We start from the raw sequence: 86,323 nt of genomic DNA on the forward strand, positions 1-86,323 counted from the left end.
CGTCCTGAGCCAGGATCAAACTCTCCAACAATGTCTTCGAATTCAATCGAGGCAAAATACTTGCTCTCAAAGGAAACCCCGACGAGGGGGTTTCACTACATAAGCTCTACTGGCTTAGTTCACTAGCACACTGTTGAGTTCTCAAGCAACACACTGCAACCCAGCCCACCCAGCAGGCAAACCAGATCACCGCGTTGTTTCAAGCTTCTTTGTTCCGGACACCTACCGTACACCCCGGTGAAGCTTGCGCTTCGAGGGGGCTAGTAGCTCCGGAGGTTTTGGGACCACCCACTCTACCACCAGTGTGGGAGCTTGGTTCGTGGCCCCGGCGGCCGCCCGGTTTCCCTGGCGACTTGGAGAACTTTACACACCCCGAAACGGGCCGGAACAGGGGGGTCCCCTTTTCTCGCACCAAGCCCCTGACCTGCGTCGATGCGCACAAGCCAGCCGACCTCAGACCGAGCGCGGCCGGCCGTGGCTCGCGACCACCGTCAGCGCCACCAAGCCCGCCACCAGAACCGCGGCGACGTGGATGGGCACGGGCCCGAACGAAGCGGCGACCACGAGCACCGCCGTCACCGGGAAGCCGATCGCGATCTCCCGGCACTCGTTGCTCGGCCCGATGTGCAGCAGCCACACGCTCAGCAGGAACACCGCGACCGGCACGGTCACGGTCAGCGCCGTGACGAGCCCGCTCAACGCGGTGTGGTGCGTGTCGTAGTCGACCGCGAGCTCGAGCCCGGTGCCGACCGCCGCGGCCGACGCGAAGATCAGGTAGTGCCCGCACCCCCAGCTCATGGTGCTCATCAGCGACGGGTTGCGCACCAGCCGCACGTGCCCGGGCTGGTCGAAGTACAGCCACCACATCGAGAACACGAGCACGAGCCCCGCCACGGCGAGCCCGATCAGCGTGCCGACGTGCTCCCCCTCGGACACGCCTTCCTTGACCGCGTTGGTGGCGCTCAGCACCACCTCGCCGAGCACGATCAGCGTGAACAGCCCGTACCGCTCGGCGATGTGGTGCGGGTGCCACGACGTCCCGCCGCGCGTCTCCGCGAGGGACGGCACCGCGATCTCGCACACCACCAGCGCCGCGAACACGACCACCGCCGTCGTCCCGGACAGCCCCAGCAGGACGTCGAGAACCCACAGCACCTGCACGACCGTGATCCCGCACGCGTACCAGAGCGCGGTCTTGCGGCACTCCGGTTCCGACTTCGCCGCGCGCAGCCACTGCGTGACCATCGCCAGGCGCATCAGCACGTAGCCGACGACCACCACCCGGAAGTCGCCTTCGAACGCCCGGTCCACGCCGGCCGCGACGGTCAGCCCGCCGGCGATCTGCACGAGCGTGGCCAGCCGGTACGGCACGTCATCGGTGTCGAACGCCGACGCGAACCAGCTGAAGTTCAGCCAGCCCCACCAGATCGCGAAGAACACCATCGCGTAGCTGACCACCCCGTGGCCGACGTGCCCTTCGGCGAGCGCGTGGTGCAGGTCCGCGCTGGCGGCTCCGACGGCGACCACGAAACACAGGTCGAACAGCAGCTCCAGCGGGGTCGACGCGCGGTGGTTCTCCCCGCTGTCGCGCGACCGCATCGGCCGGTACCACACCCGGATCCGCCTGACCGGAAATATTCCCTGCTGGGCCATCGAAGCTCCCGCACTCACCCGACGATCGCCGTCATCCCAACACGACCAGGGCGCACGGGGCGAGCACAGCCCCCGCAAAAGGGGAAAAAGGGCGGGCCCGGTTCCCCCTCTCCCGGGCCCGCCCGAACGCCTTCACCGCACTGTTCGGCCACCCAGGGCATTGCTCCCGGCGGTCGCCGTACGGTCCCCCGCGGACGCCGACGATCCCTTGCCTGGGAGGTGACCAAGAGTGTCCATTCCGTGGAACTCCGGAACTCTCAGCCCCTCGGCCGATCGACCCATCCCCGGTCGATCGATCGAAATGCCACTGTAGGTAGCCAAAGTGTCGTGCTGAAGGCTCCATAAGGTCTACCCGGTTGCTCTGAGTAGCACCAGGGTCAAACGTTGCGTGTCACTCGGATGGAGCATCACGTAATGGCTGAAAGTAGTTCACCACTACTGCTTAGCGAGCGTGATCGTCTCACTGTCGGTGAACATCGGCGGCACGAACGGCTGCCTCGTGCGCCTCAGTGCGGGCCGCACGCACGCGTCGCGCGCGCAGCTCCAGGATCGCCAGCAGCAGCGCGACGCACGTCAGACCCGCCGAGCAGCACATCGCGATCGTGAGCGCGTGGGAGTAGTTCCGGCCCGACGCCACGACCGCCGACTGGAACACCGTCGCCAGCACCGCCGTGCCGATCGCCGTGCCGATGCGCTGCCCCGTCTGCAACGCACCGCCGGCCGCGCCCGCCATGGTCGTCGGCACGCACTCCAGCGTCAGCGTGGTGTTGGGTGAAATCACCATGCCGCCACCGATCCCGCCGAGCAGCAACGGCAGCGCGACCGCCCAGCCCGCGGCCGACGGCGGCACGAACTCCACCACCACCGCGATCACCAGCAACGCGAAGACCACGAGGCTCAGGCCCGTGACCGACAGCCGGCGGCCGAACCGCGGCACCAGCCGTCCCGCGACGGCGGCGGACGCGGCCGAACCGATCGCGAACGGGGTCACCGACAGCCCGGACTGCAGCGGCGTGTACCCGAGGCCCTGCTGGAAGAACAGCGCGAACACCAGCCAGATGCCGGCGAACCCGCAGAAGTACAGCGCCCCCACCGCGGCACCGGGCGCGTACCCCGGGGTGCCCGTGAACAGCCGGATGTCGAGCAGCGGCGCCCGCCCGCGCGCCACCACACGGCGCTCCCACCGCACGAACCCCGCGAAGCACACCGCCGCGAAGGGGAAGAGCCACCACAGGTTCTGCAGGCCGCCCTGCGCCGCCTCCACGAGCGGCAGCAGCACGCCCAGCACCGCGATCGCCAGCAGCAGGATGCCCGCGACGTCGATCTCGGACCGCAGCCGGGTCTCGCGCCGCTCGGTCTCAGGCAGGAGCCGCAGCGCGAGCAGGAACGCCAGCGCGCCGACGGGCACGTTCACGTAGAACACCCACCGCCAGCCACCGGGATCGCCGAACACGGCCAGGATCACGCCGCCGAGCACCGGCCCGACGGCCGTGGAAATCCCGACCACCGCGCCGAACATGCCGAACGCGCGGCCGCGTTCGTCGCCGCGGAACAGGTCCTGGATCAGCCCGCTGTTCTGCGGCGTCAGGAAACCCGCGGCGCAGCCCTGCGCGAGCCGCGCGACCACCAGCGTCGCCGGGTCCTGCGCCGCGCCCGCGAAGGCGCTCGTGGCGACGAACGCGGCCAGCGCGAAGAGGAACACCCGCCGCCGGCCCAGTGCGTCGCCGAGCCGCCCGCCTGTGACGAGCACCAGGCCGAACGTGAGCGCGTAACCGGACACGACCCACTGGATCGTGCCGCTGCCGGTGTGCAGGCCCCGCTGCATCGCCGGCAAGGCCGTGTTGACGATGCTGACGTCGAGCAGGGTCATGAACCCAGCTGTCAACGTGACTGCGAGGGCACGCCACCGGCGCGGGTCCGGCACGTACTCCGGCATCAGGTGTTGGCGGTGATCCCGGGGATGCCCTTCAGTTCACCGATGAGCATCGAGCTGACTTTCACCGGGTAATCGTAAAGCGCGAAGACCGTCTGGTTCTTGCCGACGAGTTTCAGGTGCACCGGGGTCTCGCCCTTGTGCGCCAGCAACGTCGACTTCAGCTCGCTCACCACGGACTGGTCGATCTTCTCGGCCGCGGCCAGCAGCATCAGCGGCGGTTCCTCGTCGCCGCTGCCGACCTCGGACAGGTCCAGCGGCACGAGCCCCCCGCCGAACACCGACATCTTGTCCTCACGCCAGTTGACCCGGCCCTTGACCAGCACGGCGTTGTCCTCGACGAGGTCCGCGGCGAACATCGAGTACGCCTTGGCGAAGAACAGCACCTCGAGCGCGGCGTCCATGTCCTCGACCGTGCAGATCGCCCAGGGCTCGCCCTTCTTGTTCACGCGCCGCTCCAGCGAGGTGAGCAGGCCCGAGATCACGACCTCACCTTCCTTCGGCGGGTCGGCGAGCAGCGCGGCGATCGGCTTGGGCGCGTGCTTGCGCAGGATGCGCTCCGCGCCGTCGAGCGGGTGCGCGGACACGTAGAGGCCCAGCATCTCCCGTTCGTAGGCGAGCATCTGCTTGCGCGGGTACTCCTCCTCGCCGAACTTCAGGTGCGCCAGCGGCGACGACGACGGCGCCGCCCCGGCCGCGTCGTCCTCCCCGCCGAACGAGCCGAACAGGTCGAACTGGCCCATCGCCTCCTGGCGCTTGAGCGGCACCACGGCTTCGACCGCGTCCTCGTGCACCTGGATCATCGACAGCCGCGTGTGCCCCATCGAGTCGAACCCGCCGGCCTTGATCAGCGACTCGATGACCCGCTTGTTGCAGGCCACGAGCTCCGATTTGTCGAGGAATTCGGTGAACGAGGCGTACTTGCCCTTGTCGTCGCGGGTCTTGATGATCGACTCGACGACGTTGGCGCCGACGTTGCGGACGGCACCCAGGCCGAAGCGGATGTCGTCCCCGACGGCCGCGAACCGCAGGGCCGATTCGTTGACGTCCGGCGGCAGCACCTTGATGCCGAGCCGGCGGCACTCCGACAGGTAGATGGCCGACTTGTCCTTGTTGTCACCCACGGACGTGAGCAGCGCGGCCATGTACTCCGGCGTGTAGTTCGCCTTGAGGTACGCGGTCCAGTACGCGATCAGGCCGTACGCGGCGGCGTGGGACTTGTTGAACGCGTAGCCGGCGAACGGGAGGATCGTGTCCCACAGCGCCTTGACCGCTTCGGCCGAGAAGCCGCCGGGCAGCAGCGGGCTGGCCTTCATGCCCTCTTCGAAGCCCTCGTACTCCTTTTCGAGGACTTCCTTCTTCTTCTTGCCCATCGCCCGGCGCAGCGTGTCCGCTCGGCCCATCGTGTAGCCCGCGACCTTCTGCGCGATCTGCATGATCTGCTCTTGGTACACGATCAGGCCGTAGGTCTCGGCCAGGATCTCCCGCAGCGGCTCTTCGAGCTCCGGGTGGATCGGCTTGACCTTCTGCCGGTTGTTCTTGCGGTCGGCGTAGTCGTTGTGCGCGTTCATGCCCATCGGGCCGGGGCGGTACAGCGCGAGCACCGCGACGATGTCCTCGAACCCGGTCGGGAGCATGCGGCGCAGCAGGTCGCGCATCGCGCCACCGTCGAGCTGGAACACCCCGAGCGTGTCACCGCGGCCCAGGAGCTTGTACGCCTCCGGGTCGTCGAAGCCGAGGCGGTCGAGGTCGATCTCCTCGCCGCGGTTGGCCTTGATGTTGGCCAGCGCGTCGCCGATCACCGTGAGGTTGCGCAGGCCCAGGAAGTCCATCTTGAGCAAGCCGATGTTCTCGCACGACGGGTAGTCCCAGCCGGTGATGATCGAGCCGTCGTCGCGCTGCCACACCGGGATCGCGTCGGTGAGCGGCTCGCTGGACATGATGACCGCGCAGGCGTGCACGCCGGCGTTGCGGATCAGGCCTTCGAGCCCGCGGGCGGTGTCGAAGATCGTCTTGCACTCCTCGTCGGTCTCGACGAGGGTGCGGACCTCCGCGGCTTCGGCGTAGCGCTCGTGCTTGGTGTCGACGATGCCGGACAGCGGGATGTCCTTGGCCATGATCGGCGGCGGCAGCGCCTTGGAGATCTTGTCCGCGATCGAGTAGCCCGGCTGCCCGAAGTGCACGCGGGCCGAGTCCTTGATCGCCGCCTTGGTCTTAATGGTGCCGAACGTGATCACCTGGGCGACGCGGTCGGCACCGTACTTCTCCGTGGCGTAGCGGATCATCTCGCCGCGGCGGCGGTCGTCGAAGTCGATGTCGATGTCGGGCATCGACATGCGCTCGGGGTTGAGGAACCGCTCGAACAGCAGCTTCTGCGGGATCGGGTCGAGGTTCGTGATGCCCAGCGCGTACGCGACGAGCGCGCCGGCGGCCGAACCACGGCCGGGGCCGACCAGGATGCCGACCTCGCGCGCGTGCTGGATGAGGTCGGCGACGATGAGGAAGTAGGCCGGGAAGCCCTTCTGCTCGATGACGCCGAGCTCGTAGTCGCAGCGCTCTTCGTAGCCGTCCGGGACGCCCTCCGGGAAGCGCCACTTCAGGCCCTCGGCCACCTGGTGGCGCAGCCACGTCGCCTCGCTGTGGCCCTCGGGCACGTCGAAGACCGGCATCCGGTCCTTGTGCGAGTAGACGTCTTCGTACGACTCGACGCGCTCGGCGATCAGCAGCGTGCTGTCGGCCGCGCCCGGGACCTCCTTGTCCCAGTACTCACGCATCTCCGCGGCGGACTTGAGGAAGTAGCCGTCGCCGTCGAACTTGAAGCGGGTGGGGTCGTTGAGCGTCTTGCCCGCCTGCACGCACAGCAGCGCCGAGTGGGTGTCGGCCTGGTCCTTGGTGACGTAGTGCGAGTCGTTGGTCGCCAGCGGCTTGAGGTTGAGGAGGTTGCCGATCTCGAGCAGGCCCTCGCGCACCGACCGCTCGATCGGCAGGCCGTGGTCCATGAGCTCGAGGAAGAAGTTGTCGGCGCCGAAGATGTCCTTGTAGTCCGACGCCGCCTGGATCGCGGCCTCGCGCTGGCCCAGCCGCAGGCGCGTCTGCACCTCGCCCGACGGGCAACCCGTGGTGGCGATGATGCCGTCGTGGTTCTCGGCGATCAGCTCGCGGTCCATGCGCGGCTTGCGGTAGTAGCCCTGGATCGACGCGAGCGACGAGAGCTTGAACAGGTTCCGCAGGCCGGTGGCGTTGGCCGCCAGCATCGTCATGTGGGTGTAGGCACCGCCACCGGAGACGTCGCCGCCCTCACCGAACTCGTCCGAGCCGCGCTGGCTGGCCTGTCCCCAGAACACCGGCTTCTTGTGGAAGCGGCTCTCCGGCGCGATGTAGGCCTCGATGCCGATGATCGGCTTCAGGCCGTGCTTCTTGGAGGTCTGGTAGAACTCGTCGCCGCCGTACATGTTGCCGTGGTCGGTCATGCCCACCGCGGGCATGCCCAGCCGCGCCGCCTCGGCGAACAAGGGACCGATCTTCGCCGCACCGTCGAGCATCGAGTACTCGGTGTGGACGTGCAGGTGGACGAAGGAATCGTTCGACACCAGCGAAAACCTCCCCTAGGCAGACGGCTTCCCGGTTGATGCTGCGGCGCGGCCCGGGGTCATCCACCCTAGTCCGCGCTCGCGGTGTGCGGGTCGGTAGGGATCCTCTCTCTTCACCCGCCCGCCGCGCCCGCCGACATGCCGCGCGCGGGGGCGGAAACCTTCGCGGGGGTGATCACCACGGCCGGGCCGGCACGCACGGTGAAGGACGAGGCGCCGTGGTCGGCGTGGCCGTGGCTGCCGCTCGAGCTCCAGGCGTAGCCGAGCAGCAGGAGAAGCGCGATCGCCACGACGCCGGCGACGAGGGCGCAGCCGAGCACCGCGGCGGGGCTCGCCTGCCGGGGCGGATCGGGACGACGGTCGTCGGGCACATCGGGGATCGTCGCACGCGGGACCGACAAAACCGGACGTTCCGGCGCGCGGCCGCGGAGCGTGAAGACGGCCACAACGGCCGGTGGTTTCCCCAGCGCAGACGGGCTCCGGCGCCGGGTGCGACACCCGGCACTTGACACCACCCGGGCAGAACTTCACGATCGCGTTCATGAACCTGTCTGACAGCCAGACAGCCGGACAAGGCCCTCGCCGCGTGAGTGCCATGGAGGCGGTGCTGGCGTACCTGCGCCGCGCGATCGAAGCGGGCGAGTACGCGGTCGGCGACAAGCTGCCGTCCGAGGCCGCGTTGAGCAAGGAGTTCGAGGTCAGCCGGTCGGTGATCCGCGAGGCGCTGCGCGGGCTGCAGGCGCTCGGGCTCACGGTCTCGCGCACCGGCAAGGGCACGTTCGTCACCGAGCCCGGGCCCGCCGAGCACCCCACGTTCGGCGGCTACTCGGCGCGCGACCTCGTCGAGGTGCGCCGCCACGTCGAGATCCCCGTGGCGGGCTACGCGGCCCTGCGCCGCGACAACGCGCAGCTCGAGGAACTCGGCCGCCTGGCCGAGCGGATGGAGCTCGAGACGGACGACACCGCGTGGGTCGCGCTCGACTCGCTCTTCCACGTGACCATCGCGCAGGCCTCGGGCAACCCCGCCTTCGCCAAGGTCATCGAGGAGCTGCGCGACGCGCTGGCCCGCCAGTCGGCGTTCCTCAACCAGCTGGGCGGTCGCCGCGCGGAGTCGAACGGGGAGCACCGGCGGATCGTCACGGCGATCGCCGAGGGCTCCGAAGCGGCGGCCGTGGCCGCGATGACGACGCACCTGGCGCACGTCGAGCAGGCGCTGACCACCATCGTGCGGCCGGGCCGCACCGCGAAGCAGAACAGGAACCACTGACCGTGGAAGAGGAAGTCCGCAGCGCGTTCGCGAAGGGAAGCGTGGGCCCCGAACTGCGTGTGCCGCGGCACGTCCCGCTGGTCCACCTCCTGCGCGACGGGCTGGCCGAAGGCGTGCACCACGGGTCCGTGATCGCGCTGGCGCCCGACGGCTCGACGCTCTTCGCCGCCGGCGACCCGGACGTCGCGATGTACCCGCGGTCCACGGCGAAACCCCTGCAGGCCACCGCGATGGCCCGGCTCGGCCTGCGGCTGCCGCCCGCCGGTTTCGCCATCGCCGCCGCCAGCCACTCCGGCGAGCCGCGCCACCTCGAAGCCGCGGCCGCCGTGCTGGCGGGCCACGGCTTCACCGCCGAAGACCTCGGCAACCCGGCCGGCTACCCGTACGACCCCGTCGAACGCGACGCCTGGCTCGCCGCGGGCCGGCAGCCCACGCACTTGGCGCACAACTGCTCGGGCAAGCACGCCGCGATGCTCGCCACCTGCCGCGAGCACGGCTGGGACCCGCGCACGTACCTCGAGCCCGCGCACCCGCTGCAGCGCGCGATCCGCGGCACCGTCGAAGACCTCACCGGACAGCCCGTCGCGCGCGTCGCCGTCGACGGGTGCGGCGCGCCGCTGTTCGCGCTATCGCTGCGCGGGCTCGCCCGGGCCGCGTCGAAGCTGGCCACCGCGGCGCCCGGCACGCCGGAAAGCCTGGTGGCACAAGGGATCCGGCAGCACCCCGACCTCGTCGCCGGCACGCGGCGCGACGTCACCGCGCTGATGCGGGCGGTGCCGGGCCTGCTGGCGAAGGACGGCTTCGAGGCGGTGCAGCTGGCCGCGCTGCCCGACGGCACGGCCGTGGCGGTGAAAATCGCGGACGGCGGTGACCGCGCGCGGCCCGCGGTGCTCGCGGCGGCGCTGGCCCTCTGCGGTGTGCCCGCCGACGTGCTCGAACCGTTCACCGACCCGGCGTTGCGGGTCACCGGCGAACTGGCGAGCCGGCCGCACGCCGCGTGACCCCGATCACGGACCGCGGGTAGCTTCGGAGGGGTCCAGCTCGGTGAAAGGGGTAAACCAGTGCTGAACCGCCTCGCGGATCTCCTGCTCGGGCTGCCGAAGGCTGAAGGCCCGGCGCCCGTCGCCACGAAGGGTCTGCGGATCCCGATGCCCGACGGCGTCCACCTGGTCGCGGACCGGTACGCGCCCGCCGGGCTGCGGTCGGGGCCGGTCGTGCTGGTCCGCACGCCGTACGGCCGCTCGGGTCCGCTCGCCGCGCTCTTCGGCAGCACCTTCGCGCGCCAGGGTTTGCAGACGGTGGTGCAGAGCACTCGCGGCACGTTCGGCTCGGAGGGCGAGTTCCGGCCGTTCCACCTCGAACGCGAGGACGGCGTCGCCACGGCCGAGTGGCTGCGCGCGCAGCCGTGGTGCGACGGGCGGCTGGCGACGGCCGGGGCGAGCTACCTCGGCCACGCGCAGTGGGCGCTGGGTCCCTACCTCGACCCGCCGCTCGAGGCGATGGCGCTGGCCGTGACGGCTTCGGAGTTCGTCACCACGTTCTACCCGGGCGGCGTGCTCGCGGCCGACAACATGGTGTCGTGGTCGGCGATGATCGGCCGCCAGGAGGAACGGTTCGCGGCGCTGCCGAACCCCCTGCAGACGCGCAAGACCCGCGGCGCGATGGGGCACCTGCCGATCAACGCCGCCGACGTCGCCGCGATCGGCAAGCAAGTGCTGTTCCTGAGCGACGTGACCACCCACGCCGAACCGGGCGACGCGTACTGGGCGATGTCCGACCACAGCGCCGAGGTCGCGGGCCTCACGACCCCGGTGAGCATGGTGACCGGGTGGTACGACCTGTTCATCTCCGGTCAGCTGCGCGATTTCCGCACATTGCAGGACGCGGGGCGCCACCCGCGGATCACGATCGGGCCGTGGGCCCACGGCGATCCGGCGAGCCTGCGGGTCACCGTGCAGGACCAGATCGGGTTCCTGCGCGCGCACCTGCTGGACGACGGCACGCAGCTGCAGCGCTCCCCCGTGCGCCTGTACCTGCAGCAGGCCGCGACCTGGCTCGACTTCGACGCGTGGCCGCCCGCCTCGACGCCCACGGACTCGCACCTGCGGCCCGCCGGCGGGCTCGGTGAAGCGCCCGGCGCGCAGGCCGGCGAAGCGCGGCCGTCGACGTTCACCTACGACCCCGCGGACCCGACGCCCGCCGTCGGCGGGCCGCTGCTGATGGGCAAGAACCGCCAGCAGGACAACAACGTGGTCGAGGCGCGTGACGACGTGCTCGTGTTCACCGGCGAGCCCCTGATCGCGGACCTCGACGTGATCGGTGAAGTCGGCGCGACGGTGTACGTGCGCACCGAACTCGGCCACGCGGACGTGTACGTGCGCATCTGCGACGTCGACCCGGGCGGGCGCTCCCGCAACGTCACCGACGGCATCCTGCGGCTGCGCCCCGGCGTGCCCGAAGCCGACGCCGACGGGATCGTGGCGGTCGCGGTCCCGCTCGACCCGACGGCCTACCGCTTCCGCCGCGGGCACCGGCTGCGCGTGCAGGTCGCGGGCGGCGCGTTCCCGCGGTTCGCCCGCAACCACGGCACGGGCGAACCGGTCGCCAGCGCCGTCGACGGCAAGCCGAACCGGTTCGAGGTCTTCCACGACGCGGCGCACCCTTCGCGGGTCACGCTGCCGATCTTCAGCCGCTGAAGGGAACCTCGCGCAGGTGGGTCGTGACGCGGCCGTCGTCGTGCAGCACGTGCAGCAGCACCGACGGCGGCCGGTCGAAGTCCAGCGGACCACCCTCGGCCCAGCCGCGGTCGGCGCCGGGCTCGATGGGCAGCAGGGAGCCGGAGACCACACCCGGCGCGATGCGCACCGGCACGCCGGCGAACGTCGTGGCGGCGCCCGTGTGGACGTGGCCGCACAGCACCGCGGCCACCCGCGGGTGCCGGTGCAGGACTTCGGCGAGGCGGTCTTCGCCGGTCTGGCGGATGGCGTCCACGAGCGGGACGCCCACCTCCAGCGGCGGGTGGTGGAACGCGACGAACGCGGGTCCCGCGTGCGCGGCGAGCGTTTCGTCGAGCCACGCCAGCGTCGAATCTTCGAGGTACCCCGCGCCCTCGCCGGGGATGGTCGAGTCGCACAGCGCGAGGAGGACGCCGTTCACGTCCTTGGCGACGTTCACCGGTGCGGCGCTCGCCGGCTCGCCGAGCAGGGTTTCGCGGAACGCCTCGCGCACGTCGTGGTTGCCCGGGCAGGTGAGCACGGGCGCCGGATACGCGAACAGCTCCGCCGCGCGCCGGTACTCCGCCGGCAGGCCGTGGTCGGCGATGTCGCCCGTGACGAGCACGGCCTCGACCGGCCGCGTGAGGTTCCGCAGCCAGTCCAGCACCGCCGCGGCGCGGGCGTCGGCGCGCTCACCACCGTCGAGGTGGAGGTCGGACAGGTGCGCGAAGACCTTCATGCGCTTCAGCTCCGTTCGAGGTAAGCCAGTGCCTTGACCCAGTTGCGCACGAGCAGCGCCGCGGCGCCCGGCACGTCGCCGGATCGCAGGGCGCCGGCGATCCCGCGGTGCTCGGTGATGCTCTCGGCCGTGCGCGCGGCGCCGCCGAAGTACGCGGATTCGTACCGCTTCAGCAGTGGTTTCGTCTGCTCGATCAAGCGCAGCAGGTGCGGGTTTCCGCAGCGTGACAGCAAAAGCGCGTGCCAGCGATCGTCCACAGCGGACAGATCGCCCGCCGCGGGCAGTGCCGCCATCTCGTCGGTCACCGCGTCGAGCGCGTCGGGCAGCGCGGCCAGGTCGAGCGGCGACGTCCAGCGCAACGCGAGCGACTCGAGCTCCGCAACGAGCGGGTACAGCCGCCGAGCCTCGTCCGGGTCGAGCGGGGCGACGAGGAATCCGCGGCCGGGCGCGGCGACGAGCAGTCCGCGGTCGGCGAGCCCGATCAGCGCTTCACGCAACGGAGTCCGGCTCACGCCGAGCTCACGCGCCAGGTGCACTTCGTTGATCCGGGCACCGGCGGCGAGGCGGCCGTCGAGCACGCGCGCGGTGATCTCGTCGATGAGATCGGCCCGCAGCAGGCGCTTGGTCATGATCGCAGTATTGCACACAGATGATCTCTACTGTATTCAGTTCGCATGGCCCGTATTCAGCCCGTCGACGTGACCCGCGCCCGCGCCGAGACGCCCGGCTGCACCGGCGTCGTCCACTTCAACAACGCCGGCTCGGCCCTCCCACCGGCCGTCGTGACCGACACGATGGTCGACTACCTGCGGACCGAGGCGCTGGTCGGCGGTTACGAGGCCGCCGCGGCCACCACCGAACGCAGCGCCGCCGTGTACACGTCCATCGCGCGGCTGATCAACGCCACGCCCGAAGACATCGCGATCACCGACAACGCGACGCGCTCGTGGCAAGCGGTGTTCTACGCGCTGCGGTTCGGCGCGGGCGACCGGATCCTGACCTCGCGCGCCGAGTACGCGAGCAACGCGATCGCCTACCTCCAGATCGCGCGCCGCACCGGGGCGCGCGTCGAGGTCGTCGCCGACGACGAAACCGGGCAGCTGGACGTGGCCGACCTGCGGCGGCTGATCGACGAGCGCGTGAAGCTCATCGCCGTGAGCCACGTGCCGACGCAGGGCGGCCTCGTGAACCCGGCCGAGGAGATCGGCGCGGTCGCGCGCGAAGCCGGCGTCCCGTTCCTGCTCGACGCGTGCCAGTCAGCCGGACAGCTCGACCTCGACGTCGCGCGGCTGCGGTGCGACGCGCTGTCGGCCACCGGCCGCAAGTACCTGCGCGGGCCGCGCGGCACCGGCTTCCTGTACGTGCACCCGCGGCTGCGCGAGCGGCTCGAACCGGCGACGCTCGACCTGCACTCGGCCAGCTGGGAGGCGCCGGACGAATACGTCGTGGACCCGACGGCGAAGCGGTTCGAGGTTTGGGAGCGCGACCACGCCGCTGTGCTCGGGCTCGGCGCGGCCGTGGACTACGCGCTCGACTGGGGCCTGCCGGCGATCGAAGACCGCGTCGGCGCGCTGGCGGCGACGCTGCGTGGACGGCTGGGTGAGGTCGAAGGCGTGCGCGTCCACGACGTCGGCGCGCGCAAGTGCGGACTGGTTTCGTTCAGCGTCGACGGGCTCGGCTCGGAGCAGGTGATGCGTACGCTCGCGGCCGCGAAGATCAACACCAGCGTGACGCACGCGACCTCGGCGCAGTACGACTTCACCGCGCGGAACCTGCCGTCCCTCGTGCGCGCGTCCGTGCACTACTACAACACCGACGACGAGATCGACCTGCTGACGAGCGAGGTCGCCAAGCTGGCTCAGGAGCCGCGCAGCAGCTGACGCGGCGCCTGTACGAGCTGGTAATCGCCGATCGGCCGGAGTCGTCCACCCTCGCTGTCGCCTGCCCGCCGGTCACGCTACCCGGCGAACCACCCCGCGACGTCCAGTCCGAAACCGGTTTCCCCGACCACGGTGCGGAGATCGGCTTCGAGGGCGCGCACGCGGTCGGCTCCCAGCTCGCGCACCCACCGCGCCCGCAGGTCGTCGAAGATCGCGGCGGCCCTGGTGAGCGAGTCGACGCCCCTCGGCGTGAGCCGTATGAGCTTGCGGCGGGCGTCGGCGGGGTCGTCCGCGCGCTCGGCGTACCCGAGCTGCTCGAGCCGGTCGACGGTCTTGCCCGCGGCCTGCTTCGAGACGCCGAGGCACTTGCCGAGCTCCGACGCGCTCACGCCGTGCGGCCCGATGGCCTGCATCGCGAAGCCGTACGCGGGCCGTACGTCGGGGTGACCCTGGCGCGCGAGCTCGGCGTGCAGGTCGTCGATCAGCGTGCGGAAGCCCGCGAACAGCAGCAACGGCAGCACGAAGCCGGGCGCGTCAGCCATGTCGCTTGCCAAACTCGACAACCAGGTTTACGTTTTCGACAACCACGTTGTCGACCCTACCGGAGGCCCCCGTGTCGCCCTTCCCCGAGCACACCGTCGAATCCGCCCCGCCCGCCGCCCGCCGCGCCCTGACGGCGACCGCCGAGCAGTTCGGCTCGCTGCCCGCCGCCGTCGCCCGCCTGGCCACGTCGCCGGAGCTGCTGAACGGCTTCCTGCGGCTCAACGCGCTGTTCGAATCGACGACGCTGGCACCGCTCGAGCGCGAAACCCTCGTCCTCACCGTGGCGACGCACAACCGCTGCCACTTCTGCGTCGCCCTGCACACCGCCCGGCTGCTCAGCCTCGGCGCCTCCGCCGAACTGGTGGCGGCGCTGCGTTTCGAGGCACCGCTGCCGATCCCGCGCCTCGAAACGCTGCGCCGCTTCACGCTCACGGTCGTCGCCACGACCGGCGAGGTGCCCGCGGCGGACCTGGACGCGTTCCTGGCTGCGGGGTACACGCCGCAGCAGGCGCTGGAAGTCGTGCTGGGGATCGGGACCTACACGCTGTCGACGTTCGCGAACCGCCTCGTCGACGCTCCCCTGCACCCGACCCTGACCGAGCACCGGTGGACCGCGGCCTGAACATCACCCGTTTGCCGCAGCTTCCGATGTATCCAGCACCCCTCGACGGCCCTCCTGAACCACGTTCACCCACTGGGGGCGTGCCGGTCGGGCTTGTCGAGGGGGCAGGCCCGACCGGCACACCGGGGTGTCCACCACCGGCCGATCGGCGTCCGGCACCGAAGCGCTGAGGGTGGGCGCAGCAGGGTTCGAACCTGCGACCGCTCGGGTGTAAGCCGAGTGCTCTTCCGCTGAGCTATGCGCCCGGAACGGGACCCGGACCCGGAGCCGGAGCCGGGTCCCGTCGGGGGAACGTCAGGCCAGTTCGGCGACGGCCTTCTTCCACGCCGACTGGTCGCGGGCTTCGCCAGGCTGGTTGACCTCGGCGAAGCGCACCACACCGTCGGTGTCGATGAGGAACGTGCCGCGCAGGGCCATGCCGGCCTTGTCGTTGAAGACGCCGTAGGCCTGGGCCACGGCGCCGTGCGGCCAGAAGTCCGACAGCAGCGGGAACTGGTAGCCCTGCTGCTCCGCCCACACCTTCAGCGAGAAGACCGCATCGACGGAAACGCCCAGGACCTGGACGCCCTTGGTGTCGTAGTCGGCGAACTCGTCGCGCAGCTGGCAGAGCTCGCCGGTGCAGGTCCCGCTGAAGGCGAACGGGAAGAAGACCAGCAGCACCGGCTTGTCGCCCTTGAACGACGACAGCGTGACGGGCTGCTTGTTGTAGTCGTTGAGGGTGAAGTCAGGGGCTGGTGAACCGACCTCGACGGCCATCCGGCGAATCCTCTCCAGAGCGAACACGAACGTGCGCCGACAACCCTATCGCGTCGGCGCCCTCGGCCCGGGTTCAGCGCTGTTTGGCCTTCGAGGACTTGGGCGACACCAGCCGCGTGCCGAGCCAGTCGGCGCCCACGCTGATGTTCGCGGTCTGCGCCAGGCCGACCTGCGGCACGGCTTCGGCGATCTCGCTGGGCTCGACGTGTCCCGGCTGCCCCGTCTTCGGGGTCAGCACCCAGATCACGCCGTTCTCGTCCAGGGGGCCCCGGGCGTCGACCAGGGTGTCGCCGAGGTCGCCGTCGTCCTCGCGCCACCAGAGCAGCACGACGTCGATGACCTCCTGCGCGTCCTCGTCGAGGAGCTCAGCACCGATCTCCTCTTCGATCGCCGCGCGGACGCCTTCGTCGACGTCCTCGTCCCAGCCGATCTCCTGGACCACCATGTCCGGCTTGATGCCAAGCCTCTCGGCGACGCTGGCGCTGCCTGCGTCTCCCGCGGCGACCACTGCTTCCACTCCTCCAACTACGACGGAGCGTGGCGGTCGGCCGGCCCCTCGGAGCCACCCCGGCCACCACACTCGGGTACACGGATGTCGCTAGCGAACACTGGCGCGGCTCTGCGCGCAACCGTCCACACCGGATCTATGACAAGTCGTGTCGCAGCGTAGAGGCCGCCCTGGACCCTCGTGAGGCCCCGGGACGGGTGTCTGTGGGCAGTGTCCCACCACCCCGCGGAACGCCTCATCTAGGGTTGTGGAGAAGAAACGCGCGCGCGATACACCGCACGCGGGGAGTGGTGCACTCGGGGCGACCCTTGTTACCGGGCAGTAAAGGTGACGGGAGCCGGGCCGGGGACGACGATGGGAATCGGCGAGCACTCCCGCCCAGCAGCTACAACGGCTACAACCAGCTACAAGGAGACCCCTTGGCCCCGCAGAACGACGGCGCCTCCGGCAAGGAGACCCCGGCACGAGTACGCGTCATCCGTGACGGGCTCGCGGCGCACCTGCCCGACATCGACCCGGAGGAGACCGCCGAGTGGCTGGACTCCTTCGACGAGGCGCTGGCCAGGGGTGGCCAGCAGCGCGCCCGGTACCTGATGCTGCGCATCCTCGAGCGCGCCCGCGAGCGCAACGTCGGCGTGCCCGCCCTCACGTCGACGGACTACGTCAACACCATCCCCACGGAGAACGAGCCGTGGTTCCCCGGCGACGAGGAGATCGAGCGCCGGTACCGCCGTTACATCCGCTGGAACGCCGCGATCATGGTGCACCGCGCCCAGCGCCCCGGCGTCGGCGTCGGCGGGCACATCTCGACGTACGCGTCGTCGGCCGCGCTGTACGAGGTGGGCTTCAACCACTTCTTCCGCGGCAAGGACCACTCCGGCGGCGGTGACCAGGTCTTCTTCCAGGGCCACGCCTCCCCCGGCATGTACGCGCGCGCGTTCCTCGAGGGCCGGCTGTCCGAGCGGCAGCTCGACGGCTTCCGCCAGGAGTACAGCCACGCCGGCGAGGGCGGCGGCCTGCCGTCGTACCCGCACCCGCGGCTGATGCCGGAGTTCTGGGAGAACCCGACGGTGTCGATGGGCCTCGGCCCGATGAACGCCATCTACCAGGCCCGGTTCAACCGCTACCTGCGCGACCGCGGCATCAAGGACACCACCGACCAGCACGTGTGGGCGTTCCTCGGCGACGGTGAGATGGACGAGCCGGAATCGCGCGGCCTCATCCACGTGGCCGCCGGCGAAGGCCTCGACAACCTGACCTTCGTGATCAACTGCAACCTGCAGCGGCTCGACGGCCCGGTGCGCGGCAACGGCAAGATCATCCAGGAGCTCGAGTCGTACTTCCGCGGCGCGGGCTGGAACGTGATCAAGGTCATCTGGGGCCGCGAGTGGGACGCGCTGCTCTCGGCGGACCGCGACGGCGCCCTGGTCAACCTGATGAACGTGACGCCCGACGGTGACTACCAGACGTACAAGGCGAACGACGGCGCCTACGTCCGCGAGCACTTCTTCGGCCGCGACCCGCGCACGAAGGACCTGGTCAAGGACCTGTCCGACGCCGACATCTGGAACCTCAAGCGCGGTGGCCACGACTACCGCAAGGTGTACGCGGCGTACAAGGCGGCCATGGAGCACCACGGCCAGCCGACGGTGATCCTCGCCCACACCATCAAGGGCTACGGCCTCGGCCCGGCGTTCGAGGGCCGCAACGCCACGCACCAGATGAAGAAGCTCACGCTCGACGACCTGAAGCTGTTCCGCGACGCCCAGCGCATCCCGATCAGCGACGCCGAGCTCGAGCGCGACCCGAAGCTGCCGCCGTACTTCCACCCGGGCCCCGAATCGCCCGAGATCGAGTACATGATCGGCCGCCGCAGGGCGCTGGGCGGTTTCCTGCCGGAGCGCCGGCCGCGCAACGCCAAGGCGCTCGTGCTGCCGGGCGACAAGGTCTACGAGGGCATCCGCAAGGGTTCGGGCAAGCAGGAGGTCGCCACGACGATGGCGTTCGTCCGGCTCGTGCGCGAGCTCGCGAAGGACTCGGAGATCGGCAAGCGCGTCGTCCCGATCATCCCGGACGAGGCCCGCACCTTCGGTCTCGACTCGATGTTCCCGACCGCCAAGATCTACAACCCGCACGGCCAGACGTACACGTCGGTCGACGCGAGCCTGATGCTGGCCTACAAGGAGTCCGAGAAGGGCCAGCTGCTGCACGAGGGCATCAACGAGGCGGGTTCCACCGCGTCGTTCACGGCCGTGGGCACCGCGTACGCCACGCACGGCGAGCCGATGATCCCGATCTACATCTTCTACTCGATGTTCGGGTTCCAGCGCACCGGCGACGGCCTGTACGCGGCGGCGGACCAGATGGCGCGCGGCTTCGTGCTCGGCGCCACCGCGGGCCGCACCACGCTGACCGGTGAGGGCCTGCAGCACGCCGACGGGCACTCGCTGCTGCTGTCGGCGACCAACCCGGCGGTCGTGGCCTACGACCCGGCGTACTCGTTCGAGATCGCGCACATCGTCCGCGACGGCCTGCGGCGCATGTACGGCGAGACCGGGCCGCACGGCAACGGCGAGAACGTCTTCTACTACCTGACGATCTACAACGAGCCGTACCAGCAGCCCGCCGAGCCGGAGAACCTCGACGTCGACGGCCTGCTCAAGGGCCTCTACAAGTACGCCGACGCCCCTGCGGGCACCGGCCCGGAGGCCCAGATCCTGGTCTCCGGCGTCACGATGCCCGACGCGCTCAAGGCCCAGCAGCTGCTGGCCGAGGAGTGGGGCGTGCGCGCGGCGGTCTGGTCGGCCACCTCGTGGACCGAGCTGCGCCGCGAGGCGGTCGAGATCGACCACGACAACCTGCTCCACCCGGACGACAGCCCGCGCGTGCCGTACGTGACGCAGGCGCTGTCGGGGGCCAACGGTCCCGTCGTGGCGGTGTCGGACTGGATGCGCGCCGTGCCGGACCTCATCCGGCCGTGGGTGCCCACGGACATGCTCACGCTCGGCACCGACGGGTTCGGGTTCTCCGACACCCGTCCGGCCGCGCGGCGCAAGTTCCTCGTGGACGCCCAGTCGATCGTCGTCGGCGCCCTCACCGCGCTCGCGAAGCGCGGCGAGGTCGACCAGGCGAAGGTGGGCGAAGCGGTGCGCCGCTACCGCCTCGACGACGTCGCGGCCGCCGGGCCGCAGACGTCGGACTCGGGCAACGCGTAAGTCGTAGTGAGCAGCGGAACCCTCCGGGCTGGAAAATTGGCCCGGAGGGTTCCGCTGTTTCCGGGCCTGCCCCAGCTAAGGTAGACGTCGGATGTATTGAGGCGTCTGTGGATTTTCTGGAAGGGTGATCGAGCGTGACCCAGCGTCGCCTGCCGCGGCCGAGTGAACTGAAGCAGATCCTGCGGCCGAAGCCGATCGTGCTCAACCCGACCGACCGGCGGTTGTCGAACGCCCACACGATCGCCGACCTGCGGATGATCGGCCGGAAGCGCACACCGCGCGCGGCGTTCGACTACACCGACGGGGCCGCGGAGCTGGAAGACAGCCTGCTGCGCGCGCGGCAGGCCTACCGGCGAGTGGAGTTCCACCCCAACGTGCTGCGCGGAGTGTCCGATGTGGACACCACGAAGACGGTGCTCGGCAAGACGTCGGCGCTGCCGTTCGGCTTCGCGCCCACCGGGTTCACGCGCATGATGCAGCACGAGGGCGAGAGCGCCGTGGGCCGCGTGGCCCAGCGCAACGGCATCCCGATGGGCCTGTCCACCATGGCGACCACGTCGATCGAAGACCTCGCCGCGGCGGCGCCCGAGGCGCGCAAGTGGTTCCAGCTCTACGTGTGGCGCGACCACGGCGCGGGCGAAGATCTGATGAATCGCGCGTGGGAGAACGGCTACGACACGCTCCTGCTCACCGTCGACACCCCGGTGGCCGGCGCCCGCATGCGCGACGTGCGCAACGGCCTCACCATCCCGCCGGCCCTCACGCTCAAGACGTTCGCCGACGGCGCCCTGCACCCCGCCTGGTGGTTCAACCTCCTCACCACCGAGCCGCTGAACTTCGCCTCGCTGAGCCACTTCGACGGCACCGTCGCCGAACTGCTGGCCCAGCTCTTCGACCCGACGCTCGACTTCGACGACCTCGACTGGGTGCGCCGCACCTGGCCGGGGAAACTCGTGGTCAAGGGCGTGCAGAACGTGGACGACGCCCGTGACGTCGTGAAGCACGGCGCCGACGGCGTGGTCCTGTCCAACCACGGCGGCCGCCAGCTCGACCGCGCGCCCACGCCGCTGGAGCTGCTGCCGGCCGTGCTCGACGAGCTGCAGGGCGGCGCCGAGGTGTGGGTCGACACCGGCGTCCTCTCCGGCGGCGACATCGTGGCCGCGATCGCCCGCGGCGCCGACTTCGTGCTCGTCGGCCGCGCGTTCCTCTACGGATTGATGGCGGGCGGCGAACGCGGTGTCCAGCGATGCGTCGACATCCTGCGCACCGAGCTGATCCGGACCATGCAGCTGCTGGGTGTCCGCCGCGTCGAGGACCTGCGGCCCTCCCACGTCACCCTGCGCTGAACGGCGCACCGGGTTCCCCCGGCGCGCGCAGCGCCGGGTAACAGCGTTGCGTCCTGATTGGTCCAGACGTGCGACACGGGGTTGACGTCCCGGTGGGCTTGTGACGAGGATCTCAGCCACCTCGTGAAAGGCTGTTTCCGCGATGCGGAACCAGCGGTCCCCCCGGGAGGTCCCCCGTGTTCGTGCAGGACCTGACTCCGCTCGGTGGTCTCGGCCTTTCCGCGCTCGTCGCGGTGGTGCCGCTGGCCGTGGTGCTGGTGTTGCTCGGCGTGGTCCGGACCAGAGCGCACTACGCCGCGCTGATCGGGCTCGCGGTGGCGCTCGTCGTGGGGATCGCCGTGTACGGGATGCCCGTGGGACAGGCGATTTCCGGTGCGCTGCAAGGCGCCGCGTTCGGGCTGTTCCCCATCCTGTGGATCGTGGTCAACGCGCTGTGGGTCTACCGGATCACCGTGCGCACCGGCCACTTCGACGTGCTGCGCCGCTCGTTCGGCCGGATCTCCGACGACCCGCGGTTGCAGGCACTGATCATCGCGTTCTGCTTCGGCGCGCTGATGGAGGCGCTGGCCGGGTTCGGCGCGCCCGTGGCGATCAGCGCGGTGATGCTCGTGGCCGTCGGGTTCGGGCCGGGCAAGGCGGCCGTGGTGGCGCTCGTCGCGAACACGGCGCCGGTGGCGTTCGGCGCGATGGGCACGCCGGTGGTCACGCTCGCGCAGGTCACCGGGCTGCCGCTGGAGCAGGTGTCGTCGATCGTCGGCCGGCAGACGCCGTTGCTCGCGCTGTTCGTGCCCCTGCTGCTGGTGATCATCGTCGACGGCAAGCGCGGGCTGCGGGAGACGTGGGTGCCGGCGCTGGTCTGCGGGGTCGCGTTCGGCGTGGTGCAGTTCCTCGCGTCGAACTTCGTGTCGCCGCAATTGGCCGACATCGGCGCGGCGCTGGCCGGCGCGGCCGCGCTCGTGGCGCTGCCCATGACGCGGCGCTCGGTGCCCGAGGAGGTCCGCACGCAGGTGCTCACCGGCACGCGCACCGCGACGCTCGACCGGCCCGACGAACGCGCCGAAGTCGTGCGCGCCTACCTGCCGTACGCGCTGATCATCGTGATCTTCTCGCTCGCGCAGGTGCCGCCGATCAAGAAGGTGCTCGACGCGGCGACGTGGAAGTTCCACTGGCCCGGCCTCGACGTGCACGGCCCGGACGGGAAGGCGGTGTCCGGCAACTCGTTCTCCCTGCCGTTCCTCAACACCGGCGGCACCCTCGTGCTGATCGCCGGGCTGCTCACGATCGTCGCGCTCAAGGTCACCGCGCGCCCGGCCGGCCAGGAGTGGCTGGCGACGGTGAAGGAGCTGCGGTTCGCGATCCTCACCGTGACCGGCGTGCTGGCGCTGGCGTACGTGATGAACCTGTCCGGTCAGACGAGCACGATCGGCACGTTCATCGCCGCGGCCGGCGCGGGGCTGGCGTTCCTCTCCCCCGTGCTCGGCTGGTTCGGCGTCGCGGTGTCGGGGTCGGACACCTCGGCCAACGCGTTGTTCGGCGCCCTGCAGGTCACGGCCGCCCACCAGACGAACCTGCCTGCGGACCTCCTCGCGGCGGCCAACAGTTCCGGCGGCGTGCTCGGCAAGATGATCTCACCGCAGAACCTGACGATCGCGTGCGTCGCGGCCAACCTGCCCGGCGAAGAGGGCAAGCTGCTGCGGAAGGTGCTGCCGTGGAGCCTCGGGCTGCTGCTGGTGATGTGCCTGATCGTGCTCGGGCAGAGCACGCCGGTGCTCAGCTGGATGCTGCCGTGACCGCCCGCGCGGCGACGCGTCGGGCGGAGCGGTTCCACGTCCACCAGCCGTGCACCACCAGACCGGCGAAGACCACGTAGATCGCGGCGGAGAAGTACAGGCCGGACGAGATCTGCAGCGGCACGCCGATCGCGTCGACCACCAGCCACACGCCCCAGAACTCCACGAGCCCCGCGCCCTGCGCCCCGAAGGCGACGAGCGTGCCCACGAAGATCGCCGCGTCCGGCCACGGCGCCCACGACGCGTGCAGCGCCTGCAGCACCAGCGCCATCCCGACCGTGCCGACGGCGAACGCGCCCAGCATCGCCCAGCGCTCGACCGGCCGGGCCGTGCGCACGACCACGCCGTCGACGGGATCCGTGCGGCGGCGCCACGCCCACCAGCCGTAGAGCGAAATCAGCAGGATCGCGATCTGCCGGCTCGCCAGGCCGCCGAGGTCGGCGGAGACGTAGACCGAGAACAGGAGCACGGTCGCGCCCACCTGCACGGGCCAGGTCCACAACGTTCTCCGGTCGGCCAGGAAGACCACCGCGAGCGCGAGCACCTGCCCGGCGAGCTCCGCGATCGAAATCCACTGGCCGAGCACCGTGATGCCGTGCCGCAGCAGGAAGTCCACGTCCGCACCCCTTCCGTCCAAGGTCGCCAACACCCGGCGGGCGGGCGGGATTCCCCACGGTGTGACTGCGGTTACGCACACGGAGGCCCGGTGCCCTCCCGATGCACCGGGCCTCCGCGACCGCGCCTCGCGTCAGCGGTCGACGCGGTTGAACCCCGACGGCGGGGTCGGGGTGTCCGGGGTGATCTGGCCGTTCGCGGGCGGCATGGTCTGGGTCGGCGCCTGCTGCGGCTGCTGCGTGGTCTGCGTGGTCTGCGCGGCCGGCTGACCACCGACCTGCCGCTGGCCAGCCGAACCGACCTGGCCCTGGAGGTTGCTCAGCCAGCCGCCCCAGCGTTCCTGGGCCGGCTTGATCAGGCCACCACCGAAGCCGACGACGACGACACCGCCGATCGTGGCGAGCACCGTGATGAGCACGGGCCCCGTGATGGCCGTCGCGATGTTGACCTGGCCCAGCGCCGCGATGATGCCGAACGCCATGATCAGCCAGTAGGAGATGGTGCCGAGCAGCCGTCCGGCCGGACGGGTCGCCAGCGCCGAGGTCACGACGTCGCGCACGACCTTCGCGATGGCCGCGGCCACGACGACCAGCACGAGCGCCACGACGATCCGCGGCAGGAACGCGATGATGTCGTTGAGCAGCTGGCTGACCGGATTCGACTGGCCGAACACGCCGAAGGCCAGCTGGAGCGCGATCAGCAGAATGAAGTAGTAGACCAGTTTCACCAGCACCGTCGTGGCGTCGACATTCGCCTGCTTCATCATTCCGGTCAGGCCGGTCTTCTCCACCAGCCGGGAGAAACCGAGTTTTCCGAGCACCAGTGACAGCGCTTTGGACACCGCTTTCGCGATCAGCCAGCCGATCAGCAGGATGATCAGAAAACCGACGAGTTTCGGGACGAACGTGGCCACCAGATTCCAGGCCTGTCCGAGTCCGTCCTTCAGTTGCTCACCCACGCTGGCTCCCTTCGCCGCGGATACCGGCTGCGTCGCTGCAGCGGCTGTCGATCAGGTACCCAGCGAGCGGGAGTGCTGTGCACCACGATCGAGTGAGACGACTGGCGCGGGAAGATCAATCGCGGCCATACTTGGAACTACCGGTGGGGACCGGGGAGACGAGGCCGTCCGGCGCAGCGAAAACCGCAAGCGCCGGGCGGCCTCGAGCATTTCCGGGGTATTACCGTGGGCCGTATTCAGCGGGTGTTCGCGTCGTCGCCCTGCGAATACGATTCGGGTTTCGCAGGGCGACGACGTTCGTTAACCGAACAGACACTCAGGCTGCGCGCAACGCATCGCTCAGTTTCACCTTCGCTCCAGTACGCATCACAGCGTTTCGGTAGATCCGCGCGGCGAGCCAGATCAATCCCGGAATCAGCAGCACCACGAGCCCCACCGACACCACGGCTTCCCAGACGGGCACTCCGCCCATCGCGAGCCGCATCGGCATGAGCGTCGGCGCGAACACCGGGATCACCGAAAGCACCTCGGCGAACCTGTTCGACGGGTCCGAGGGCAGCACCGAGATGCCCACCACGTACCCGACGATCACGAGCATCAGCGCCGGCGACACGGCCCCGCTCACGTCCTCCTGCCGCGACACGAGCGCGCCGAGCGCCGCGAACACGATCGAATACATGAAGAACCCGAGCAAGTACCAGACCACCAGCCAGACGACCGTGCCGACGGCCGCCGAGACCGAGATCGTGAGCACCCCCGTCCCCAGTCCCGCCGCGATGCCGACGACGCCGATCGCGAGCATCTGGATCAACCCGACCGTGCCGATGCCGAGCACCTTGCCCGCCATGAGCTGCCACGGCTTGATGGTGGACAGCAGCAGCTCGACCACGCGCGAGGTCTTCTCCTCGACCACGCCCTGCGCCACGGTCTGGCCGTTGAGCAGCAGCGACATGTAGATGAGGATGCCCGCGATGATGCCGAGCACCAGCTGCTGGCTGTCGTAGTCGTACGGTTTCTCCAGTGGCGGCAGCTCGTCGATCTTCGCGGTCGCGACCGCGGCGTCCACCTTCGCCGGATCGCCGCGCTGCGCGAGGATCTCCGAGTTCTGCGCGACGCGGCCGGCGAGCACGGTGAGCACGTTCTTGAGGTTGCCGTCGAGGTCCTTCTCGACCTGCACGTGCACGCGGTCGGCGCCCTGCACCAGCAGCGCGTCGATCGAGCCGTCCTTCAGCTTCGCGACACCCGCCTGCTCGTCGGGCACGGGCTGCGTGGCGATGTTCTGCCCGACCGACTTCCCGATGGCCGTCAGCGGTGCCGAGAGCGGCGCCGCGGCCGGCACGAAGCCGACGGTCGTGTCGGGCCCGCCGCTGCCGCCGACGAGCTTGAGCACCACGACCGCGGCGACGATGAGGATCAGCAGCACGAGCGTGCTGATCCGGTAGGCCTTCGACTTCAGCCGCGTGCTGATCTCCCGCGAGGCGACGAGGCTGACGCCGGCCAGCGGGCTCATGCGGACGTCGGGCGCGCTCACGCCGCCTCCTTCTGCTGGTGGTTCTCGGTCACGACGGAGCGGAACAGCTCGGTCAGCGACGGGAACTTCCGCGCGAACTCGTGCACCGGCCCGGTCGCCAGCGCCGCGCGCAGCACGGCCTGGTCGTCGGCGCCGTCGCTCAGCTCGAGCTCGGTGACCGAACCCTCGCGGCCGAGCACGGCGACGCCCGGCAGCCCCGCGGCCCAGTCGTCACCGGCCTTCGGCGCGTCGACGAGCAGCCGCACGGACCCGCCGGCGCGCAGGTCCTCGACGGTGCCCAGCGCCTCCATCCGTCCACTCCGGACGATGCCGACGCGGTCGCACAGGCGCTCCACCAGGTCCAGCTGGTGGCTGGAGAACACCACGGGCACGCCTTCGGCCGCCTTCTCCTTGAGCACCTTGCTCATCACGTCGACCGCCACCGGGTCGAGCCCGGAGAACGGTTCGTCCAGCACGAGGATGCGCGGCTCGTGCACCAGCGCGGCCGCCAGCTGCACGCGCTGCTGGTTGCCGAGGCTGAGCTTCTCCACCTCGTCGCCGCGGCGCCCGGCCACGCCGAGGCGTTCGGTCCAGCGCTCGGTCGACGCCTGCGCGTCGGCCGCCGACATGCCGTGCAACCGGGCGAGGTAGGTGAGCTGCTCGCCCACCTTCATCTTCGGGTACAAACCACGCTCTTCCGGCATGTACCCGATGTGCCGCCGCGTTTCGTGCGTGATGGGCGAACCCGCGAAGCGGACTTCGCCCGAGTCCGCGCTCAGCACCCCGAGCGCGATGCGCATCGTGGTGGTCTTGCCGGCGCCGTTGCTGCCGACGAAGCCGAAGAGCTCGCCCGGCCGCACGTCGAAAGTCATCTTTTCCAGCGCCACGACGGTGCCGTAGCGTTTGGAGATCGCGTCGATCTCCAGTCCGGGCTCTGGCATTCGCCCTTTCCCCCTTGATGTCGGATTCGGTGACGTACATCACCGGTTACGGATCGTAGAGAGCCCCGGTCACGGTTCCTAGCCTCCCCGGTTGCGTGTCCGCCGCCGAAAGTTGCCGATCGAATGTCCACGTAGGATCGCGTCCGAAATGGCTGAGACGACGGGGCGCCGGGTCCCCAAGCACCACGGGTTGTCCGCGAAGACGCTGCGCTCGCTCGAGCACGCCTCCGGGCGGCTCGCGAGCGCGAGCGTCGCGGTGATGGAGCGCAGGCTCGTGTGGTTCGGGCGGCTGCCCGCCGACCAGCGCGCGAGCGTGCTGCTGATCACCCAGGCGGGGGCCGCCGGGTTCGTCTCCTGGCTGCGGGATTCGAAGGAAGCCCTGAAGCTCACGACGGAAGCGTTCCGCGACGCGCCGGCCGAGCTGTCGCGGTGGATCAGCCTGCGCCAGGCCGTGGGCATGGTGCGGCTCGCGATCGAGGTGTTCGAGGAGCAGCTGCCGGAGTTCGCCGCCAACGAGGCCGAGCGCGCCGCACTGATCGAGGGAATCCTGCGCTACGGCAGGGAGATCGCGTTCGCCGCGGCCAACTCGTACGCGGCGGCGGCCGAGGCGCGCGGCGCGTGGGACGCGCGGCTCGAAGCGCTCGTCGTCGACGGCATCGTGCGCGGCGACGCGGAAGAGGCGGTGCTCTCGCGCGCGGCCGCACTGGGCTGGGACCCCGCGGCGGCCGCGACGGTGATCGTCGGCAACCCGCCTTCGGAAGACCCGCCGACGGTGGTGTTCGAGGTCCGCAGCCGCGCCGCCCGCGTCGGCCGCCCCGTGCTGCTGTCGGTGCAGGGCTCGCGGCTCGTGATCGTCATCGGCGGCCCGACCGACGGCGGGGTGAAGGAACGCGAATCGCTCTCGCGCATGTCCGCCGTGTTCGCCGACGGGCCCGTGGTCGCCGGCCCGACCGTGCCGTCGCTGGCCGAGGCGCACCACAGCGCCGCCGAAGCGCTGTCCGGCCTGCGCGCGGTGGTCGCCTGGCCCGGCGCGCCCCGCCCCGTCCGCTCCGACGACCTGCTGCCCGAACGCGCCCTCTCCGGCGACCCCGAAGCCGAGCGCCTGCTGGTCGACCTCGTCGCGCGCCCGCTGGAGGAAGCGGGTCCGGCGCTGCAGCGCACGGTCGAGACCTACCTCGAAACCGGCGGTGTGCTGGAGCGCTGCGCGCAGACGCTCTTCGTGCACCCCAACACGGTTCGCTACCGCCTCCGCAAAGCGGCCGAGCTGACCGGCCGCAACCCGACCGAACCGCGCGACGCCTTCGTGCTCCGCACCGCCCTCACGGTCGGCCGGCTGGCCCGGGCGCGCGGCTTGTGGTGAGCGGGCAGCGGACTGACGAGCGGGCTCGGCGCGCGGCGCACCACGTCGCCGTGCCAGGTCAGTCCGCACCCGCGACGCCCGTCGCCGGTACCGGATCCGCGCGTCGCGGCCAAGATCGCCCCGCCGGGCGCGCCGCTCGCGGTGACCGGGTGGCGCACCGGCCCGGCTCGTGACAGACTTCACGGCGAGCGATGGTTGAATCCCACAAGGCATCTGGGTTAAGGGCGAGAATCCACCGCACGTCTTTGGAGGTTTCCTCCAATAACCCCGCGCGGACTTGGTGACCGCCCGCATCTGCTGGAGCATCGCCGCCCGTGGTGTCATAGACACCGTGACAGCAGCAGTCCTCTCCCCCGGCCAGGGCTCACAGGCCCCCGGCATGCTCTCCCCGTGGCTCGAGTCCGACGGTGCGCGCGAGCGTGTCGAGGAGTGGTCCGCGCGCGCGGGCCTCGACCTCGTCCGCCTCGGCACGGAAGGCGACGCCGAGGAGATCCAGGACACCGCGGTCGCGCAGCCGCTGATCGTCGCGCTCTCGCTGCTCTCGTTCGAGCGCCTGCAGCAGGTCGCGCCGGTCGCGGACGACGCGCCGGTGGCCGGCCACTCCGTCGGCGAACTCGCCGCCGCCGCGATCGCCGGGGTGCTGCCGGCGGCCGACGCCGTGGCGCTGGCCGCGGTGCGCGGCGCCGAGATGGCGAAGGCCTGCGCGCTGGAACCGACGTCGATGGCCGCCGTGATGCTCGGCGACCCCGGCGAGGTCGTCGCGTGGCTCGAGGAGCGGGGCCTGGCCGCCGCCAACCGCAACGGAGCCGGCCAGATCGTCGCCTCGGGCGCGGCCGACGCCATCGCGAAGATCGTCGCCGAACCCCTGGAGGGCACGAAGATCCGTGCGCTCAAGGTCGCCGGAGCCTTCCACACGCCGTACATGGCGCCCGCGGAAGCCTCCCTTCGCGAGCACGCCGCCGGCCTCACCCCGGCCGACCCCACGCGCCCGCTGCTGTCGAACGCCGACGGCGCCGTCGTCACGAGCGGCGCCGAGTACCTCGAGCGAATGCTGGCCCAGGTCACCCGCCCGGTGCGCTGGGACCTGACCATGGACGGCCTCGTCTCGCTCGGCGTGACCAGCACGATCGAACTCGCGCCCGCGGGCACGCTGACCGGCCTGGTCAAGCGGCAGCTCAAGGGTGTCGTCACCACAACCACCGCGCTGAAGACGCCGGACGAGCTGGCGAAGCTGCGCGAGGAGGACGCCCAGTGACCGACCGCCCCAGCCTGCGTCTCACGCAGGGCCCGAGCAGCACCCGCATCCTCGGTGTCGGCAGCCACCAGCCGGAGCGGGTCGTGACCAACGACGACCTGTCCGAGCTCATGGACACCAACGACCAGTGGATCCGCGAGCGCGTGGGCATCATCGAGCGCCGCTTCGGCAACAAGGACGAGCTGCTGGTCGACTTCGCCGTCGCCGCCGGCGAAGCGGCGATGGCCGACGCCGGCGTCGAACCGTCCGAAGTGGACACCGTCATCCTGCCGAACTGCACGATGCCCTCGCCGATCCCCAACGCGGCCGGCCAGGTCGCCGCGCGGCTCGGCATCCCGAGCCCCGGCGCCTTCGACCTCAACGCCGCGTGCGCCGGCTTCTGCTACGGCCTCGGCGTGGCCTCGGACTTGATCCGCGCCGGTTCCGCGAAGAACGTGCTCGTGATCGGCGCCGAGAAGCTCACCGACGTCGTCGACCCGACCGACCGCGCCAACGCGATCATCTTCGCCGACGGCGCGGGCGCCGCGGTGGTCGGCGGGGCCGACGAACCGGGCATCGGCCCGGTGGTGTGGGGTAGCGCGGGCGACCTCGTGGACCTCATCTACATGCGCGACCACCAGTACATCCACCAGGAGGGCCAGTCGGTCTTCCGGTGGGCGACCACGCAGATCGCGCCGATCGCGATGCGCGCGCTGGAAGCCGCGGGCCTGCAGCCGTCCGATGTGGACGTGCTGATCCCGCACCAGGCCAACCTGCGCATCGTCGAGTCGATCGCCAAGAAGCTGCGGGCGGCCGGCGCGCGCGAAGACATGGCGGTGGCCGACGACATCAAGTATTCGGGCAACACTTCGTCGGCGTCGGTCCCCTTGGCGCTGGACCACATGCGCAAGGCGGGCACCGCGAAGCCGGGCGACGTGGTGCTGGCGATCGGCTTCGGCGCCGGGCTGTCGTATGCCGGGCAGGCGTTCGTCTGCCCCTGATGGATACTTCCCTCGCGAGCGCCGTGCTCGCGAGGTGGACCTGAAGAAGAACCGAGAAGGGAACAACTCCAATGGCTGACAACGCTGAGATCCTCGCCGGCCTCGCCGAAATCGTCGAAGAGGTGGCCGGTGTGGCTCAGGACGACGTCACCGCCGAGAAGTCGTTCGTGGACGACCTGGACATCGACTCGCTGTCGATGGTCGAGATCGCCGTGCAGGCCGAGGACAAGTTCGGCGTCAAGATCCCGGACGACGAGCTCGCCAACCTGAAGACCGTGGGCGACGCGGTGAACTACGTGTCCGCCAACTCGAAGTAAGTCCTCTTCGTATCCGGGCCGGGTGCGCCCGGTCCGGAGCAACCTTGGGGAGACTCCCATGAGCAACATCGACGTCGTGATCACCGGGATGGGGGCGACCACGCCCCTCGGCGGGGACGTCGCGTCCACCTGGGACGGTCTGCTGGCGGGCCGCAGCGGGGTGCGCAAGATCGACGCGGAGTGGGTCGCGGAACTCGGCCTGCCCGTGCAGATCGGTGCGACGCTCGCGGTCGAGCCGACCGAGGTCCTGCCGCGCGTGCAGGCGCGCCGGCTGGACCGGTGCGAGCAGGTGGCGATCATCGCCGCCCGGCAGGCCTGGGCCGACGCCGGGTTCACCGAGCAGACCGACGAGCACACCGACGTCGAGCCGGAACGGCTGGGCGTGTCGATCGGCACCGGCATCGGCGGGCCGGTCACGCTGCTCAGCCAGAACGACCTGTTGCACGAGCAGGGGCTCCGCAAGGTGTCGCCGCTCACCGTGCCGATGCTGATGCCCAACGGGCCCGCGGCGCACGTGAGCATCGACCTGAAGGCGCGGGCGGGGGTGCACTCCCCGGCTTCGGCGTGCGCCTCCGGCGCCGAGGGCATCGCCACCGGGTACGAGATGATCCGGTCCGGGCGGGCCGACGTCGTCGTCGCCGGCGGCACCGAGGCCTGCATCCACCCGATCACCCTCGCGGGCTTCGCCCAGGCGCGCACGGTGTCGACCCGCAACGACGACCCGGGGGCCGCGTCCCGGCCGTTCGACGTCAGCCGCGACGGCTTCGTGCTCGGCGAGGGCGCCGGGGTGGTCGTGCTGGAGCGGGCCGACCTCGCCAAGGCCCGCGGCGCGCGGATCTACGCGACGCTCGCCGGCTACGGCATCACGTCCGACGCTTACCACATCACGGGCAACCACCCGGAGGGCATCGGGCAGATCGCGGCCATGCGCGCGGCCATGACGATGGCGGGGCTGTCCCCTTCGGACATCGGTCACGTCAACGCGCACGCGACGTCCACTGTGGTCGGTGACATCGGCGAGGCCGCGGCGATCCGCAACGCGGTCGGCGACCACCCCGTGGTCACCGCGCCGAAGGGCGCGCTCGGCCACCTCGTCGGCGGCGCCGGCGCGGTGGAGGGCATCGCCACGATCCTCTCGCTCTACGAGGGTGTCGTGCCCGCGACGCTGAACCTGACCGACCTCGACCCGAAGGTGCAGCTCGACGTCGTGTCGGGCGAGAACCGCAAGGTCGAGCTCACCGCGGCGATCAGCAACTCGTTCGGCTTCGGCGGGCACAACACCGCCCTGCTGTTCACGCCGGCCGCCTGACCGGTTCCGTTCGACGACCAGGGCCCCTCCCGCGGCGGGAGGGGCCCTGGTCCGTGTCCGGGGACCGGTGCGTCAGCAGCGGTCGTGCTCGGGCGAGGCGCCCGACTGGATGGCGTCGATCTTGTAGCCGCCGCGTTCGTAGACCATCGGCAGCACCAGGCGCCAGCGGATGCACTTGTACTGGAAGTCGGGCGGCGCCTCGTCGAGCGACTGCGTGCTGTTGAAGCCGACGAGCACGCGCAACGAGGTGCCGGCGCCGGGTTCGATGCGGTACAGGAGGATGCTGCCGTCCTTCGTGGACACGAAGCCCTTGCGCCACTTGTCCTCGGGATAGGCCTTCAGGCGACCTTCGGAGACCGACTGGGCCCACTGGTCGTAGTCGTGGTTGTTCACGCCGTCGAAGTACATCTGCAGCACCTGGCGCACGACGTCGTCCTGCGGGTGCCGCGCGGCGTCCTCGGTGACCTCGACCTGACCGGGCCCCGGCTGGTCGCCCGAGCTGACCGACGTCGTCGGGGTCGACGCGACCGGATCGTCCGGCGGCGCCGCGGGACGGCGGTACAGCTCGCGCGCGAGCAGGCCACTGCCCACGGTCACGGACAAGACCACGACGAGCACAGGTACCAACCACCGCTGACGAGCGGGCGCGGGCGGACGGGCGGTCACCCCCGAGAGGGTACTCACCCGGCCGGGGAGCTCAGCCGACCTGGTGCAACCAGGTGACCGGAGCGCCGTCGCCGGCGTGGCGGTAGGGCTCGAGCGCCTCGTCCCAGCTCGCCGCGAGCAGCTCGTCGAGCTTGTGCGCCAGCGACTCCCCGCCGCGGGTCATGCTCACGAGCGCGCGCAGCTGGTCTTCGCCCACCACGAGGTCACCGTTGGCACTCGTGCGGCCGTGCCAGAGGCCGAGGCCGGGCGCGAAGCAGAAGCGCTCGCCGTCGACTCCGGCGCTGGGTTCTTCGGTGACTTCGAAGCGCAGCATCGGCCAGGCCTTGAGCGCGGCGGCCAGCTTGCCGCCGGTGCCGGCGGGCGCGCGCCAGCCGCACTCGGCACGCAGCTGTCCGGGACTGGCGGGCTGCGCCGTCCACTTCAGCTCGACTCGGGCCCCGAGGGTGCCCGAAATCGCCCACTCGACGTGCGGGCACACCGCAGACGGCGACGAGTGGACGTACACCACACCTCGGGTGTTGCCACGGGTGCTCACTGCTGACCTCCGCTTGCTCGACGAGGGACGTCTTCCCCTACGACCTCTCGAGCTGCTTCGGCTGTGGGCTTCCGTACCACTTCCCCGACGTGCCGCTTCCCGATCTGTGTAGCACATTCTGCACCCCAACTGTGCCGTTTGGCCACACGAACACCACAAGTCGCGCGGGAACCCCCTTTAGGAGGGAGGCTCGCCGACGCGTCCGCGCTTAGCACGGATCTCGGCCACCGGCGCGCTAGCGTGTGCCCCGGAACGGTCGAGGTGAGGAGGGTTCGGTGCGACTGGTCCGCCTCGGGCAGCAGCCGTCGCGCGTCGCCGAAGACGTGCGCGCGGCTCTGGCGTCCCTCGGCCGCGGCAGCACCGTCATCGGCGGCGTCGCGCTGGTCGGCGCGCGGCCGGCGGGTGACGACCGGGCCGTGGAGGCCGTGGTGGTGCTGCCCAAGGGCGTGCTCATCGTGATCGGCGTCGACCTGCCCGATCCGGCCCTGCGCCTCGAAGCGCCGCTCAGCGGCCCGTGGAAGGCCGACGGCTGGCCGCTCGTCCACGGCGACGACGCGATCAACCCCGCCACGGAGGCGCTGGACCTGTCGCAGGACTGCGAGCGCCGCATCGCCGAACTGGCGCCCGGTTCGGGCCCGGTGGGCACGATCGTCGCGGTCGGGCCGTACGTCGAAACCGTCGACCAGCCGCCCGCCGACCTCGCCGGGCCGGTCCGGGTGCTCCACCCCACGCCGACCGCGATGCTCGCCGCCACGGTGTCCCTCGCGACGGCCCGCAGCCCTCGCTCGCTCGACCAGGCGCGCGCCCTGATCTCGGCGCTGGCCCCCGACGCGCCGGCGCTACCCGATGACGTCCTGGTGGGCGAAGGTTTCGTGCGCTACACGGACGATCCGCCCGTGCCGGTCGCCGCACCGGTGCCGGCGCGGGTGCAGAAACCGGCCGTCCCGGCTCCTGGTGCTTCCACGGCTGGTCCGGCTGTGAAACGCCCCGCCATCACGTCGGTTCCGCCACCGCCGCCGGTCATCCCGACGGTGGTCCCGGTGCCGCACGTCGCCGACACACCCCCGGAGTCAGCCGACCCGCCGCAGGCCGCCCCAGCAGCTGAGTCCACTTCGGCCGCTTCCCCGGCCGCCTCGGACGCACTCGGCGACGCCCCCACCGAGTCCACGGCGCCTCCGCCCGGCCCCGGCGCGGCTCCGTCCACTTCGGCCGATCCGCAGCTCCCCGACGAACCGGACACCCCGCTCGACGCGGCCGCGACCGAGAAGATGGCGGCGCCGAAGCAGGAACCGGTCACCACACCGCGCCGGGTCCCCGGCCCCCGCCCGGCACCGGCCGCGACGGCGCCGAAAGCCATGCCGGTGGCGAGCCGCCCCGGCGCTTCTGCAGGACCCGCACCGGCGGCGAAACCGGCAACGCCGGTGTTCCCCGCCGCGGCGAGCGCGGGCAAGGCCCCGGCTCCCGCACAGAACCGGGCACCCGCGAGCACTGCCGCGCCGGTGGTCGGCACCACCGGCGCGGGCGCCGCGGCCGTGGACCGGACCAGCGCACCGGTCACGCCGGGGCGCGGCGCACCGCGTCCGGGCGCGGCTCCCGGCGGAGCGCCGAGGACCGGTGCCCCGGCGGGGCCGGTGGGCCCCGGCGCGACCCGCACTTCCGCCACCGCGACCGCCGCGCCGCGGCAGGCGGTGACCTCGGCGCCGTCGTCGGCGGGGTCGAGGGAGGTGGCCGCCGGGGCGGTGCCGCAGGCGGCGGAGAAGTCGTCGAAGACCGTGCGGTGGGTGCCGGTGGCGGCGATCGGGTTGCTGGCGGTGCTGCTGGTCACCGCCATCGTCGTGGCGGCGACGGGCGGGAGTGGCGGCGGCGAGGCCGCGCCTGCGCCGAGCCAGCGTGCCAGTGCGCCGGCGGCCCCACCGGTGGCGAGCAGCGGTGCGCCGGCGAGCAGCGCGGCGCCGAGCCTGTCGTTCGAGCCGCGGGCGAGCAGCGCGGACCAGCGGTGCGCGTCGCACGCGTTCGGGGACGTGCAGGCCAGTCTGCAGCAGACCAGCTGCTCCGCGGTGCGCCGCGCGAGCTACACGGCGCTGGTCGACGGGCGCCCGGCCGCGGTGACCATCGCCGTGGTCGAGTTCCCCGACGCGGCGCAGGCCACGCACTTCAAGCAGGTCGCCGACACACCGGGCGGCGGTGGGATCCTCGACGTCGCCACGGAGACCGGCAAGTGGTCCGGTCCGCCGCCGCAGTTCGACAGCGCCGCGTACGCCAGCAAGATCGACGGCACCGGGGTGCGGCTCGTGCAGGTGGTGTGGCAGACGGGTCCGTCCACACCGGACGACCCCGGCCTCACCCGCGCCGCGCAGGGCGCGCTCGCGCTCACGATGCCGTCCTGAAGGTCCTGAAGGGCGGGTCCCCGCGGGGACCCGCCCGGCGGAACTACAGCCCGTAGGCCTCGAGCAGCCGCAGCCAGACCTCGCTGATCGTCGGGAACGACGGCACGGCGTGCCACAGCCGGTCCAGCGGGACCTCGCCGACCACGGCGATCGTCGCGGAGTGCAGCAGTTCGGCCACGTCCGGTCCGACGAAGGTCACGCCCAGCACCACCCCGCGCTCGGTGTCGACGACCATGCGGGCCTTGCCGGTGTAGCCGTCGGCGTGCAGCGCCGAGCCGGCGACCGCGATGTCGATGTCCACGACGCGGTCAGCGGAACCCTCCCGAGCCTCGGTGAGGCCGACCGACGCGACCTCCGGGTCGGTGAAGATGACCTGCGGCACCGCGTGGTGGTCGGCGGTCGCGCTGTACTTGCTCCACGGCCCGGTCGGGACGTCCTCACCGCGGCCGCGCGCGGCGACAGCGTCCCCGGCCACGCGGGCGGCGTACTTGCCCTGGTGCGTCAGCAGGGCGCGTCCGGTCACGTCACCCGCGGCGTACAGCCACCCACCGTCCACGGCGGACACCCGCCCGCTCTCGTCGACCTCGAGCGGGCCGCTGGTGGGCAGGCCGAGCACGTCGAGCCCGACGTCGCCCGTGGCCGGCGCGCGGCCCGTCGCGACGAGCAGTTCGTCGACCGCCAGCTCCTCACCGCCGGTGAGCTGCAGCGTCGCCCCGCCGTCCACAGCGGACACCTTCTCGATGCCCGAGCCGGTGTGCACCGTCACCCCGGCGGCCCGCAGGCCCTCCAGTACGAGCTCACCCGCGAACTCCGGCAGCCGCGGCAGCGGGCGCTCACCGGTGATGATCAGGTGCACCTGAGAACCCAGCGTGGCCCACGCCTGCGCCATCTCCACCCCGACGACACCACCGCCGAGCACCGCGAGGCGCCCGGGCACGGCCGTCGCCGAAGTGGCTTCCCGCGAACCCCACGGCTTGATCGTGTCGAGCCCCGGGATCGCCGGGGTGCGCGGCACGCTGCCGGTGCACACGATCACGGCGTGGCGTGCGGTGAGCACGCGCCCGTCTTCGAGCGTCACTTCCCGCTCACCGGAGAGCCGGCCGTGGCCGCGGATCGGCTCGACGCCGACCCCCCGCGCCCAGCCCACCTGGCCGTGGTCCTGGCCTTCGGCGTCACCCCGGCCGACGAACCAGTCGCGGCGGGCGAGCACCTTCTCCGGGTCGAGCGCGTCGCCGATCGGCACGCCCGGAATCCGCTTGGCCGCGGCGAGGAGGTTCCCGGGGCGCAGCAACGCCTTGCTGGGGACGCACGCCCAGTACGAGCACTCACCGCCGAACAACTCGTGCTCGATGAGCGCCACCTTGAACCCACCCTTGGCGGCGCGTTCTGCGGCGACCTCACCGACGGGGCCGGCTCCGATCACCACGACGTCGAAAGTCTGTCCTGACATGACTTCAGCGCACACCACCGCGCGGCTTCACGCAAGCCAGCCGATATCGTGTTCCGCAAGCTGCAAGAACCGGCGACACCGGGTGATCGGGTCGTCGCCGTGCCGATTGCGCGCACAACCACGATCGAGCACGGGAGGCTGCCGCCTTGGCCAAGAACACCGCTGTCCACGTCCTGGACGATCTGACCGCCGAGGCGGCGGCCGAGACGGTGGGCTTCGGCCTCGACGGTGTCGACTACGACATCGACCTGTCGCGGCGAAACGCCGCCGCACTGCGGGAAATCTTCGACCGCTACGTGCGCCACGGCCGCCGCACGGGAGGCCGCAAACAGCGGCCACGCCTGGTCACGGGTGCGAAAAGCGCCGCCCAGGAAGAGGAAAAGCCCGCCAAGCGCACGGCCGCGGCGGCGAAAACCACGACCCGCGCGGCGAAGCGGGCCGAACCGGGCGCGAAGCCCGCGCGGGGCAAGAAGGTTCAGGCCACCCCGGACGCCGCGTCCGCCAAGGCTCCCGCGGTGAAGACCACCACGGCCAAGGCGGCCGCCGGTGGGAAACGCGCCGCGGTGAAAGCCAAGGCCGGCACCGCGAAAGCACCCGGAGCGAAGCCCGCTGCCACGGCGAAGACCAAAGCCACGGTGAAAGCGGCCGAGGCGAAGGCCCCGGCCGCCAAGAAGCCTGCGGCCAAGATCACGTCGGTGAAAGCGGCCGAACCCCAAGCCGGCGCCCGGAAACCGCCGGCCGCGAAGGCCGCGGAACCGAAAACCGCGGCGACGGAAGCCCCGGAGCCCAAGAGCACACCCCGCCGCGCGGCGCGGAAAGTGCCGGCCGTCACGTTCTCCTCGAGCGAGTAAGCCCCGGCCGCGCGAACTCGGCACCACCGCGCCGAAGCACGAACGCCCGCGCCGGCCTCAGTCGCGGCGTTGTCTTCCGTCCGCGTGCCATTCGGCGTAGTGGTAGCGCGTGTGCAGCAACGTCGCTCGGCGCGCGAGTTCGGCGTCCGTCGGCGGGCGCGGGACGAGCGTGCCGAGCAAACTGCCGGCCGCCGCGCGCACCACGGACTCCACCTCGCCTTCGGCCGGGTGCACGCCGTGGTCGGACAGCGACGCGACCTTGCTGCGGTGCGAATCGAGCGGTTTCGGGTCCGGCGGCGGGGCCGTGAGGTACGCGCCGACGCGCGCCGCGTCCGTGTCGATGAGCAGGGTCGAGTGCGCGAGCAGCCCGCTCTTGGTCCGGAACACCGCGAAACCGCACAGCTTCGCGTCGCCGACGAACAGGCCGCGTTCGCCCAGGCGCGGTGGCAGGCCGAGCTTTTCGACGGCCGCGGACATCACGAGACCGAGCATCTCGAGCGGTTTGTCCGCGGGGCCGGGCAGGACGAGCGTCACGTTCAGGTTGCCCGGGTCGTGGAACACCGTGCCGCCGCCGCTGGCCCGGCGCAGCACCGGCACGCCGTCGCGCGCGCACTCGGCGACGCGCACTTCGCGCGCGATCTTCTGGCCGCGGCCGACGACCACGCTCACGGGGTTGCGCCACAGCCAGAGCACCGGAGCGGCCGGTCCCTCGCGCAGCAGCGCCTCGTCGAACGCCAGGTTGCCGGCCGGATCGCTGAACTGTGCGCGCACGTCCGACCCGGTGTTCACAGCGTTTTGAGCTCCTCCACGATCTCGCCCACCGACGACTTCGCGTCCCCGAAGAGCATGCTGGTCTTGGGATCGTAGAACAGCTCGTTGTCGATGCCCGCGAAGCCCGAGTTCATCGAGCGCTTGAGCACGATCACCGAGCGGCTGTCGTTGACCTTCAGGATCGGCATGCCGTAGATCGGCGAGCCCGGATCCGTCTGCGCGGCGGGGTTGGTGACGTCGTTGGCGCCGATCACGAGCGCGACGTCGGTCTGGGCGAACTCGGAGTTGATCTCGTCCATCTCGCGCAGCTGCTCGTAGGGCACATCGGCCTCGGCGAGCAGCACGTTCATGTGCCCCGGCATGCGCCCGGCGACCGGGTGGATGGCGTAGGCGACGTCGATCCCCTTGGCCTCCAGCAGTTTCGCCATCTCGCGCACGGTGTGCTGCGCCTGCGCCACGGCCATGCCGTAGCCGGGCACGACCACGACCTTGTTCGCGTAGGCCATCTGGATCGCCGTGTCGGCCGCGCTCGTGCTGCGCACCGGCCGCGCCTCCTTCGCCCCGCTCCCCGCCGTCACGGCGGTGGCGCCGCCGAACCCGCCGGCCACGATCGCCGGGATCGAACGGTTCATCGCCTTCGCCATGAGGTTCGTGAGGATCGAACCGGACGCGCCGACGATCATCCCGGCCACGATCAGCGCCGTGTTGCTCAGCGCGAGGCCCATCGCGGCCGCGGAGAGCCCGGTGAACGCGTTCAGCAGCGAGATCACCACCGGCATGTCGGCGCCGCCGATCGGCAGCACCACGGTGATCCCGAGGAGCGCGGCGGCCAGCAGCAGGCCGATCATCAGCACTTCCGCGTCGCCGCCGAGGAGGATGAGCACGGCGCACGCGACGGCGATCAGCAGGAGCAGCAGGTTCGCCGGCTGCTGCAGCTTCCCGAGCGTCACGGGCCGTCCGGGGATGAGCTCCTGCAGCTTGCCGAACGCGATGCCCGAGCCCCAGAACGAGATCGACCCGATGAGCGCGGCGAACAGCGACGCGATGCCGACGTACAGCGGTTCGGCCCCGTAGCCGTCGGTGCTGCGGAACTCGACCCACGCGATGAGGGCGACGGCGCCGCCGCCGACGCCGTTGAACAGCGCCACCATCTGCGGCATCGCCGTCATCTTGACCTTGCGCGCGGCCGGCACGCCGACGAGCGCGCCGAGCACGACGCCCAGGATGATCAGCAGCCAGCTGCCCATGCCCGGCGTGAGCAGCGTCGCGACGATCGCGATGCCCATGCCCGTGGCGGCGATCCAGTTGCCCCGCACCGCCGTGCGCGGCCCGGTGAGCCCCATCAGGCCGTAGATGAACAGGGCGAACGCGACGATGTAGAGGACGGCGATGAGCTGCGTCACCGGTCCGCCTCCTCGCCCTCGCCCGGCTCGGGTTTCTTGCCCTTGAACATCCCGAGCATCCGGTCGGTCACGAGGAAACCGCCGACGACGTTGATCGTGCCGAAGGCGATGGCGATCACGAGCAGGACCTTGTTCAGCACACCGTCGACGCCGAGGCCCAGCACGATCAGCCCGCCCAGCAGCACGATGCCGTGGATCGCGTTCGTACCGGACATCAGCGGCGTGTGCAGGGTGTTGGGGACCTTCGAGATCACCGCGAAGCCCACGAACCCCGCGAGCACGAGCACGGCCAGGTTCTCCACCAGGGTCACGACGCGCTCCCTTCCCGCCCGGCCACGCAGGCACCGGCGACGACCTCGTCGGAGAAGTCGAGGGCCAGCTCGCCCTCGGCGGTCACGAGCAGTTCCAGCAGTTCGGTGACGTTGCGGGCGTACAGCTCGCTCGCGTGCCCCGGCATGCCGGCGGGCAGGTTGAGCGGGGCGCTGATCGTCACGTCGAACGCGACGACGTCCTCCCCCGGCTTGCTCAGCTCGCAGTTGCCGCCGGTCTCGCCGGCGAGGTCGACGACGACGCCGCCGGCGGGCATGCCCTTCACCGCGTCCACCGTGACCAGCGTCGGAGCCTTGCGCCCGGGCACGAGCGCGGTGGTGACGACGACGTCGAACCTCGTGATCGCCTCGGTGAGCCGGCGCTGCTGCTCGGTGCGCTCCTGCTCGGTCAGCTCCCGCGCGTACCCGCCCTCGCCGACGGCCTCGATACCCAGGTCGAGGAACTTCGCGCCGAGCGAGCGCACCTGCTCCCCCACCTCGGGCCGCACGTCGTAGCCGGTGGTCTGGGCGCCGAGCCGCTTGGCCGTGGCGAGCGCCTGCAGGCCCGCGACGCCGGCGCCGAGCACCAGCACCTTCGCGGGTGGCACGGTGCCGGCCGCCGTCGTCAACATGGGGAAGAACCGCGGCAGCTTCTCCGCCGCGAGCAGCACCGCGCGGTAGCCCGCGACACTGCTCTGCGACGACAGCGCGTCCATCGCCTGCGCGCGCGAGATCCGCGGAACCGCTTCCACGGCGAAGGCCTTGACGCCCGCCTTCTCCAGTGCCTCGACGCCCGCCGGATTTCCGCGGGGGTCGAGGAAGCCGATCAGGACCGTGCCGGGTTTCAGCTTCGCGACCTCGTCGGGCGTGGGCGGGGCGACCTTGAGCACCACGTCGGCCGACCACGCGTCGCCGACTTCCGCGCCCGCCTCGACGTAGGCCTCGTCGGCGAGCTGCGCGCCGGCGCCCGCACCCGGTTCCAGCAGCACTCGCAGGCCGCGTTGCGCCAGCCGCCCGACGAGCTTCGGCACCATCGCCACCCGCCGCTCGCCCGGCCGCGATTCCGCGACCACCCCGACCACCGGCCGGGTTCCGTTCTCCGCCACGCGACCTCCTCGTCATTGAGGGTCGGCTGAGGATCACCGTTGCTGCGGTTCTACCACGCGAGCCCGGCCGGGCCCGGCTGCGCGAGCCGCGTTTGCGCCGGTGCGTCGGGTTCCTCCGCTGGTGGGGACCGGAATTTCACCGGCGGGCCGCTACGCCGACGGCCGCCAGTGCGGCACGCCGGCGAGGATCATCCGCAACCGTTTGCGGGCCTGGCCGAGCACGCGTTCGTCGGCTTCGCGGTCGCCCTGGCGCACCTCCAGGAGGTCGACGACCGTGGCGAGCATGCTCGTGACGATGAGGTCGGCGAGCGTGTGGAGGTCTTCGGTCGGCCACCGCCGGAGCGGGTCGAAGCGCGCCAGGTCGATGGCGAGGTCGCTGGAGAACAGCCGCAGCTCCACGCCGATGGCGCGGGCGACCGGGCCGGCGCCGGCGTAGCGCTCGCGCGTGACGAACCGGAAGTGGTCCTCGTGGGCGCGCACGTGTTCGTACAGCGTGCGCACCGACGCGTCGATGACGTCGAGGTGTCCCCCGGGCTCGGTGCGCGCCGAGCGGACGAGGTCCCGCAGCGTGCGCGTGGTCTCTTCCACGAGCGCGATCCCGAGCTCGTCCATCGAGGTGAAGTGCCGGTAGAACGCCGTGGGCACGATGCCGGCGCGCTTGGTGACCTCGCGCAGCGACAGGCTGCCGAACCCGCCGTCGGCCAGCAGCTCCAGCGCGGCGTCGAGCAGCGCCTGCCGTGTGCGCTGCTTGCGCTCCTGCCGGCTCACCGGACCGGCCGGCACCTCCCCTGCGGACACAGCCGGCAGCGTACTGAGGCCTTCGGCATGGTCCACGTCACATCACCTCGCTCCCGAATTGACAGGCCGGGGGTCCGTCCCGCCACACTGTCGAGTGTACAAGCGTTCACTGAAACTTGCGGAGGAGCCATGACGACCCTGCTGCCGCGCGGCTTGCGCGAGCTCGGCGAGGCCCTGCTGACCCCGCACGGCGCGGACCGCTACCTGGAGCTGCTCGACCCGATGCTGGTCCGGCGCGAGATCCGCGGCCGGGTCACGAGCGTGCGGCACCAGTCTCCGGACACGGTGACGTTCACCGTGCGGCCGAGCCGCGCGTGGCGGGGGTTCGAGGCCGGCCAGTACGTGCGGCTGACGGTGGAGATCGACGGCGTCCGCCGGACCCGCTGCTACTCGCCGTGCGGCCCGGCGGGTGGCGATCTGGAGTTCACGGTGAAGGCCGATCCGCAGGGCCTGGTGTCGCGGCACCTGCACGCGAAGGCGAAGCCCGGCGCGGTTTTCGGGCTGTCGGCGGCCGACGGCGGGTTCACGCTGCCCTCGCCCCGACCGGAGCGGATCCTGCTGATCAGCGGCGGCAGCGGCATCACGCCGGTACTCGCGATGGCGCGCCGGCTCGTCGCCGAAGGCCACCGCGGCGAGGTCGCGTTCCTGCACTACTCGAACACCGCTGCCGACGCGCTCTACCGCGACGAACTGGCGGCGCTCGCCGCGCGGCACCCCGGCTTCCGGGTCGTGCACGCGCACACCCACGGCCGCGGCGGTGACCTGCACGGCTTCTTCTCGAAGCAGCACCTGGCGCAGGCCGCGCCGTGGTTCCGCGACGCCGAGACCTTCCTCTGCGGCCCGAAGCCGCTGATGGACTCGGCGCGGGAAGTGTTCGGCAGCGAAGGACTCGGTGAACGACTGCACACCGAAGAGTTCACCGCGCCGCCGCTCACCTTCGACACCGCGGCCGCCGAGGGCACGGTGCGGTTCGCGCGCAGCGGCCGCGAGTGCGCCAACTCGGGCAAGCCGCTGCTGGAGCAGGCCGAGGACGCGGGCCTGACGCCGGAGCACGGGTGCCGGATGGGCATCTGCTTCTCGTGCACCCAGGTCAAGACCGCCGGGCGCGTGCGCAACGCCCGCACCGGCGAGATCTCCGGCGAGGAAGGCGAAGAGATCCAGCTCTGCATCAACGTCCCGGTCGGGGACGTGGAGATCAACGCCTGAGCGGCGTTGTGAGCACACGATGCCCGCCCGCTCGCCACGCCGATCGGGTGCGGGTATCCCGCACGAACACAGGAGGGACGACCGTGACCGGTTTGCAGGACCGCCTGACGCCCGAGCAGGTCGAGGAGTTCGGCCGCGAGCTCGACGCGCTGCGCCAGCGCGTCGTGGACGACCTGGGTGAGGCCGACGTCGAATACATCCGCACGATCATCAAGACGCAGCGCGGGCTGGAGGTCGCCGGGCGCGGGCTGCTGTTCGCCGGGTTCCTGCCGCCGGCCTGGGTCGCGGGCGTCGCGGCGCTGTCGCTGGCCAAGATCCTGGACAACATGGAGATCGGCCACAACGTGATGCACGGCCAGTACGACTGGACCCGCATCCCGGAGCTGAGCTCGCAGCGCTTCGAGTGGGACACCGTGGCGCCGGCCGAGAACTGGCGGCACTCGCACAACTACATCCACCACACGTTCACGAACATCCTCGACAAGGACCGCGACATCGGTTATGGCATCCTGCGGATGGACGTGGGCCAGAAGTGGCACCCGTACTACCTCGGCAACCCGGTGTACGCGACGCTGCTGGCCCTGCTGTTCCAGTGGGGCGTGATGCTGCACGACCTGGAGGTCGACCGGGTCGTCAAGGGCGAGCGGACGTGGGCCGAGAACGTGCCGGTGCTGCGCAAGATCGTGCGCAAAGCCGGGCGGCAGATCGGCAAGGACTACGTGCTTTTCCCGCTGCTGACGGGGCCGCTCGCGCCGCTGACGCTGCTGGGCAACGCGAGCGCCAACCTCGTGCGCAACCTGTGGGCGTTCGCGATCATCTTCTGCGGCCACTTCCCCGCCGACGTGGAGAGCTTCACCGAGGAGGAGACGGCGGAGGAATCGCGCGGCCAGTGGTACCTGCGCCAGATCCTCGGCTCGGCGAACATCACGGGCAGCCCGCTGTTCCACGTCCTGAGCGGGAACCTCTCGCACCAGATCGAGCACCACCTGTTCCCGGACATCCCGGCCCGCCGCTACCCGCAGATCGCGGCCGAGGTGCGGGAGATCTGCGAGCGCTACGGCCTGCCCTACCACACCGGCCCCCTGCGCAAGCAGCTGTGGTCCGTGGCGAAGAAGATCGTGAAGCTCGCGCTTCCCGGCACGCCCGGGCGGCCCCCGGGCGCTACCGTGGATCCCGACCGGCAACTCCGAGCAGCCTAGGAACTCTCATGGTGGGTCAGTTCGAAAGCGGCAAGGACACGGTGCAGGAGCTCACGGAGTCCGCGGCCACCCACATCGGCGCCATCGCCACCATCATCACCGGCGCGGTCCGCGACATCGCCCGCGAAACGGGCGACTGGCTCACCGACGTCATCGAAATGCGCGAAGCCGCGCACCGCGCGCGCGAAGACCAGCGCCACCAGGACGACGACCCGGAGTAATCCGCGCTGTCCCGGCCTCGAGGCCGCGGCCGAACGCCGTGGCTTCGAGGCCGGACTGCGTTCGGCCCCGGGTTTTCCCCCATCGCGGCGACGGGCGAACCCGGTGGTCGCCCGGCCGCGCAGGGGGCAGACTTCGAAGCATGACGGGGCCGGTCGCGCAGCGCGGGGAGCCGAGGCGGCTGTGGTGGCCAGGTCCGCCGAGCGCGACGGCGTGCGAGGCCGCCTGGCTGGTGCTGGCCGGGGTGCTGTCGCCGCTCTCGCTGGCGATCGCGGTGGTCGCGTTCGGGCTGGGTGTGGTGTTGAGCCCGCTGGGGCTCGGGTTGCTGGTGCTCGCCGGGGCCGTGCAGGGGATGCGGGTCGCCGGCGGGCTGCACCGGCGGCTGACGGGAGTGCTGCTCGACGCGCCGCTGCGCGCGCCGGAGCCGGCGCAGTTGCGGCCCGGGCTCTGGCGGTGGCTGGTCGCGCGCGTAGGCGACCGCCACGCGTGGCGCGCCTTCGCGTACCTCGTGCTGCGGCTGCCGGTCGCGTTCGCCGGGTTCGCGGTCGCCGGGTCGCTCGCCGTGTTCGGGGTCGCGGCGACCGCCTACCCCGTGCTCTGGTTCTTCGTCCACGAAAGGCTCCCGGTCTACAACATCTACAGCCGCACCTGGCCGGGCACGGTGCTGTGGGCGTTGGGCGGGGTCATCGCGCTGGCCGCGCTGCCGTGGGTCGTGCACGCGCTGGCGGTCGTCGACCGGCAGCTGGCGCGGCTGCTGCTGTCGGGACCGGGACTGCTGCAACGCCTGCGGTTCCTCGAAGAAACCCGCGCGACCGCCCTCGAAGACGCCGACCAGCGGTTGCGGCGCATCGAACGCGACCTGCACGACGGCGCCCAGGCCCAGCTCGTCGCGATGGCCATGAAACTGGGGCTGGCCAAGGAAGAGCTCGCCGCCGGCACCGGCACCGACGTCGACCTCGACCAGGTGCGCGCGCTCGTCGACGCCGCCCACGGCAACGCGAAGCAGGCGCTCGTCGAGCTGCGCGACCTCGCGCGCGGCATCCACCCGGCCGCGCTGGACAAGGGGCTCGACGTGGCACTGTCCACTGTGGCCACTTCGGCCGGCATCGACGCCGCGGTGTCCGTCGACCTGCCGCGCCGCCCTCCGCCGTCGCTCGAGACCATCGTGTACTTCGCCGCCGCGGAGCTGATGACGAACGCCGCCAAGCACTCCGGAAAACCCTGCCTCGTCCGGGTCGACGAGCACGACGAGGTGCTGCGCCTCAGCGTCTCCGACCACGGGCCGGGCGGCGCGATCGTCGTCCCCGGTGGCGGGCTTTCCGGGATCGCGGAGCGCCTGCGGCCGGTCGACGGCGAACTGCGCGTGTCGAGCCCGCCCGGCGGCCCGACGCTGGTCACCGCCGAACTGCCGTTGCCCCGCTAAGGTCGGGGCCAGGGGGTGCGCATGCGGATCGTGATCGCGGAGGATTCGACCATCCTGCGCCAGGGCCTGGTCGAACTGCTGGGGCTGCGGGGCCACGAGGTCGTCGCGGCGGTCAAGGACGGCGAGGAGCTGCGTTCGGCCGTGCGCGCGCACAAGCCGGACGTGTCCGTGGTGGACATCCGGATGCCGCCGACGCACACCGACGAAGGCCTGCGAGCGGCGATCGAACTGCGCGAAGAGCTGCCGGGCCGCGCGATCCTGCTGTTCTCGCAGTACGTGGAGACGCGCTACGCCAAGCAGCTGCTCGCCGACCAGGCCGGCGCCGTCGGCTACCTGCTGAAGGACCGCGTCGCCGAGGTGTCCGACTTCCTCGACGCGCTGCGCCGCGTCGCGACCGGCGAGACGGTGCTCGACCCGGAAGTCGTGCGCCAGCTCTTCGCGGCCACGGGCCGGTCGGGTCCGCTCGCGGAGCTCACCGACCGCGAACGCGAAGTGCTGGACCTGATGGCGCAGGGCCGGTCCAACTCGGCGATCGCTTCAGGCCTGTTCCTGTCCGCGGGTTCGGTGGAGAAGTACGTGACGAGCATCTTCACCAAACTCGGCTTGCCGCCCTCGGAAGGTGACAACCGGCGGGTGCTCGCCGTGCTCCGCTACCTCGGGCTCTGAGCCCCCTACGCTGGCGGCATGTACTCCACCGAGATCGAGGTCCGCACCGGCGGCAGCGCCGTGGTGCACGACCTCACCCGCGAGGCCGAGACGTTCCTGCGCGACGCCGACGCCACCGACGGCCTGCTGCACGTGTGGGTGCCGCACGCCACCGCCGGTCTCGCGATCCTCGAAACCGGCGCGGGCAGCGACGACGATCTCCTCGCGGCCCTCGACGAGCTCCTCCCCCGCGACGGCCGCTGGCGGCACCGCCACGGGAGCGCGGGCCACGGCCGGGACCACGTGCTGCCCGCGCTGGTGCCGCCGTACGCGACGGTCCCGGTGCTCGGCGGCGTGCTGGCGCTGGGCACCTGGCAGTCGGTCTGCCTAGTGGACACCAACGTCGACAACCCGGTGCGGAAGGTCCGCTTCAGCTTCCTCGCGGGCTGACCGGCCCGGCCACAGCACCACCGCCAGTCCCGCGACGAGCAGCGCGGCCAGTACCCAGACCCCCGTGGTCACGTCCGGCGCCCCGGGCACGCCCTGCAGCAGGCTCCGCAGACCTTCGGTCGAGAACCGGAACGGCGTCCACGACCACAACAGCGCGCGGTAGACCGGGTCGAGCAGCTCCGGCACCTGCCCGGCCACCGCGGGCGCCACGAGGTAGAGCGGCGCGAGCACGGCCAGCGCCTTGATCCCGAGCAGCCGCAGCAGGCCCGCCTGCAGCGCGGCGAACGCCGTGACCGTCAGGAACAGGAAACCGAGCACGTCCCAGGTCAGTGGCAGCGTCGCATCCCACAGCGCCGTGAACCCGGCGAGCACACCGGTGACCAGGACACCTGCGCCGAGCACCTGGGCGAGCCGCACCGGCACGCTGATCCGCCGGCCCGCGCCGAGCCGGACGAGGACCGCGCCGGCGACCAGCGAGCCCAGCCACGCGAGCGCGCTCGCGGCCAGCGGGACGATCCGGCCGGCCGGGCTCGCCGGGTGCAGCTGTTCGAGCTGCGGTTCGCCGGGCAACGCCTGGGCGGCTCCGGCCAGCGCCTGCTGCGCGACCTGGGTGCCCGCCGGGTTCACCGCACCCGAGAGCACAACCGTGGCGGCGGGCCCTTCGCGCAGCTCGAGCACGCCGTAGACCTCCTTGTCCGCCAGCAGGTTCCGCGCCTGTCCCGGATCGGTGACGCGCCAGTCGAGCTGCGTGCCGCCGTGGCCCGCGAGCTGGTGCGCGAGCCCCTGCAGCGGCCCCGGCGGCGCCGAAACCGCGACGGGTACGTGATCGGGCGCGACCGTGGCCTGCGCGCCGAAGGTCAGGAACCCCAGCACCACGGCCGCGAGCGTCCCCACCAGCGCGGCGAACAGGGCGAACACCCCCACGGGGCGCTTCGTGACAGCCGGCATGGCGGCCTCCCGGATTTATTCTTCGCTTGTTGAATTAGACTCAAGATAGGTCTCGTCCACCCGGAAGTCAACAGACGTTGAATAGCGTCACCGGTACCCTCACGGCCGTGACGACGACGCGCTCGCACCGCCTGGTGCTCTGGGACATCGACCACACGCTCGTGGACTACACGGGCGTCGGCAGCAGCTGGTACGCCGAGGCGCTGACCGCCTTGGGCACCGAACTGCGCGAGCACCCCGACTACGGCGGCCGCACCGAGCGCGCGATCACCACCGACATCCTCACGACCCACGGCATCGAGGCGACCGAGGAGAACATCCAGCGCCTGTGGGCCGCGCTGATCGCGGTCGCCGAGGAGGCCAGCGCGACCCTGCACGAGGCGGGACGCGCACTCGACGGCGCCGCGGCCGCACTGTCGGCGATGGCCGACCACGGCGCCGTGCAGACTCTCGTGACCGGCAACCTCCCGGAGATCTCGGTGCACAAGCTCGCCGCGTTCGGCCTCGACGAGCACCTCGAGCTGGAGATCGGCGGCTACGGCTCGCTCTCGGCGCACCGGCCCGACCTCGTCCCGCACGCCGTCGCCGCCGCGGCGGCCAAGCACGGCACGGCGTTCGCGCCCGCCGACGTCGTCGTCATCGGCGACACCCCGAACGACGTCAAGGCCGCGCTCGACAACGGCGCCGTCGCGGTGGCCGTCGCGACCGGGCACTACGACGCCGAAGAGCTCGCGGCCGCCGGTGCCCACACCGTGCTGCCCGACCTCGCCGACCTCGACGCGGTGCGCAAGGCCGTGCTCGGCTGACGGTCAACCCAGGTTTTCGGCTCCGCAAGGGGATTCCGGCTGCGGGCAGGACTGCTCCGGCGGGGGTTTCTGCGGGCCGCGCTGTGCGCTTACGCGGTGGTCGCGATCGGGTACGTGGGCACGCTCGCCGATCTCGTGCACTTCTTCGCGCCGGCGCCGGCGTTTGCCGCTCGGCCACCGGCTCGCCGTACTACGGGTTCCGGTCGCTGCACGCGGTCAAGGCGAAGTTCCGGCCGCGGCACGAACCGCTGTAGCTCGCCTACCGCGACGAGGCCGCCCTGCCGCGCGTGCCTGCAGGGCGGCGGGCTGAAGGACTTCGCGAGGCTCGCGTTGCGGCGTCAGCGCGTGGTGGGTGGGGGTGTGGTCGTGGACCGGTCGGCGGCGGGGACGCCGCGGTAGCTCTGCAGGAGCCGCACAACGTCGGCCGGGGAGGTGGTGTCGTCGGTGTAGGCGACGAGGACGACCGACTGGCGGGCGCCGGCCAGGGCGAGCGCGCCGACCGTGACGTGCTTGAGCGTGCACGGTTCGGTGCTGTCCTGCGTGACGTCGGCGACGACCACCTTCGCGGGTTTGGTGGTGCTGTCGAGCTTCACCGTCGCGTCCTGCGCCGACGCGTACGTGGCCTTCGCGCCGGGTTCGTAGGCGCTGCCGATGAGGTCCTGCACGGCTTTGCGCGCGGCGCTCGCGGCGTCGGCACCGTCTTCCGTGGTGACGCCCGCGCCGCCGCGCTTGCTGTCCCGGTCGCTGTCGCAGTAGCCGCGGCCGGTGAAGGCCGACGTGCTCAGCGTCAGCCCGGGCGACGTCGCGCTCGCGTCCCAGCCGTGCACGACGCCGGGCTCGGGTGTCCAGTTCGGCGGCACGTCGTAGGCGTACGTCCCGTCGCGCGAGGCCACCGAGGACCACCCGGCCACCACCGCCGGCACGACGACCCGCGGCTCGGGCTGGTACGTCACCGGCGCCCGCGGCGGCGCACTCGGCGGCGAGTGGTGCCGGCCGCCGAAGAAGTTGATGCCCGCCACGCCCAGCCCGATCACGGCCACGAGGATCCACAGCGCCCGGGACGGCCGGGCCCGCAGCCGCGGTGCCGCGGCCGGCCGGATGCGCCGCGGCTCGGCCCTCGGCGCGTGCCCGGTGCCGGCGGAATCCTGGGCGTACCAAGGGGTTTCGCCGCGCGTGGACCAGCCGGGCCCCCGGTCCGGCCCCGCCGGGCGCGGGTCCGGATCGGGCTCCCCGGCGGCGGGCTCGCCCGCGTCCGGGGAGCCGTAGCCGGCGGCCGGGAAGCGCGGGGTGTCCGCGGGTTCGTAACCGCCGAAGCCGGTCAGGGCGGCGTTGTCCTCGTAACCGCCGTCGCTGTCGCGCTTGCGGCCGAAGAGCCCCACCGACGCTCGCCCGTCAGGAACGGACGAGCTTGACCAGGTGGCCGACGACCGAGTCGACCGGGATCTCCTCGCGCTCGCCGGACCGGCGGTCCTTCACCTCGACCAGGCCGTTGGCCAGGCCACGGCCGACGACGAGGATCGTGGGCACGCCGACCAGCTCCGCGTCGGCGAACTTGACCCCCGGGGTGGCCTTGCGGTCGTCGAAGAGCACGTCGACACCGGCCGCGTCGAGCTCGGCGACGAGCTTCTCCGCGCCGGCCGCGATGGACTCGTCCTTGCCGGCGACGACCACGTGCACGTCGTAGGGCGACACCTCGCGCGGCCACACCAGGCCGGACGCGTCGTGGTTCTGCTCGGCGAGCACGGCCACGAGCCGCGAGACGCCGACGCCGTAGGAGCCCATCGTGATGCGGATCGGCTTCGAGTCGGGGCCGAGGGCGTCGAGCTCGAAGGCGTTGGTGTACTTGCGGCCGAGCTGGAAGATGTGGCCGATCTCGATGCCGCGCGCGGCGACGAGGGTGCCCTTGCCGTCGGGCGACGCGTCGCCCTCGCGGACCTCGGCGGCCTCGATGGTGCCGTCCGGCGTGAAGTCGCGGCCCGCGACGAGGTCGACCACGTGGTGACCGGCCTGGTCGGCGCCGGTGACCCACGCCGTGCCGGCGACCACGCGGGGGTCGACGAGGTAGCGGACACCGTTGTCCTGCAACGCCTTCGGGCCGATGTAGCCCTTGACGAGGAACGGGTTCTTCGCGAAGTCCGCCTCCTCGAGCAGCTCGACCTCGGCGGGTTCGAGCGACGCTTCGAGGCGCTTCATGTCGACCTCGCGGTCGCCCGGCACGCCGACGCCCAGGAGCTCCCACTCCTTCGCGCCCGGCTGGCGGATCTTCAGCAGCACGTTCTTCAGCGTGTCGGCCGCGGTGAACTCGCGGCCGAGGCCGGCGGCGTTGAAGAACGCCACGAGCGTCTCGATGGTCGGCGTGTTCGGCGTGCTGTGCACCTGCGCGGCGGGCAGGCCCTCGAGCGGGCGCTCGGCCGGCACGGGCGTGACCACGGCCTCGACGTTGGCCGCGTACCCGGACTCCGTGCTGCGCACGTAGGTGTCCTCACCGGTCTCGGCGACGGCGAGGAACTCCTCCGAGGCAGAGCCGCCCATGGCGCCCGAGGTCGCGGCGACGACCACGTACTCGAGGCCGAGTCGGTCGAACAGCTTGGTGTAGGCCTCGCGGTGGGCCTGGTACGAGCGCTCCAGGCCCTCGTCGTCGAGGTCGAACGAGTACGAGTCCTTCATCACGAACTCGCGGCCGCGCAGGATGCCCGCGCGGGGGCGCGCTTCGTCGCGGTACTTGGTCTGGATCTGGTACAGCGTGACCGGGTAGTCCTTGTACGAGCTGTACTCGCCCTTCACGGTGAGCGCGAACAGCTCCTCGTGCGTCGGGCCCAGCAGGTAGTCGGCGCCCTTGCGGTCCTTGAGGCGGAACAGGCTGTCGCCGTACTCGGTCCAGCGGCCGGTGGCCTCGTAGGGCTCACGGGGCAGCAGCGCGGGGAACTGGATCTCCTGCGCGCCGATCGCGTTCATCTCCTCGCGCACGACCTGCTCGATGCGCCGCAGCACCCGCAGGCCCAGCGGCAGCCACGAGTAACCACCCGGGGCGACCCGGCGGACGTAGCCGGCGCGGACCAGCAGCCTGTGGCTGGGTACCTCGGCGTCCGCCGGATCCTCGCGCAAGGTGCGGAGGAACAACGACGACATCCTGGTGATCACTGCGGACTCCCTGCGCTGAGCGGGCTGAGACGACGAGCGTGGTTTGACCGACACAGGGTAGTCAACCCGCTGGTCGCGGCTCCACCCGGTTATCGGCTCGACCGGTTTTGTCGGTGGTCGCCGCTAGCGTCCCGGGCCATGGCACTCGCATTGGGCATGATCACCATCGACTGCGCGGACCCGCGGGTCCTCGCGGAGTTCTGGACGCGGGCACTGGGCGTGGAGGTCGAGGCGGACTACGGGCCGTTCGTGATGCTCACGCGCACCGGCAACGGCGGGCCGGCGCTGGCGTTCCAGCAGGTCCCGGAACCGCGCGCGGGCAAGAACCGCGTGCACGTGGACTTCTCCGCACCCGATCGGGAAGCGGAGGTGAACCGGCTGGTCGGGCTCGGGGCCAGCGAGCTGGCGCGGCACGCGCAGCCGGGCATCGAGTGGACCGTGCTGGCGGATCCGGAGGGCAATGAGTTCTGCGTCGCACAGGCGGGAGCGCACTAGGGAGCGGAGCCGCGCGCACGCGGGCAGCGCCTTCCGCGGGCCGCACTAGGGTCGAGGGCATGACCGCGCGCGCTCTCCTGCCCTGGACCGACATCGACGTGCCGGACGGCCTGGCCGTGGCGTACTACGACGGGGTGGCACCGCCCGCGGACGACCTGTCCGGAGTCGAGTTCTACGTGCTGCCCTACGACGCGGGGCCAGAGCCGCCGAAGCTGATCGGGAAGCTGCCGGCGTTGAAGGCCGTGCAGGCGCTGTCGGCGGGCGTCGAGTCGCTCGAGCCCCTGGTGCCCGGGGGCGTGGCGCTGGCCAACGGCCGCGGCCTGCACGACCTCAGCGTCGCCGAGCACGCCCTGGCGCTGATCTACGCGTCGCAGCGGTTCCTGCCGCGCTGGTTCGCGCAGCAGGCCACCGGGTCGTGGGCGCGGGAGCACACGATGTCGCTGGCCGACAGCCGGGTGCTGCTCGTGGGGTACGGCTCCATCGGGCACGCGATCGAGCGGCAGCTGCTGGCGGCCGAGTCGGTGGTCACGCGCGTCGCGAGCCGGGCGCGGCCGGACGAGGACGTGCACGGCGTCGCGGAGCTGCCCGCCCTGCTGCCGGCCGCCGACATCGTGGTGCTCGTGCTGCCCGAGACGCCGGAGACGAAGGGCCTGCTCGGGGCGCGCGAGCTCGCGCTGCTGCCCGACCACGCGCTGGTGGTCAACGTCGGCCGCGGCTCCGCGATCGACACCGCGGCCCTGCTCGCGGAGACGGAACGGGGCCGGCTGCGCGCCGCGCTCGACGTGGTGGACCCCGAACCGCTGCCGGCCGACCATCCACTGTGGAAGGTTCCGGGCGTGGTGATCACGCCGCACGTCGCGGGCGGTTCGGCCTCGTTCTACCCGCGCGCGAAGAAGCTCGTGGCCGAGCAGCTGCGCCGCTTCGTGGCGGGCGAGCCGCTGCTGAACGTCGTGAGCTGACTCAGCCGATCGGGAGCACGTACCCGTAGTAGGTGTCCGCGACGACGTAGCCGCACCGTTCGTAGATGCCGACGGCGCTGTGCGCGTTGTCGGTGTCCACGGCCAGCCCGGAGCGCTCGAACCCGGCTTCGCGGGCGCGCGCCAGCGTGTGGCCGAGCACCGCCGTCGCGGCACCGCGGCCGCGCTGCGCCGCGCGGGTGCCGACGTAGTCCACGTACAGCTCGCGCACGCCCGTGGCCGCGTGGTCCGCCGGGTGGAACGAGCTCAGCACGAACGCCACGACCCGGTCGCGCGCCGGCGTCAGCAGCACGAACGACAGGTCGGCCCGGAAATCCTTCGCTCCGGTGATGCGGTGCCGCCACGCCGCGGGCGACAGCACGGCGCTGCCCCAGTGCCCGGCGAACGCCTCGTTTCGCGCGTCGCGGGTCAGCTCGTCGTAGCGGTCGGCGAAGGGGACCAGCGCGTAGCCCTCGGGTACCGGCCGCACGCCAGGAAGCTCGCGGAGGTCGGCCCGCATCTCCACGAACGTCCGGGACCGGCGGAAACCCGCCCGCTCCAGCGCGTCGGTGTACCACCGTTCGTGTTCGTGCACCCCGGCGTGCAGCTCCAGTGGCGACGCCGGGAACGCGCGCTCGTGCACGCGCTTGCCCGCGTCGAGGAACCACGTCGTGAGGTGCGCGGCGAGGTCCGCCGTGCGGAAGTCCGGGCGCGTCACCGACTCGACGCGCGGCATGTGCACCGGGTCGGCGGAGTCGCGACGGCGGATCGCCGCGTAGCTCACGAGCCACTCGCCCGCCCACCCGCCGGTGCTGCCCAGCGCCAGGTCGACGTCCGGGCCCGCCATCTCCTCGCGCAGGTCACCGGCGGTGTAGTGCTCGCCCGTGCGGTCCACGGCCTCGGCGGCCGCGAACAGGTCCGCCAGCGGCTCCGCGTCGCCGAGGGTGAGCGGCCGCCAGGTGAGCTCCATGCGCGCGAGCGTAGGCGCACACGCGCGGCCCGCGCACCCGGATTACGCTCGGGGGGTGCTGGTGCTCCTCCCTCCTTCCGAGACCAAAGCCGCGGGTGGCCGGGGCGCGCCGCTCGATCTCGAAGCGCTGTCCTTCCCCGAGCTGAACCCCGTGCGGGCGAAGCTCGCCGACGCGCTCGTCGAGCTGGCCCGCGACGTCCCGGCGAGCCTCGCCGCGCTCGGCATCTCCGAGCGGCAGAGCCACGAGGTCGAGCGCAACGCGACCCTGTGGACCTCACCGACGCTGCCCGCCCTGCGCCGCTACACCGGCGTGCTCTACGACGCCCTCGACCTCGGCAGCTTCACCCGCGCGGGGCTCGAGAAGGCGCACCGGCGCCTGGCCGTCACGTCTTCGCTGTTCGGCGTGGTCTCGGCCACCGACCCGATCCCCGCGTACCGGCTCTCGGGCGGCAACAGCGTGCCCGCCCTGGGCACGGTGCGCAGCCTGTGGAAGCCGGCGCTCGAACCGGTGCTGCAGGACATCGAAGGGCTCGTGGTCGACCTGCGCTCGGGCACGTACTCGGCCTTCGCGAAGCTGCGGCCGGGCGCGGTGACCGTGCGCGTGGTCACCGAAGACGCCAAGGGCAACCGCACCACGGTGAGCCACTTCAACAAGGCCTACAAGGGCCGGCTGGCCGCCGTGCTAGCGAAGACGCGCGCCGAACCGTCCACTGTGGACGAGCTGGTGAAGGTGATCACCCAGGCGGGCCTCACGGTGGAGCGCACCGGCGACCACGCCCTGGAACTGCTCACCGACGACTGAGCTTCACGCGAACCGCGACGGGGCACACGCCGTGAGCTGATCGGCCGGCAGGTCCTCGCCGAGCACGAGCGCGGCGACGAGCTTGCCCGCGTACGGCGCGAGCGTCAGCCCGGCCGGTCCGAAACCCGTGGCCAGGAACAGCCCCGGCGCCGCCTGGCCCAGCAGCGGCAGCGTGTCCGGCGTCGCCGGGCGGAAGCCGACTCGGGTCTCGGCGAGGGTCGCGTCGGCCAGCCCCGGCGCGACGGCGAGCGCCTGGTCGAGAACCTCGCGCTGGCCGGCGGCCGTCACGCGGTAGTTGAAGCCCGAACCCGTCTCGCGCGTCGCGCCGGCCACGACCCGGCCGCCCGCGAACGAGAGCAGGTAGTGGCTCGTGCGCGGCAGCACCACGGGCCACGCCGCCGTTTCCGTGTCCGGCAGGTCGAAGTGGCTGATCTGGCCGCGCTGCGGCGCCACCGGCACGGGCACGCCCAGCGGCTCGGCCAGCGTCGCCGACCACGCGCCCGCCGCGAGCACCACGGCGTCGCCCGTCAGCTCCTCGTCGCCCGCACGCACCCGTGAACCGGGCAGCAGCGCCGCCTCCGCCGCCACGAACCGCGCGCCCCGTTCCTCAGCCGCAGCGACCAGGGCCGCCCGCACGACCCGCCCGTCGACGCGGCCGGCGCCGGACAGGTGCACGGCCGCCAGCTCCGGCGCCAGCGGCGGGAAGAGCTCCCGCGCCTGCGCGGGATCAAGGCGGCGCACCTCGCCGGCCTCCGGCGCGGCCGCGACCCGGTCGGCCAGCCGCGCGGCCGCCTCGTCCAGCTCGGCCTGCTCGGCCGACACCACCATCCCGCCGACGACCTCGAACGACGCGTCGTGCCCCTGCTCCCCCAGCGCCGCCGAAAGCTGCGGGTAGTACGCCCCGGCAGCGGCCGCGAGCGGGTAGATCGCGTCGTCCCACCGCGAAGTCCAGGGGCTGACGATGCCCGCGCCCGCCTCCGTCGCGACCCCGGGCAGCCCGGCGTCGACCACGACGACGTCGGCTCCGCTGGTCGCGAGGTGGTAGGCCGTCGAGGCTCCGGCGATCCCGCCGCCGATCACGATGACGCGCATGGGTTCACCCTGCCTGCGTTTCGCCGCGCCGTCGAGCGAGCACCGCCATGGCCGCGTTGTGGCCGGGGATCCCGCTCACGCCGCCGCCGCGGCGCGCGCCGGCGCCGCACAGCAACACGCGCTCGTGGGCGGTCTCGACCCCCCACTTCCCGGCGTCGGCCGGATCTTCCGCGAACGGCCAGGAGAGGTCGCGGTGGAAGATGTGCCCGCGCGGCAGGCCGAGTTCGGCCTCCAGGTCCAGCGGCGTCTTCGCCTCCACACACGGGTTCCCGGCCGGGTCGCGCAGCAGGCAGTCTTCGATCGGCTCGGCGAGCACGCTGTTCAGCGACGCGAGCGTCGCGCGCAATGCGTCGGCTCGCGCGCGTTCGTTGTCCGCTTCGAACAGCCGCGCGGGCAGGTGCAGGCCGAAGAGCGTGAGCGTCTGCACCCCCGCCGCGCGCTCGGCCGGGCCGAGGATCGACGGGTCGGTGAGCGAGTGGCAGTAGATCTCACACGGTGGCAGCGCCGGGATCTTGCCCGCGGCGGCCTCGGCGTAGGCCGTTTCGAGCTGCGAGAACGTCTCGTTGACGTGGAAGGTCCCGCCGAACGCGGCACGCGGGTCCACCGACGCGTCGCGCAGGCGCGGCAGGCGGGACAGGACCATGTTGACCTTCAGCTGCGCGCCTTCCGGCTTCACGCCGGGTTCCTCGCCGAGCAGCCGGGCGAGGGTGTCCGGTGCGACGTTGGCCAGGACGTGGCCCCCGGCGACGACGTGCTCGGCGCCTTCGACGGTGTAGCGCACCTCGCCGTCGGGCGTCACCGACCGGACTTCGGCGCCGGTCACGAACGTCGCCCCGGCGCCGCGGGCCGCGGTGGCCAGCGCGCCCGTGACGGCACCCATCCCGCCGACGGGCACGTCCCAGTCGCCCGTGCCGTTGCCGATCAGGTGGTAGAGCAGGCAGCGGTTCTGCTTGAGGTCTTCGTCGCCGGCGCCGGCGAACGTGCCGATCAGCGCGTCGGTGAGCACGACGCCGCGCACGGTGTCGTCGTCGAACAGCTCGGTCAGCGTCTCGCCGGCCGGGCGCTCGAACAGCGTCGCCCAGGCTTCGTCGTCGCCGACGCGCTGCTTGAGTTCCGCCCGGCTGGGCAGCGGTTCGGTGAGCGTGTCGAACGTCGCCGCCGCCACGCGCGCCGCGCGGGCGTAGAACTCGCGCCACGCGTCGAAGTCCTTTGTGGACCCCGTGACGGCGCGGAAGGCCGCGGCCGTGCGGGCGTCGTCGGCCGTGTCGACGAGGAGACCCGTGTCGCCGGCCGGGGTGTACGACGACATCCGGCGGCGCCGCAGTTCGACACCCAGCCCGAGGTCGGCCGCGATCTTCCGCGGCAGCAAGCTGACCAGGTACGAGTAGCGCGACAGCCGCACATCAACCCCGTCGAACGCCCGGAACGACACCGCCGCGCCCCCGATCTCGCCGCGCCGCTCCAGCACCAGGACCGAGCACCCGGCGCGGGCCAGGTAGGCCGCCGCGACCAGGCCGTTGTGCCCGCCGCCCACGATCACCGCGTCGTAGCTCCCACCGCTTGTCATGGCGCCGAGGCTAGGGCCCGGTAATTCGGTTGCGCGAGCCCCCGGGGGCGCGGCAAGCTGCTGCGCGAACCGGCGGGGTGCCGGTGGCCGACGGAAGCGAGGAGGTGCGTCGTGGAGATTGCCCGGGCGCTGACCTGCCCACTTCCGTCCGCCTCACTCGGCTAGAGCCTGCGCTCGCCCGGTGGGGCACCCCGATCGAGGAGAACCCACCAGTGCGCGAGCACGATTACGAAGACCTCCACGCGTCCGATTTCGACGAGCGCCCCCGCCGTGGCCGGCGCTTCGCGGACGAACCCGAACCCACGCGCCGCGGCCGGCTCACCGAAGGCGAGCGGGTGCGCCTCGCCCGGCTGCGCGACGACGCCTACACCGAAACGGACCTGCCCGACGGCGCCGATCGCTGGACCACCTGGGGCGATGCCGACCAGGGTCCGCACCCGAGGCCCGCCTGGGTGATCACGGAACTCGCCGCCGTCGACACCGACCTCGGTGTCCTCAAGACCGGCAAGGAAGCCGACGTCCACGTCCTGCGGCGGAACCTGCCGGGCGAGGAGGGCGTGCTGCTGGCCGCGAAGCGCTACCGCAGTCCCGAACACCGGCAGTTCCACCGCGACTCGGGTTACCTCGAAGGCCGCCGGATGCGGCGCTCGCGCGAGAACCGCGCCATCGCCGGGCGCACGGCGTTCGGGCGCAACCTCATCGCCGAACAGTGGGCCGTGGCGGAGTTCGCCGCGTTGAGTCGCTTGTGGACGATCGGCGCACCGGTGCCCTACCCGCTGCAGCGGCACGGCACGGAGCTGCTGCTCGAGTTCCTCGGCGAACCCGACGGCACGGCCGCACCGCGCCTGGCCCAGCTGCGCCCGGAGCCCGACGAGCTGAAGGACCTGTGGGAACAGGCCACCGCCGCGCTCGAGCTGTTCGCCACGCAGGGACTCGGGCACGGCGACCTGTCGGCCTACAACCTGCTGGTGCACGAAGAGCACCTGATGGTGATCGACCTGCCGCAGGTCGTGGACCTCGTCGCGAACCCGCGCGGACGCGAGTTCCTGGAGCGCGACGTGCGCAACCTCGCGGACTGGTTCCACGCCCGTGGCCTGCCCGAACACGTCACGAAGACCGCGGATCTCGTGGCGGAGCTGGTCTTCACCGCGGGGCTGGGCTGAGGTCCGGCGGCGTCGCGCGGGGTGTGGTGCAGCACACGTCTGCGACGCCGCCCACAACCGGACACCTGGGTGCGAAGCGAAAGCTCACACTCCGGTACAGTGAACACAGACCGCAACCGGCGGCGTGGATGAGTTGGTGTCCGTCGCCTCCACAGCCCACTGACGGGCTCGCGGTGAAATCCGAAGCTACTTCCATCGGTGCTCGATGACGGGGACGTCGTGGTGCGCCGGGTCCGTCCCTGTGAACGCCCACCGCCACACCACCTTGCCCTGCCTGCGCGCGGGCAGCCCGGGCCTCCTTGTGACGTACCACGTCCGAGAGGCATAAGTGACAGTCACGTTCAACTCTGGCCACTCCGCCGGGTCCCACTCCGGGTCGCAGCGTCCGGGGCGTCCCGATCGCAAGCCGCGGCAGCGCCCGGCTCGCGGGGACTTCCTGCGCGACGACGCGGTGGAGACCGTGGCCACCAAGACCTGGGCTCAGCTGGGCCTGCCCGACGAGCTGCTGAACGCGCTCGCCGAGGCCGGGATCACCACCCCGTTCCCGATCCAGTCGGCGACGATCCCCGACGCGCTCGCGGGCCGCGACGTGCTGGGCCGCGCCCAGACCGGCTCCGGCAAGACCCTGGCGTTCGGCCTGGCCATCCTGGCCCGGCTCAACGGCGGCAAGGCCCGCCCGAAGCGCCCCCGCGCGCTCGTGCTGGTGCCGACCCGCGAGCTGGCCATGCAGGTGGCCGACTCGCTGACCCCGCTCGCGAAGGCGCTCGGCCTGTGGTGCCGCACCGCCGTCGGCGGCATGGCCTTCACCCGCCAGGCCGACGCGCTTTCCCGCGGTGTCGACCTGCTGATCGCCACCCCGGGACGGCTGTCGGACCACGTCCGGCAGGGCACCGCGTCGCTGGGCGACTGCAACTTCATCGCGCTCGACGAGGCCGACCAGATGGCCGACATGGGCTTCATGCCGCAGGTCCGCGAGATCCTCGACCTCACCCCGCCGGGTGGGCAGCGGCTGCTGTTCTCGGCGACGCTCGACGGTGACGTCAACAAGCTGGTCAAGCAGTACCTGACCGACCCCGTCACGCACTCGGTCGCGCCGTCGACCGCGAGTGTGGACACCATGGACCACCACGTGCTCCAGGTGTCGCACCAGGACAAGCAGGACATCGTCACGCAGATCGGCGCCCGCGAGGGCCGCACGATCATGTTCGTGCGCACCAAGCACCACGTCGACCGCCTCACCGAGCGGCTGCGCGAGCAGGGCGTGCACGCGGCGGCGCTGCACGGCGGCAAGACGCAGGGCCAGCGCAACCGCGTGCTGGCCGACTTCAAGGACGGCCACACCCCGGTGCTGGTCGCCACCGACGTCGCCGCGCGCGGCATCCACGTCGACGACATCTCGCTGGTGCTGCACGTGGACCCCGCCGCGGACCACAAGGACTACCTGCACCGCGCGGGCCGCACGGCGCGCGCCGGCGCGTCGGGTGTCGTCGTCACGCTGGTGACGCACGACCAGCGGCGCACCGTCCGCCGGATGACCGACCGGGCCGGCGTGCGCGCCGAGACCACGGTGGTCCGCCCGGGCGACGCGGAGCTCTCGCGCATCACGGGTGCGCAGGAGCCGAGCGGCGAGCCGGTCGTGGAGCGGCGCCGGGAGGCCCCGCGCCGCGGTGGCCGCGGCTTCGGCGGCGGTCGTGAGCGCGGTGACCGCGGCTACGGGTCGCGCGAGGGCTACGGCTCGCGCGAAGGTCGTCCGAGTTACGGCGGCCGCGGGCGCCAGCAGCGGTCGGGCTCGGGTTCGGGCCGGCCGCAGCGGCCGGGTCGCGGCACGCGTCGCAGCTACGACAGCTGAGTCCCGCTTCGGAAAAGCCCCGCCTCGTGCGGGGCTTTTTCGTTGTGTGGCAGGGCCCACGGTTCCCGGCGGGACCCGGGTGGGAGACTGCCGGGCGTGACTTCCTTCCCGCAGCTGCCGCCCGAGAACGTCTTCGACTGGCTCGACACCGAGGCCGAGAAGCGGGCGAACGCGGGACTGGTGCGGCGGCTGCGGCCCCGGCCGGCGCAGGCCGAAGAGCTCGACCTCGCCGGCAACGACTACCTCGGCCTGGCGCGCGACAAGCGCGTCGTCGGCGCCGCCGCGGCGGCCGCCATGCGCTGGGGCGCCGGTTCGACGGGCTCGCGGCTCGTCACCGGGTCCACCGAACTGCACGCGGAGCTGGAGCACGAACTGGCCCGCTTCTGCGGCACGCAAGCGGCGCTGGTGTTCTCGTCGGGCTTCGCCGCGAACATGGGCGCGGTGACCGCGCTGTCCGGCGCGGAGTCCGCGATCGTGACGGACAAGTACATCCACGCGTCGCTCATCGAAGGCTGCCGGCTCTCGCGGGCCGACGTCGCGGCTGTGGCGCACGCGACGCCGTCGGCGATCGAGCACGCGCTGTCGACGCGCCGGAAACCGCGCGCGCTGGTGGTCACGGACTCGGTGTTCTCCGTCGACGGTGACCTCGCGCCGCTGAGCGAACTCGCGCAGATCTGCCGCGCCTCGGGCGCCGCCCTGCTCGTGGACGACGCCCACGGCTTCGGTGTCCTCGGCGAGGGCGGCCGGGGCGCCGTGCACGCGGCCGGCCTGTCCGCCGCGCCGGATGTCGTCACCACCGTGACGTTGTCCAAGTCCCTCGGCGCCCAGGGCGGCGCCGTGCTCGGCCCGCGGCGCGTGATCAAGCACCTCGTCGACACGGCCCGCAGCTTCATCTTCGACACCGCCCTGGCACCGGGCAGCGTCGCGGCCGCGCTGACGGCGCTGAACGTGCTGAAGTCCGAGCCGTCGCTGCCCGAGAAGGTGATCGACAACGCGGGCGCCATCGCCGGGCACCTCAAGGCCGCCGGCCTGCGCGTCAGCCTCCCGGAGGCCGCCGTCATCTCCGTTCAGGCCCCGTCCGCGGACGCCGCCGTCGCCTGGGCGGAAGCGTGCGCGGACCAGGGCGTGCGCGTCGGCTGCTTCCGCCCGCCGTCGGTGCCGGACGGCATCTCGCGGCTGCGCCTCACGGCCCGCGCGGACCTGTCGGAAGCCGACGTGGACCGTGCGGTGAAGGTCATCACCGCCACCGCGCCGCGAGGCGCCGCGGCCTAGTCCTTCGCGACCCGGCGCATGGTGATGTGCGGGATGCCGTCGTCCAGGAACTCGTCGCCTTCAGGGACGAAGCCGAAGCGGGCGTACAGGGACTGGGCGTAGGTCTGGGCGTCGAGGACGAACTCGCCGGCAGCGCCGTCCAGCGCGGCCTCCATCAGCGACGCCGCCAACCCCCGGCCGCGGGCCGAAGCCGCGGTCACCACGCGGCCGATGCGCGAGATCCCGCCGGGGTCGGCGAGGACACGCAGGTAAGCCAGGACCGAGCCGTCCGCGTCTTCGAGCCAGAGGTGGCGCGTGGCGGCCAGCAGGTCGCGGCCGTCGACGTCGCCGTACGCGCATTCCTGCTCGACGACGAAAACGTCGGCGCGCAGGCGGAGGATGGCGTACAGCCGGTCGGCGGTGAGGTCGGGGCCGGAGGCGTCGTGCAGGGTGGTCACGAGCCCCTGCTTAACACAGGTCAGCCGATGATCCGCGGCTGGGACTGCTCGGCGATGTCGTCCGCGAACGTCGACACCCGCGTGTAGACGCCGTACTTGCCGGCCTTCGCGCAGCCGTCGCCGAAGGAGACGATGCCGATGAGGGTGTCACCAACGACGAGTGGGCCGCCGGAGTCGCCCTGGCACGCGTCGATGCCGCCGTCGGGGTAGCCGGCGCAGACCATGCTCGACGGGTCGTACGAGTCGTACGACGATTTGCACGTGCTGTCGCTGACGATCGGGACCACGGCGCTGCGCAGGTAGTCGGACCGGCTGCCGCCGTCGGCGATGCGGCCCCAGCCGAGCACGGTGGCCTGCGTGCCCTCGGCGTAGTCCGCGCGGTCGCCCGAGCCCGCGACCTTCGCCGGCCGGTACGGCAGCTGGCCGCGCACCGTCAGCACCGCGACGTCGTCGCCCTTCGTCGGGTCCGAGTAGTCCGGGTCGACCCACTCGCGGGACACGGCGAGCGTCACGCCGTCGCTCGTGCGCTTGTCCTGGCGGCCCGCGACCACGCGCACGTTGCTGCTCGGCAACGCCGCGGCGCAGTGAGCGGCCGTCGCGACCGCCGTGGAGCTCACGATCACGGCGCCGCAGAACTGGTTGCCGTTCTGGTCGGTGAGGAACACCGCGTACGGGTGCTCCGACACCGAAGCCTCGTCACCGCCGACGATCCGCGGCTGCGCGGCCTGCGGCGGGGTGGCTCCCGCGTCCTCGGCCGACGCCGTGGTCACCGCGATCGGCACCGTCACCGCGGTCACGAGCAGGGCCCCGGCCGCGAGGAGGAGCGAACGGCGGATCTTGGCGGGCATGGGAGTTCCCCTTCAACGACGGTGAGCGGAGATTGCGGCGCGTGAACGAACGGCCGCGATTACCCTAAACGGAGCAGGCCCGAAATGGGGTCACTGGAACGGGTGGAGTAAGCGCTCACCGAGCGCGTTTGATTGGCTGGTTCCATGCGACGGAGAGCGACGGCCGCGGCCGGCACCATGATGGCGTTCCTGCTGGTCGGCTGCGGCACATCGACCCCGCCCGCGCCGTCCGTCACCCCGGCGCCTGCCCCGGCGAGCCGGGCGATCCCGGCAGTTCCGACAGTTCCAGCAACGGGGACGGCGACGACCACACCACCCGTCACCTGGCAGGTGGGTGCACACCCGCTCCCCCGTCGTCCCGACGGCTTCGGCGAGATCCTCCCGACTCCACCCGAACTGGTGAACCGAGCGCTCCCGACGCGCGATTTCCTGCCGCCTCCAGCGGGAAATGCGTACATGTCGAAGATCGAGGCGGTGCCGCCCGACGTGCTCGCGCGCAGCACGTGGCAGGCCGCGTGCCCGGTCAGCTCCACCGATCTGCGCTACGTCACGCTGTCGTTCTGGGGTTTCGACGGCCGCGCGCACACCGGCGAGCTGCTCGTGAACCGCACCGGCGCGCAAGCGATGGTCACCGTGTTCGGCGAACTCTTCGCCGCGCGGTTCCCGCTGGAGGAGGTGCGCGTGACGAGCCCCGCGGAGCTCGACGCGCCGCCCACCGGCGACGGCAACGACACGAGCGCCTTCGTCTGCCGGCCCGTGCGCGGCCAGACCAACTGGTCCGCGCACGCGTACGGGCTCGCGGTGGACGTGAACCCGTTCTGCAACCCGTACTCGAAGGGCCCGCTGGTGCTGCCGGAGCTGGCGTCGGCGTACCTGGACCGCTCGCGCGTGCGGCCCGGCATGGTCATCGCCGGGGGACCGGTCGTACGCGACTTCGCGGCCGTCGGCTGGAGCTGGGGCGGCGCGTGGACGTCACCGAAGGACCGGATGCACTTCACAGCGACCGGGGGCTGACCTCGGGAACACCGCGAGGCACAGGCAGGTTGACTACGCTGGGAACGCCCGTTCTACGGCTTTCGGAGGAAAACTGTGCCGCACTACGACCTGGTGATCGTCGGGACAGGATCGGGGAACTCGATCCTCGACCCGCGCTTCGCCGACCTGAAGACGGCGATCGTCGAAAAGGGGACGTTCGGTGGCACGTGCCTCAACGTGGGCTGCATCCCGACCAAGATGTTCGTGTACGCGGCCGACGTAGCGGCGACGCCCTCCCACAGCTCGCGCTTCGGCGTGGACGAGGAACTCACGGGCGTGCGCTGGCCCGACATCCGCGACCGGATCTTCGGCCGCATCGACCCGATCTCCGCGGGCGGCGAGGAGTACCGCAAGCACCACCAGGACAACGAGAACGTCGACGTCTACCAGGGCGAAGGCCGGTTCACCGGGACGAAGGAGCTGCGCGTCAGCTTCACCGACGGGCGACCCGACGAGGTGCTGACGGCCGACAAGTTCGTGCTCGCCGCGGGCGGGCGGCCCGTCGTGCCGGACGTCCCGGGCCTCGAAGAGACCGGCTACTACACGTCGGACACGATCATGCGGCTCGACGCGCTGCCCAAGCGCATCACCATCCTGGGCGGCGGGTACATCGCGGCGGAGTTCGCGCACGTCTTCAAGTCCTTCGGCGTGGACGTGTCCGTGGTCCTGCGCTCCGGCGCCATGGTGCGCGGCGAGGACGAAGAGGTGAGCGCCCGTTTCACCGAGCTGGCCGCCGAACGCTTCGACCTGCGGCGCGACCGCAAGGTGCAGAGCGTGCGCAAGACCGGCACGGGCGCGGCGCTCGAACTCGACGGCCCGGAAGGCCCCGAGACGCTCGAAACGGACCTGATCCTCGTCGCCATCGGCCGCCACCCGAACACCGACCGGCTCAACGTCGCCGCCACCGGGGTGACCACGATGGACAGTGGCCACGCCATCGTCGACGACTACCAGGAGACGGTGGTCCCGGGCATCTACGCGCTCGGCGACATGTCGTCGCCGTACGAGCTGAAGCACGTCGCGAACCGCGAAGGCCGCGTCGTGCAGCACAACCTGCTGCACCCGGACGACCGCATCAAGGCCGACCACCGCTTCGTCCCGCACGCGATCTTCACGTCGCCGCAGATCGCTTCCGTCGGCCTGACGGAGCAGGACGCGCGCGCCCGCGGCGTCTCGTACGTCGTGTCCAAACAGGACTACACCGGCATCGCCTACGGCTGGGCCATGGAGGACACCACGGGCTTCGCGAAGCTCCTCGCCGACCCCGCCACGGGGCAGCTCCTGGGCGCCCACATCATCGGCCCCCAGGCCTCCTCGGTGATCCAGCCGCTCATCCAGGCGATGAGCTTCGGCCTCGACGCGCGCTCCATGGCGCGCGGCCAGTACTGGATCCACCCGGCGATGCCGGAGCTGATCGAGAACGCGCTGCTGAACCTGCCGCTGGACTGAACCGGAACCGGGAAGGCCTCCTCACCGAGCCGGTGCGGAGGCCTTTTCTCTGTCCCCGGCGGAGTCGTTGTCTACGGTTCGGGGATGGCAGCACAGGCACCGGGCCGGGTCATCTTGCTCAACGGCCCGTCGAGTTCGGGCAAGACGAGCATCGGCCAGGCGATGCTGCCGCTTCTGCCCGACCCGTGGTTCCTGGTCCCGGTCGACTCGATCAGCGGGATGCGGTCGACGAAGCACAACCGCGCCCTGGGGGATGCGAAAACCCAGGAAATGCTTCGCCGAACGAGGCGGGGATACCACCGCGTGATCGCGGCCCTCGCGTCGGCGGGCAACGACGTGATCATGGATTACCCGCTCAGTGAGCCGTGGCGCCTGGCCGACCTGCTCGACGTTCTCGATGGCTACGACGTCACCTTGGTCGACGTCCGGTGCTCGGCCGAAGAGCTGGACCGGCGCGAGCGGTTGCGCTGCGATCGTCCCCGGGGCTTGGCCGCATCACAGACCGGTGTCTACGCCCACCGCGACAACGACCTCGTCGTGGACACCACCCGTCGTACCGCCGCCGACTGCGCCCGCGAGATCGTCGACCGGTTCGCCACGATCAGCCGGCCCAAGGCGTTCGCGCGCCTGCGCCGCGATCGCCCGGTGGCGGCTGTCCGGACGCTCGACGCTGATCAGCACAACGCCCGCCGGTCTCAGACGTAGCGCGGCCGCCCCGCGAAGAAGCCGACGGTCATCTGCACGCAGGTCACCACGCTGAGCACGATGAGCGACACCGTCCAGCCGCCGGTGGCGTCGTGCAGCAGGCCGAAGACGAAGGGGCCCACGGCGGCCAGCAGGTAGCCGAAGCCCTGGGCCATGCCGGAGAGGCGGGCGGTGTCGGCGCCGGTGCGGGCGCGCAGGGCGATCACGGTGAGGGCGAGCGAGAAGACGCTCATGCCGATGCCCACCAGCACGCTCCACAGCAGCGGCGACGCGCTCGGCGCCACCAGCAGGCCGATCATGCCGGCCAGACCGGCGAGGCCCATGCCGACGATCCACCAGCTCTGGTTGCCCTGACGGGCCGCGACGGGCGGGATGACGAGGCTGATCGGCACGGCGATCACGGAGATCAGGCCCAGCAGCAGGCCCGCGTCGCCCTTGCTGACGCCGGAGTCGATGAACACCTGCGGGAGCCAGCCCATGACCACGTAGGCGATGAAGGACTGCAGCCCGAAGAAGAGGGTGACGATCCAGGCGAGCGGGCTGCGCATCAGGGACCGGCCGCCGCCCTGGGACGTGGCGGATGCCGGGGCGCGGCCGGTGCCGCGGGCGGCCACGAGCCAGACGACGAGGGCGATCACGGCGAGCACCGCCCACGAGCCGAGCGACTCGCGCCAGCCGCCCAGCGCCGTCTCCAGGGGCGGGCTCACGGCGGACCCCGCGGCGCCGCCGCCCTGCAGCGCGGCGGTGTAGACGCCGGTCATCAGGCCGACCTTCGCCGGGAACGAGTCCTTGATGACCACGGGGATGAGGACGTTCACGAGGGCGATGCCGGCCGTCGCGACGAGGGTGCCGCCGAGGACCACGAACTGGCCGTCGGCGACGCGCAGCACCAGGCCTGCGGTGAGCACCGCCAGCGCGAACCCGATCGCCCAGCCGATGCCGAAGCGGCGCGACAGCAGGGGCGCCGCGAGGCCCGCGCCCGCGAAGCACAGGCCGGGCAGCGTCGTCAGGACGCTGGCCCACACCGCCGACGCGCCGAGGTCGCCGCGCATCTCCGCGAGCAGCGGCCCGATGCTCGTGATGGCGGGCCGCAGGTTCAGCGCGGTGAGCACCACGGCGATCGCGAGCAGCAGCCCACCGGCCACCACACCCGGCCGGCGCGGGGACTCCTCCTCCAGGCTGCCCTCGAGTTCGAGCTCGAGGCGATCGGCGTAGGAGGAGGGGCGCGGCGTGGAATCCCAGGAATCGACGGACACATCCGCTACTATGGCATACGTAGGATGATTGGATGAAGGGATTATTCCTGTGCCTCTCGCCACCACCCGGCGCGCCGGCCTGGTCGACCAGGTCATCGACCAGCTGCGCGAAGCGATCACGCAAGGGGAATGGCCGGTCGGGCAGCGCATCCCCACGGAGCCGGCGCTGGTCGCGCAGCTCGGGGTCGGGCGCAACACCGTCCGCGAGGCCGTGCGCGCCCTCGCGCACACCGGCATCCTCGAAGTCCGCCAGGGAGACGGCACGTACGTACGTGCCACCAGCGAGGTGTCCGGCGCCCTGCGCCGCCTCTGCGGCAGCGAGCTGCGCGAGGTGCTCCAGGTCCGCCGCACGCTGGAGGTCGAAGGCGCCCGCCTGGCCGCCACCGCCCGCACCGACGCCGACCTCGCGCGCCTGCGCACCCTCCTCGAGCGCCGCGACGACGACCACCGCGAGGGCCGCATCGACGAATTCGCCCGCACCGACGCGGAGTTCCACCTCGAGATCGTCCGATGTGGACACAACAGCCTGCTGTTCGAGCTCTACCGCGGCTTGATGGAAGCCATCACCGCCAGCGTCGCCTCCACCTACGACGACCTGGAGCACGCCGAAATCATCAAGCACCGCGGTCTCGTCGACGCCATCGAAGCCCGCGACGCCGACCGGGCCACTGCGGAAGCCGGCGGTTTCCTCGACGAGCTGCTGGCGCGCGCCGTGCCGGCCGACGCCTGAGCGCGGTGCCCACCACCGGGGCACGAACGGCCTCACCCGCTTGACCGTGAAAGCCACTCACGCCGGTTGCGGCCCGGTCCAGACCACACCAGAGTTCTGACCACCATCCACCGGACGGAGAGGTCAGGCCGTGCGCCGTCTTCCGCTCGCAGTGCTGTTCGTGGTCGTGAGTCTCGTCGCCGGAGCCACTGCGGCGGCCGCGGCGCAACCCCAGTTCCGCAAGTACGTCGCGCTCGGCGATTCGTACACCGCCGGGCCGCTGATCCCCTGGCAGCAGGCCAGCTGGTGCTTCCGCTCGAACAACAACTACCCGTCGTGGCTCGCGACGCGGCTCGGGATCTACGACGAGGACGGTGCGTTCGCCGACGTCAGCTGCTCGTCGGCCGACACGTCGAACATGACGCAGCCGCAGGTCACGCCCGCGCCGAGCATCCCGCTCGCCACGCAGTCACCGCAGTTCGACGCGCTGAGCCTCGACACCGACCTCGTCACCATCGGCATCGGCGGCAACGACTACGGCGTTTTCGGCGACCTCGTCGGCACCTGCCCGACCGTGCGCGCGCAGGACCCGACCGGCGCGCCGTGCCGCGAGCACTTCACCGTCGGCGGCGTCGACACCATGGCGACGGCCGTGCGGAACACCGGGCGCAACGTCGCCCAGGTCGTGCGCGGCGTCGAGGAACGCTCACCCGGCGCCACGATCGTCCTCGTCGGCTACCCGCGGCTGCTGCCGCCGACCGGCACCTGCCCGAACGTGATCCCGTTCGCCGACGGCGACTACGCGTGGGCCGACAGCGTCGAACGCGAGCTCAACGCCGCCATCGCCGAGGCCGCCCGGACCACGGGCGCCCGCTACGTCGACACCTACGGCCCGAGCCTCGGCCACGACGCCTGCGCCGGCTCCGCCGCGTGGGTCAACGGGCAGCACACCAACCTGTTCGAAGCCGTGTCCTACCACCCGTTCAAGGCGGGCATGGAGGCCGAAGCGGCGCTGATCGCGCAGGCCTTGGGCGTCACCGGCCGCGCCGGAACCCCGGCACCGCACCGGAAGGCGAGCACTGATCAGCTCGCCCGCATGGCGCGCACCGCGGGCCTCACGGGAGCGTGAGGATCTCCGCGCCGTCGGCGGTGACCACGAGGGTGTGCTCGAACTGGGCCGTCCACTTCTTGTCCTTCGTGGTCACGGTCCAGTCGTCGGCCCACACGTCGTAGTCGATGGTGCCGAGCGTGATCATCGGCTCGATCGTGAAGGTCATGCCCTCTTCGATCAGCGTGTGCACCGACGGCTCCTCGTAGTGCAGCACGGTCGGCGCGGTGTGGAACGCCGGGCCGACGCCGTGGCCGGTGAAGTCGCGCACCACGCCGTAGCCGAACCGCTTGGCGTACGCCTCGATCACGCGGCCGATCACGTTGAGCTGGCGCCCGGGCCGCACCGCCTTGATCGCGCGGGCGGTCGCCTCGCGGGTGCGCTCGACGAGCAGCTGCGCCTCCTCGGAGACGTCGCCGGCGAGGAACGTGGCGTTGGTGTCGCCGTGCACGCCGCCGATGAACGCGGTGACGTCGATGTTGCAGATGTCGCCGTCCTCGATCACGGTCGAGTCGGGGATGCCGTGGCAGATGACCTCGTTGAGCGAGGTGCAGCACGACTTCGGGAAGCTGCGGTAGCCGAGCGTCGACGGGTAGGCGTGGTGGTCGAGCAGGAACTCGTGCACGACCTTGTCGATGTCGTCGGTGGTCGCGCCGGGCTTGACGGCCTTGCCGCCCTCCTCGAGCGCCTGCGCGGCGATCTTCGACGCCACGCGCATCGCCTCGATCACCTCGGGCGTGCGTACCCCGTTTCCGGTGTCCCGCTTGGGTGCCGGCCGATCGACGTACTCGGGGCGGGCGATGTCGGCGGGGACGGAGCGGCGCGGCGTCTGGACACCGGGCGTCAACGGGGCACGAACGGACATGCGTCCAGCCTACGACGTCACTTCCCCGCGACGCCCGCGAGGAACCGGTGAGCGGCTTCCACGGCCGGTTTCGAGGAGCCCGCGTCGGTGAGCAGCACCGCGAACGCGAGGTCGCCCTGGTAGCCGACGAACCAGCCGTGGGAGTGCGTGCCGTCGCCGAACTGGGCCGTGCCCGTCTTGCCGCGCACGTCGGGCAGGTCACGCAGGGCGGTGGCCGTGCCGTTGGTCACGACGTCGCGCATCATCGAGCGCACGGCGTCGAGCACCTCCGGCCGCGGCGCGGGGCCGAGGCCGGTGGCCTTGGCCGCCATCCCCTTCACGACCGTCGGCACCGGCACCTTCCCCGACTGCACGGCCGCGGCGGCCAGCGCCATCCCGAACGGGCTCGTGACCACGGTGCCCTGCCCGAACCCGTTCTCCGCGCGCTGCACCTCTGTGTCGGCCTTCGGGACGGAGCCGGTCACGGTCGTCAGGCCGGGGATCACGAAGTCGGCGCCGACGCCGAGGGAGCGCGCCGCGTCCGTGAGCGCGGTCGGCGCCAAGCCGGCCGACAGCTGGGCGAACGTGGTGTTGCACGACTGCGCGAACGCCGTCGTGAGCGGCACCGTGCCCAGGTCGAAACGGCCTTCGTTCGGGATCACGCGGCCGGAGAACGTCACGGTGCCCGGGCACGCGACGGGCGAATCGGCCTTCACGCGCCCGGCCGAGAGCGCGGCTGTGGCGGTGACGATCTTGAACGTCGAGCCCGGCGGGAAGCGGCCGGTGAGCGCGAGCGGTCCCTGCGCGTCGGCGGGCGCGTTCTGCGCGACGGCCAGCAGCTGGCCCGTCGAGGGCTGCAGCGCCACGATCGCCGACGGCGTCGGCACCGGGGCCAGCGCCTGTTCGGCGGCCTTCTGGACGTGGCCGGACAGCGTGCTCGTCACCGCCGGCGGCTCCTTCGGCGGCACGGCGAAGAGCTCACTGGCCTCGTTGCCGGTCACGTCGAGCGACACGATTCGCCAGCCCGCGCCGGCCGCGGCTTGCTGCTCGACCATGGTCCGCAGCGCGGGCAGCACCTGGCGGCCGGTGTCGCGGTTGTCGGGCAACAGGCGCTGCTGGCTCGTGAAGCGGACCCCGGGCAGGTCGTGGATGGCGGACTTGACCTGCTCGTAGTCGGTGTCGCGCAGGGAGAGCACGGAGTAGGCGGAGCCGGGTTTGGTGGCCTTGATGCCGTCGAGCACAGAGCCGGCGGTCACGGTCGGGTCGAAGCGGTGCAACGCCGAGCCGAGCTTGTCCGCGACGGCCGCGGTGTCGCCGGTTTTCGCGGGGTCGACGACGACGCCGATCACCGTCTGCGGGCGCAGCAGCGGGAACCCGTCGCGGTCGAGCACGGGCGGCGGCTGGGCGGGGTCGGCGACGAGCGCGAGGCTCTGCTGCTCCGTGAGCTGCGGGTGCACAACGGTGGGCTGCCAGTGCACCTGCCAGCCGTCCTCGGCCGAGCGCAGCTGGGCGTCGGCGGTGTAGGTCCAGGTGCGGCCGCGGCCGAGGTGCCAGGTGAGGCGGTAGCCGCCCGTGGCGGTGTCGCCGGACTGCTTCACGGATTCGCCGGTGGCTTCGACGGACTCCGGTTTGAGGGCCGACCGGATCTGCGTGAGGGTGGCTTTCGCCGCGTCGGGCGAATCGGTTTTCGCGGCGGCCGCGGCGACGTCACCCGAGCCGAGGGCGGTGAGGAAGGCGGCGAGCGTGTCCTCGGGCCCGTCGGCGGAGCACGCGGCGAGCGGGAGAACGGTCAGCAGAGCGACGGCGAGCGCGGCACTACGACATCGGGCCATGGTCCGGATCGAACCAGTCCGCGGCGTGCGTCACCAGGTGCAACGCCGATCCCGGAAGAGCGACGCCGATTCAGAACAGGACGGTCGCGTACTGCCCGACCTGCTGGAACCCGACCCGGCGGTACGCGGCGAGCGCGGGGGTGTTGAAAGCGTTCACGTACAAGCTCGCGGTGCGGCCGAGGCCGTGCACGAGCCGGTTCACGACCGCCGCGGTGCCCGACGTGCCGAGGCCGCTGCCGCGCCGTTCGGGGTGCACCCACACGCCCTGGATCTGGCCGACACCCGCCGACATGGCGCCGATCTCGGCCTTGAACACGACCTCGCCGTCCTCGAAGCGCGCGAACGCGCGGCCGGTGGCGATCAGCTCGCTCACGCGGGCGCGGTAGCTGGCGCCGCCGTCGCCCGCGCGCGGGTCGACGCCCACTTCCTCGATGAACATCGCGACGGCCGCGGGCAGGTAGCGGTCGAGCTCGTCCGGGCGCACCGCGCGCACGTACGGGTCGGCTTTCACGTGCGGGCTGCCGTCGAGCGCCATCAGCGGCTGGTCGCCGCGCACCTCGCGCGCCGGCCCCCACTCGCTGGACAGCTCGTCCCACAACCCCAGCACCTGCTCCGCCGGCCCGACGAGCGAGGAGCACGTGCGCTGCCGGCGCAGGGCCCGGTCGGCGAACGAGCGCAGCGCCGAAGCGTTGCCGCGCAAGGGAATCAGGTTCGGACCCGCGAAGCACAACCCCTGCAACCGCCCGGAGCGCCCCGGACGTCCTTCGGCGGCCCAGAGCTCGCCACCGAGCCGCCACGGGTCGAGGCCCGCGGCCTCGACCCTGGCGCTGACCATGCAGCTGCTCACGGGGTCGGCGGCCAGCGCAGCGCGCACCGCTGGGTAGTCCCGATCGTCGAGCAGCCGTGCACCTGCAAGCCGCAACACAAAGTCCAGAGTGCCAGATGAAGCGGGTGAACGGAACGCAAGCCCACCGACACGCTGAGATGAACGGCACAATCGGACGCATGCAGCGCTACACGTACAAGGTCGTCGAACTCCGCGAGAAGCTCATGGGCGGCAAGATGTCGGGCGACCGGCTGGAACGCGTCCTCAACGACCACGCCCGCGACGGCTGGCAACTCAAAACGATCACCTCGGCGGACGTGAAGGGCCGCGTCGGCCCGGGCGGCGTGGAGGGGCTGTTGGTGACCTTCGAACGCCCGGTCCAATAGCCCCTCCGGCCGGCGGTCAAGCCCCCGCCCTCCCGGCGGTTTCTGACGGTTGTTGCAACACTGCTGCCGGTTGGTGGTGAGTAGCTGTGTCGTGGGTTCGGCGGGGCTGCCCCAGCCGAGGGTGGGTCGTTGAGTTCTGTCGCGGCCGAGTCGAGGCGTTCGGCGGTGTCGGCCGCGAGATCGGTGCCTGTGGGGAAGTACTGGCGCAGCTGCCCGGCGGTGTTCTCGGTGGATCCGTGTTGCCAGGGCGCGTGCGGGTCGCAGGAGTAGACCGGCGTGCTGGTGGCCTGGATGAACTGGCCGTGCAGGGTGCATCTCACCGCCCTGGTCCCAGGTCAGCGACCGGCGTAACTGCTCAGGCAAGGTCGCGATCGTCGCGATCAGCGCGGCGCGGACCAGGGTCGGGTATAGCCGTGCGCCCTCCTCGGGGGGCGTCCCTGGTCCAGTCTATCGGCCACCCCCGGCAAAACCCTTGCCAAGCCCCGCAGAGGGCCGACTTGTCCACAACTCGGCAACGCTGTGGACAAATGCTGGGGCAACCCGTTGCGGCGAGGCTGCTGTGACGGCCGGCCGGCTCTGCGCGGCCCATGGCGTCACGGTCCGCCCATTCTGCGCCGGCCCGGCCCGGCGACCGGCGCGCGGCGCGACCAATCGAGACGGCGCCAGAAGTATTTCGGTGGTGTCGTCGCAGGTGAGTCTTGCCGAGCGGATCGTGATCGCTGATCGGATCCGTCGGCCTGGTATCTCGCTGCGGCAATCGCAGCAGCGAGATACCGGGCTCCACGATCACCCGTGAACGACACCGCAACCAGCAACCGCACGGCCCACGGCGTCACGGCGGTCCGCACCCGCCGCCCCACGACCCGCGCACGACCGCGGCCCAGACCCGTCAGCCTAGGCGCCCCGATAAGAACCGATCGTCCACGAGTTCCCCTCCGCGTCGCGCAGGCTGAAGGTGTGCGAGCCGTAGTCGGTGTCGTGGAGCGCGAGGGTGATGTCCGCGCCGGAGGCCGTGACGCGGGCGTGGATGTCGTCCACGTGGTCGGAAACCACGTACACCGCGCCCGTGCCGGGTTTCATGGTGTCGTGGACGGCGTCGGCGGGGCCGCCGGTGCTGCCGAGCATCACGCCGCCGCCTTCGGGCCAGCGGAGTTCGGCGTGGGCGACCGCGCGCTCGTCGCCCGGGACGACGAGGGTTTCGGTGAAGCCGAGGACGTCGACGAGGAAGCGGATGGCGGCCGGGGCGTCGTCGTAGCGCAGGGCCGGCCAGACCGTCGGTGAAGGTGTCATGCGGGCGAGTCTGGCGAAGCCGCCGGGCCGTCGTCTTGGAGGAACGGGAGCTCTTCCGCGATCCACGTCCGCGGCGAGCAGCCCGCCAGCGCGCGCCATTCGTTCGACAGGTGCGCCTGGTCGTAGTACCCGGCCGTGACGGCGACCGACGCCAGGTCGCACGCGCCCGCGCGCACCAGCCGGCCCGCCCGTTCGAAGCGCAGCACCCGCGCGGCCTGCTTCGGCGCCAGGCCGACCTCCGCGCGGAAGCGCTCGCCGAAGTGGCGGCGGCTCCAGCCGATCTCGGCGGCCAGCTCCCCGACCCGTACGCCGCCCCAGCTGCCCCGCAGCAGCCGCCACGCCTCCCCGACTTCCGGCGCCGGCGAAGGACCAGACGAGACGTGCGCGGCCAAGACCGAGTCCAGGATCGCGAACCGCGCGGACCAATCCGCGGCCTCGTGCAGCCGGGCCGGCAGCTCGCCCCACGACCGCCCGAAGTCCGCCAGATCGACGACCCGGCCGCTCAGCTCGGCCGCCGTCACCCCCAGCAACGCCCGCACCCCCAACGGGTCCAGCTCCAGGTGCAGGCCCCGCTGCACGCGGTCCTGCGTGATGAACGCCGGCGACGTGTGCAGCCCGCCGACGAGCCCCTGCAGCGAACCCTCCCCCGGCAGTCCGGCGAAGCGGATCGGCTCTTCGAGGCTCACGATCAGCGTCACGTGCCGCGAGGGCAGGCCGCGGTGGACGGCGAGGGTGACGTCGTCCTGCGAGTAGCCGATGTAGCGCGTCACGAGCCCCCGCAGCGCGGGGTGCGGTACGCGCGTGGCCCAGCTGTGACTCACCTGACCAGCGTAGGCCGCGGCTGCCCGGTTTCTGCTACCACGGACGGCGGGGGTCGCCGAGGAAAGGACGCGCATCCGTCATGACGATCCAGGAGCAGGCCCAGCAGCTCGAACTGCTGGCCGACCAGGTGCCGACCGGCATCGCCCTCGCGACGAAGGGCGAGCTGCAGGACCTGCAGGCCCAGGTGCTCGGGCTGCTCGGCGAGACGTCGTCGGCCACGACCATCCAGGGCGCCATCCTCGAAGCCAGCCGGCAGATCGACGACGTCGCCGCCGCGCTCGAAAACGTGCGCATGCAGATCAAGGACGCCGCCCAGCACCACTTGCAGGGCTGAACCGCGAAGAGCCGGCCCCGCAGCGCGGGGCCGGCTCAGCGAAGCGGAAACGTCAGCCGACGGTGACGCTCGGCGAACCCTCACCGACGGCGTCGCCGGATTCCTCGGCGATGCGCATGGCCTCTTCGATCAGGGTCTCGACGATCGCGTGCTCGGGCACGGTCTTGATGACCTCGCCCTTCACGAAGATCTGGCCCTTGCCGTTGCCGGACGCCACACCCAGGTCGGCCTCGCGAGCCTCACCAGGCCCGTTCACGACGCAGCCCATGACCGCGACGCGCAGCGGCACCTCCATGCCCTCCAGACCGGCCGTGACCTGGTCGGCGAGGGTGTAGACGTCCACCTGCGCGCGCCCGCACGACGGGCACGACACGATCTCGAGCTTGCGCGGCCGCAGGTTCAGCGACTGCAGGATCTGCGTGCCGACCTTGACCTCTTCGACCGGCGGCGCGGACAGCGACACGCGGATGGTGTCGCCGATGCCCTGGCGCAGCAGCGCGCCGAACGCGACGGCCGACTTGATCGTGCCCTGGAACGCGGGCCCGGCCTCGGTGACGCCCAGGTGCAGCGGGTAGTCGCACTGCTCGGCGAGCAGCTCGTACGCGCGCACCATCACGACCGGGTCGTTGTGCTTGACCGAGATCTTGATGTCGTGGAAGTCGTGCTCCGCGAAGAGCGACGCCTCCCACATGGCCGACTCGGCCAGCGCCTCGGGCGTGGCCTTGCCGTACTTCTCCAGGAGCCGCTTGTCGAGCGAACCGGCGTTGACGCCGATCCGGATCGGCGTGCCGTGGTCCTTCGCGGCCTGCGCGATCTCCTTGACCTGGTCGTCGAACTTGCGGATGTTGCCCGGGTTCACGCGCACGGCGGCGCAGCCGGCCTCGATGGCGGCGAACACGTACTTGGGCTGGAAGTGGATGTCGGCGATCACGGGGATCTTCGACTTCTTCGCGATGGCGGGCAGGGCCTCGGCGTCGTCGGCGGACGGGCACGCGACACGGACGATGTCGCAGCCGGCCGCGGTGAGCTCGGCGATCTGCTGAAGGGTGGCGTTGACGTCAGCGGTCAGCGTCGTCGTCATCGACTGCACGGAGATCGGGAAGTCGCTGCCGACGCCCACGGAACCCACGTGGAGCTGGCGGGTCTTGCGGCGCTCGGCGAGGACGGGGGGCGGCAGAGCTGGCATACCTAGCGCGACGGTCACCACACCAGCGTACCCACCACGTCCGGAGCGGTTTCAACGAAGTCAGCCGTCACGGTGAGCAGCGTTACCCCCGGTCGGGGGCCCACCGGCCGGGTCGTGACCCGACCGGTGGGGGCGCCTACTGCAAGCGAATCGGGTTCACGATGTCCGCTGTGACCGTCAGTAGAGTGATGCCGCCGCCGATCACGACGAGCACCATCGTGATCGCGGAGAGCTTCGTGTAGTCGACGGGGCCGCCCGCGGCCTTGCCGCGCAGGCCGCGCAGCCAGTCGCGCACCTTCTCGTACCAGACCACGGCGATGTGCCCGCCGTCGAGCGGCAGCAGCGGCAGCAGGTTGAACACGCCGATGAAGAAGTTCAGGCTGGCCAGCAGGAAGAAGAAGATCTCCCACACCCCCCGCTCCACGGCCTCGCCGCCGATCCGGCTGGCACCGACGACGCTGACCGGGCCGTTCGGGTCGCGCTCGCCACCGAAGATGGCGTTCACCACGCCCGGGATGCGCTCGGGGAACTGCACGAGCCGCTCGGCCGTCTGGGCGAACATGTCCCCGGTGAAGGCGAACGTCGCGGGGATGCCGGTGATGCCGTTGTAGTGCAGGTACGCCGGCGGGATCACCGTGGAGGCGCCCATCATGCCGACCTCGCGCACCGTGCCGTCGCTGCCCAGCCGCTGTACGCGCGGGATATTCACCTGCAGGTTCAGGGTCTGGTTGCCGCGCTGCACGGTGATCGCCGTGGGACCGTTCGCGTTCTGCACGACCTGCAGCACGTCGGTCCAGCTCGGCGTCGGCTTGCCCGCGACGGCGACGATCTTGTCACCCGCCATGATCCCGGCGGTCTTCGCCGGAGTGGGCGCACCCGGTGGGCAGGACAGGTCGTTGAGCTGTGCCGTCGTGGTCGCGGGACGGGCGCAGGAGGTGCTGGAGATGACCGGCGGAAGCGGTTCGGACGCGGCGGCGATGTTCGGCAGGCCCATGGTGATCGCCATGAGGTAGAGCACCACGAAGCCGAGGATGAAGTGCGTGATCGAGCCCGCCGACATCACGACGGTGCGCTTCCACGTCTTGAACCGCCACATCGCGCGCGGCGCTTCCTCGGGCGTCACCTCGTCGAGCGCCGTCATGCCCGCGATGTCGCAGAACCCGCCGAGCGGGATCCACTTGAGGCCGTACTCGGTCTCGCCGCGCTTGAAGGAGAAGATCGTCGGGCCGAAGCCGATGAAGTAGCGCCGCACCTTCATGCCGAACGCCTTGGCCGTGACCATGTGGCCGGCCTCGTGGAGCGCGACGGAGATGCAGATGCCCAGGGCGAACAGCACCACCCCGATGATGTAGGCGAGCACGCGCTACTTCCCCTTACCCAGCATCGATCCGGCACGCGCTCGAGCCCAGCGCTCGGCCGCGAGTACGTCCTCGACGTCGCGCGGCTCGCGACGCCATTCGTCGGCGGCTTCCACCACCTGGGAAACAGTGTCCACAATCGACGTGAAACCGGTGTTCTGCGCGAGGAAGGCGGCCACGGCCTCCTCGTTCGCGGCGTTGTAGACGGCCGGCAAACAGCCACCGACAGTGCCGACGTGGCGTGCGAGCTCCACCGACGGGAAGGCCTCGTTGTCGAGTGGTTCGAACGTCCAGCTCGCGGCCGTGTCCCACGTGCAGGCCGCCGCGGCGCCGGGCACGCGCTCGGGCCAGTGCAGCGCGAGCGCGATCGGCAGCCGCATGTCCGGCGGGCTGGCCTGGGCGATCGTCGAGCCGTCGGTGAACGTCACCATGGAGTGCACGATCGACTGCGGGTGCACGGTCACGTCGATGCGCGCCGGCTCGATGCCGAACAGCAGCGCCGCCTCGATCAGCTCCAGGCCCTTGTTGACGAGCGTGGCCGAGTTGATCGTGATCAGCGGCCCCATGGACCACGTCGGGTGCGCCATGGCCTGCTCGATGGTCACGTCGGCGAGGTCTTCCCGCTTGCGCCCGCGGAACGGCCCGCCCGACGCGGTGAGCACGAGTCTCGCGACCTCGTTCTCCCGCCCGGCGCGCAGGGCCTGCGCGATGGCGGAGTGCTCGGAGTCCACCGGCACGAGTTGGCCCGGCTTGGCAGCCGCGAGCACGAGCGGCCCGCCCGCGATGAGCGACTCCTTGTTCGCCAGCGCGAGCGTCGACCCGGTGGCCAGTGCCTTCAGCGTCGGCTCGAGGCCCTGCGACCCGGGCAGGGCGTTCAGCACGACGTCGACGTTCACCGCGTCGATGAGTTCCGTCACGGCGTCGGCGCCGGCGAAGATGCGCGGGATGCGGAACTCCCCCTTCGCGTAGCCGCGGCGCTGCGCCTCGGCGTACAGCGCGAGCTGCAGGTCTTCGACCACTGTCGGCTTGCTCACGGCCACGGCCTCCACACCGTGGGCCAGGGCCTGCGCAGCGAGCGCCTGCGGGTCGGAGCCACCGGCCGCGATGCCCGCGACGGTGAACAGGTGGGGGTTCCGGGTGGCGACATCGAGGGCCTGGACTCCGATGGACCCGGTCGAACCGAGCACGAGGACGCTTCGCGAGGTAGTCATCGCGTGTCATTATCGCCCGCCGAGGCGCGGCCCGTCTCCGCGGAGCACTCGGGGGTGTGGGATCATCGGTCCGTACGAGTTCAGCGGGTCCGTCCGCGGGTCAGAAGGAGTGATCGTGGCAGGCAAGGCGATCGAGAAGCGCCCCGAGGTGGACCCGCGCGACGAGCCGTCGGCGCGCTGGGGCTGGCACGGCTCCTTCCCGAAGGCCACCCGCATCGCCGGCTGGGTCAGCGTCGTCATCCTGCTGCTCATGCTCAAGGGCAACCACGAGAACAACACCGAGAACGTGTGGCTCGTCGGGCTCGCCGCGTTCCTCGCCTTCCTGCTGGTGCTCGACATCCGCAAGCGCCGCACCGCCTGGCGCAAGTAGTTCGATCTTCGCTACCTTGCGGAGCCATGAAGGCACGCTGGGTCGCTCTGGTTCTTTCGGTCGTGGCCGGCCTGGGCTTGTGCTCGGTGCCGGCCACTGCCGCGTCCGCCCCCGTCGTCCGGTGTGCGTTCACGCCGACCCCGGACAACCCCGCGGCCCGTCCGGTGGTGCGGCCGCTGCCGTTCGCGCTGACGCGCGGAACCTTCGACGTCACGTTCCGCTTCAACTACGGCCCGGTCACCGTGCGCCTCGACCGCGCCGGTGCCGCCCCGTGCGCGGTCGCGAACCTGGCGAGCCTCGTGCTGCAGCACTTCTACGACCGCTCCCGGTGCTGGCGCCTGACCGACTCCGAGCGCCTCGGCGTGCTGCAGTGCGGCGACCTGTACGAGGTCGAAAAGGGCGGCCCGGGCTACCGGTTCCCGGACGAGGTCTCCGGCGCCGAGACGTACGACCGCGGCACCGTCGCGATGGGCAACCAGGGCCCGGGAACCAACGGGTCGGAGTTCTTCATCGTCCATTCGTTCGCCCACATCCCGGCGCAGTATTCGGTGCTGGGCAAGGTGGTGCGCGGCATGGACGCCCTCGACCGGATGGTGGCCGACGGCATCGTCCCGAGCGATCCGAACGGGCCGCTGGACGGTGCGCCGAAGCACCCGGTGAAGATCGAACGGGCTTCCTTCGGCTGGTAGGTCAGTCTGCCTTTCGCCGCCGAGCCGCGTTAGCGTCGAACGCCGTGATCGGCCGGGACAGGTCCGGGGTCAGGAACAGCTGGAAGTAGTGCCGCCGCGGGGGCGGTCGTTGACGTGGCCGAGGGCGCCGAGCGAGCCGTGGTAGGCATCCAGCTCACGAGCTCCCTCGGCGAACCCGATCGACGGCCGGCCGGCGCGGAGGCCGTTTCGTCGCCGACGGCGGAACACCGAGCTGAACTCGGCGGCACTCGACGCCCCCGGCCACAGTTCGAACTTCGCGCCCGCCGGCAGGGCCGCCAGGGCCGGCACGGCGCTCTCGCACGAACGCGCGGCCGAAAGCGCTTCCGCCAGATCTTCACGATCCACGCACCCGCCCCCTCCAGGACGGGCCACCCTAACGAGTGATAGTCACCCAGATCCGATTACAGTACGCGAGCAGTCGGCGGCGGATGGGGGACCTCACGGTGATGACCCACGAAACCTACCTCGCCACCAGGCGGTTTCCGGCGCTCGACGGCGTGCGGGCCATCGCCGCGGTGCTGGTGGTGCTCTTCCACTTCGGCGGCGGAGCGTGGGTGCGCGCGAACGGGTGGATCGGCGTGCACGTGTTCTTCGTGCTCTCCGGGTTCCTGATCACGACGCTGGCGCTGCGCGAAGAAGACCGCAACGGCCGCGTCTCGCTCAAGAACTTCTACCTGCGCCGGGCCTATCGGATCCTGCCGGTGTACTACGTGGTGCTCGGGATCTTCGTCGTGGTCACGTTCGCGCGCGGCGAGCTCCGGTCGAGCGGGCTGTTCGGTGCGCTGCCGTGGTTCGCCACCTTCCTGAACGAGTTCCACGTCGCCGGGGTGTTCGGGGTGGCGTGGACGCTGGGGGTGGAGCAGAAGTTCTACCTGCTCTGGCCGTTGCTGGCGTTCGGTGTGGCGGGACTGGGTTTCGCCAAGCGGTTCGGCCTGGCCGTGGGCCTGGCAGTCGCCCTCGTGGCGCTGGTGCCGGTGCTGCCGTACTCCGGCGCGTACGCGTCGATCGTCATCGGGTGCACCGTGGCGATCGTGTTGCACCACCGGAAGGGGTTCGCGGTACTGAGGCCCTTCACGCACCCGGTGGCGGGCCTCGCGGCGGCCGCGGCGATCGTCGTGGTGCAGGTGTTCTTCAGCGACATCACCACGGCGATCCACGACGAAGGCGGGGTCGCCCTCGGCACGGTCTACGCGGTGCTCGTGGCGCTGCTGCTGCCCTCGCTGGTCGCGGGAGGACCGCTGGGCCGGCTGCTGTCCGTGGAGCCGCTGCGGTTCGTCGGCGAGCGGTCGTACTCGCTCTACCTCATCCAGTCCATCGCCGGCTGGACGCTCGCGGGGCTCGTGCCGCACCTGGCGCACCCGCGCACGCTCACCGCGGTCGGCGTCACGGCCGTCGCGCTGCTGATGGCCGATCTCCTCCACCGCTGGGTCGAGCTGCCGATGATCGCGCTCGGCCGCAAGGTCACGGCGAACCGGCCCGAACCGACTGCGGTCACAGAACCCGTTCCCGCGTGAAGAAGGCCGCCCCGGGAACGAGTCCCGGGGCGGCCGGTGCACCCAAGAGGGTCTGAGGGGGGTTACCGCTCGCCGGTCGGAGCCACCAGCTCGCTCGGGCCGGTACCCGATTCGCCGGCCACCGCGGCCAGTTCCTCGCCCACCGACTCCGGCGACTTGCCCTTGTCCTTCGTCAGCAGCGACGCGACGGCGCCGATCAGGCAGACGACGATCGCGAAGCCGAACGCCACGGCGAGACCGTCCTGGAACGGGCCCGAGATGAGGTTCGGGAAGAAGCTGCGACCGGTCAGGAACGATGCCTGGTCCGGCGGCAGGCTCGTCAGCTGACCGCCCAGCAGCTGCTGGATCGGGTTGTAGCCGAGGAACGCCGCGAAGAGCACGGCGACCGCGGGCAGGTGCGCGATCTGGTCGGCCGACGCCGCGGGCACGCCGTGGGCGGTGAGGCCCTGCGACATCGCCGCCGGGAGGTTGTCCGACAGGCCCGCGATGATCAGGCTGAAGAAGAAGCCGATCGAGAGCACCATGGCCGCGTTCTGGAACGTGGTCATCATGCCCGCGCCGGAGCCACGGGAGTCGGCGGGCAGGCTGTTCATGACCTCAGCGCGGTTCGGCGAGGAGAACATGCCCATGCCGATGCCGTTGATCAGCAGGATCGCCGCGAACGCCCAGTAGTTGAAGTTCACGGGCAGGATCATCAGCAGCAGGAACGTCACCGCGGTGATGCCCAGGCCGCTCGACGCCAGCAGCCGGCTGCCGATGCGGTCGGACAGGATGCCGGCCGTCGGCGCGGACACCAGGAAGCCGATCGTCAGCGGCAGCATGTAGATGCCGGCCCACAGCGGCGTCTGCTCGAAGGTGTAGCCGTGCTGCGGCAGCCAGATGCCCTGCAGCCAGATGATCAGGATGAACTGCAGGCCACCGCGACCGAGCGAGGCGGTCAGGTTCGCCACGTTGCCCCAGGTGAACGAGCGGATCCGGAACAGCGAGAGCCGGAACAGCGGGTTCGCCACCTTGGTTTCGATCACCACGAACGCAATCAGCACGGCGATGCCGCCGATCAGACAGGACAGCACCATCGGGCTGCCCCAGCCGGTGGGCGAGGAGCCGTAGGGCTGGATGCCGTAGGTGATGCCCACGAGCACCGCGATGAGGCCCACCGCGAAGGTGATGTTGCCCCACCAGTCCATCTTCGCGTGCTTGCGCACGCCCGTGTCGTGCAGCTTCACGTACGCCCAGATCGTGCCGATCACGCCGAACGGCACCGACACCAGGAAAATCAGGTTCCAGTCGACGGGCGCGAGCACACCGCCGACGACCAGCCCGAGGAACGAGCCGGCGATGGCGGCCACACCGTTCATGCCCAGCGCGAGCCCGCGCTGGTTGGCCGGGAACGCGTCGGTCAGGATGGCCGACGAGTTGGCCATCAGGAACGCGCCGCCGATGCCCTGCACGATGCGCCAGCCGATGAGCCAGAGCGCGGCGGCGTCACCGTCGAACCAGGTGATGGCCAGCAGGATGGACGACACGGTGAACACCGCGAAGCCCAAGTTGTACATCCTGGCGCGGCCGTACATGTCCCCCAGGCGCCCGAAGCTCACCACCAGTACGGCGGTGACCACCAGGAAGCCCATGATCATCCACAGCAGGTAGCTGGTGTTCGCCGGCTCCAGCGGGTTGATCCCGATGCCCTTGAAGATGTCGGGCAGCGCGATGAGCACGATCGACGAGTTGATCGTCGCGATGAGCATGCCCAGCGTCGTGTTGGACAACGCGATCCACTTGTATCGCGGTCCCAGTTCCGCGAGCGAATAGGTTCTGCGCTCGGCCACAGTGAAAGACCCTCTCTCTGTCGTTCCCTTAGCTAGGCTAAGCAAGTTGCTTGCCTGTGGCAACCAACTTCGTAAAACGGTTACGAGAGACGGGTCACAAGTAGTCGATCGTCCTTTGAGGACTATTTACTTTCACTCGACCGAGTGAAAAGCGATCACCTTCCCCGGATTGAGGATTCCGCTCGGGTCGAGCGCGTTTTTCACGGCTCGGTGCATCGCGAGAACAGCAGGTCCGAGCTCGTTTTCCAGGCCCGGCCGTTTCAGCAGCCCGACGCCGTGCTCACCCGTGACGGTGCCGCCGAGTGCGAGCGCGTCGGCCACGATGTCTTCGAACGCGGCCTGCGCGCGCCGCCGTGCGTTCTCGTCACCCAGCGGCGTGCTCAGCAGCGGGTGGAGGTTGCCGTCGCCGATGTGCGCGACGTTGGCGATGAGCGTGTCGTGCCGCTTCGCCGCGAGCTCGATGCGCGCGAGCATCTCGGGCACGAGGTGCGTGGGCACGCAGACGTCTTCGGTGAGCAGCGGGCCGAGCCGCTCCAGCGCCGGGTACGCGAGGCGGCGGGCGGCGAACAGCGCGTCGGCCTCCTCCTGGTCCGTCGACTGCGCCGCCCAGGTGGCGCCGGCCTTCTCGAAGCACTCGAGCATCACGGCCGTCTCGTGCTCCCCCGCCGCGCCCGGCGCGTCGCTGCGGCCCAGCAGCACGACCTCCGCGTCGGCCGACAGGCCCATGTTCTTCCAGTCGTCCACGGCCTTCAGGCAGTGGCGGTCGACGAGTTCCAGCGCCGAGGGCACCACACCGGCGGCGACGATCGCGGCGGCGGCCTGCCCCGCGGCGACGGTGGAGTCGAAGTACCCGGCGACGGTGGCCTCGGCCGCGCGCTGCGCCTTCAGCCGCACGGTGATCTCGGTGATCACGCCGAGCGTGCCCTCGGAGCCGACCATGAGCCCGGCGAGGTCGTAACCCGCCACGCCCTTCGCGGTGCGGCGGCCGAGGCGCACGAGCTCCCCCGTGCCCGTGACGACCTGGAGCCCGAGCACGTAGTCGCGGGTCACGCCGTACTTCACGCAGCACACGCCGCCCGCGTTGGTGGCCACGTTGCCGCCGATGGTCGACCACGGGGAGCTCGCCGGGTCGGGCGGGTACCAGAGGCCGTGTTCGGCGCACGCGGTGCGCAGGTCGTCGTTGACGACCCCGGGTTCGACGACCGCGAGCCGCTCGACGGGGTCGATCTTCTTGACCGCCGCCATGCGGTCGGTGACGAGCACGACGCAGCCCGCCACCGCGTTCGCGCCGCCGGACAACCCGGTGCCGGCGCCGCGGGTGACCAGCGGAGTGCCGTGCTTGAGGCAGACCTTGACGGTTTGCTGCACGTGTTCGGCGGACCGCGGCCGGACGACGACCTCGGGCAGCGCCCAGGGCGCCCACTCGGCCTCGTCGTGGGCGAAGCCGCGCAGCACGTCGGGGTCGCGGATGAGGACCTCTCCCGGCAGTACGGCTTGCAGGTCGTCGATCAGCATGGGCGCTCCCGTTCCGTCGCGGCATCTCCCGCCAGATTAGGGCGCCGCGATGTCGAAACGGCGCCTCCTGCTTCGACGTAGGAGTGAGAGCGACTTGAGGAGGCAGCCATGGGAACCACCACGAGCCCACGCGGGATCGCGATGCTGCGTGCCGTCGCTGCCGGTCGCGCGCGGGTCACCTGCAGCGCCGAGCCGGACCTGTTCGTCGACGGCCTGCCGTGCTGCGACCAGTTCACCGCCCACGCGCTGGCCCACGAAGGCCTCGTGCGCCCGGCGCGGCTGGGACTCGTCGGGCAGCAGGTGCCGGCGGAAGTGACTGCGGCGGGGCTGGCCCTGCTCACGACGACGGCCGCCGCCGCATGAGGGCAGGGCCTCGGGGGGGCCCCCCCCCCCGGCCGGCCCCGTCGCCCGGGGGGGGGGGCGCCGCGGGTGGGGGGGGCGGGGTCGAAGGTGTGTTTGGTGGTGGTGGG

At 71.5% G+C, this 86,323-nt stretch carries 80 protein-coding genes, 1 tRNA gene and 1 pseudogene; 40 read left to right on the forward strand and 42 right to left on the reverse strand.

What is annotated here, in order from left to right:
- Positions 1–453: 453 nt before the first annotated feature.
- From ACIA77_RS18190 to ACIA77_RS18205, 4 genes are all read right to left on the reverse strand, one after another.
- Positions 454–1,599 (reverse strand): low temperature requirement protein A, encoded by a 1,146-nt coding sequence (locus ACIA77_RS18190; RefSeq protein WP_395887047.1) that lies wholly within the window; start codon positions 1,597–1,599, stop codon positions 454–456.
- A 514-nt stretch (positions 1,600–2,113) separates the two neighbouring features.
- On the reverse strand, positions 2,114–3,589 hold the full coding sequence (locus ACIA77_RS18195; protein WP_395887048.1) for an MFS transporter: 1,476 nt from the start codon (positions 3,587–3,589) through the stop codon (positions 2,114–2,116).
- On the reverse strand, positions 3,589–7,176 hold the full coding sequence (gene dnaE / locus ACIA77_RS18200; protein ID WP_395887049.1) for a DNA polymerase III subunit alpha: 3,588 nt from the start codon (positions 7,174–7,176) through the stop codon (positions 3,589–3,591). Before dnaE ends, ACIA77_RS18195 begins: the two co-directional genes overlap by 1 nt.
- A 113-nt stretch (positions 7,177–7,289) precedes the next feature.
- Positions 7,290–7,547 (reverse strand): hypothetical protein, encoded by a 258-nt coding sequence (locus ACIA77_RS18205; RefSeq protein ID WP_395887050.1) that lies wholly within the window; start codon positions 7,545–7,547, stop codon positions 7,290–7,292.
- 224 nt (positions 7,548–7,771) lie between these two features.
- On the opposite strand from ACIA77_RS18205, the gene ACIA77_RS18210 reads away from it, so the two are divergent.
- Genes ACIA77_RS18210 through ACIA77_RS18220 form a run of 3 tightly spaced genes read left to right on the forward strand, consistent with a single transcriptional unit; the run spans position 7,772 to position 11,139 of the window.
- Complete coding sequence (locus ACIA77_RS18210) at positions 7,772–8,443, forward strand: FadR/GntR family transcriptional regulator (RefSeq protein WP_395887329.1); 672 nt, start codon at positions 7,772–7,774, stop codon at positions 8,441–8,443.
- A gap of 41 nt (positions 8,444–8,484) precedes the next feature.
- On the forward strand, positions 8,485–9,444 hold the full coding sequence (locus ACIA77_RS18215; protein ID WP_395887330.1) for an asparaginase: 960 nt from the start codon (positions 8,485–8,487) through the stop codon (positions 9,442–9,444).
- Positions 9,445–9,504: 60 nt separating this feature from the next.
- Complete coding sequence (locus ACIA77_RS18220; RefSeq protein WP_395887051.1) at positions 9,505–11,139, forward strand: CocE/NonD family hydrolase; 1,635 nt, start codon at positions 9,505–9,507, stop codon at positions 11,137–11,139.
- Here ACIA77_RS18220 and ACIA77_RS18225 read toward each other — a convergent pair.
- A complete protein-coding gene (locus ACIA77_RS18225) occupies positions 11,129–11,896 on the reverse strand; it encodes a metallophosphoesterase (protein WP_395887052.1) in 768 nt (255 codons plus the stop codon). The genes ACIA77_RS18220 and ACIA77_RS18225 overlap by 11 nt on opposite strands.
- Positions 11,897–11,901: 5 nt before the next feature.
- Complete coding sequence (locus ACIA77_RS18230) at positions 11,902–12,525, reverse strand: GntR family transcriptional regulator (RefSeq protein WP_395887053.1); 624 nt, start codon at positions 12,523–12,525, stop codon at positions 11,902–11,904.
- 45 nt (positions 12,526–12,570) lie between these two features.
- On the opposite strand from ACIA77_RS18230, the gene ACIA77_RS18235 reads away from it, so the two are divergent.
- Positions 12,571–13,776 (forward strand): aminotransferase class V-fold PLP-dependent enzyme, encoded by a 1,206-nt coding sequence (locus ACIA77_RS18235; RefSeq protein ID WP_395887054.1) that lies wholly within the window; start codon positions 12,571–12,573, stop codon positions 13,774–13,776.
- Between the two features lie 77 nt (positions 13,777–13,853).
- Here ACIA77_RS18235 and ACIA77_RS18240 read toward each other — a convergent pair whose 3' ends face one another.
- Complete coding sequence (locus ACIA77_RS18240; RefSeq protein ID WP_395887055.1) at positions 13,854–14,318, reverse strand: MarR family winged helix-turn-helix transcriptional regulator; 465 nt, start codon at positions 14,316–14,318, stop codon at positions 13,854–13,856.
- Positions 14,319–14,389: 71 nt separating this feature from the next.
- Between ACIA77_RS18240 and ACIA77_RS18245 the strand changes: the two genes are divergently transcribed.
- Positions 14,390–14,941, forward strand: a complete 552-nt coding sequence (locus tag ACIA77_RS18245) for a carboxymuconolactone decarboxylase family protein (protein ID WP_395887056.1) — start codon at positions 14,390–14,392, stop codon at positions 14,939–14,941.
- A gap of 173 nt (positions 14,942–15,114) precedes the next feature.
- On the opposite strand, the gene ACIA77_RS18250 is transcribed toward ACIA77_RS18245, so the two are convergent.
- From ACIA77_RS18250 to ACIA77_RS18260, 3 genes are all read right to left on the reverse strand, one after another.
- Positions 15,115–15,186 (reverse strand) — tRNA-Val (locus ACIA77_RS18250).
- A gap of 49 nt (positions 15,187–15,235) precedes the next feature.
- The gene (locus tag ACIA77_RS18255) at positions 15,236–15,697 is read right to left on the reverse strand and encodes a peroxiredoxin (protein ID WP_395887057.1); all 462 of its coding nucleotides are present in this window, start codon (positions 15,695–15,697) and stop codon (positions 15,236–15,238) included.
- Positions 15,698–15,770: 73 nt separating this feature from the next.
- Positions 15,771–16,205: a DUF3052 domain-containing protein gene (locus ACIA77_RS18260; protein ID WP_395887058.1), complete on the reverse strand. Its 435-nt coding sequence runs from the start codon at positions 16,203–16,205 to the stop codon at positions 15,771–15,773.
- Between the two features lie 419 nt (positions 16,206–16,624).
- Between ACIA77_RS18260 and aceE the strand changes: the two genes are divergently transcribed.
- From aceE to ACIA77_RS18275, 3 genes are all read left to right on the forward strand, one after another.
- Positions 16,625–19,420: a pyruvate dehydrogenase (acetyl-transferring), homodimeric type gene (gene aceE, locus ACIA77_RS18265; RefSeq protein WP_395887059.1), complete on the forward strand. Its 2,796-nt coding sequence runs from the start codon at positions 16,625–16,627 to the stop codon at positions 19,418–19,420.
- Positions 19,421–19,554: 134 nt separating this feature from the next.
- A complete protein-coding gene (locus ACIA77_RS18270; RefSeq protein WP_395887060.1) occupies positions 19,555–20,766 on the forward strand; it encodes an alpha-hydroxy-acid oxidizing protein in 1,212 nt (403 codons plus the stop codon).
- A 176-nt stretch (positions 20,767–20,942) separates the two neighbouring features.
- A complete protein-coding gene (locus tag ACIA77_RS18275) occupies positions 20,943–22,556 on the forward strand; it encodes an L-lactate permease (protein WP_395887061.1) in 1,614 nt (537 codons plus the stop codon).
- Here ACIA77_RS18275 and ACIA77_RS18280 read toward each other — a convergent pair.
- The 4 genes from ACIA77_RS18280 to ACIA77_RS18295 form a co-directional block, all read right to left on the reverse strand.
- The gene (locus tag ACIA77_RS18280) at positions 22,537–23,172 is read right to left on the reverse strand and encodes a nicotinamide riboside transporter PnuC (protein WP_395887062.1); all 636 of its coding nucleotides are present in this window, start codon (positions 23,170–23,172) and stop codon (positions 22,537–22,539) included. The two genes, ACIA77_RS18275 and ACIA77_RS18280, sit on opposite strands and share 20 nt — an antisense overlap.
- Positions 23,173–23,304: 132 nt before the next feature.
- The gene (locus ACIA77_RS18285; RefSeq protein ID WP_395887063.1) at positions 23,305–24,129 is read right to left on the reverse strand and encodes a hypothetical protein; all 825 of its coding nucleotides are present in this window, start codon (positions 24,127–24,129) and stop codon (positions 23,305–23,307) included.
- Between the two features lie 316 nt (positions 24,130–24,445).
- Positions 24,446–25,639 (reverse strand): ABC transporter permease, encoded by a 1,194-nt coding sequence (locus ACIA77_RS18290; RefSeq protein WP_395887331.1) that lies wholly within the window; start codon positions 25,637–25,639, stop codon positions 24,446–24,448.
- A 17-nt stretch (positions 25,640–25,656) separates the two neighbouring features.
- Positions 25,657–26,580: an ABC transporter ATP-binding protein gene (locus tag ACIA77_RS18295; RefSeq protein ID WP_395887064.1), complete on the reverse strand. Its 924-nt coding sequence runs from the start codon at positions 26,578–26,580 to the stop codon at positions 25,657–25,659.
- A gap of 148 nt (positions 26,581–26,728) precedes the next feature.
- Here ACIA77_RS18295 and ACIA77_RS18300 point away from each other — a divergent pair, with 148 nt between their 5' ends.
- The 5 genes from ACIA77_RS18300 (at position 26,729) to ACIA77_RS18320 (ending at position 31,801) form a co-directional block, all read left to right on the forward strand.
- Positions 26,729–27,940, forward strand: a complete 1,212-nt coding sequence (locus ACIA77_RS18300; RefSeq protein ID WP_395887065.1) for a PucR family transcriptional regulator — start codon at positions 26,729–26,731, stop codon at positions 27,938–27,940.
- 331 nt (positions 27,941–28,271) lie between these two features.
- Entirely contained in the window at positions 28,272–29,195 is a 924-nt protein-coding gene (locus ACIA77_RS18305) for an ACP S-malonyltransferase (RefSeq protein WP_395887066.1), read from the forward strand.
- A complete protein-coding gene (locus ACIA77_RS18310; protein ID WP_395887067.1) occupies positions 29,192–30,175 on the forward strand; it encodes a beta-ketoacyl-ACP synthase 3 in 984 nt (327 codons plus the stop codon). Before ACIA77_RS18305 ends, ACIA77_RS18310 begins: the two co-directional genes overlap by 4 nt.
- Positions 30,176–30,246: 71 nt before the next feature.
- On the forward strand, positions 30,247–30,492 hold the full coding sequence (locus ACIA77_RS18315) for an acyl carrier protein (protein WP_004559006.1): 246 nt from the start codon (positions 30,247–30,249) through the stop codon (positions 30,490–30,492).
- A gap of 58 nt (positions 30,493–30,550) precedes the next feature.
- Positions 30,551–31,801: a beta-ketoacyl-[acyl-carrier-protein] synthase family protein gene (locus tag ACIA77_RS18320; protein ID WP_395887068.1), complete on the forward strand. Its 1,251-nt coding sequence runs from the start codon at positions 30,551–30,553 to the stop codon at positions 31,799–31,801.
- A 72-nt stretch (positions 31,802–31,873) separates the two neighbouring features.
- Here ACIA77_RS18320 and ACIA77_RS18325 read toward each other — a convergent pair whose 3' ends face one another.
- Complete coding sequence (locus ACIA77_RS18325; protein ID WP_395887069.1) at positions 31,874–32,467, reverse strand: hypothetical protein; 594 nt, start codon at positions 32,465–32,467, stop codon at positions 31,874–31,876.
- Between the two features lie 31 nt (positions 32,468–32,498).
- Positions 32,499–33,002 (reverse strand): DUF3145 domain-containing protein, encoded by a 504-nt coding sequence (locus tag ACIA77_RS18330; RefSeq protein WP_395887070.1) that lies wholly within the window; start codon positions 33,000–33,002, stop codon positions 32,499–32,501.
- A 275-nt stretch (positions 33,003–33,277) separates the two neighbouring features.
- Between ACIA77_RS18330 and ACIA77_RS18335 the strand changes: the two genes are divergently transcribed.
- Positions 33,278–35,389: a hypothetical protein gene (locus tag ACIA77_RS18335; RefSeq protein ID WP_395887071.1), complete on the forward strand. Its 2,112-nt coding sequence runs from the start codon at positions 33,278–33,280 to the stop codon at positions 35,387–35,389.
- A gap of 43 nt (positions 35,390–35,432) precedes the next feature.
- Here the strand turns inward: ACIA77_RS18335 and ACIA77_RS18340 are convergent, their stop codons facing one another.
- The gene (locus tag ACIA77_RS18340) at positions 35,433–36,839 is read right to left on the reverse strand and encodes a dihydrolipoyl dehydrogenase family protein (protein WP_395887072.1); all 1,407 of its coding nucleotides are present in this window, start codon (positions 36,837–36,839) and stop codon (positions 35,433–35,435) included.
- A 146-nt stretch (positions 36,840–36,985) separates the two neighbouring features.
- Between ACIA77_RS18340 and ACIA77_RS18345 the strand changes: the two genes are divergently transcribed.
- Complete coding sequence (locus ACIA77_RS18345) at positions 36,986–37,690, forward strand: histone-like nucleoid-structuring protein Lsr2 (RefSeq protein WP_395887073.1); 705 nt, start codon at positions 36,986–36,988, stop codon at positions 37,688–37,690.
- Positions 37,691–37,747: 57 nt separating this feature from the next.
- On the opposite strand, the gene ACIA77_RS18350 is transcribed toward ACIA77_RS18345, so the two are convergent.
- From ACIA77_RS18350 to ACIA77_RS18370, 5 genes are all read right to left on the reverse strand, one after another.
- On the reverse strand, positions 37,748–38,479 hold the full coding sequence (locus ACIA77_RS18350; protein ID WP_395887074.1) for a biotin/lipoate A/B protein ligase family protein: 732 nt from the start codon (positions 38,477–38,479) through the stop codon (positions 37,748–37,750).
- Complete coding sequence (locus ACIA77_RS18355) at positions 38,476–39,864, reverse strand: NAD(P)(+) transhydrogenase (Re/Si-specific) subunit beta (protein WP_395887075.1); 1,389 nt, start codon at positions 39,862–39,864, stop codon at positions 38,476–38,478. Before ACIA77_RS18355 ends, ACIA77_RS18350 begins: the two co-directional genes overlap by 4 nt.
- Entirely contained in the window at positions 39,861–40,169 is a 309-nt protein-coding gene (locus tag ACIA77_RS18360) for an NAD(P) transhydrogenase subunit alpha (protein WP_395887332.1), read from the reverse strand. Before ACIA77_RS18360 ends, ACIA77_RS18355 begins: the two co-directional genes overlap by 4 nt.
- A gap of 2 nt (positions 40,170–40,171) precedes the next feature.
- A complete protein-coding gene (locus tag ACIA77_RS18365; protein ID WP_395887076.1) occupies positions 40,172–41,278 on the reverse strand; it encodes a Re/Si-specific NAD(P)(+) transhydrogenase subunit alpha in 1,107 nt (368 codons plus the stop codon).
- Positions 41,279–41,428: 150 nt separating this feature from the next.
- Positions 41,429–42,112 (reverse strand): TetR family transcriptional regulator, encoded by a 684-nt coding sequence (locus ACIA77_RS18370; RefSeq protein WP_395887077.1) that lies wholly within the window; start codon positions 42,110–42,112, stop codon positions 41,429–41,431.
- 93 nt (positions 42,113–42,205) lie between these two features.
- On the opposite strand from ACIA77_RS18370, the gene ACIA77_RS18375 reads away from it, so the two are divergent.
- The 6 genes from ACIA77_RS18375 to ACIA77_RS18400 all read left to right on the forward strand — a co-directional run bounded on the left by ACIA77_RS18375 (position 42,206) and on the right by ACIA77_RS18400 (position 47,218).
- Complete coding sequence (locus ACIA77_RS18375; protein ID WP_395887078.1) at positions 42,206–43,282, forward strand: ferredoxin reductase; 1,077 nt, start codon at positions 42,206–42,208, stop codon at positions 43,280–43,282.
- A gap of 83 nt (positions 43,283–43,365) precedes the next feature.
- The gene (locus ACIA77_RS18380; protein WP_395887079.1) at positions 43,366–44,481 is read left to right on the forward strand and encodes a fatty acid desaturase family protein; all 1,116 of its coding nucleotides are present in this window, start codon (positions 43,366–43,368) and stop codon (positions 44,479–44,481) included.
- An 8-nt stretch (positions 44,482–44,489) separates the two neighbouring features.
- Complete coding sequence (locus ACIA77_RS18385; protein WP_395887080.1) at positions 44,490–44,702, forward strand: hypothetical protein; 213 nt, start codon at positions 44,490–44,492, stop codon at positions 44,700–44,702.
- Positions 44,703–44,842: 140 nt separating this feature from the next.
- Positions 44,843–46,123 carry a sensor histidine kinase gene (locus tag ACIA77_RS18390; RefSeq protein ID WP_395887081.1) on the forward strand — a complete coding sequence of 427 codons (1,281 nt, stop codon included), beginning with the start codon at positions 44,843–44,845 and terminating at the stop codon, positions 46,121–46,123.
- Between the two features lie 21 nt (positions 46,124–46,144).
- Positions 46,145–46,789: a response regulator gene (locus tag ACIA77_RS18395; RefSeq protein WP_395887082.1), complete on the forward strand. Its 645-nt coding sequence runs from the start codon at positions 46,145–46,147 to the stop codon at positions 46,787–46,789.
- Between the two features lie 18 nt (positions 46,790–46,807).
- Positions 46,808–47,218 (forward strand): secondary thiamine-phosphate synthase enzyme YjbQ, encoded by a 411-nt coding sequence (locus ACIA77_RS18400; protein WP_395887083.1) that lies wholly within the window; start codon positions 46,808–46,810, stop codon positions 47,216–47,218.
- Here the strand turns inward: ACIA77_RS18400 and ACIA77_RS18405 are convergent.
- Complete coding sequence (locus ACIA77_RS18405; RefSeq protein WP_395887084.1) at positions 47,156–48,166, reverse strand: ABC transporter permease; 1,011 nt, start codon at positions 48,164–48,166, stop codon at positions 47,156–47,158. The genes ACIA77_RS18400 and ACIA77_RS18405 overlap by 63 nt on opposite strands.
- A gap of 107 nt (positions 48,167–48,273) precedes the next feature.
- On the opposite strand from ACIA77_RS18405, the gene ACIA77_RS18410 reads away from it, so the two are divergent.
- Positions 48,274–48,972 (forward strand): HAD family hydrolase, encoded by a 699-nt coding sequence (locus tag ACIA77_RS18410; RefSeq protein ID WP_395887085.1) that lies wholly within the window; start codon positions 48,274–48,276, stop codon positions 48,970–48,972.
- A gap of 185 nt (positions 48,973–49,157) precedes the next feature.
- A pseudogene (locus tag ACIA77_RS18415) lies at positions 49,158–49,371 on the forward strand (hypothetical protein); the annotation flags it as partial.
- On the opposite strand, the gene ACIA77_RS18420 reads toward ACIA77_RS18415, so the two are convergent.
- Together ACIA77_RS18420 and ACIA77_RS18425 are read right to left on the reverse strand one after the other, a co-directional pair.
- Positions 49,311–50,351, reverse strand: coding sequence for a hypothetical protein (locus ACIA77_RS18420; RefSeq protein WP_395887086.1), 1,041 nt, complete (start codon positions 50,349–50,351; stop codon positions 49,311–49,313). The pseudogene ACIA77_RS18415 and the gene ACIA77_RS18420 sit on opposite strands and share 61 nt — an antisense overlap.
- A gap of 13 nt (positions 50,352–50,364) precedes the next feature.
- On the reverse strand, positions 50,365–52,113 hold the full coding sequence (locus tag ACIA77_RS18425; RefSeq protein ID WP_395887087.1) for a proline--tRNA ligase: 1,749 nt from the start codon (positions 52,111–52,113) through the stop codon (positions 50,365–50,367).
- Between the two features lie 138 nt (positions 52,114–52,251).
- On the opposite strand from ACIA77_RS18425, the gene ACIA77_RS18430 reads away from it, so the two are divergent.
- Together ACIA77_RS18430 and ACIA77_RS18435 are read left to right on the forward strand one after the other, a co-directional pair.
- Positions 52,252–52,608, forward strand: coding sequence for a VOC family protein (locus tag ACIA77_RS18430; RefSeq protein ID WP_395887088.1), 357 nt, complete (start codon positions 52,252–52,254; stop codon positions 52,606–52,608).
- Between the two features lie 59 nt (positions 52,609–52,667).
- Positions 52,668–53,567, forward strand: coding sequence for a 2-hydroxyacid dehydrogenase (locus ACIA77_RS18435; RefSeq protein WP_395887089.1), 900 nt, complete (start codon positions 52,668–52,670; stop codon positions 53,565–53,567).
- A gap of 1 nt (position 53,568) precedes the next feature.
- On the opposite strand, the gene ACIA77_RS18440 is transcribed toward ACIA77_RS18435, so the two are convergent.
- Positions 53,569–54,534: a GNAT family N-acetyltransferase gene (locus ACIA77_RS18440; RefSeq protein WP_395887090.1), complete on the reverse strand. Its 966-nt coding sequence runs from the start codon at positions 54,532–54,534 to the stop codon at positions 53,569–53,571.
- Between the two features lie 55 nt (positions 54,535–54,589).
- On the opposite strand from ACIA77_RS18440, the gene yaaA reads away from it, so the two are divergent.
- Complete coding sequence (yaaA, locus tag ACIA77_RS18445; protein ID WP_395887091.1) at positions 54,590–55,336, forward strand: peroxide stress protein YaaA; 747 nt, start codon at positions 54,590–54,592, stop codon at positions 55,334–55,336.
- Positions 55,337–55,339: 3 nt separating this feature from the next.
- On the opposite strand, the gene ACIA77_RS18450 is transcribed toward yaaA, so the two are convergent.
- A complete protein-coding gene (locus ACIA77_RS18450) occupies positions 55,340–56,428 on the reverse strand; it encodes an NAD(P)/FAD-dependent oxidoreductase (protein ID WP_395887092.1) in 1,089 nt (362 codons plus the stop codon).
- Positions 56,429–56,432: 4 nt separating this feature from the next.
- Positions 56,433–57,995, reverse strand: a complete 1,563-nt coding sequence (locus tag ACIA77_RS18455; RefSeq protein WP_395887093.1) for a phytoene desaturase family protein — start codon at positions 57,993–57,995, stop codon at positions 56,433–56,435.
- Between the two features lie 212 nt (positions 57,996–58,207).
- Here ACIA77_RS18455 and ACIA77_RS18460 point away from each other — a divergent pair, with 212 nt between their 5' ends.
- The 3 genes from ACIA77_RS18460 to ACIA77_RS18470 all read left to right on the forward strand — a co-directional run bounded on the left by ACIA77_RS18460 (position 58,208) and on the right by ACIA77_RS18470 (position 62,279).
- Entirely contained in the window at positions 58,208–59,158 is a 951-nt protein-coding gene (locus ACIA77_RS18460) for a serine protein kinase RIO (protein ID WP_395887094.1), read from the forward strand.
- Positions 59,159–59,486: 328 nt separating this feature from the next.
- The gene (locus ACIA77_RS18465) at positions 59,487–61,007 is read left to right on the forward strand and encodes a DEAD/DEAH box helicase (protein ID WP_395887095.1); all 1,521 of its coding nucleotides are present in this window, start codon (positions 59,487–59,489) and stop codon (positions 61,005–61,007) included.
- A gap of 96 nt (positions 61,008–61,103) precedes the next feature.
- Positions 61,104–62,279 (forward strand): 8-amino-7-oxononanoate synthase, encoded by a 1,176-nt coding sequence (locus ACIA77_RS18470; RefSeq protein WP_395887096.1) that lies wholly within the window; start codon positions 61,104–61,106, stop codon positions 62,277–62,279.
- On the opposite strand, the gene ACIA77_RS18475 is transcribed toward ACIA77_RS18470, so the two are convergent.
- Positions 62,276–62,716: a GNAT family N-acetyltransferase gene (locus ACIA77_RS18475; RefSeq protein ID WP_395887097.1), complete on the reverse strand. Its 441-nt coding sequence runs from the start codon at positions 62,714–62,716 to the stop codon at positions 62,276–62,278. The genes ACIA77_RS18470 and ACIA77_RS18475 overlap by 4 nt on opposite strands.
- 20 nt (positions 62,717–62,736) lie before the next feature.
- Positions 62,737–63,564: a S1 family peptidase gene (locus ACIA77_RS18480; protein ID WP_395887098.1), complete on the reverse strand. Its 828-nt coding sequence runs from the start codon at positions 63,562–63,564 to the stop codon at positions 62,737–62,739.
- Positions 63,565–64,020: 456 nt separating this feature from the next.
- Between ACIA77_RS18480 and ACIA77_RS18485 the strand changes: the two genes are divergently transcribed.
- The 3 genes from ACIA77_RS18485 (at position 64,021) to ACIA77_RS18495 (ending at position 66,753) form a co-directional block, all read left to right on the forward strand.
- Positions 64,021–64,578, forward strand: a complete 558-nt coding sequence (locus ACIA77_RS18485; protein WP_395887099.1) for a M15 family metallopeptidase — start codon at positions 64,021–64,023, stop codon at positions 64,576–64,578.
- Between the two features lie 75 nt (positions 64,579–64,653).
- Entirely contained in the window at positions 64,654–66,048 is a 1,395-nt protein-coding gene (locus ACIA77_RS18490) for a mycothione reductase (protein WP_395887100.1), read from the forward strand.
- 84 nt (positions 66,049–66,132) lie between these two features.
- On the forward strand, positions 66,133–66,753 hold the full coding sequence (locus ACIA77_RS18495; RefSeq protein ID WP_395887101.1) for a chloramphenicol phosphotransferase CPT family protein: 621 nt from the start codon (positions 66,133–66,135) through the stop codon (positions 66,751–66,753).
- Here ACIA77_RS18495 and ACIA77_RS18500 read toward each other — a convergent pair.
- The gene (locus tag ACIA77_RS18500; protein WP_395887102.1) at positions 66,744–68,009 is read right to left on the reverse strand and encodes a CynX/NimT family MFS transporter; all 1,266 of its coding nucleotides are present in this window, start codon (positions 68,007–68,009) and stop codon (positions 66,744–66,746) included. The two genes, ACIA77_RS18495 and ACIA77_RS18500, sit on opposite strands and share 10 nt — an antisense overlap.
- 49 nt (positions 68,010–68,058) lie before the next feature.
- Here ACIA77_RS18500 and ACIA77_RS18505 point away from each other — a divergent pair, with 49 nt between their 5' ends.
- Together ACIA77_RS18505 and ACIA77_RS18510 are read left to right on the forward strand one after the other, a co-directional pair.
- Positions 68,059–68,739 carry a FadR/GntR family transcriptional regulator gene (locus ACIA77_RS18505; RefSeq protein WP_395887103.1) on the forward strand — a complete coding sequence of 227 codons (681 nt, stop codon included), beginning with the start codon at positions 68,059–68,061 and terminating at the stop codon, positions 68,737–68,739.
- 130 nt (positions 68,740–68,869) lie between these two features.
- On the forward strand, positions 68,870–69,847 hold the full coding sequence (locus ACIA77_RS18510; protein ID WP_395887104.1) for an SGNH/GDSL hydrolase family protein: 978 nt from the start codon (positions 68,870–68,872) through the stop codon (positions 69,845–69,847).
- Here the strand turns inward: ACIA77_RS18510 and map are convergent.
- From map to ACIA77_RS18525, 3 genes are all read right to left on the reverse strand, one after another.
- Positions 69,834–70,691, reverse strand: coding sequence for a type I methionyl aminopeptidase (gene map, locus ACIA77_RS18515; RefSeq protein WP_395887105.1), 858 nt, complete (start codon positions 70,689–70,691; stop codon positions 69,834–69,836). The genes ACIA77_RS18510 and map overlap by 14 nt on opposite strands.
- Positions 70,692–70,708: 17 nt before the next feature.
- Positions 70,709–72,502 carry a penicillin-binding transpeptidase domain-containing protein gene (locus ACIA77_RS18520; protein ID WP_395887106.1) on the reverse strand — a complete coding sequence of 598 codons (1,794 nt, stop codon included), beginning with the start codon at positions 72,500–72,502 and terminating at the stop codon, positions 70,709–70,711.
- 70 nt (positions 72,503–72,572) lie between these two features.
- Complete coding sequence (locus ACIA77_RS18525; protein ID WP_395887107.1) at positions 72,573–73,427, reverse strand: GNAT family N-acetyltransferase; 855 nt, start codon at positions 73,425–73,427, stop codon at positions 72,573–72,575.
- 80 nt (positions 73,428–73,507) lie between these two features.
- On the opposite strand from ACIA77_RS18525, the gene ACIA77_RS18530 reads away from it, so the two are divergent.
- A complete protein-coding gene (locus ACIA77_RS18530; protein WP_395887108.1) occupies positions 73,508–73,714 on the forward strand; it encodes a DUF4177 domain-containing protein in 207 nt (68 codons plus the stop codon).
- Positions 73,715–74,608: 894 nt separating this feature from the next.
- Here ACIA77_RS18530 and ACIA77_RS18535 read toward each other — a convergent pair.
- Positions 74,609–75,004, reverse strand: a complete 396-nt coding sequence (locus ACIA77_RS18535) for a VOC family protein (protein ID WP_395887109.1) — start codon at positions 75,002–75,004, stop codon at positions 74,609–74,611.
- On the reverse strand, positions 75,001–75,825 hold the full coding sequence (locus ACIA77_RS18540; RefSeq protein WP_395887110.1) for a helix-turn-helix domain-containing protein: 825 nt from the start codon (positions 75,823–75,825) through the stop codon (positions 75,001–75,003). The genes ACIA77_RS18535 and ACIA77_RS18540 overlap by 4 nt, the downstream gene beginning before the upstream one ends.
- Before the next feature lie 80 nt (positions 75,826–75,905).
- Here ACIA77_RS18540 and ACIA77_RS18545 point away from each other — a divergent pair, with 80 nt between their 5' ends.
- Positions 75,906–76,160, forward strand: a complete 255-nt coding sequence (locus ACIA77_RS18545; RefSeq protein WP_395887111.1) for a hypothetical protein — start codon at positions 75,906–75,908, stop codon at positions 76,158–76,160.
- Between the two features lie 52 nt (positions 76,161–76,212).
- Here the strand turns inward: ACIA77_RS18545 and ispG are convergent, their stop codons facing one another.
- From ispG to dxr, 3 genes are all read right to left on the reverse strand, one after another.
- Complete coding sequence (ispG, locus tag ACIA77_RS18550) at positions 76,213–77,364, reverse strand: flavodoxin-dependent (E)-4-hydroxy-3-methylbut-2-enyl-diphosphate synthase (protein WP_395887112.1); 1,152 nt, start codon at positions 77,362–77,364, stop codon at positions 76,213–76,215.
- A gap of 118 nt (positions 77,365–77,482) precedes the next feature.
- Positions 77,483–78,706: a M50 family metallopeptidase gene (locus ACIA77_RS18555; RefSeq protein WP_395887113.1), complete on the reverse strand. Its 1,224-nt coding sequence runs from the start codon at positions 78,704–78,706 to the stop codon at positions 77,483–77,485.
- Between the two features lie 3 nt (positions 78,707–78,709).
- The gene (gene dxr, locus ACIA77_RS18560) at positions 78,710–79,915 is read right to left on the reverse strand and encodes a 1-deoxy-D-xylulose-5-phosphate reductoisomerase (protein WP_395887114.1); all 1,206 of its coding nucleotides are present in this window, start codon (positions 79,913–79,915) and stop codon (positions 78,710–78,712) included.
- A gap of 115 nt (positions 79,916–80,030) precedes the next feature.
- Between dxr and ACIA77_RS18565 the strand changes: the two genes are divergently transcribed.
- Both ACIA77_RS18565 and ACIA77_RS18570 read left to right on the forward strand, forming a co-directional pair.
- Positions 80,031–80,285: a DUF2631 domain-containing protein gene (locus tag ACIA77_RS18565; RefSeq protein WP_395887115.1), complete on the forward strand. Its 255-nt coding sequence runs from the start codon at positions 80,031–80,033 to the stop codon at positions 80,283–80,285.
- 26 nt (positions 80,286–80,311) lie between these two features.
- The gene (locus ACIA77_RS18570; protein WP_395887116.1) at positions 80,312–80,974 is read left to right on the forward strand and encodes a peptidylprolyl isomerase; all 663 of its coding nucleotides are present in this window, start codon (positions 80,312–80,314) and stop codon (positions 80,972–80,974) included.
- Between the two features lie 69 nt (positions 80,975–81,043).
- Here the strand turns inward: ACIA77_RS18570 and ACIA77_RS18575 are convergent, their stop codons facing one another.
- Positions 81,044–81,340, reverse strand: coding sequence for a hypothetical protein (locus ACIA77_RS18575; RefSeq protein WP_395887117.1), 297 nt, complete (start codon positions 81,338–81,340; stop codon positions 81,044–81,046).
- A 101-nt stretch (positions 81,341–81,441) separates the two neighbouring features.
- Here ACIA77_RS18575 and ACIA77_RS18580 point away from each other — a divergent pair, with 101 nt between their 5' ends.
- Positions 81,442–82,509 carry an acyltransferase family protein gene (locus ACIA77_RS18580; RefSeq protein WP_395887118.1) on the forward strand — a complete coding sequence of 356 codons (1,068 nt, stop codon included), beginning with the start codon at positions 81,442–81,444 and terminating at the stop codon, positions 82,507–82,509.
- Between the two features lie 62 nt (positions 82,510–82,571).
- On the opposite strand, the gene ACIA77_RS18585 is transcribed toward ACIA77_RS18580, so the two are convergent.
- Positions 82,572–84,338: an MFS transporter gene (locus ACIA77_RS18585; protein ID WP_395887119.1), complete on the reverse strand. Its 1,767-nt coding sequence runs from the start codon at positions 84,336–84,338 to the stop codon at positions 82,572–82,574.
- 132 nt (positions 84,339–84,470) lie between these two features.
- On the reverse strand, positions 84,471–85,853 hold the full coding sequence (locus ACIA77_RS18590) for an FAD-binding oxidoreductase (RefSeq protein WP_395887120.1): 1,383 nt from the start codon (positions 85,851–85,853) through the stop codon (positions 84,471–84,473).
- A 108-nt stretch (positions 85,854–85,961) separates the two neighbouring features.
- On the opposite strand from ACIA77_RS18590, the gene ACIA77_RS18595 reads away from it, so the two are divergent.
- On the forward strand, positions 85,962–86,216 hold the full coding sequence (locus ACIA77_RS18595) for a hypothetical protein (RefSeq protein WP_395887121.1): 255 nt from the start codon (positions 85,962–85,964) through the stop codon (positions 86,214–86,216).
- The last annotated feature ends 107 nt before the right edge of the window (positions 86,217–86,323 follow it).

The sequence above is a fragment of the Amycolatopsis sp. NPDC051903 genome, from assembly GCF_044452505.1.
Classification (GTDB): Bacteria; Actinomycetota; Actinomycetes; order Mycobacteriales; family Pseudonocardiaceae; genus Amycolatopsis.

Bases quoted from the DNA above. Each gene is read 5' to 3' on its own strand.
- ACIA77_RS18320 (WP_395887068.1), top strand. From the start codon at position 30,551: ATGAGCAACATCGACGTCGTGATCACCGGGATGGGGGCGACCACGCCC.
- ACIA77_RS18485 (WP_395887099.1), top strand. From the start codon at position 64,021: ATGTCGAAGATCGAGGCGGTGCCGCCCGACGTGCTCGCGCGCAGCACG.
- ACIA77_RS18295 (WP_395887064.1), bottom strand. From the start codon at position 26,580: ATGCCAGAGCCCGGACTGGAGATCGACGCGATCTCCAAACGCTACGGC.
- ACIA77_RS18545 (WP_395887111.1), top strand. From the start codon at position 75,906: ATGACGATCCAGGAGCAGGCCCAGCAGCTCGAACTGCTGGCCGACCAG.
- ACIA77_RS18495 (WP_395887101.1), top strand. From the start codon at position 66,133: ATGGCAGCACAGGCACCGGGCCGGGTCATCTTGCTCAACGGCCCGTCG.
- ACIA77_RS18395 (WP_395887082.1), top strand. From the start codon at position 46,145: ATGCGGATCGTGATCGCGGAGGATTCGACCATCCTGCGCCAGGGCCTG.
- ACIA77_RS18340 (WP_395887072.1), bottom strand. From the start codon at position 36,839: ATGTCAGGACAGACTTTCGACGTCGTGGTGATCGGAGCCGGCCCCGTC.
- ACIA77_RS18225 (WP_395887052.1), bottom strand. From the start codon at position 11,896: ATGAAGGTCTTCGCGCACCTGTCCGACCTCCACCTCGACGGTGGTGAG.
- ACIA77_RS18405 (WP_395887084.1), bottom strand. From the start codon at position 48,166: ATGCCGGCTGTCACGAAGCGCCCCGTGGGGGTGTTCGCCCTGTTCGCC.
- ACIA77_RS18455 (WP_395887093.1), bottom strand. From the start codon at position 57,995: ATGACAAGCGGTGGGAGCTACGACGCGGTGATCGTGGGCGGCGGGCAC.
- ACIA77_RS18535 (WP_395887109.1), bottom strand. From the start codon at position 75,004: ATGACACCTTCACCGACGGTCTGGCCGGCCCTGCGCTACGACGACGCC.
- ACIA77_RS18400 (WP_395887083.1), top strand. From the start codon at position 46,808: ATGTACTCCACCGAGATCGAGGTCCGCACCGGCGGCAGCGCCGTGGTG.
- ACIA77_RS18195 (WP_395887048.1), bottom strand. From the start codon at position 3,589: ATGCCGGAGTACGTGCCGGACCCGCGCCGGTGGCGTGCCCTCGCAGTC.
- ACIA77_RS18570 (WP_395887116.1), top strand. From the start codon at position 80,312: ATGAAGGCACGCTGGGTCGCTCTGGTTCTTTCGGTCGTGGCCGGCCTG.
- ACIA77_RS18240 (WP_395887055.1), bottom strand. From the start codon at position 14,318: ATGGCTGACGCGCCCGGCTTCGTGCTGCCGTTGCTGCTGTTCGCGGGC.
- ACIA77_RS18595 (WP_395887121.1), top strand. From the start codon at position 85,962: ATGGGAACCACCACGAGCCCACGCGGGATCGCGATGCTGCGTGCCGTC.
- ACIA77_RS18315 (WP_004559006.1), top strand. From the start codon at position 30,247: ATGGCTGACAACGCTGAGATCCTCGCCGGCCTCGCCGAAATCGTCGAA.
- ACIA77_RS18300 (WP_395887065.1), top strand. From the start codon at position 26,729: ATGGCTGAGACGACGGGGCGCCGGGTCCCCAAGCACCACGGGTTGTCC.
- ACIA77_RS18255 (WP_395887057.1), bottom strand. From the start codon at position 15,697: ATGGCCGTCGAGGTCGGTTCACCAGCCCCTGACTTCACCCTCAACGAC.
- ACIA77_RS18480 (WP_395887098.1), bottom strand. From the start codon at position 63,564: ATGCCCGCCAAGATCCGCCGTTCGCTCCTCCTCGCGGCCGGGGCCCTG.
- ACIA77_RS18520 (WP_395887106.1), bottom strand. From the start codon at position 72,502: ATGGCCCGATGTCGTAGTGCCGCGCTCGCCGTCGCTCTGCTGACCGTT.
- ACIA77_RS18450 (WP_395887092.1), bottom strand. From the start codon at position 56,428: ATGCGCGTCATCGTGATCGGCGGCGGGATCGCCGGAGCCTCGACGGCC.
- ACIA77_RS18235 (WP_395887054.1), top strand. From the start codon at position 12,571: ATGGCCCGTATTCAGCCCGTCGACGTGACCCGCGCCCGCGCCGAGACG.
- ACIA77_RS18430 (WP_395887088.1), top strand. From the start codon at position 52,252: ATGGCACTCGCATTGGGCATGATCACCATCGACTGCGCGGACCCGCGG.
- ACIA77_RS18210 (WP_395887329.1), top strand. From the start codon at position 7,772: ATGGAGGCGGTGCTGGCGTACCTGCGCCGCGCGATCGAAGCGGGCGAG.
- ACIA77_RS18440 (WP_395887090.1), bottom strand. From the start codon at position 54,534: ATGGAGCTCACCTGGCGGCCGCTCACCCTCGGCGACGCGGAGCCGCTG.
- ACIA77_RS18385 (WP_395887080.1), top strand. From the start codon at position 44,490: ATGGTGGGTCAGTTCGAAAGCGGCAAGGACACGGTGCAGGAGCTCACG.
- ACIA77_RS18375 (WP_395887078.1), top strand. From the start codon at position 42,206: ATGACGACCCTGCTGCCGCGCGGCTTGCGCGAGCTCGGCGAGGCCCTG.
- ACIA77_RS18530 (WP_395887108.1), top strand. From the start codon at position 73,508: ATGCAGCGCTACACGTACAAGGTCGTCGAACTCCGCGAGAAGCTCATG.
- ACIA77_RS18435 (WP_395887089.1), top strand. From the start codon at position 52,668: ATGACCGCGCGCGCTCTCCTGCCCTGGACCGACATCGACGTGCCGGAC.
- ACIA77_RS18190 (WP_395887047.1), bottom strand. From the start codon at position 1,599: ATGCGGTCGCGCGACAGCGGGGAGAACCACCGCGCGTCGACCCCGCTG.
- map (WP_395887105.1), bottom strand. From the start codon at position 70,691: ATGTCCGTTCGTGCCCCGTTGACGCCCGGTGTCCAGACGCCGCGCCGC.
- ACIA77_RS18580 (WP_395887118.1), top strand. From the start codon at position 81,442: ATGACCCACGAAACCTACCTCGCCACCAGGCGGTTTCCGGCGCTCGAC.
- ACIA77_RS18390 (WP_395887081.1), top strand. From the start codon at position 44,843: ATGACGGGGCCGGTCGCGCAGCGCGGGGAGCCGAGGCGGCTGTGGTGG.
- ACIA77_RS18290 (WP_395887331.1), bottom strand. From the start codon at position 25,639: ATGAGCCCGCTGGCCGGCGTCAGCCTCGTCGCCTCGCGGGAGATCAGC.
- ACIA77_RS18230 (WP_395887053.1), bottom strand. From the start codon at position 12,525: ATGACCAAGCGCCTGCTGCGGGCCGATCTCATCGACGAGATCACCGCG.
- dxr (WP_395887114.1), bottom strand. From the start codon at position 79,915: ATGACTACCTCGCGAAGCGTCCTCGTGCTCGGTTCGACCGGGTCCATC.
- ACIA77_RS18590 (WP_395887120.1), bottom strand. From the start codon at position 85,853: ATGCTGATCGACGACCTGCAAGCCGTACTGCCGGGAGAGGTCCTCATC.